This is a genomic window from Qipengyuania algicida (assembly GCF_009828025.1).
In the GTDB taxonomy this organism is placed as follows: Bacteria; Pseudomonadota; Alphaproteobacteria; order Sphingomonadales; family Sphingomonadaceae; genus Qipengyuania; species Qipengyuania algicida.
On the sequence record NZ_WTYA01000004.1, the window covers coordinates 57024 to 170099 of the forward strand.

Below are 113076 nucleotides of genomic sequence, written 5' to 3' on the forward strand. Positions count from 1 at the left end.
AGCCGGATCGAGCATGGTCTATTTCACTGGCGTCCAATGGTGGCGCAGCGAAAGACTGACCGGGGCGGTGATGACACGCGAAGGCGCGATCGCCATCGTGACCCCGTTCTTCGAGGAACCGTCGGTCCGCGAAACGCTCGGCGTTGAAGCCGAAGTCCTGACCTGGAACGAGGATGAGAACCCGCTCGCGATCCTTGGGGCATGGCTGACCCGGCAGGGGCTGGGCAAGGGGCGCATCGGGATCGAGGAGACGGTGCGCTATTTCGCGGTCGACCGCCTGCAGCACGCACTTCCGCAAGCCAGCATCGTCAATGCCGATGCGGTGGTGCGCGGGTGCCGGATGATCAAATCTCCAGCGGAATTGGCCCTGATGCAGACCGCGACCGACATCACCATGGCGGCCTATCGCTATGTCTATCCGCGCATCGAAGCGGGCATGAGCCCGCAAGACATCGGCGGGATGATCAACGACGCGACGACCAAGATGGGAGGCGTCCCGGAGTTCGCTCTCGTCCTGCTGGGTGAAGGCAGCGCCTATCCCCACGGATCGCACCAGAAGCAGGAAGTGCGCGAAGGTTCGGTGGTGCTGCTCGATTGCGGTTGCAACGTCCATGGCTACCAGTCCGACATCTCACGCAGCTTTGTGTTCGGTGACGCGACGCCAAAACAACGGCTCGTCTGGAACCAGATGCGCCGGGGGCAGCAGATCGCCTTCGAAACGGCACAGATCGGCACGCCAGCAGGCAAGGTGGACGATGCAGTGCGGGCCTATTATCGCGCGCTGGGATACGGGCCAGGCTACAAGCTGCCCGGCACCTCGCACCGCACCGGCCATGGGATCGGATTGGACGGGCACGAGCCGGTCAATCTGGTTCATGGTGAGACGACGAAGCTGGCGGCCGGCATGTGTTTTTCGGATGAGCCGGGAATTTATATCCCGGGCGAATTCGGCATCCGGATCGAGGATTGCTTCCACATGACCGAAAGCGGCCCGCGCTGGTTCAGCACGCCGCCGCGCTCGCTCGACGATCCGATTGGTTAGCTTCGGGAGCTTTGATCGGTGACACGAGGCTCACCAGCACGAAACTGACCATCATCAGCAGGAACCAGCTGCCCAGCTTGGCAACACCGACCATGTGCCATTGCTCCTCTTGCCCCGGATAGCTCCAGGCATGAGCAAAAGTGCCGATGTTTTCAGCACCCCAGATGAACACCGCTACGAGCAAGAAGCCGAGCAGCAGCGGCATCCAGCGATGGCTGCGCCAGTTCCTGAAATACACCCGCGTCCGCGCGAATATCAGCGCAGTGGCTGCGAACAGTGCCAGCCTGATGTCGGGAAGCCAGTGATGGGCGAAGAAATTGACATAGATCGCCGTTGCCAGCGCATACGTCATCCAGCGCGGCGGATAGGCAGTGTAGCGGAAATCAAAGATTCGCCAGACGCGGGCAATGTAGCTGCCGACGCTCGCATACATGAAGCCAGAAAACAGCGGCACCGCACCGATGTGGAGGACACTGGGTTCGGGGTAGACCCAGGAGCCGGTGCTCGTCTTGAACAGCTCCATCACCGTGCCGACGACATGGAAGATCAGGATGACCTTCGCCTCGGCCCAGGTCTCGAGCCGGAAAGCCAGCATCGCGATCTGGATCAGCAGCGCACAAATTGTCAGGAAATCGTAGCGATAGAGCGGCGCGTTTGGCGGATAGACGAAATGCGTCACCAGCAGAACGCCCAGCATCAATGCGCCGAACAGGCAGGCCCATCCCTGCTTGAACCCGAACAGCAGGAATTCGTACAGCCACAAGCGCCAGCCAGTGTCCGGATCGAAGTTCTCAAGCCGGAGCCGAACCGCTTGAAAGCGGGAATGCCTCAAACGCTCACCCCTGCTTGCGACTCAATTCCCGCATTGCATCGTCGAGCCCGTCCAGCGTCAGCGGGTACATCCGGTCCTTGACCAGATGCTTCATCACCTTGGTGCTCTGCGAATAGCTCCACTGCTTTTCGGGCACCGGGTTCAGCCAGACGGTGGCGGGATAGGTTTCCACCACACGTTGCATCCATGTGGCGCCCGCCTCTTCATTCATATGCTCGACGCTGCCGCCCGGATGGGTGATCTCGTAGGGGCTCATGGCGGCATCGCCGACGAATATCACCTTGTAGTCGTGCCCGAATTTGTGGAGCAGGTCCCAGGTCTTGGTGCGTTCCTGCCAGCGCCGACGGTTATCCTTCCAAACGCCTTCGTAAAGGCAATTGTGGAAATAGAAGAATTCCAGGTTCTTGAACTCGGTCGTCGCGGCGCTGAACAATTCCTCGCACAGCTTGATGAAGGGATCCATCGAACCGCCGACGTCGAGGAACAGCAGCAGCTTCACCGCATTGCGCCGTTCAGGCCGCATGCGGATATCGAGCCAGCCCTGCTTTGCCGTCCCCTCGATCGTCGCGTCGAGATCGAGCTGGTCCGCGGCACCCTCGCGCGCGAAGCGACGCAGGCGGCGCAGCGCCATCTTGATGTTGCGGGTGCCCAGTTCCTTGGTGTTGTCGAGGTTCTTGAACTCGCGCTTGTCCCAGACCTTCAACGCGCGCTTGTGCTTGCTCTCTCCGCCAATCCGCACGCCTTCGGGATTGTAGCCCGAATTGCCGAACGGGCTGGTGCCGCCGGTGCCGATCCACTTGCTGCCGCCCTGGTGGCGTTTTTCCTGCTCTTCGAGACGTTTCTTGAGCGTTTCCATGATCTCGTCCCAACTGCCGAGGGATTTGATCGCTTCCATCTCCTCAGGCGTAAGGAACTTCTCCGCCACCGCTTTCAGCCAGTCTTCCGGAATATCGACCGGGTTCTGACCGTAATCGCTGAAGATGCCCTTGAAAACGCGCTGGAACACCTGATCGAACCGGTCGAGCAGCCCTTCGTCCTTCACAAACGTCGCACGGGAAAGGTAATAGAACGCTTCGGGCGATTGCCCGATTACATCCCGATCGAGCGCCTCGATCAGAGTGAGGTGTTCCTTGAAGCTGGCGGGAATGCCCGCCGCGCGCAGCTCGTCGACGAAATTGAAGAACATGACGGCAAGCTTAGGCGAGCGCGCGGCGCGAAACCAGCCCCTGCATTTTCATTTGCTATACTTAACCACCCCCTAACTTCTGCGCGCTAAATCCGCTGCGAAATTAAAGACAAGGGGTTGCTGTCGCATGGAATTGAGCGCGCTGGATGCCAAGGGTGCATCCGCCATCGATCTTATCCCGGAGGCCTGCGGCAAGGTTACCGTGGGCTGTTCCGATGTCGCCGGCATCGTCCAGGCAGTTATTGACACTTCGAGTGTGTTGCGCGCCGAACATATCGAATTGCAGGGCACGGTTCACGAACTCGAACGCGACCAACGCAAGGTCGCCGAAGCGAGCGACGAAGCAAGACTGCTGTCAGCGCGGGCAATCGATCGCCTGTCGCAAGGCACGCATATGATCCAGTCCTCGCTGGGGCAGATTTCGGATCTCCTCGAACTGGTCGACGCCTTGGCATCGCATGTCACCGGCTTTGCAGCCGCAATGGATCAGGTGAAACGGTGTTCGAAGGATATCGAGCAGATTGCGGAAACCACGAACATCCTGGCACTCAACGCCACGATCGAAGCGATGCGTGCGGGCGATGCAGGGCGCACCTTCGCGGTCGTGGCCAATGAGGTGAAGAGCCTCGCTGGTGAAACGCGCAAGGCAACGGACGAGATTGCGGACGTTATCGACACCCTGGGCGGCGAAGCAGCCTCGGTGATCGAGCGGATCGAGGTCGGCGCGAAGGCCAGCACCGAGGCCAAGAGCTCCGTCGCCAGTATCGAACAAACCATCGAAGACGTTTCGCGTCTGGTGGGCGAGGTCGATTCGCAGAACGACCAGATCGCGCGCGCAACCGGCATGATGACCGATCACGTTACCCGCGTACAGCAGGTCATCGAGAGCTTCGACCAGGCAGCTTCCGATAATGAGAGCAAGCTCGAAACCGTCCATGCACGGGTGGAGGACCTGGAGATGGTCGCAAGCGATATGTTCGACAGCCTCGTCCACGCCGGGCTGTCACCGCAGGACAGCGCGATGGTCGAGATGGCGCAGCGCCACGCTCAGGAGATCGTCGCCATGGCGGAAGACGCGATTGCCTCAGGTAAACTCTCGATGGAGCAATTGTTCGACGACCAGTATGTCCTGATCGAAGGCTCCAACCCGCAGCGCTTCCGCAACAAATTAATGGATTGGGCTCACGCCAACTGGCGCCATAAGCTGGACGAAGTCGCCGGGTCGGACCCGCGGATCGTCGCCGCGGCCTGCACCGATATGCGCGGTCACCTGCCGACTCACCTTTCAAAGCATTCGCAGGCACCGACCGGCGACAAGACCCACGATACGCAATTCTGCCGCAACGGCCGGATGATCCTCGATCCGATCGACCAGCGCGCGAAGGTCAAGACCAAGCCATATATGATGGCGGTCTATCGTCAGGAAGGCGACGGCAAGACCTATCGCGTCGTTCGCAATGTCTACGTGACGGCAACGATTGGCGGTCGCCGCTGGGGTGATTTCGAACTGGCTTACGTCCTCGACTGAAAACTCAGCTCTGCCGCCGGGCCATGAACGCAAGGCGCTCGAACAGCATCACGTCCTGCTCGTTCTTCAGCAGCGCGCCATGCAGCGGCGGGATCGCGCTGTTCGGATTGGCGTCCTGCAACACTTCGAGCGGCATATCCTCGTTGAGTAGAAGCTTAAGCCAGTCGAGCAATTCGCTGGTCGATGGCTTTTTCTTGAGGCCGGGAACCTCGCGGATTTCGTAAAATACGTCCATCGCCTTCTTAACCAGCGTCTTCTGGATGCCAGGGAAGTGGACGTCGATGATTTCCTGCATCGTGTCGCGATCGGGAAACTTGATGTAGTGGAAGAAGCAGCGGCGCAGGAATGCGTCGGGCAATTCCTTCTCGTTGTTCGAGGTAATGACGACGATCGGGCGTTCCTTGGCTTCGATCCGCTCCTGCGTTTCGTAAACGTCGAAGCTCATCCGGTCGAGTTCCTGCAACAGATCGTTAGGAAACTCGATATCGGCCTTGTCGATCTCGTCGATCAGCAGCACCGGCAGCTCGGGCGAGGTGAACGCCTCCCACAGCTTGCCCCGCTTGATGTAATTGCTGATGTCGTGAACCCGCTCATCGCCCAGCTGTCCATCGCGGAGGCGCGCAACGGCGTCATACTCGTAGAGACCCTGATGCGCCTTGGTGGTCGATTTGACGTTCCATTCGATGAGCGGTGCCCCCATCGCCTTGGCAACTTCGGTGGCCAGCACGGTCTTGCCGGTTCCGGGCTCGCCCTTGACCAGCAAGGGACGGCGCAAGGTGACAGCGGCATTGACCGCGACCTTGAGATCCTCCGTGGCGATATAGGAGCTGGTGCCTTCGAAACGCTGCGTCATCTGGCTATGATCCTCAATTCCAATTGCGATTTGCAACTGTGCTAGGGACACGCAATGCCAAGGGCAAGCCATCAGTCATTCAACGAAAGAATCCGCTTGCCGAGCGCCAGCAGTGTGTCAGTGGCAACCGCGTTGTTCTGGTCATTCCAGGCGAGTGTCAGAATCCGCCAATCACCAGACTTGCTTTGCAGCAGCCACGTCATATCGAGCACGCCCGGTTCGGAACCACCTTTGTAACCAATATAGTTCCAGTGCTTGCGCATGTCGTCACCGACGCCGATGTTGATGGCCATGATCTCGCGTGCTTTGGCTGAATCAGGTCCGGTCAATCGTTGGAGAAGTTTTCGCATCTGATCTGCGCTGACAAACCATTCGATCCGATCGATTGCGACCGGCTTCCCACTGAAAGCCGAGATTACCTGCTCTTGTGGCATTCGCTCCTTCGGTAGCGACTGGAGCAGTTTACGCCTCGCAGCTTCACCTGCTTTGGCGTACGCTTCAAGTAATGTAGGATCAGACTTGATCGTGAACATTTCCCTTGTTGTAAGAAACGGAAGTGTCGGTTCGCTTGCCCCACCGCTGGCTGCATATTCCTGCTCAACAACATTGCGCCCCAATAGCGCAATCAACTGGTCAGCAGCTGTGTTATCGCTGATCTGAATCATCAAGCTGGCCAGCGACTGCACGGTTAGCGGCGAATCCTTGGGCCAGGCTTGGAGCAATCCGCTCGGATACGATTTCGCTGTTAAAGGCACGACGTCATTCCATCGATGTTGATCGGCCTTAATGGAATTCGACAGGGCAGACAGGACATATAGCTTGAATGCCGAGCCGACGGCCATCGGACGATCTACATTGATGCTGATTAAAGGCCTTTCGCCATCAAGCGGCCCGTAATAGGCGCTGACCGTACCCGGCAAGGCTTTGATGTCGGCGGAAATCTTGGCTGGCGTATCGTCTACTGCTTCGAAACTGGTCAAGCGAAGCCCTGTGACCAGATGGGACGCATCGGGCGCAATTGTCATGACTCCCGAACCAATGGCCTTTTCATAACGAAAAGCGATATTTGCTGAAAAATCGCCAGTCTTTGTGATGCTCTCGACGGCTTGGAGTGGACCGTATGCTGCAACCAATTGGGTTTGCAAGGCACTCAACTGCGACGGAGAAACCTGGGCGAGGAACTCTGGTGAGAAAACGTCTTTTGCGGGCAGTTTCCCGTTGAGAACCATGACGATCGCATCAGCTTTTACTCTGAGCGGATCTGCGGATGCGACCTGGCTTTGACTTGCGTCTTTCTGAATCGATTCAGCCAAAGCTCGTTCAGCTGTCGAACACAACAAGATGCTCGCGATTCCTAACAGGACGATTTTGCGCATAATACTATTCCCCCTACCCATTGCAGATACTAACGCTCTACCTCTACCGTTCAAGCACGACGTCCTGCCTTTCTAGGGGGCAGCCAGTCTCTAAACGAGGTCTCATGCCAACCGAAAATGTCTCTATCCCGACAAGTCGCGGGTACCAATTGGCCGGATCGCTTGAGCTTCCGGTCGGTGCGGTGCGCGGGGCGGCGGTTTATGCCCATTGCTTCACCTGCACCAAACAAAGCCGCGCGGCTGTCGAGATCGCTCGCGAGCTTGCTCGTGAGGGTATCGCGACCCTGCGCTTCGATTTTACGGGTCTTGGCGGCAGTGGGGGAGATTTCGGGCAAGCCGGCTTCGCCAGCGATATCGAAGATCTGGTCGAATCGGTTCGCTTCCTGTGCGGTCGCTACGGCAACGGCTTGCTGCTTGTTGGCCACAGCCTTGGCGGGGCGGCCGTTCTGGCGGCCGCTGGAATGATGAGTCCCGGCCGCATCGCGGCCATCGCCACCATCGGCGCACCTGCGGAGATCCCGCATGTTCTTGGCTCGATCAAGGGCGATCTTTCCGCAATCGAGCGTGACGGCGAGGGAGAGGTCGTGATTGGCGGCCAGCGCTATAATATTTCGCGCGAATTCCTCCAGAAGACCGCCGAGATCGACCTGTTGGGCGAAGTGGGCAAACTTCATGTCCCGCTGTTGATCTGCCATTCTCCGACCGATGAGACAGTCAGCGTCGAGAATGCGGCGAAACTGTTCGGCGCGGCCAAGCACCCCAAGAGCTTTCTCAGCCTGGCAGGGGCAGACCATTTGCTGCTCGATCCGCATGATGCCGATTTCGCTGCCGGGATGATTGCGCAATGGGCCGGGCGGTATCTGCCGATGTCGGGTACAGTGGCGGCACCGGCTGAAGGCGTTGTTGTTGCAAGCGGAGAAGGCCGGTTCGGCACCGAAGTGCGCACAACCAGTCACACATTCGTGGCGGACGAACCCACCAATGTCGGTGGCAATAACGCCGGGCCGACGCCCTATGATCTTTTGCTGTCGGCGCTCGGCACCTGTACCGCGATGACCATCAAAATGTACGCAGAGCGCAAGAACTGGCCTCTCGACCATGTTGGCGTCGCATTGCGTCATGAGCGTGATCATCGGAATCATCCAGTGGCAGGCGACCATTTTGAGGCGATGGATGCGGGAGCACGAATCGAGGCGCTTTATCGCAGAATCACTCTATCGGGTGACGGGCTGACCAGCGAACATCGCGAAGGCCTGCTGTCGGTGGCCGACAAATGCCCGGTGCATCGTACGCTGACCGGCGAATTGCATATCCACACAGAGCTAGCCTCCGGGATCGGCGATGAGACTGACCCGCAATGAGCGAGTGGGTTGGCTGGCTGAGGGAGGGACGCTGGCTCGATGACCGCCGATGTACGGCGGTATTGGTGATGCTGTCGATCGCCAACCTTGCGGTTCTGGCGGTGCTGATTGGCAGTTCTCACGACGGTGTCGATCGCAATGGCGAGCTGCTCGGCACAGACTTCCTGAGCTTCTGGACGACCGGGCGGATGTTGCACGCTGGTTCGGATCCCTATTCGCTTGCCGCCCACATTTCCGCGCAACGCGCATTCCATGCCGCCGCGGACGGATTTACCGGTTTCTTCTATCCGCCACTGTTCCTACCGGTATGCTGGCTTTTGGGACTGTTTGGCTATTTCGCTTCGTTGGCGATCTGGCTCGCAAGCACGGGCAGTGGTTTGTGGCTCGTAGCGCGCACATGGGGCAGGAAGCTGGCTGGCTACGGTCCATCGTGGCTCGCGGTTCTGGCTTTCCCGCCGGCGTTGATTTGCGTGACCCATGGACAAACCGCGTTTCTGGCATCGCTGCTTCTGGGGCTTGGCACGTTGCTGGTCGGAACCCAACCGTGGCTTGCCGGAATTCTTCTGGGACTGGCGGCATTCAAGCCGCAACTCGGCCTTCTGGTGCCCGTGGTCCTTCTGGCGTCGCGCCAGTATCGCGTTGTCGGCGGCGCTTGCCTGTCGGTATTCGTGGCAGCGCTGGTGGTCAGCGTATGGTGGGGGGCTGACGTTTGGCAACGCTGGCTGGCGATCGGACAGGAAGCGAGCGCGGCGTTGTTCGGTGGGCTGGTCGGTTTCGCCAAGTTCCAGAGTCTCTACGCCGGGCTGCGTCTGATCGGCGCGCCGCATGACCTGTCGATTGCAGCGCAATTGCTCTTGTCGCTCATTATCGCAGCTTGGCTGGCAAAGCTCGCCTGGCGGAAGGGCTGGTCGCTCGATTTGGGCGCCGCCATGCTCACAGGTGCTTTGCTGGCGACACCGTTTGTACTCGACTACGATCTCGTGCTGCTGGCTTTCCCGCTGATCCTGCTTGCATCCGTGCCCGCGCGCCCATGGGAGAAAACCGTCGCAGCGATGGCGTTCATCATGCCCCAGTTCGCAAGGCCGCTGGGAGAATTGATCGGCGTCCCCATCGCACCGCCAATCCTGCTCGCGCTGTTTATCGTGCTGTGCCGCCGGGTCGAGGCACAGCCAGCTGTTGCGCCAGCCTAGGCGTCGATCATCTCGCGATCGATTTCGCCCGCGCGGTTCTGGATGAAGTTGAACCGGTGTTCCGGGTTGCGGCCCATCAGCTGGTCGACCAGTTCCTTGACCGCCGCGCGCTGTTCGAATTCTGGGGGCAGGGTGATGCGGATCAGGCTGCGCGTTTCCGGGTTCATCGTGGTTTCGCGCAATTGCGCCGGGTTCATCTCGCCGAGCCCCTTGAACCGCGACACCTCGACCTTCTTCCCTTTGAGCACGGTCGCTTCCAGTTCCTGCCGGTGTTCCTCGTCGCGTGCGTAGAAGCTTTCCTTGCCAGCGGTCAGTCGGAACAGTGGAGGCTGTGCCAGGAACAAATGCCCGCCGCGCACCACATCGGGCATTTCCTGGAAGAAGAAAGTCATCAGCAGCGTCGCGATATGCGCGCCGTCAACGTCGGCGTCGGTCATGATGACGATTCGGTCGTAGCGCAGGCTTTCTGCATCGCAGTCCTTGCGCGTGCCGCATCCCATCGCGAGCGCGAGGTCGGCAATTTCCTGATTGGCGCGGATCTTGTCGGCGCTGGCTGAGGCGACATTGAGGATCTTGCCGCGGATCGGCAGGATGGCCTGCGTTTTGCGGTCGCGCGCCTGCTTGGCGCTGCCGCCTGCACTGTCACCCTCGACGATGAACAGCTCGGTCTCGCCATCGCCTTCGCCCGAACAATCGGTGAGCTTGCCGGGCAGGCGCAGCTTCTTGGCGTTGGTCGCGGTCTTGCGCTTGATCTCGCGTTCCTGCTTGCGCCGCAGCCGCTCATCCATACGCTCCATGACCTGGCCCAGCAGCGCCTTGCCCCGGTCCATGTTGTCGGAGAGGAAATGGTCGAAATGGTCGCGCACCGCGTTTTCGACGAGACGCGCCGCCTCGGGTGAGGTCAGGCGGTCCTTGGTCTGGCTCTGGAACTGCGGATCGCGGATGAACACGCTCAGCATCACCTCGGCGCCGGTCATCACATCATCGGCAGTGAGGTCCTTGACCTTTTTCTGGCCGATAAGGTCGCCGAAGGCGCGCAGCCCCTTCACCAGCGCGGCGCGCATACCCTGTTCGTGCGTTCCGCCGTCAGGGGTCGGGACTGTATTGCAGTACCAGCTGGTCGAACCTTCCGACCACAGCGGCCAGGCAACCGCCCACTCGACGCGACCCTGCACGATGCCATCGTCGCTGGCGGGAAATTCCTGCTGTCCGGCGAACGGCTGTGCCGTGACACATTCGCGACCGTTGATCTGCTCCGCCAGATGGTCCGCAAGGCCGCCGGGAAATTTGAACACCGCTTCCTCGGGCACATCCTCGCTGGCGAGCGAGGCGGCGCATTTCCAGCGGATTTCCACTCCGGCGAAAAGATAGGCTTTCGAACGGGCCAGCTTGAACAGCCGTTTGGGATTGAACTTGCGGTCCCCGAAAATCTCCGTGTCGGGCACGAAACTGACGGTCGTGCCGCGCCTGTTGGGCGTCGGGCCAAGTTCCTGGATCGGGCCTTGCGTGATGCCGCGCGCAAACTCCTGCGCATAAAGCTGGCGGTCGCGCGCCACTTCGACCCGCGTATCGGAGGATAGCGCGTTCACAACGCTGACCCCCACGCCATGCAGGCCGCCGCTGGTCGCATAGGCCTTGCCCGAGAACTTGCCACCCGAGTGAAGTGTCGAAAGGATCACCTCGAGCGTCGATTTGCCCGGAAACTTGGGGTGTTCGTCGACCGGCATTCCGCGACCGTTGTCCGTCACCGTAACGCGATTGCCTTCGTCGAGCCTGACCTCGATGCGCGTGGCATGGCCCGCAACCGCCTCGTCCATCGAATTGTCGAGCACTTCGGCAACCAGGTGGTGCAGCGCGCGCTCATCGGTGCCGCCGATATACATGCCGGGGCGGCGGCGCACGGGCTCCAACCCCTCGAGCACCTCGATCGAGGAGGAATCGTAGTCGCCACTTGAGGCTGGCGTGCCATCGAACAGATCGTCGGACATTGCGACTGCTATAGGTGGCGCACCGCTAATGCATCAAGCGGCGCGGTGCGCTTATCTTCAATCGAACTTCGTCGGCGCGGGATCAACCACCACTACAGATCCATTGCGGACCTGCCGCACTTCGAGCGCCCGCTGGACGAGGCCGCTGGGGCGGAACCGGAATGCTCCGTCCAGCCCGATGAAGCCACCCGGATCGACCAAACGCGTGGCAGGGAAGGGCCGCCCCGGCTTCCAGTTTCGCGCGATCCGCAAGGTCAGCAAGACGGCATCATAGCCCAGCGTGGCGATGCGATAGGGATTGCTTCCAAAACGCGCAGAATAGCTTTCGGTAAAACGCTTGTAGCGGCCATCCGAAACGGCAGAGAAAATCGCCCCATTGAGCGACGGCGCGCGCGTGACAGCAGCCTCTCCACTCCACAAATCGGTGCCGATCAACTGTATCGGCCCAGCGCCTTTGGGCTTCAATTCATTGGCCGCGAGAGTGGAAATGCGCGTGCCATCCGCCAGCAGCACGGCATCGAAGCCGCCCTTGGTCTTCATCCTCTGCGCTGCGCTGATAACCGAGGTATTGCTGCGGGTGTAGCGTTCCACATCGGTGACCACTCCACCATAGTTGCGAACCGCCGACATCAGGGCTGCTTCCGCACGCTCGCCATATTCGCCATCGGGCGCCAGCACTGCGAAATCGCGGCTGCCGTGTGCGCGCGCATATTGGACCGACCGGTCGATCGATTGTTCGGGTATGTGCCCCATCACGAACACGTCGTTCCCGGCCACCTTCGCATCGTTGGAGAACGAGATGATCGGTACATGGGCAGGGCGCGCAATCGCACGCACGGCCTGAACATTGTCACCCATGAGCGGGCCGAGAATCAGCCCGTTACCATCGGCAATCGCGCGGCGCGCGGCCTCGCTGGCCCCGTTGGCGGTGTTATAAGTTGTGATGCGCAGATTCGACGCATTGGTATCGAGCAAGGCCATGGTCGTAGCATTGGCGATCGACTGACCGACGGCGGCATTGCTACCAGTTATCGGCACAAGCAGCGCCACGCGTTGACGCGTCTGATCCGCCGGCAAAGGCGGGGACCCGGATGGACCCGCAGCCGGTCCGGGAGGCGGGGCGTTCGTCGTCGGTCCCTTGGGAATGATTGCGCAAGCGCCCAGCAGCGCAGATGCGCCCGCTACGAAAATGCCTCTACGGGTGATTGCCATGGCGTTCATGCTTGCCCTGTCCCTCATCGCTGTTCATGGTTTCGCGGTGAGCCGAAACACCCACTCCTCCGACCCTCTTAGCGCTGGCCTCTACATCGTGGCTACTCCGATTGGCAATCTCGGAGACATCACTCTGCGAGCAGTGGAGATATTGTCACGCTGTGACGCCGTCGCCTGCGAAGATACGCGGGTTACGGGCAAGCTGCTGAAGCATCTCGAAATCGCCAAACCGTTGTGGCGCTATGACGATCACAGCGATGAGAAAGCCCGCGAGAGGTTGATCGAATCGATGCGCTCCAAGGCTGTCGTTCTGGTGAGCGATGCGGGGACGCCGCTTGTGTCCGACCCCGGCTATCGCCTCGTCAACGATGCACGGCGAGAAGGCATTGCGGTTACTGTCCTGCCCGGAGCCTGCGCCGCGATTGCGGGGCTGACCTTGGCTGGCCTGCCCAATGACCGCTTCCTGTTCGCCGGTTTCCTGCCCAACAAGGCGAAGGCCCGGCGCGAAACGCTGGAAGGGCTGGCGGCAATCGATGCCACGCTGATCTTCTATGAAACCGCTCCGCGCCTGCTCGCCTCGCTCGAAGCAATCGGAACCTTGTGGCCCTATCGAGAAATCGCGGTGACGCGTGAGCTGACCAAGCTGCACGAAGAATGTCGTCGTGGCCTCTCGGCGGGTTTGATCGCATGGTACGAAACCCACCCTCCCAAGGGCGAGATCGTACTGCTCGTTTCACCGCCGGAGGAAGAACAGGCAAGCGCGGATGACATCGACCGGATGCTTGCCGAAGCGCTTGGCCGTACCAAACCGTCGCAGGCAGCGGCGGAGGTTGCGCGAAGCACCGGATATGAACGCAAGGCGCTTTACGCTCGTGCCTTGGAACTCCAGCGCCGATGAATCGGCAACTTGCCGAAAAACGCGGATGCGAGGGAGAAACACGCGCTGCCCTGTGGCTTACCGCGAAGGGGTGGCGCATCCTTGCCAAGCGGGTGAAAACGCCGCGCGGCGAGATCGACCTGATTGCCCGACGCGGCACGCTCGTGGCATTCATCGAAGTGAAGTGGCGGCGCAGCCGCGAACAACTCGATCAAGCAAACGACGAATATCGACTGTGCCGCGTCGCAGCGGCGGTCGAATGTGTTGCGCACGAATATGCCCAGAATGGCGGAGATATCCGGATCGACGTAATCCTGCTTGCACCCGGCACTCTGCCTCGCCACATCGCCAATGCCTGGCAGCCTTGAGGAATTTCGTATGAGCCTGCGCGTCGCGGTCCAGATGGACCCGCTCGAAAGTATTAATATCGCTGGCGACAGCTCATTTGCGCTGATGGAATCGGCGCAGGCGCGGGGCCATGAATTGTGGGAGTTCCACGTCGGCACGCTGGCGTGGGAAAACGACGGCAGCGCGCAGGGCAGACTGACCGCATTCGCCCGCAAGGTGACCGTGCAGCGCGTCGAGGGTAATCATTTCACCGCCGAGAAGCACACGCGGATTGACCTGGCGCAGGATATCGACGTGGTGCTGATGCGGCAGGATCCGCCGTTCGATCTCGGCTATATCAGCGCCGCCTTCCTCCTCGACCGGCTGCGCGGAAAGACATTGGTGGTCAATGACCCGCGCGAGGTGGTGAACGCGCCGGAAAAGATGTTCGTGCTGGACTATGCGCGGTTCATGCCACCGACGCTGGTGACGCGCGATCTGGCCGAAGTTCGCCGGTTCCAAGAACAGCACGGCGCAGTTGTGGTCAAGCCGCTGCACGGCAATGGCGGGAAGGCGATCTTCAAGATCGATGCCGACGGTGGCAATTTGTCCGCGCTGTTCGAGGTGTTCAACCAGACATGGCCCGAACCGCACATGATCCAGCCGTTCCTTCCCGAAGTGTCTCAGGGCGATAAACGCATCGTGCTGGTCGATGGGGAGTTTGCAGGCGCGATCAACCGCAAGCCGGGAGAGGGCGAGTTCCGTTCCAATCTCGCCGTTGGCGGATTTGCGGAGGCGACCGAGCTGACCGCGCGCGAGGAAGAAATCTGCGCAGCCATGGCACCCGAGCTTCGCCGACGTGGGCTGGTGTTCGTCGGGATCGACGTGATCGGCGGCAAGTGGCTGACCGAAATCAACGTCACCAGCCCGACCGGCATTGTCGCCATCGACCGTTTTAACGGCACCGACACAGCCGCACGGATCTGGGAAGCGATCGAGCGGCGGCACGCAGCACTCTGAAAATTTGTAACCATCTGACCGGTCGAGCGTTGGGGACGCAATGGACGCCGCAATTGCCTCACTCGTCGCCCAACTCGGCATGATCGGTATCTTCGTGCTGATGGCGGCCGAGAACATCTTCCCGCCGATGCCATCCGAAGCGATCATGGGCTCCGCCGCGCTGGCGATTCATCACGGGACCATGCAGTTCTGGCCCGTGTTGATCGTTGGGACGATCGGTACGGTGGCGGGTAATTACTTCTGGTTCAGGATCGGGCAGAAATGGGGTTACGAGCGGCTTGAACCTTTCGTTGCTCGCTGGGGACGCTGGCTGACGCTCGAATGGCAGGACATTGAGAAAGCTTCAAATTTCTTTCGCAAGCACGGACATTGGGTGGTGCTGGTGTCGCGGACAGCGCCGTTCATGCGCACCATGATCAGCCTCCCGGCAGGATTGGCATATATGAACACCTGGGTGTTCCTGCTGTTCACAGCCATCGGTGCGGCAATCTGGAACGCCATTCTGTTGCTCGGCACGCAGTGGCTGATCGGACGCTTCGGTAATTCGGGCAATATCATCAGCTATTTGCTGATCGCGGTCACGGTGCTGGCTGTAGCCGGCTATATCTGGCGGTTCTTCACTTGGAAGCCGCGCGCCGAACGCTGAACCTATTCGCCGCGTTCGCGCGGATGGGCATTGCGATAAGAATCGAGCAGGGTCGCAGCATCGACGCGCGTGTAGATCTGCGTCGAGCCGAGGCTGGCATGGCCGAGCAATTCCTGAAGGCTACGCAGGTCCGCGCCCGCACCGAGAAGATGGGTTGCGAAACTGTGTCGTAGCGCATGCGGTGTCGCAGTAGCGGGTAATCCCAGAGCCAATCTCGCGCGGGCGACCGCTTTCTGCACCATATTTTGCGACAAGGCTCCGCCTTTCGCTCCAAGAAACAGCGGTTCTTTCGGCAATAAGGGCCAAGGACATCGGGCCACATATTCGTCGACAGCGGCACCGACGATGGGGAGGATGGGCACCACACGCTGCTTGCCGCCCTTGCCGGTTACTGTGAGCCGCTCGCCCAGCGGCGCATCGCCCGCCGTAAGTGACAGTGCCTCCGCGATCCGCAATCCGGCTCCATACAGCAGCAGCAGAACGGCACGGTCCCTCGCGCCGATCCACGCATCCGAAGCCTGCGCATCGACTTCATCGGCGAGGTTGACCGCGTCATCCGGCGTTACGGGGCGGGGCAGGCCCTTCTTGATGCGCGGCCCCCTGAGATGCGGCGCCTTAGCGCCCGGATCGCCATCCTGCGTGCGGGCAAAGGCGATGAACCCCTTGAGCGCCGACAATTCACGCGCGGCGGAGGTGTTGGCCAGACCTTCTGCCCGACGAGCGGCCAGTTGCGCACGCAGATCCCCCGTGCCGAGCCGCGCAACATCGCTCCAGCTCGCAAAGTCTCCGCTCGCCAGCAATCTTTTCGCCGCAGCGGAATAGGCCCGCACCGTATGCGGGGATCGACGGCGACCTTGTGAAAGATGCGCGCACCAAGCTTCAAGCATATCGGCGTGGGTCATGCTGCCAACGCTGCATCGCTGACGAGATCGGCGATCAGCGCATCGAGCGTGCACATTCCGGCAGGCGTGATGCCGATCCGCGACCCGTCCTGCCACGCCAGCCCAAGTTCGCAATGAAGCGCCAGTTTGCCGCGGTCGATCAGCGAAGCTTTGGGCATCCCGAAACGCGCCTCGATCGCGCCCGGTTCGATCCCTTCGCCAAGGCGAAGTCCCATCAGCAGAGCCTCGCTCGTCTGTTCGGTTGCAGGCAAAACGCGCTCTTCGACCATGCCATGTCCGACGCGCTCGACTGCGGTGAGATAATTTTCAGGTTTGCGATGGCGCACCGTCGCCATACCGCCCACGCGCCCATGCGCGCCGGGACCGACACCGGCATAATCGCCATAACGCCAGTAGGTGAGGTTGTGACGGCTTTCTTCACCCGGGCGTGCATGATTGCTGACCTCATAGGCAGGCAGGCCTGCTGTTTCGGTCATCGATCGGGTGAGGGCGAACAGGTCAGCTGCAGCATCGTCGTCGAGCGGCGTCATCCTTCCCGTCCTTACCTCGGTCGCAAAGCGCGTGCCCGGCTCGATGGTGAGTTGGTAGAGCGAAAGGTGTCCGGTGTCGAACGATAAGGCACGCGCCAGTTCGTCTTGCCACGCCTGCGCGGTCTGATCAGGCCGGGCATAAATAAGGTCGAACGACACGCGTCCGAAATGCCGCTGGGCGGTGTCGAGAGCGGCCAGCGCCTCGTCGACATCGTGGAGGCGGCCCAGAAACTTCAACGTAACATCATCGAGTGACTGCACGCCGAGCGACACCCGGTTCACACCCGCGCGCGCCAGGTCCGCAAAATTCGCTGCCTCGACCGAGGATGGATTGGCCTCCAGCGTGATTTCGATCCCCGGCGCGAAGCCCCACAAGCGTTCGGCTTCCCCGAGTAATCCCTCAACCAATGAAGGCGGCATCAGGCTGGGAGTGCCTCCCCCGAAAAACACGCTGGTCAGAGGGACATCAACTCCCCTTGCAGCCTCATGACGCAAGTCGGCAAACAGCGCGGCCTGCCAGCGCTCGATATCCACTCCGTCGCGAACATGGCTGTTAAAATCGCAATAAGGGCATTTGGCCAGGCAAAATGGCCAATGGACATAGAGCGCGGTGGTTATGGGGTTGCTCATTTCCGTTCATTTGCCTTAGGCTGGCGCCAAGAACAATGAGGGCTGCAAAACAACTTTTCGTGGCGGGATGCGCCGTGGCCTTGTCTGCCATGCCCTTGGGGCGCGGTACGAGCGAGGCCGTTGCCAGTGCCGGAACCCGGTCTGGCCATATCGATCCGGTCAGCGCCAGCGAGCTGCTTGATATCCATAATCGCGAACGCGCACGGCTCGGCTTGGTGCCTTTACAATGGAGCCCCCAGCTTGCCCGTCAGGCTGGCGAATGGGCAATCAAGCTGGCCAGAACCAGCGGGCTCGCGCATTCGACCGGCGGCAGCGGCATGGGTGAGAACCTGTGGATCGGCACACGCGGAACATGGACGCCCGACCAGATGCTCGGCTTTTTCCTCGCCGAACGCAGCAAATTCCGCGATGCACGCTTTCCCCATGTCTCACGCACCGGGAACTGGGCCGATGTCGGCCATTACACGCAAATCGTGTGGCACGACACGCGCGAAGTCGGGTGTGCGATCGCTACCGCCAATCAGGTCGATGTGCTGGTGTGCCGCTATTACCCGGCGGGCAATGTCGTGGGCCAATCGCCCTATTAGGCGAATTGCTCCGCCACCAGCCTGGCAAAGGCGTCGGCGCGGTGGCTGATACGGTGTTTCTCTTCGGGATCGAGCTCGGCGAAGGTCTGCCCATAGCCTTCAGGCACGAACACCGGATCATAACCGAATCCCATGGTGCCGCGTGGCGGCCAGGTCAGCGTGCCCGGCGCGCGGCCTTCATACACCGCATACTCGCCATCGGGCCAGGCGATCGCCAGAACGCAATGAAACGCGCAGGCACGCGAGGCATCTGCCCCCTTGGCCTGCAACATCCCTTCGACCTTCCCCATCGCCATGAACCAGTCGCGCCCGGGATCGCCTTCGAACCATTGCCGCTCGGCCCAATCAGCGGTGTAGACGCCCGGCCTTCCGTCGAGCGCGTCTACCGACAGGCCGCTGTCGTCGGCGAGAGAGACGATACCCGCACCTTCGGCGGCAGCACGTGCCTTGATCAGGGCATTCTGGACGAAGGTCGTGCCCGTTTCCGCAGGTTCGGGCAGGCCAAGCGACCCCGCCGAAATGCACTCGACCCCATAGGGATCGAGCAGCAAGCCGATTTCCTTGAGTTTGCCGGCATTATGCGTCGCGATCACCAGCCTGCCGGAACCGAGCCTGCGGGTCATTTCGTGACCGCAGAAGCCTGTGCGGCGAAGATATTGTCGCAGCCGATTCGAGCGAGGCGTAGCAGTCTCAGAAGACCTTCCTCGTCATAGGGCGCGCCTTCCGCCGTGGCTTGCGCCTCGGCAATCTTGCCGCCTTCGATTAGCACGAAATTGGCATCCGCCTCGGCATTCGAATCCTCGGGATAGTCGAGGTCGAGCACTGGCGTGCCCTTATAGATACCGCAGGAAATTGCCGCGACCTTGGCAGTGATAGGGTCTTCGGCAATCGCACCCGACTTCATCAATCCGTCGATGGCCAGACGCAAAGCCACCCAGGCACCCGAAATCGAAGCCGTGCGGGTTCCGCCGTCGGCCTGGATCACGTCGCAATCGAGCGTGATCTGGCGTTCGCCGAGCTTTTTCATATCAACCACAGAGCGCAATGACCGGCCAATCAGACGCTGGATTTCCTGTGTCCGTCCGCTCTGCTTTCCTTTGGCAGCCTCACGCTGTCCGCGAGTATGCGTGGCGCGCGGGAGCATCGAGTATTCGCCCGTCACCCAGCCTTCGCCCTTGCCGCGCAGCCATGGTGGAATCCGTTCTTCGACGCTCGCGGTGCACAGCACGCGCGTGTCGCCGAAAGAAATCAGGCACGATCCTTCCGCATGGCGAGTAAAACCGGTTTCGATGGTAATGGCGCGCATTTCGTCGGGCGCACGGCCGGATGGTCGCATAGTGATGATTCCTGTTCGAAAACTGCCTTCCTAAACCACTGCGGGCTTGAGGGCGCAAGCGAAGCCTCTAGATTAACCCCATGAGTTCACCCTCTCTGCCCGAAATGACCAGTCGCGCACGCGATATCTTCCGTCTTGTGGTGGAGGGATATCTTGCAAGCGGGCAGCCGGTGGGGTCGAAAACGCTGGCCGGGGATACGCGGCTCAACCTTTCGCCCGCCTCGATCCGTTCCGTGCTGGCCGAGCTTGAGGGGCAGGGGCTGCTGAGCGCACCGCACACCAGCGCCGGTAGGATGCCGACCGACAGCGGGCTGAGGATGTTTGTCGATGCGATGATGCAGGTCGCCGAACCGACTCGCGAAGAACGTCATGCTATCGAGCAGCGTCTGGGCGAACCCGGTCCGATCGAACAGGCATTGGAAGAAACCAGCGCGTTGCTGTCCGATTTGTCGGGTGCGGCAGGCATCGTGATGGTCCCGCGCCGTGAACCACGCCTGGTGCAAGTGAGCCTCACGCGCCTTTCGTCCGATCGTGCATTGGCGGTGCTGATGGGCGAGGATGGCAGCATCGAAAACCGTATCGTCACAATCGACGGCGGCGAAACCGCGAGCCAGCTCGAACAGGCTGCCAACTTTCTCAGCGCGCGCGTTGCCGGGCGCACCCTCGGCGAGGCAGCGCGGGCGATCGAGGATGAAATTGCGGCGGAAAAATCGGCGCTCGATACGGCAGGCAAGGAACTGGTGCGGCGCGGGCTGGCCATCTGGAGCGAGGATTCGGCGCAGCGTCCGGTGCTGATCGTGCGCGGACAGGCCAACCTCCTCGATGATACGGCGCTGGGCGACATCGAACGTGTGCGCTTGCTTCTGGAGGAGCTGGAGAACAAGCAGGCGGTGGCGCATTTGCTCGACCTTGCGCGCGAAGCCGAAGCCATGCGTATCTTCATCGGCAGCGAGAACCGCCTGTTTTCGCTCTCGGGCTCATCCGTGATTGCCGCCCCGTACCGTGATCGGGAAGGAACTGTCGTTGGCGTGCTGGGCGTGATCGGCCCCACGCGGTTGAATTACGCGCGGGTTGTGCCCATGGTGGATTTCACAGCCCGTTCTTTGGGCAAACGATTACCATGAAGTGGGATACCCCGTGACCGACAATGACACAGACAAGCCGCGCGACGACGCGGTAGAGAAGGAACTTGACGGCGTTCCGGCCGATATGCTCGACGATGGTGAGGAAGGCGGAGAAGAGGATGCGCTCGGCGAAGCTCTGGAACGCCTGAAAAGCGATCTCGATGCGGCCAAACAGGACGTGCTCTATGCCCATGCCGACATGCAGAACCTGCGTCGCCGGATGGAGAAAGAGAAAGAGGACGCGCGCAACTATGCCGCAACCGGCTTCGCGCGCGACGTTCTGAGCGTCTCCGACAATCTGGCGCGCGCCATCGAATCGATGCCCGCCGACCTGCGCGAAGACGACAGGGTCCGTCGCTTCGTCGAAGGGATCGAGGCCACTCAGCGCGAGTTGGAAAAAGTGTTCGGTCAGAACGGCATTACGCGCATCGCCGCCAAGGGAATGCCGCTCGACCCGAACCAGCATCAGGCGATGATGGAAATTCCGACCGACGAGCATGAGCCCGGTACCATCGTGCAGGAAATGCAGGCCGGCTACATGATCAAGGATCGCCTGCTGCGTCCGGCCATGGTCGGCGTGGCGAAGAAGCCTGACTGAACAAACGCATAAACAGGGGAATACGCAATGAGGATCGCAACTTTCGGAGCGGCGATCCTCATCGCCGTTTCGCCCGTGGCGCTGGTACGCGCGCAGGACGCAGCGCAGACAAGTGAAAACGCGGCCAAGAACCTTGCCGACGCGCAGCTTTCCGCGCTGACGGATAGCTGGCTGCGCTATACCGAAACGCAGTTCGGGCAAGTCGAGGGGGCTGATGGCAGTAGCGAGCCGGGCGATCATCTGGCCTCGGTTACACCCCAGGCAGAGGAAGCGCGCGCGGCGAAGTACAAGCAGATGCTCGCCCAGCTCGATGCGATCGATACCGGGGCGCTGTCGCCATCGGCAAAGATCGATGCCGCGGTGTTCCGCACCATGCTGCAAAACGACATTGGCGATGCGAAATTCCACCAGTGGGAAATGCCGTTCAATTCGGACAGCAATTTCTGGAGCTATCTATCGGCGCGGCGTAATTTCACCACGGTGGCCGAATATGAACGCTATATCGGGCGGATGCGCGACATTCCGCGCTATTTTGGCGAGAACATCGCCAACGCCAGGACTGGCCTTGCGCGCGGGTTTTCCGTGCCGCGGGTGACGCTCAAGGGGCGCGACGCATCAATCGCGGCCTATGTCGTAAAAGATCCGACCAAGAGCCCGTTCTGGACCGCGTTCAAGGACATGCCCAAGCGCATACCAGCCGCCGATGCAGCGCGGTTGAAGGCCGAGGCCAAGCAGGTCATCGCCGAACAGGTCACACCGGCTTACGCGAATTTGCTGAGCTTCTTCCGTGACGACTACCTGCCGCACACGCGCACCACATTGGCGGCGGAGGATATGCCTGACGGCAAGGCGTATTATCTCCGGCAGATCCGCGAATACACCACGCTCGATTTAACCCCTGAGCAAATCCATCAGATCGGCCTGTCCGAAGTAGCGCGGATCAATGCCGAGATGGAGAAGATCAAGGATCAGACCGGGTTCAAGGGCACTCTGGCCCAGTTCAACCACTTCCTGCGGACCGATCCGCAGTTCGTCGCCAAGACACCCGATCAGCTGATGGGTGTGTCAGCCTATACCGCCAAGCGCGTCGACGGCGTGATCGCGGATTATTTCGGCTTCCTGCCGCGCCACCGTTTCACCATCCGCCCGGTGCCCGACAGTATCGCGCCGTTCTACACTGCAGGGCGGGGCGGACTCGATGCGTGCCTGATGAACACCTACGATCTGCCGTCCCGCCCGCTCTACAACATCCCGGTGCTGACGATGCATGAGTGCGAGCCGGGGCACAGTTTTCAGGCGGCCGTCGCGCTCGAACAGGACAGCGTGCCGCGCTTCCGGCGCGAGACCTATTTTTCCGGCTTTGGCGAGGGCTGGGGGCTGTACTGCGAATTCCTCGGCAATGAGATGGGCATCTACCGCACGCCCTACGAGCATTATGGCCAGCTCTCCTACGAGATGTGGCGCGCGGTTCGACTGGTGATCGACACCGGCATCCATCACTATGGCTGGAGCCGCGAAAAGGCGGTCGATTATCTCGCCAGCCATACCGCCCTGTCTCAGCGCGAGGTGGGGACCGAGGTCGATCGTTACATCAGCTGGCCGGGGCAGGCGCTGGCCTACAAGCTGGGTGAGATGACCATCCTCAAAGTACGCCACAAGGCCGAAAAGGCGCTGGGGCCGAAGTTCGACATTCGCAAGTTCCACGATGTCGTGCTGTCGCTGGGGTCTGTGCCGCTGCCTGTGCTCGAACAGCGGATAGATGCGTTCATTGCCGATGGCGGGCAAGGACTGCCCGGCGTCAAATACAACTAGCCCTGTATCGTCACCCCCGCGCAGGCGGGGATGACGAATCTCAGGGTGTTCGGGCTAGACGGTCTGCGCCACATTCTCGTCGCGGTGCTTCTTGAGGTATTTCATGAACGGCGTGCCGCCGGTGCCCACGTCGGGATCGTTGCCCGCGATCGATCCGGCCTGCTTGTTGATGTAGCTCGCCGCATATTCGAGATGCCGCGTGCGGAACCGGGCCGACTGCTCGAGGCAGGCGTTGAAAGCGGCCTTCAACTCGGCATCGTCGGCGCGCGAGACAAATTCGCGCAATGTCGATTGTGCCGCCAGATCCTCGATAAACCTGCGATGCTGGACCGGGCGATACTGGTGCAGCTCGTCGAGGAAGCTCTTGAGCGGATCGTCGCTGTGCCCGACTTGGAACAGCGCGTCCATCGCCGGAACGATGCTCGACTGCGATCCGGTCTGGCCGCGGAGGGCCTGTTTCTCGCCACCGAACTTGTCGACGCCTTCATAAACAAGCCCACCACCAAGCGCCGGGTTGTTGGCCCAGCCATGGATGTAGGGGCGGACGCGGTGGAAATAGATATAGGGGTCGCAGCGTTCGGGCATCCGGGCGAAGTGGCCGTAGATCCGCTCCCACGCATCGTCCATTTCCCTGAGCAGTCGGGTCGCTTCGGCGGCGCTGCCGTCTTTCGCAACGCCGACCAGCTTGGCCGCATTGTCGAGCAATACGCCCGCTTCGGCCTCGATCGCGACGTGGACGAGGACGAACCAGTTCTCGTCCGCGCCGCCCAGGAAGTTCTGGTGCATGCCGATATTGTCGAGCGTGACCGGCTTGGTCTTGTCGAGCCGATACCAATTGTCGAGCACGTAACCCGAATAGGGCAGCAACGGCGCCTGGCCGAGCCGGTCGGCCAGCGCGACCATCGGCCGTGCAAGATTGGCGGGTAGGGCGGCTGGCGGATCGTTCTCACCCCAGACATATGCCTGCACGAGGAAGGAATAGTGCACCATTGCGGTGCGGACCTGTTCGTCTTCGGCAGACTGAACCCATTCGGTGATCTCCGGGTCTGGCAACTGGTCGAGCCAGTGGCGCACCTGACCGCTGGTGAGCAGGTCGGAGAGCCGCCCTGCTGCATCGACGATAGGGTCGAACTGTGCGGGAAGGGTGATCGAATCGATTTCGTAATGCGAAAGGTAGCCGCGTTCACGCGACAGGCCATAATCGGATAGTTTCATGGGAATTGACCGTTGCGCCGGGCGCGGGTTGGGCCGCCCGGATCAATGACGCGACTGGTAACAAACGTAACCGGCTTGCTCAAGCCGTGCGATGTGCTGCACCTGCGAAGTTCACCAGCAAATCGTATGCTGCAGGACCGCCAACTCCTGCGATCCGCACCCCATTGCGTAGCCAGAAAGCGTGTTTGACGATCTCGGCCTGCTGTTCGATTCCATAGCGTGCAAGCGGCAAACCGGGTTTGAGCGAATAATCGTATCGGGCCCACGGCATCCGGTGCGTGACAAGATACCAGGAGCCACGCGTCTGCGTCTGCCAGACATGGGTCATTTCATGGATGAACAGCCCCTGCCGGATGAGATCGACGGTGGCAAAGTCGTCGCAATAGGCATCGCTCGCAGGATGGAAATGCAAGTGACCGCGCGGTGCCATTGTGACCGCCCGCGGCTGAAACGGAAACCACTTGCGCCGCCGGATAGTGACTTTCGCATAGTCGATCGCATCGCCGAAAACGCTGCGGGCAAGCGCAATCTCTCCATCGGTCAACGGTCGCTCGCCGCCGACGGGGCAGAGCGGGGCCGGAGCGCTCGTCATATCGCTCTGCACTCCGGCCATGCGACTTACCTGTCGGTGTCCGCTGCCATCACCGGCACCTTGGTCGTGATGCTGTCACCTCCCGCGATCGTCAGCGTCATTTCCGTGCTGTCGCCCACCTTGATGGTCGGCGAAAGGTCATAGACCATCACATGCTTGCCGCCCGGCTTGAAGTCTACGCTTGCGCCCGGTTGCAACATCAGCGGCGGCATCTCACCCATGGTCTGTTTGAAATCATATTCCATCATGTCGTGCAGTTGCGCCGACTTGGCATCCTTCACGCTTGCGCTGCGGATCGCGACGTTGCGCTTGCCGGTATTCTTGACGGTGAAATAGATGGCTGCCGGATTGCCCTTGACCGGCGGCAGCAAAAGCCGCGCATTGGTGATCTCCAATCCGGTCGGATTGGCATCCTCGGCGGTTTTCTGCGTGTCTGCGGTTCCCGAACAGGCGGCCAGCGTGATCCCGGCTGTGGCCAGGCAAATCGCGGCGAGATATTTTTTCATATGCTTTCCTCTTATGCTCCCTGCCGGAAAATCTAGCCGCCGGCGTCCCTTGTGCCAAGCGTAGCGGCACCTATATCCCCCTCATCAACCGAGCCGCCGAGCGGCCTTGCCCCACGGGGGAGGCCAAACGTGCGGTGTCCAACAACGATCTATCTATTGATGGGGTACAAATGGCCAAAGTAATCGGTATCGACCTCGGCACCACCAATTCCTGCGTTGCCGTAATGGATGGCGGCAAGCCCAAGGTTATCGAAAATTCCGAAGGTGCGCGCACGACGCCTTCGATCGTCGCTTTCACCAAGGATGGTGAGCGGCTCATCGGTCAGCCGGCCAAGCGCCAGGCAGTGACCAATCCAGACAACACCGTGTTCGCGGTCAAGCGCCTGATCGGGCGCCGCTTCGACGACCCCATGACCAAGAAGGACATGGAACTGGTCCCCTATGACATCGTCAAGGGCAAGAACGGCGACGCATGGGTCGAAGCCGGTGGTGAGGATTACTCCCCCAGCCAGATTTCCGCCTTCATCCTGCAAAAGATGAAAGAAACCGCCGAAAGCTTCCTCGGCGAAACCGTCAGCCAGGCGGTCATTACCGTCCCCGCATACTTCAACGACGCGCAGCGGCAGGCGACCAAGGACGCAGGGCAGATCGCGGGTCTCGAAGTCTTGCGCATCATCAACGAGCCGACTGCGGCTGCGCTGGCCTATGGGATGGACAAGAACGATGGCAAGACCATCGCTGTCTATGACCTTGGCGGCGGCACCTTCGACGTTTCGATCCTCGAGATCGGTGACGGCGTGTTCGAGGTGAAGTCCACCAATGGCGACACCTTCCTGGGCGGCGAAGATTTCGACAGCGCGATCGTCGAATATCTCGCGGACGAGTTCAAGAAGAAGGAGAACATGGATCTCCGGACCGACAAGCTCGCCTTGCAGCGCCTCAAGGAAGCAGCCGAAAAGGCCAAGATCGAGCTGTCCAGCTCGCAGACGACCGAAGTCAACCTGCCCTTCATCACCGCGCGCATGGAAGGTGGCAGCTCCACTCCGCTGCACCTGGTGGAAACGATTTCGCGCTCCAAGCTCGAACAGCTGGTCGGCAATCTGATCACCCGCACGCTTGAGCCCTGCAAGAAGGCATTGGCCGACGCCGGCGTGACCAAGGATCAGGTCGATGAGGTGATCCTCGTCGGCGGCATGACCCGTATGCCCCGGGTCCGCGAAGTGGTCGAAGAATTCTTCGGCGCCAAGCCTCACACCGGCGTCAACCCGGATGAAGTCGTTGCCATGGGTGCGGCGATTCAGGCGGGCGTGCTGCAAGGTGACGTCAAAGACGTGCTGCTGCTCGACGTGACCCCGCTGTCGCTGGGTATCGAGACGCTGGGCGGTGTGTTCACCCGCATGATCGACCGCAACACAACGATCCCGACCAAGAAGACGCAAACCTATTCGACCGCCGAAGACAACCAGAACGCGGTTACGATCCGGGTCTTCCAGGGCGAGCGTGAAATGGCCGCGGACAACAAGCTGCTCGGCCAGTTCGACCTCGTTGGCATCCCTGCCGCTCCGCGCGGCGTGCCGCAAATCGAAGTGACCTTCGACATCGACGCCAACGGCATCGTCAATGTCAGTGCCAAGGACAAGGGCACCGGCAAGGAACAGCAGATCCGCATTCAGGCGTCTGGTGGTCTCAACGATGCCGACATCGACCAGATGGTCAAGGATGCGGAAAAGTTCGCCGAAGAAGACAAGAAGCGTCGCGAAAGCGCAGAAGCGCGCAATCAGGCGGACAGCCTGGTCCATGCGACGCAGAAGCAGCTCGACGAGCACGGCGACAAGATCGACGCTGCGCTCAAGTCGGAAGTCGAGGCCAAGATGGCCGAGGTGAAGACCGCGCTCGAAGGCGACGATGCCGCAGCGATTTCCGCCAAGGCACAGGAGCTGACGCAGGTCGCGATGAAGATGGGCCAGTCGATCTACGAGCAGGAGCAGGCCAACGCCTCTTCCGCCGATGCAGGAGATGGCGCAGCTGCAGGAAGTGAAGGCGGCGCGGAGGAAGAGGTGGTCGATGCCGAATTCTCCGAAGTCGACGACGACGCGAAGAACTGAGCTCGACTGATGATAAGCCAAATGCCGCCGGTGCACATTAGCGCCGGCGGCGGCTAGGCCCTGCTATTATGTCCGCAACCGAAATAGATTTCTACGAGCTGCTCGGCTTGTCGCGCGATGCCGACGGGGCGACGATCAAGTCGGCCTATCGCAAGCTGGCGATGCAGTATCACCCCGACCGCAACCCCGGCTGCGAGGACAGCGAAGCGCGCTTCAAGGCGATCAGCGTCGCTTATGATTGCCTCAAGGATCCGCAGAAACGCGCCGCCTACGACCGCTTCGGCCATGCCGCCTTCCAGAACGGTGGCGGCGGTGGCGCCGGTCCGCAGGATTTCGGCGATATCGGCGATATCTTCGAGACCATCTTTGGTCAGGCGTTTGGCGGAGCCGGGCGCAGCCAGGCACGGCGCGGTGCCGACCTGCGCTACGACATGGAAATTGCGCTGGAAGATGCTTTCCACGGCAAGTCCACCGAGATCGAAATCGAAGTCAGCCAGACCTGCGAGACCTGCCACGGCAGCGGCGCGACACCGGGAACCGGTACGCGGCGCTGCAATCTGTGTTCGGGCTACGGAAAGGTCCGTGCAAAGCAAGGGTTCTTCGTGGTCGAACGGCCATGTCCCAACTGCCATGGGCGCGGAGAAGTGATCGAAAGTCCCTGTCGTGATTGCCGCGGCGAGGGTAGGGTCGACAGAGCGCAGAAGCTCGACGTCGAAATTCCCCCCGGCGTCGATACCGGCACACGTATCCGCCTTTCAGGCAAGGGCGAAGCCGGACCGCGTGGCGCACCGCCGGGCGACCTCTATATTTTCGTGCATATCAAGCCGCACGCGATCTTCCAGCGCGAAGGCACCACACTGGCCACGCGCGTTCCGATCAGTTTCACCAAGGCAGCACTCGGCGGTGAAATCGAATTGTCCGACCTCGGCGGCGAGCCGGTCATCCTCAAGGTTCGCCCCGGTCTCCAGTCCGGCGAGCAATTGCGCCAGCGCGGTGCCGGGATGCCGGTGTTGCAGGGGCGCGGACGCGGCGATCTGGTGATCGAAGTGCAGGTCGAAACACCCACCAAGCTCACCAAGGAACAACGGGCCTTGCTCGAACAGTTCCGCGAACTGGAAACCGGCGAGGAATGCCCGGAAAGCCTGAGCTTCCTCGATCGCATGAAGAATGCTTTCGGCGCGTGAGCGAAGCGACACCTGCCATTCTTTTCGTCTGTCTCGGTAACATCTGCCGCTCTCCGCTTGCTGAAGGCGCGTTCCGGCACGAGGCCCAACTTGCGGGCCTTGAGGTCGAAATCGATTCAGCTGGAACGGGTGGTTGGCATCAAGGTGAACCGCCCGATCAGCGAGCGCGAGCGGCTGCGAAGGCTGGCGGCGTGGATATTTCGAACTTGCGCGCAAGGCAGGTGAGATTGGATGACTTCGACCGCTTCACGCATATCTTCGCGATGGATGAGCAAAACCTCGCCGATCTGAAGGCCATGGCTCCGGCGGGATCGAAAGCCGAGATCACCCTGCTGCTCGACCTTGTGTCGGGTCGCGAAGGCGCGAGCGTCAGCGATCCTTATTACGGCGGCGAGGAGATGTTCGACTACACATGGGAAGATGTGTCGACGGCGTCGCGAGCTCTGGTCGAAAAGCTGACAGCCTAAGGCATCTTCATCGCCTGCACTTCGCTGCGAAGCTGCTCGATCAACCCGCTGGCGCATCGACCCGCGGCTTGTTCCTCATCAAGTATTGCCAGAAATGCCGCGCGTTTAAAGCCGGCGCAGGTCGATACCGCAAGCGACTGATCGAGCGTCGAGCAGACCAGATCAATCATCCGCTCGGCCCCGTGCAGACGCCCCCACAAATAATCGTTCTCGCGGTAGGCACGGCTGAAGAATGCCCCGAAATTGTAAAATTCCGTGCCCCGCAAAGTGGCGGCCGTCCCGCCCGCGCGAATGCTCGAAGCATCCTCGGGCGAAATGCGGTCGACCTTTACCGGGTCAAACTCGGTCAGGCCTTCATTGCGGAGCAGGGCGAATGTCGCCGTGTCGTAGAAGGGGAATCCGAGATAGGTGAGTAGCATCCGCCGCTTCAGATTCTTCGGCATCGGTTCGAGCGCTTCGGCCAGCATCTGCTCCGCACGGTCGTCGACTTCGGGCAATAGGCGGCGCTCTGCGAGGAGATCGAGCAGCGCACCCGGTTCGGCGAGCACATCTTCTGCTACTTCCCTGAAGTCTGAACCCAGATTGGATGCGCCCTCGCGCTCGAAATAAAGCGCGAGAATGTCGTACACGGCATCGCGCGCTCGCTCGAGCGCCTCTTCCGGAATCTCGGGGTCAGCCTCCCAGTCGCGCGCCAGCCTGCGCGCAAGCAGCCTTAAACGGCGAATGCGAAATGCAATGTCATGCGCGCGGAAGAAATGCACCGCATCGGCCGTCGCGTTCCCGCTTTTGGCAAGTCGGTCAAATCCGCGCCGCGCTAGCTCTCCTCGCAGTGCCGCTTCGATCGGCGCGCAATCGGGCAAGTGCAGCTTGGGCGCGGCATCATGCGCCAGCTTGGCAAGCCGCTGGATGATCGAGGCGAACTTCGCCTGCGCATAGGCTTCGAATGCATAGCCCGCCTGTTGCACCGCTGCCTCCTGCGCACGCTGGCGCCATGCCTGCAGGCGCTTGGGCGTCGGACGATCGAGAAACAGCGTGTAGCCGAACAGTTTCTCCACCGCTTCCTCGACCTCGGGCCGCAGGGCCGCGACGATCCGTTGGAGCCGCATGGCCTCCCGCGATTGCGCTTCGATGGTTTCGAGATTGTCGCGGATCGGCTGTTCGCGGGGTATCGCGGAAAGCGAACCGAAGATCGCGCCGAAAAATCCGACGGGGCGCCGATCTTCTGGGTTGTCCGGATCGAACCTGTGCGGTCGCGGATCGACGTAGACGAACCGGCGATCGACCTCGCGCTGGGCGGGGCGTCCCTGAAGCGCAGCGATCGCGCCCTCGAACGGCTTGTTCACCAGCACCGATCCGTCGATCAGCGCCATGCTTTCAAGCCGCCCTTGAGCCAGCTGCATCGGCAATACCCGCTCGATGAACGCATCGCGGCCCGACCACACTTTTCCGCTCTGCGCTGCCAGCTTGTCGATTTCAGCCAGTTCGAGCGGGGGAAAGGCTCCGGGAAAGCTTGCCGTCGCACGAGCCGCCAAGACCAGTTCGAGCGGATCGGCAAAATCGATCCCCGGCACCGCAGGCGTGCGCGAACGAAAACCGATTGGCAGGCGATGTTCACCTTCCTGCGCAACCGGCGGACTGTGCAGCCTGAGCAGCGACAGATAGCCGCGGAAATCGGTGGCTGTAACGTAGAGGTCCAGCGGGTGGCCCGGCGGAAGCAGCGGTTCGTCGGTTTCGCCCTGCGCCATGGCGTCGAAAGCGCGCTCAAGCAGCCGCGAGAACCCGATGCCCGAAAACGGCGGGGCGAACCAGCGCCCGCGCACGAGGCGCGACACCTTGCGGCGGACTTCCGCGCGCGTTTCCGGTGCGACGCTCTCGCTCACCGCATTGCCCGGTCGCCTGAGCAGCCAGCTTGCAATCGGCTGCGCCCAGAATTTGGCGAAACGCCATATGGGGCGCGCGTCGGGATCGGTCAGCCGGTCTACATCGGCCTCGGTCAGCCAGAGATCGGTCAGCGGGTCAAGCGACTGGCCCGAGTGGATCGCCTGCGCGAGCAGAACGGTATTGATCCCGCCAGCGCTCGCTCCGGTGAGGATGTCAGGCAAGACGCGAAGCGTAATTCCCGCTTCTGCCTCGATCGCCTCCAGCAACTGGCGATACACGCGCTCGACATCGCTACGCGCCGGTGATCGACTGTGAAAATCGCGACTCGCCCGTGAAAGGTGCCACAGCTCCTTGGTGACGCCGTGCATATAGACCGCCAGGCTGATCCCGCCGTAACAGACGAGGGCAATTCGCAATTCCTTCTGGTGCATCGCGGGGGACATTGGCGAAGCTGAACGGGAATGGCAATTGCGTTCCTGCAATGTTCCGTTTATCGCCACAGCCATGGCCAAACCCAAACGTCGATATGTCTGTCAGGAATGCGGGGGCGTATCGCATCGCTGGCAAGGACAATGCCCCGATTGCGCCGAGTGGAATACACTGGTCGAGGACGTGCCCGCTACGGTATTTTCGCAAAAGCACGATCTGTCGGGCGGAGGGCGTGCGGTGGAATTCGTCGCGCTCGACCAGCCCGGAGAAATGCCGGTGCGGCAATCCACCGGCCTTGCCGAGTTCGATCGTGCGTTGGGCGGGGGACTGGTTCCCGGTTCGGCCATCCTGATGGGCGGCGATCCGGGAATCGGGAAGTCGACCTTGCTGCTGCAGGCGGCGGCGGCGGTGGCTCGTGGCGGGCAAAGCGCGGTCTATATCAGCGGTGAAGAGGCATCGGGTCAGGTCCGTTTACGTGCAGCACGGCTCGGTCTGGCCGATGCACCTGTTCGACTCGCTGCGGCGACCAGCGTGCGCGACATCCTGACGACGCTCGGCGGGATCGAGCCGCCCGGCCTGCTGGTGATCGATTCGATCCAGACGATGTATTCCGACACCATTGAGGGCGCGCCCGGCACGGTCAGCCAGGTGCGCGGCTGCGCCTTCGAACTGATCCGCTATGCCAAGGAGAACGGTTCCGCACTGGTGCTGGTCGGCCATGTCACCAAGGATGGCACCATCGCCGGACCGCGCGTGCTGGAACACATGGTCGATGTGGTGATGAGCTTCGAAGGCGAGCGCAGCCACCAGTACCGCATTTTGCGCGCGCTCAAGAACCGCTTTGGCGCAGTGGACGAGATCGGCGTGTTCGCCATGGCCGGGGAAGGGCTGGAAGAAGTCGCCAATCCCTCGCTGCTGTTCCTTTCCGGGCGTGAGGAACCGCTGGCGGGCAGTGCGGTATTTCCGGCGATGGAAGGCACTCGTCCGGTACTGGTCGAAATTCAGGCGCTGATCGTGCGATTGCAATCGGGGGCCACCCCACGCCGCGCGGTGGTGGGCTGGGACAACGGACGGCTCGCGATGCTGCTGGCTGTGCTGGAGGCGCGCTGCGGGCTCAATTTCAGCGCTGCAGAGGTCTATCTCAACATCGCCGGCGGCTATCGCCTGACTGACCCGGCGGCCGATCTGGCCGTCGCCGCTGCGCTGGTCAGCGCGTTGGCCGACCGCCCATTGCCGGACCGCAGCATCTGGCTGGGCGAGGTTTCACTCGCCGGAGAGGTGCGCCCCGTCGCGCATGGCGGGCTGAGATTGCGCGAAGCGTCCAAACTCGGTTTCGGGATTGCTTTCGGGCCATCCGATATGGCGGGCGCTCCATCGGAGCTGGAATATCGCACGGTGGGACAACTCGCCAAGCTCGTTGACCGGGTGATGGGGACTCAATAATCTCCGTGGTCAGGTCATGACGGGATTTGATTTCATTGTATTGGGCGTCATCGCAGTGGCTGCGACTGGCGGATTCATGCGGGGGTTCCTGCAAGAAGTGTTGTCGCTGGCGGCGTGGATCCTGGTCGCTTTCGCGATTCGCTATCTCCACACGCCAATGACCGAATGGCTGGGGCAGTACCTCGGCTACACTATGTCGGTCAGCCTGCTCGCATTCGCGATGCTCTTGCTGATTCCCTATGCAGCCATGAAGGTCATCGCCAACAATGTCGGCCGCGCGAGCCGCGCTTCGATCCTTGGGCCGATCGATCGCGTGCTGGGGTTCGGTTTCGGTGCGCTGAAGGGTATGCTGATCGTCGTAATCGCCTTCTCCCTGATCGTGCTTGGCTATGACAACGTCTGGAGCTTCAGCGGGCGGCCAACGTGGATTACCAATGCCCGCAGCTATGAATTCGTGGACGCGAGCTCGCGCAGCCTCGTACAAATTCTGCAAGAACGGCGGGCCCGGTTGCAGGCTGCCGACGACAAAGCGTAAGGCACGCAGATCGCTCCGCACATCCGGCACCGCTACCCTCATGGTTCTTTACACACCTGCGATCCTGGCGCTTTCGGTCGAACTGGCCGGTTTCCCGCTTGATCGGACCTTCGAAAACACGGGATCGGCGCGATCGCGATTGTGTGGCAGCACGATCCAGTTAGGGTGCAATCTCGATTCCGGTGGACGCATCCAGGCGGTTGGCGCGAAAGTCAGCGCTTGCGCCATCGGACAGGCCTCCGCCGCGCTATTCTTACGCAGCGCTGTGGGTCGCGATCGGGCCACGGTCGAAACCACGTATAGCCAGCTCGCTGCCTGGCTGACCGACGAGGCGCCTTCACCCGATTGGCCCGATATTACCAAGCTCGATGCCGCTCGTGCTTTCCCTGCAAGGCATCCAGTGATCCTCTTGCCGTGGATGGCTGCGCTTGACGCGCTTTCCTTGGATGCTCACGCTGGCTAAATTGCGCGAGCAAAGGGGCAAGGGGAGAAACAATCAGTCATGTCGACAAGCGACGGTAGCGCCGCAATCGCCAGTCCGAGCGACAAGGAAATCAGACTCGTGATCGCCGCCAGTAGCGCGGGGACGATCTTCGAATGGTATGATTTCTTCATTTACGGCACGCTGGCCGCGCTGATCGGTGCCGCGTTCTTCCCGAGCGGTAATGAAACTCTGCAACTCCTGCTTGTCTGGGCGGGGTTTGCGGTCGGCTTTGGCTTCCGCCCCCTGGGCGCGATCCTGTTCGGCTTTCTTGGCGACCGACTTGGCCGCAAATACACCTTCCTCGTCACCGTGACGCTGATGGGCATCGCGACTGCAGGGGTCGGGTTGGTCCCGGGCGCTGCGAGTATCGGCATCGTCGCACCAATCATCGTGATCGGCCTGCGCATCCTCCAGGGTCTCGCGCTGGGTGGAGAATATGGAGGCGCGGCAATTTATGTCGCCGAACACGCTCCACCCGAAAAGCGCGGGTTCTACACCAGCTTCATACAGGCAAGCGTGGTCGGCGGCTTCGTGCTGTCGATCATCGTTGTGATCGCTTGTCGCACTCTGATCCCCGCAGATGACTTTGCCGCATGGGGTTGGCGCGTTCCCTTCCTGCTGTCGCTGGCATTGCTGGCGATTTCGCTGTGGATGCGGCTCAAGCTGTCTGAAAGCCCCGTATTTCAGGCGATGAAGTCTGCTGGTGAAACTTCGGCCAACCCCTTCGTCGAAAGCCTGACCTATCCGGGAAACAAACGCCGCATCTTCGTCGCCCTGTTCGGAGTGGCGGGTGTGCTGACGGTAATCTGGTACACAGCGTTCTTCTATGGCCTCTCGTTCCTGCGCGGTCCGATGCGCATGAACGAAGAGCTGACCGAAACGATCATGCTCATTGCGGGGCTGATCTCGATGAGCTTCTACATCCTCGTGGGCCGCTGGTCCGACCAGGTTGGTCGCAAGAAGCCGATCATCATCGGTGCGATAGCGACGCTGGTCCTGCTCTTTCCGATCTTTTGGGGAATGGGCGCGTTGAGCAATCCGGGCCTTGCGCAAAGCGCGCGGCAAGCCCCGGTTGTCGTGTCTGGAAGCGACTGCCACTACGATCCCTTCGCCAGCAAGCAGCAGACCCAGTGCGGGCGTTTGCTCGCCGATCTCACCTCGCTCGGCGTGAGCTATACTGTCGGCGATCCCTACGGCGATGCGCGGCTCATGATTGCCCGTGATCCCGTTGCCCTCGATTTGGCTGACGATGCGGGCCGCAAGGCGGCGCTCCAGAGCGCGCTTGAAGCGAAAGGATATGATTTCGCCAAGCAGACCCCGCCGCTCCTGAACCTGGTCGGCATTGTCGCGCTGCTGTGTGTACTCGGCATGTTGTCTGCACTGACATATGGTTCGGTCGCCGCATTGCTGACCGAGATGTTCCCTGCGCGCATTCGCTACAGCTCGATGTCGATCCCCTATCATATCGGGGCCGGTTACCTCGGCGGATTTCTCCCGCTTATATCCGGCTATATCGTCGCCAGCACTGGCAACGCCTATTCCGGCCTGTGGTATTGTTGGGTGGTGATGGCCTTCGGGCTGATCGTCGCGTGGTGGGGGATACCGGGCGGACCGCCGCGCGACTTCGACGAACGGGATGGGGACGCAACCCCTGTTTCGGCCACCTCTCCGTGAGCACTCGATGACCTCTCTGCCGCCGCCGTCCTTGCGGCTCGACCTCGATACCGGCGCGCTGGCCAGCAATTGGCGTGTGCTCGACCGGATGAGCGGCACGGCCAAGGCTGGCGCGGCGATCAAGGCCGATTGCTATGGACTTGGTGCCGCGCAATGCCTGCCGATCCTGCGCGAAGCGGGTGCGCGCGATTTCTTCGTTGCGCATTGGTCGGAAGTTCCCGGAGCGCTGGCGCATTGCCCGCCGGATGAGATCGCCGTGCTGCATGGTTTGATGGGCCGACAGGATGCAGATTTCGCCCGCCAGACCGGCGTCAGGCCGGTGCTCAATTCTCTGCAACAGGCGCGGTTGTGGCATGACGCCGGGGGCGGTGTGTGTCACGTGATGGTCGATACCGGGATCAACCGCCTCGGCCTCGCCATGGACGAGATCGGCGATCCGATTCTCGCAAAGCTGGGCATCGATGTCCTCCTTTCGCATCTGGCTTGCGCGGACGAGGACGAACCGATGAATGCTCGCCAGCTCGACGCCTTCCGGAAGGTGATCGCGAAAGTGCCGCATCGCCGGGCAAGCCTTGCCAACAGCGCGGGGATTGCGCTTGGCAGCGACTATGGCTTCGACCTTACCCGACCGGGGCTTGCGCTTTACGGCGGCGTCCCGCGCCCGGAGATGGCCGGGGAGTTGCGACAGGTTGCCTATCCGAAAGCTGCCCTGATCAATATCAGGCAGATCGAAGCTGGCGAAGGCGTGGGCTACAACGCTACTTTTACCGCACCGAAACCCATTTGCGTCGGCGTCGTGTCGCTGGGATATGCCGATGGCATATTGCGAAGCTGGGCCGGAGCGAACTTGCTTTCTGACGACCGGGCTCTCCCGATACTCGGCAAGGTCTCGATGGACATGATCGTCATCGATCTGTCCGCCGCGCCCGAACTGAAAGAAGGTGATTGGGTGGAGCTGCCCTATTACTTGCCCGATGCTGCGCAGCAAACCTCTCTGTCGCAATATGAATTGCTCACGCTGCTGGGGGACCGATTTCGCCGCGACGCCGTGTAAATGTTGCGCTGCACATTGTGCAGGTGCTAAAGGTAAATGACTAATCACCCCATAGGATCAAGAGCATGACCAGGCGCGCGAACGACGGAAGCCCGATCGTCATCAAGAAATACGCCAACCGGCGGCTCTACAACACCGGAACGTCTAGCTACATCACGCTGGAGGATATCGCCGATATGGTCCGCGAAGGGGTCGATTTCCAGGTGCTCGACGCCAAGAGTGGGGAAGACATCACCCATCAGATCCTGACCCAGATCATCATGGACCAGGAATCGCAAGGCGACCACATCCTGCCGGTCGGCTTCCTGCGCGATCTCATCTCGATGTACGGCAATTCGATGCAGACTTTGCTGCCGGGCTATCTCGAAGCGAGCATGGCCAGCTTCCACAAGAACCGCGACGAGCTGGCTGAAGCGTTCACCAAGGGGATGGCAGGCAATCCGCTGGCCAAGATCGCGGAAACCAACATGGCGATGATGCGCGCCGCCACAGAGGCCTTCATGCCCGGTGGCACCAAAGCCGCTTCCGCAGCGACCCCTTCGCCATCAAACAAGGCGGAGCAGAGTGAACTTTCTGCCCTGCGCGAACAGATGGCCGCGATGCAGAAGAAACTGGACGATCTCGCCAAATAATTGCATCGGCGCCAGCCCGCGCCCAGACACAACACCAACAGCAGGAATTCCCGTGGCCCAGATCCGCCATGCGCTCACCACCACACGCGACGACGATTTCGCGGCTTGGTATCAAGATGTCATTGCCTCCGCCGACATGGCCGAGGAATCGGGCGTTCGCGGGTGCATGGTCATCAAGCCATGGGGCTATGGCATCTGGGAAAGGATGCAGCGGCTGCTCGACGACCGGATCAAGGCGACCGGCCACGACAACGCCTATTTTCCGCTGTTCATCCCGCTGTCCAATTTCGAGCGGGAAGCTGCACACGTCGAAGGTTTTGCCAAGGAAATGGCGGTCGTCACCCACCATCGCCTGATCGCCGATGGCAAGGGCGGGCTGATCCCCGACCCCGAAGCGAAGCTGGAAGAACCGCTGGTCGTGCGTCCGACCAGCGAGACGATCATCGGCGACGCGATGGCGCGCTGGGTTCAGAGCTGGCGCGATCTGCCGCTCAAGCTCAACCAATGGGCCAATGTCGTGCGCTGGGAGATGCGCACCCGCATGTTCCTACGCACCAGCGAATTCCTGTGGCAGGAAGGCCATACCGCGCACGCCGACGAGGCCGAGGCGAAGGAACACACGCTGCGGATGCTCGAAGTCTATCGCGCCTTCGCGGAGGAAGATCTCGGACTTCCTGTGGTCGCCGGCGAGAAGCCGGAGAACGAGCGCTTCCCCGGTGCGGTCGAGACTTGGTCGATCGAGGCGATGATGCAGGACGGCAAGGCGTTGCAGGCAGGAACGAGCCATTATCTCGGCGAAAACTTCGCCCGCGCATCCGGCATCCAGTATCAGGACAAGGAAGGCACGCAGACCTATTGCCACACCACCAGCTGGGGCGTTTCGACCCGCATGGTGGGCGGGGTCATCATGACCCATGGCGATGATGACGGCCTGCGCGTGCCCCCGAAAATCGCGCCGTGGCAGGTCGTCATCCTGCCGATGCTGCGCGACAATGACAGCGATGCACCGCTGATCGAGTATTGCGAGCAATTGCGCGCCACGCTGGCCGGGCAGATGACGCTCGGAGAGCCGATCCGCGTGCTGCTCGACACGCGACCCGGCAAGGCGGCTCAGAAGCGCTGGGACTGGGTGCGCAAGGGTGCGCCGGTCATAGTCGAGGTCGGCGGTCGTGACATGGACAATGGGGTCGTAAGCCTGCTGCGGCGCGACGCGCTGTGGGATGCCAGCAGCGGCAAGCCCGCGTTCGAAACGCCGACACGCGAGGCGGCTGGAGAGACGATCCCGGCAACGCTCGCCAATATCCAGGCCGCTTTGTACACAGAGGCGCTCGAACGGCGGGAAAGCAACATCACCCGTGGCGTGACCGATTTCGCCGAGGTCGAAGCGTTTTTCGCGGACAGCAATCGTTATCCCGGATGGGTCGAGGTCCAATGGTCGAAGCCGACCGGCGATGCGCTCGACAAGGTCGTCGAACGGTTGAAAGCGCTCAAGCTGACGATCCGCAACGTGCCAATGGGCGGCGACCCGGCAGACGGCGCCTGCATCTTTACCGGCGAACCGGCGGTCGAGCGTATCCTGTTGGCAAAGGCCTACTGAGCCACAGGCCTCTGCCTGTCGGCGGTCTCAATTACTTGAATTGAGCAGCGTTACCGGCAACAAGGCGGCGCATGAAGAAACTCGCCGTCGCGCTCGCCTTCCTCGCCACACCGCTCGCCGCGCAGTCGACCGACCCTGCGTCGCAAGTTTCCGCCGACAGCCTGCACAATTACGTCGCCAAGCTGGTGAGCTTCGGGACGCGTAGCACTCTCTCGACGCAGACCGATCCCAAGCGCGGGATCGGTGCGGCGGTCGATTGGGGCGCGGATGAGTTTCGCGCCATGTCGAAGAAATGCGGCGGCTGCCTGACAGTCGTGCTGCCGGAGAAAATGGTCCAAGGGCCGCGCATTCCCAAGCCGGTGCGTCTGCGCGACGTGGTGGCGATCCAGAAGGGCACCGAAAGGCCCAACGATGTCGTTATCATTCAGGGCCATATCGACAGCCGCGTCAGTGATGTGATGAACGCCACGAGTGACGCGCCAGGGGCCAATGATGATGGCTCCGGCAGCGCGGTCGCGCTGGAGGCGGCGCGTGTCATGTCGCAGCACAAATATCCCGTAACGGTGGTCTATGCGCTGCTCTCGGGCGAGGAACAGGGGCTTTATGGCGGCAAGCTGCTGGCAGAGTATGCCAAACAGCAGGGCTGGAACGTCAAGGCAGTGCTCAACAACGATATCGTCGGCAACAGCTGCGGTTCGGACGGCGTGTGCGATGATGCCCATGTGCGGGTATTCTCCGAAGGGCCGAGAGACGATCTGACCGATAAGCTGCGCGCAGCCCAACGTCGCGACGGTGGCGAGAACGATTCGCCCAGTCGCAATCTGTCGCGCTACATCGCGCGCATCGCAGAGGCGCATCCCGACGGCCTGAAAGTCCGCCAGATCTGGCGCGCCGACCGGATGGGCCGGGGCGGGGACCAATTGCCGTTCGAGGCGCTGGGCTATCCCGCCGTGCGCTTCACCGTGGCGGTGGAAAATTACAACCATCAGCATCAGGATCTGCGCACCGAGAATGGCGTGGAATACGGCGACACCATCGACAAGATGGACTTTGCCTATCTCGCCAAGGTCGCAAAGCTCAATGTCGAGACAGCGGAGCGGCTCGCCAGCACACCGATGCCCCCTGCACCGGTGGTGGAGGCGGCGGTGAGCACCGACACGCTGATCACATGGAAAGCCGTGCCCGGCGCCACCGGCTATTCGATCTGGCAACGCCGCACCGATGCGCCGAACTGGCCCGACAAGCCGGTGATCGCCAATGTCGTCGCGACCAGCGCCAAGCTGGCCCATGTTCGCGGCGACGACTGGTTCTTCGGCGTCAGCAGCACCGGCCGCAACGGCGTGCACAGCCCGATTGCCAGCGCGGTTCCGGGTGGCGAGTTCGCGCCGCTCGCTTCCGAGGATGACAGCAAGTGACCTGACGCCCATATGGGGCGCATGACACAACAGAAAAATCCTCGCCGGACAGGCGGGCACAAGCCCGGACTGCCGACGAAAGAACAGATACTCGAATTTATCCAGACCGCCGAAGGCCCGGCGGGCAAGCGGGAAATCGCCAAGGCTTTCGGCCTCAAGGGGCAGGAAAAGATCGCGCTCAAGGCGCGGCTGAAAGACATGGCCGAAGAAGGCCTGATCGATGGCAAGAAGACCGCCTATCATCGCATGGGCGGCCTGCCCAAGGTCACCGTCCTGCGCGTGGTCGAGATCGAGGACGGCAGGCCCATCGCCGTGCCAGACAATTGGGACCCGGATGACAAGTCCCAGCCTCCGCGTCTGACCCTGATCGAAAGCCGCAAGCTCGCCGCCGTCAAGCGCGGCGACCGGGTGCTTGCCCGGACCGAGGAAACATCCAAGGGCTGGCGCGCCCATCCGATGAAGAAGCTGCCCGCCCGCACCGAAGGGATGATGGGCGTGGTCGAGCTGGACGGCGCGGACAAACCGTGGCTCGCCCCGGTCGATAAGCGCGTGCGCAATTCCTCGCCGATCTCTGATATCGGCGGTGCGGAGGAAGGCCAGCTGGTCCTCGCCGAGAGGGCAGGGCGCAGCGAGCGTGCGGGCGTGAAAGTGGTCGAAGTGATCGGCGATCCGCTCGCACCCAAGAGTTTCAGCCTGATCGCGATTGCCAAGCATGGCATTCCGCATATCTTTCCCGAAGAGGCGCTGGCCGAGGCGGAGCTTGCGACCAGGCTGCCGCTGTCACCCGACCATCGCGAAGACCTGCGCTCTGTCCCGATCGTCGCCATCGATCCCGCCGACGCGCGCGATCATGACGATGCGATCTGGGCCGAGCCGGATGGCGAGGGCGGCTACAACGCCATCGTCGCCATCGCCGATGTCAGCTTTTACGTCCGCCCCGGCGGCCAGCTCGACCGTGAGGCGAGGAAGCGCGGCAATTCGGTCTATTTCCCCGACCGCGTCGTGCCGATGCTGCCCGAAGTGCTATCGGCGGACGTCTGCTCGCTGAAAGAGGGGCAGGACCGCGCGGCGATGGCCTGCCATCTGCGCATCTCGCCCGAGGGCAAGATCACCAAATGGCGCTTCACCCGCGCGATCGTAAACTTGACCAACAACATCGCATACGAGGACGCGCAGGCGCAGATCGATGCGGGCGATGCCCCGGAATATCTTGCCCATCTGTGGGGCGCGTGGAAGCTGTTGAACGCGGCGCGCGACGCACGCGATCCGCTCGATCTCGACCTGCCCGAGCGGCAGGTGAAGCTCAACGAGCAAGGCCAGATCGAGGAAATAGCCGTGCGCGAACGGCTCGACGCGCATCGCGTGGTCGAGGATTTCATGATCGCCGCCAATGTCGCCGCCGCCAAGGCGCTGGAGGCCAAGGGCGCACCCGTGGTCTATCGCGTCCACGAGGCGCCAAGCCGCGAGAAGCTGATCGCACTGCGCGACTATCTCGACACGCAGGGGCGCAAACTGGCGTTGGGGCAGGTCATCACGCCGGGCTTGTTCAACCGGATGCTCAAGGACATCGGCGACGAGACTGAAAAGGCGCTGCTTATGGAAGCGGTGCTGCGCACGCAGATGCAGGCCTATTACGGCCCGAACAACGCCGGACACTTCGGTCTGGCGCTGGGCAGCTATGCGCATTTCACCTCGCCGATCCGCCGCTATGCCGATCTGCTGGTCCACCGCGCGCTGGTCGATGCCTACAAGCTCGAACAGCCCGCACCCAAGCTCGACCTGCCCGAGGGGACCGGCCTGTCCGACCGCGACAAGCAGGCGCTCGGCCAGATCACCGATGCCATCAGCCAGACCGAACGCCGCGCGATGGAGGCCGAACGCGACACCATCGACCGCTATGTCGCCGCGTGGCTGTCAGGTCGGGTGGGCGAGACGTTCGATACCCGGATCACCGGCGTTCAGGGCTTCGGTTTCTTCGCCACCATCGTGGGGCTGGGGGGCGATGGGCTGGTTCCGGTCTCGACGCTGGGCCGCGAATATTTCCGCTATGACGAGGCGGCGCAGGCGCTGGTCGGTGAAAGCAGTGGCACGCGCTATGCCGGCGGCGACCGGCTAAAGCTGAAGCTGGCAGAGGCCAATGCGCTGACCGGCGCGCTCAAGTTCGAAGTGCCCGACAGCGATGGATCGGGCGTCGAACAGCGCGGCACCCGTCCGCCGCCGCGCGCGAAGAAGCCGCCACGCAAAACAGGCAGGAAAGGCCCGGCAAAAAGCCCGGACAAAGGGAAGGGCGCACCGCGGCAGAGCCACGACAAGGGCAAGCGCGGACGCCCCGGCAATATCCGCCACCAGGGCAGGGGCAAGAAGCGCTAGGCTGAAACTGCCCCCTACTCGCCCTCTGTGGCGAGCAAGTCGAGCTGCGCCTGATCGAGCGAACCGGGAATAATGTAGAGCGGACAAGGCATCGCCCCTGATGCGCTGGCGAAGTGGGTGACCAGCGGCCCCGGTCCGCCTTCGCTCTTTGCGCCCAGTACCAATGCAGCGATGGCGCCGTGTTCCTCGAGGTATTTGCGGATCACCTCCTGTGGCTTGCCCGGCCGCACGGCGATGGTCGGCATCTTGCCGCTGTCGGTGAAGATATTGCCCGCCGCCGCATTGGCCATCACCTCGGCCCGCTCGCGCGCCTCGTTCTCGATCGTCGCCTGCACACCGCCAAAAGCGCTGAAGCTTTGCGGCTCGACCAGCGCAAGGATGTGCACGCTGCCACCGGTTTCCCTCGCCCGGACCGAAGCAAACCGAAGCGCGGCCTGCGCTTCCTTGCTTTCGTCCATCACCACCAGATAAATACGCATCGAAGCCCCCGGAATTTTGCTCGCAGCTTATCCGGGAAATGAATGAAGCGCGCAAGGAACTTGCTTGCGCCGGGGTTTTTGGTCATTCAGCGTCCAAATCCCTCCTCCCCAAGCCGAAGGACCCGAATCCTCCCCATGGCCACCGAAATCAAAATGCCCGCCCTGTCCCCCACGATGGAAGAAGGAACGCTTGCCAAATGGCTGGTTAAGGTCGGGGATCAGGTGCAATCGGGCGATATTCTTGCCGAAATCGAAACCGACAAGGCGACGATGGAATTCGAAGCGGTCGATGAAGGCACCATCGCCTCGATCGCGGTCGAGGAAGGCGCCGAGGGCGTGAAGGTCGGCACGGTGATCGCCATGCTCGCCGAAGAAGGCGAAGACGTCGAAGATGCGGCCAAGGCTGCGCGGAAGGCCGATGCGCCCAAGTCCGAAACCAAGCAAGAGACCGAGGATCGCAAGGAAGCGGTTGCCGAACAGAAATCGGCCCCGGCACCTGCGTCCACCTCTGCCCCCGCTCCCTCGGGTGAACGGATTATCGCGTCGCCACTGGCCAAGCGGATCGCGGCGGACAAAGGGCTCGACCTGTCGGCGATCAAGGGCAGCGGCCCGCATGGGCGAATCATCAAGGCCGATGTCGAGAGCGCGAAGCCCGGTGCGGCTGCACCGAAGGCGGCGGCATCCGAAGCGGCCCCTGCGGCATCGACCCCGGCGGCCAAGGTGCCGGACTTCGGCATCCCCTACGAAGCCGAAAAGCTCAACAATGTCCGCAAGACCATCGCGCGCCGCTTGACCGAGGCGAAGCAGACGATCCCGCACATCTACCTGACGGTGGACGTGCAGCTCGACAAGCTGCTCAAGCTGCGCGGCGAGCTCAATGCGGCGCTTGAACCGCAAGGCGTCAAGCTGTCGGTCAACGATTTGCTGATCAAGGCGCTGGCCAAGGCGCTGGTGGCGGTGCCCAAGTGCAACGTCAGCTTCGCGGGCGAGGAATTGCGCAAGTTCAGCCGTGCGGACATCTCCGTGGCGGTCGCCGCGCCGAGCGGGCTCATCACCCCGATCGTGGTCGATGCTGGCAACAAGTCGGTCAGCGCGATCAGCAAGGAGATGAAGGAGCTGGGCGGCAAGGCGCGCGAAGGAAAGCTGCAACCGCATGAATACCAGGGCGGCACCGCCAGCCTTTCGAACCTCGGCATGTTCGGGATCAAGCAGTTCGAAGCGGTGATCAACCCGCCGCAGGGAATGATCCTGGCGGTCGGCGCGGGCGAACAGCGGCCCCATGTAGTCGACGGCGCGCTCGCTATCGCCAGCGTAATGAGCGCCACGGGCAGCTTCGACCACCGCGCCATCGACGGCGCCGACGGGGCCGAGCTGATGAAGGTGTTCAAAGAACTGGTGGAGGCACCGCTAGGGCTGGTGGCTTGAAGATAAGCCCCTCATTTTTGACTGTTATTCTAGCACCTCTGGCGGGGGTGGTTGTGTATGTGAGTCCGATTCTGCTGGCTTATCCGTTCGACTTGGGACTCCTCGGAATCGTTCTGCTCATTTGGTTTTTAGCTTTGCTGATCGTGGCTATGATCGGCTTGCCAATTGGGTTTGGTGTGGCACGACTTCTCCAGCGATTATCAATGGAAAACCTATTATCATTCGTTGTTTGCGGAACCGTGATCGCAGCGGCGCTTCCACTTTCAGTTGGCTGGTTCGAGTTGGTTTTCGGGTGCGCAGTCACCGGGGCATTGCTGGGCGCAGGATACTGGCAATTTGAGGTCAGACCATATCGTGACAATGCCTGACCGCTCCCCCCTTATCCGCGTCACCGCCATGCCCGCAGACACCAACCCCTATGGCGGGGTGTTCGGCGGGTGGCTGATGAGCCAGATGGCACTCGGCGCGGGGTCGCTCGCGAGCCGTGTGGGCGAGGGCGTTGCCGTTGTCGTGTCGGCCACCGACTTTGCCTTTCCCGGCAAGATGGCGGTGGGCGATGAGTTGTCCGTCTATGGCGAGATCATCGCCACCGGCAACACCTCCATGACCGTCACGCTCGAGGCCATCGCGCGCGAACGTAACAGCGAGGTGACGGTCAAGGTCGCGCAGGGTACTTTCAAATTCGTGCTGCTGGACGATGAAGGCAGGCCGCGGCCCTTGCGCATCGCAGCCGAAGCCGCGCAGCCTGTGCCCGAGAACGATGGCTGAGCGCTCTCCTGCATCATGTGTGCCACGCTACGGCGATGAAGTGACCGACCACGCTCGCCCAGCCATGCCTCGCCTTAAGTCCACAAGGGCGTGTGGCCTTCGCCGGAACAAAGTCCACATGCGTTCCGCAGCACATAGCCGCTTCCCCTCGACGGACCGGCAAAAGCCACAGTTTTCAATTGGGCCGGGAGCGTTCCATCCAGACACGCTCTCGCTCGACCAAACTCACGGAAAGATACCCCATCATGGCTGAACAATACGACGTCATCGTTCTTGGCTCCGGCCCCGGCGGCTATGTCGCTGCGATCCGCGCAGCGCAGCTCGGGCTGAAAACCGCCATTGTCGAGCGTGAACTGCTTGGCGGCATCTGCCTCAACTGGGGCTGTATCCCGACCAAGGCGCTGCTGCGGTCGGCCGAGATCTTCCATTACATGCAGAACGCGGGCGATTACGGCCTCAAGGCCCAGAAGATTGAAGCTGATCTGGAAGCGGTGGTGAAGCGTTCGCGCGGTGTCGCCAAACAGCTCAATCAGGGCGTCACCCATCTGATGAAGAAGAACAAGATTACGGTGCACATGGGGGAGGGGACACTGACCGGCCCCACCAGCCTGACCGTGAAGGGCGACAAGGGTGAGGAGAAGCTCACCGCCAAACACATTATCGTTGCCACCGGCGCGCGGGCGCGCGACCTGCCTTTCGCCAAGGCGGACGGCAAGCGCATCTGGACCTATCGCCATGCGATGACGCCGCCCGAAATGCCCAAGAAGCTGCTGGTGATCGGATCGGGCGCGATCGGGATCGAATTTGCCAGCTTCTACAACGATATGGGCGCTGAGGTAACGGTGATCGAAATGCTCGACCGGATCGTTCCGGTGGAAGATGCCGAAGTGTCCGCTTTCCTTGAAAAATCGCTCAAGAAGCAGGGGATTACCATCCATACCGGAGCGGGTGTAGAGGATATCAAGACCTCAGCCAGCGGGGTGAAGGCCAAGATCAAGGGTAAGGACGGCAAGGTTTCCGAACAGGATTTCAGCCATGTCATCGTTGCCATCGGCATCGTTCCCAACACCGAGAATATCGGGGTCGACAAACATGCCGAACTCGACCGGGGCTTTATCCAGATCGATCCCTATGGCCGCACCAAGACCAAGGGGCTGTGGGCCATCGGCGATTGCACGCCGGGACCGTGGCTGGCGCACAAGGCGAGCCACGAGGGAGTTTCCGCCGCCGAGGCGATTGCACAGGAGCTGGGCAACAAGGACGTTCATCCGCACCCGCTTGACCGCAACAGCATTCCCGGCTGCACCTATTGCCACCCGCAAATCGCCAGCGTCGGCATGACCGAGGCCAAGGCCAAGGAAGCGGGCTACACGATCAAGGTCGGCAATTTCCCCTTTATCGGCAATGGCAAGGCGATCGCGCTGGGGGAGGCGAACGGCTTCATCAAGACCGTATTCGACGCTAAGACCGGCGAATTGCTCGGAGCGCATATGATCGGGGCGGAAGTCACCGAGCTGATCCAGGGCTATGTCGTGGGCAAGACGTTGGAGACGACCGAAGCGGAGCTGATGAATACGGTCTTCCCGCATCCCACGCTCTCTGAGATGATGCACGAAAGCGTGCTATCGGCTTACGGGCGCGCGCTGCACATCTGACGCCGTGCTCTAGGGGGAAGGCGATATGACCGGGTTCCTGATCCTCGCCTTCCTCATCCTATTGGCAGGCGTGGTTGCCGTGCCGCTTGCCACGCGGTTCGGGCTTGGCTCGGTGCTGGGCTATCTGCTGGCCGGGATGGCCATCAGCCCGCTCCTCAGTGCGTTGAGAGTCAACGTCGAAGCCTTGCAGAGTTTTGCCGAATTCGGCGTGGTGATGATGCTGTTCATAATCGGGCTGGAGCTTGAGCCCAAGAAGCTTTGGGCCATGCGGCGGCGGCTGATCGGGCTGGGCGGCGGGCAGGTCGTGCTGACGACGCTGGTGCTGGCAGGCATCGTGCTCGCCTATGGCGTCCGCTGGGAAACGGCGCTCGCGATCGGGATGATCCTCGCGGTGTCCTCGACCGCCATCGTGCTGCAATCGCTGGAAGAAAAGGGCATGCTCAAGAGCGACGGCGGCGAGGCTAGCTTCTCCGTGTTGCTAATGCAGGATGTCGCGGTCATCCCGATGCTGGCGATCCTGCCACTGCTGGCGGTCGGTGGAGTAGGCACTGGAGCGGCAAGCGCCGGGCATGGCGATGAACTCAATCTCGTCGCCAACCTGCCCACCTGGCTCTCCGGTGTGGTCACGTTGGCCGCAATCGGCCTGGTGGTTTTCGTCGGAGCCTATCTGGTGCGCCCGGTGTTCCGCTTCATCGCTATGGCACAGCTGCGCGAGCTGTTCACCGCAGTCGCCTTGGTGTTCGTAATCGGGATCGCCCTGCTTATGAGCTTCGTGGGCTTATCGCCCGCACTGGGCACCTTCCTTGCGGGAGTGGTGCTGGCCAACAGCGAATACCGCCACGAGCTAGAATCCGACATTGGCCCATTCAAGGGCCTGCTGCTCGGCGTGTTCTTCATCACGGTTGGCGCAGGGATCAACTTCCCGCTCGCCATGGAGCATTTCGGGGAAGTGCTGTTCTGGGCCGCATTGCTGATTACCGCCAAGATCGCGGTGCTGCTGGTCATCGCCCGTTTTGCCGGGATCAGGCGGCAGATGGCCTGGCTCTTTGCGCTCAGCCTCGCCCAGGCCGGTGAATTCGCGTTCGTCCTGATCAGTTTTGCCGTCGGCAACCGGGTGTTTGGACAGGACACAGCCGATATGCTGCTGCTGGTGGTGTCGCTGACCATGCTGACGACCCCACTGCTGTTCATCCTCTATGACAAGGTCATTGCCCGCGCCTATTGCGGCGGCAAGGAGCCTGTCGCCGACGCAATCGACGAGGAAAACCCGGTGATCGTCGCCGGGCGAGGGCGCGTCGGTGGCATTGTCGCGCGTATGCTCCAGGCTGCGGGTTTCGCCATCACCGTGATCGATTACGATTCGGAGCATCTCGAACTGGTCCGCAAGCTCGGTTACCGCACCTATTTCGGCGATGCGACCCGGCCGGACCTGCTCCATGCCGCAGGGATCAATCACGCGAGACTGCTGGTCGTCGCGCTGGATGAGCGTGAGCAAATCGACAAGCTGGTCAAATATGCAGTCGCCAATTGCCCCAATCTGCATGTGCTAGCGCGCGCCAAGGACCGCAATCATGTTTATGAACTGTGGAGCTATGGTTGCCGCGATATCGTGCGCGAAACCTATGACAGCTCGCTACGCATGGGCCGCTCGGCATTCGAGGCGCTTGGCATCGACCATCAGCAGGCAATGGCGATGAGCGATGCCTTCGAGGAAATGGATCGCACCTCGATGCGCGAGGTCGCGAACCTTTATGACGCCAACGTCCCGCCCTCTCGCAACGAACCGCTACTCGCCAAGGTGCGCGAGTTGCGACAGGAATGGGACCCCGTGCTGAGGGCGCAGATGGAGGATATCATCCACCGCACGCGGTGACCGCCCCGTCTCGTTACGTCTCGGCGGTCGATGAGGGGCAAGGAACCGCAATGACTTGTTTGGCTTATCCTTCTCAGGAGAGAGCCAATGGAATTTGAAATCAAGGACGATCCGCAAGGGGTGCCTGACCTTCCAGACGGCGACCGCGATGGCGGTCTGGAAGAAGACCTCGCCGTACTGCGCAAATCTGCAAGGCAAGAGGAGATGGATATGAAGGAAACCGCCCCATCTTGAAATTGGCGGACAGGGTGGACTTGATAAGTCACAACCTAATGAATTGAAATAATTTTATTATCAATCTGTCGCTAAACCAGTTCCCACACTAGGGACCACACACACGAGCCAGATACCAATTTTCCAGCATGTTTTGTCTGCCAGAATCGGCCTATCTTGTCCATGCTTATGCGTGCCCAATTGTTGATGGTTAGCTAGGTGCTCCTCTACCAAGCAGCTGTTCCGCAGTGGCAGCAAGTGGGCCGTCTTCTGACTGTCCGGTTCCGACCGGAAAAATTGAAAAAGCTGCCGCTCGATCGTGTCGATGACTCGGTCAACAGCCCCAACATAGCGGACGCAAGAGAGCCTGGAGGCCCCCTCCCAAAGCAGACCACACAGTGACCTGAGCCTAGGCCAAGCGCAGCCCCTCCCGCCGTTTGCGAGTAATCCAATCACGAGCTTGGTCGAGAAATGTGGAGATTGAGCCGTCGCTGTTGTGAGTGGTAAAACCTCCTGCCTCCCGCATCAAAGGGTGGGTATAAGGATCATCTATCCGGCAAAGACGAGCGGCTCCATCTAGATCATCCGTCATGATGCGAAGACAAATAGCCAAAGCTCGGTGCTGCCCGCGAAGATGCTCTTCGTCGGGCAGCATGGCGAGCATCGATGCTGTGGAGATGCTTTGAAGTACCTCGGCGGCTCGTTGACTGCACTAGCCAACAACCTCGGTCACAAGCGGCCGCACTTGCATTTTGTCCAGCCCAACGTGATCCTCCGTAAATGGCGAACGCAGCACCCATGCGCCGGTTGCGCGAAAAGATAATGGCAGCGCTTCATTCTCGATCAGGCCCACGATCTCCCAAAACAGTGGGTCCAATGCCATCGGCTTCACCGTCATGCGGACAAGTGCGCCGCGCTCCCAAAGCGGGGACGGCAGTATGCTAATGAACCAGTCCCTAGTCTGCTGGACAACCTCGCCGCGAGCGAAACGCCAACCAGCGGCCCGTGACATAACTTTCAGCGCGGCGTCAAAGTCTTTGCCACGCTGCTTCGCCGCTTTTTGCTGTTCCCGCGTCAGTTTGGCAGGCCACACTGGCAGATCGCTCATGTCGCCGATCTGCCATAGCGAACGTCTGTTATCTACAGCATTCGGCCGGAGCCGGCCTGTCCACTCCCCCCGACACGTCGGTCAATCAGCGCATTTGCGAGACAACCTGAAAGCGGTCGATCAGCACTGCCGAGCGACCGCTTCGTCGTCTAGATTTCAGTTCGCTCAGCTAAGAGCAAAGCGTCCTCGACATCGACCCCAAGGTACCGCACCGTGTTCTCGATCTTCGAATGACCAAGCAAGATCTGGATGGCGCGGATGTTGCCGGTAGCGCGATAGATCATGGCTGCCTTCGTTCGGCGAAGCGAGTGCGTACCGTATTCCGCCTTGCGCAGCCCGATCGCCGTGACCCACTCATCGACCAGCCGAGCATACTGTCGCGTGCTCATATGGCCCGCTGGGTCAACACGACTGGGGAACAGATAGTCGGTCGTAGAGCCGCCTCGGCGTTCGAGCCATGCTAGCAGTGTGGCTCGAACGTCGCAGGTGATTTCGAACTGCACCGGCCTGCTGGTCTTCTGCTGGATGACGGTTGCTCGATTGCGGATGTCGACACCCGCAAACACGTCGCCGATCTTGATTTTCACCAGATCGCAGCCCCGCAGCTTGCTGTCGATCGCAAGATCAAAAAGAGCCTTGTCCCTCAATCGGCCTTCGCGATCGAGATGAAAGCGGATCGCCCAGATCTGCTTCTGCGTCAGCGGACGCTTGGTGCCGACATTCTTACCAGCATTCCAAGCCGGACGACGCCGCGTGGCTGTATCAAAACGTGAGTATCCCATTGCATTTCTCCTCGGTCCCAATGACCGATGAGGTAACGCCCAGAATGTCGCTGCTTGGGCCGGTTGCTGACTGTCCGGTCTCAGGTGACCAACTGGGGAATGCCGACATTCCGATGAATCAATTGCTTTGGTGGGTCTTGCCGACATAGCGGTCTTCCAGTGTTTCGATCTGGATCGTCGTAAGCGGCCATTCGTTCAGCGAGATTATGCGACATCCCTCCCTCGGTTTCCAACGAAGACGACAAAACCCGCTTACCACAGGGCTTCACCACTCTACGCCCATATCTGCGAACGGTGAAAATGGATTGAGCGGAATACCTCATCGAATCTTTTGAAAGCGGGATCGGTTCGCGCCGGTCCTGCTTTTACTATCTGAAGGAGGCACCATGCTGCTCGAAAAAATCAAGACGCCGGGCCTGTCCCACCTGTCCTACATCATCGGCTCAGGGGGCAAGGCCGCTGTCATCGATCCACGCCGCGATTGTGAGTGCTATGTCGACATGGCGCGTGCTGAGGGGCTGGAGATCACGCACATCTTCGAAACCCATCGCAATGAGGATCTCGTGTCCGGTGCTCCAATCCTCAAGGAGTTGACCGGAGCGCGCGTTCTTCATGGTCCAAATGCTGCCGGAGCTGTCGAATACGCTGACACTGCCCGCGAAGGCGATGAGTTCGACATGGGCCAGCTGAAAATCAAGGTGCTGGAGACTCCGGGGCACACGGACGACCATCTTGCTTTCGTGCTTCACGACACGGCCTATCCCGATGGACCGGTCGGTGTGTTCACCGGAGACGCACTGTTTGTCGGCGATGTCGGTCGCACAGATTTTTACCCCGATCGCAAGCGCGAGGTCGCTGGTTTGCTCTACGATTCCCTGCAGAAGATCCTGGCTCTCGGGGATCACGTCATACTCTACCCTGCACACGGGGCAGGTTCGGTCTGTGGTTCGGGCATGGCCGAGCGCGAATTCTCAACGCTCGGACACGAGCGCGCAAACAATCCGCGCCTGCAGTTCGAGAGCCGGGACGCCTTCATCGATTTCAAGGTCGGGGAAAACCACTACCAGCCTCCCTATTTTCGGCTGATGGAGCGCCTCAATCTGGAGGGTGGCGATGCCGCACCTCGGACCTTACGGCCCAAGCGCCTGTCACTAACCGAATTGGGCGATATCGACGTCGATCATCTTGTTGACGTGCGCGAGCCGCTTGCCTTTGCTTCCGGCCATCTTCCCGGATCGATGAATCTGCCTGTCGGCATGATTTCCGCGTTTGCGGGATGGTTTATCCGCGAAGGCGAGAGCGTGGCGCTTGTCGCTTCGAACGAAGATCAGCTCAAAGCTGCCACGATGCATCTCGTGCGGATTGCGCTGGACAATATAGTGGGCGGATATGTCGGCGTCGTGCCCGCCGCTGCGCAGGGTAGGATGATGCTGACTATTCCGATGATAGGGAGCGATGAAGTCGAGCGTCGACTACGAGATGACGAAGATGGCTGGGCGCTACTCGACGTGAGGGATGCTGACGAACGCTCTCAGGGCGCTATTGAGGGTTCCCAACACATTTACGTTGGCGAACTTAACGACCGCTATCGCGAGCTCGATCCTGGTGGGCACTACACGCTCATGTGTGCCAGCGGAATGCGGGCGACCGTCGCCGCGGGATGGCTTGGCAGCAAGGGGTTCGAGAGACTGGATGTCTACCTTGGCTCGATGGGTGCCTGGAGGGCAACCCATAACTGAGTCTGTCGGTGCGACAGAATTTTGGAACGGTCGTTATGATACCAAAGACTCTGTCTTTGGTACCGAACCAAATGCCTTTTTGATAAACTATGTGTTGACCGTTCGTGAGTTTGGCATCCTTGCTACCCAATTCGCATTCAACATCGTCTCGTTGGCGGCGCATATGGGGAATAGGCAAGTAAACTAATCTTTCTCATGCTGGTCGGTATCCGTTAGAACTTAATGCAAGTGAGCGGGCTGACTTTGCAGTTCGCGGGTGATGCATCATTTCTGATGATGCCGCCGAGCATATTATCGATTTAAGCGCTCATTCTTGCCCCCGAAATCAGGTGACGCAAAATATGCATGCCAAGCAGATTCCCAATCTCAGTTGTTCGTTTCAAGCATTCATTCCGCTTCGTTAACGCATCGATTACGCGCAAAGTTTGACTTACTGTATTGCATCCATAATACGGCAAATCAACTGCCGGCTAACTGATAATCAGAAAGCGGCAATTGCCGAGAAGGACAGCTTACGATGCCACCGAAACTCAAGTTTTTTGTAATCGGGGCATTGGGGATATGTTCGGTTCTTTCAGCGCCGGCCTCGGCCATTGTCAGGCGGAACGACGTTAGCGACACACGCTATCGGGTCGATCCGCAGGCGATACCGGCTTTGGCAGACCTGCCTTATGAAGGGCATGGAACCTTGATCGCTCCGGCGTGGGTGGTCACTGCCGCCCATGCTGTGAGATATATGAAGGACCATCCGAAGGATTGGTTCGTCACGATTAACGGCAAACGTCGCGCGGTGGCTCGTATCATCCTTTACCCCGGCTATGAATAGTCCGCTTCAGCCTGGAAAGCGATGTTCAAACCCTTGTTCGACAAAAACAATGTGTTCGACGAAGCCGCCTGGATGAAGAAGTATAGTGTAGCAATGAGCGATTTGCGGGATATTGCACTTCTGGAGTTGAAGGCGCCGGTCTCAGATGTGAAACCGTTACCGTATTACACCGGCTCAGCCGAGATAGGTGCGGTCGCGGAAATCATCGGCAAGGGGGCCACCGGGACCGATTTGACCGGCGCGCCGGACAATGCCCCGCATCGCGGCGAACTTCGCGAGGCTGAGAACCGAATTACCGATGCCAATGGTCCATGGCTTCGGTATGTGTTCGATTGCGGTACGAACGCATTGCCGCTGGAAGGAGTTATCGCTGGTGGCGATAGCGGCGGGCCGGTTCTCATCAAGTTCGAAGGTAAATGGACACTGGTAGGCGTGACCCATGGTCTCGACGGATCGCTGGCAGATGTCAGGGCTGTTCGCGCGGGGACCTTTAAACAGGGTGTCTGCGGACAGACCTTTGCAAGTACGCGGATATCGTTCTTTGCGGAGTGGATCGCTCATTATCTCGATATGCCGGCAATTTCGAAGACCCCAATTCGATAGCTTCAGTGCCATTTGTGGTTGGCTCGCGATCCCCATGGATTGAGCCGAAGCCAGAGGCTTGCCAGCGCTCCCAACAGATCTCGATTGGGCTGGTTCGACCGTTGTCAAAAGCGCCGCGGCAGTCGTCGCCGACAAGAGCATATTTCGCGACTACGGATTAGCTTTCTAAGAGCTGCCATTCGCCCTGGCGCTCGCTTGCAACTACGGTTGGGCTGAACTCTAGAACGTGAATCTTCGCAATCGGTGCGCTTCTGCAATGTCTCTACGCCTGGTTGACAGGGCCATTGGTTAGTGTGTTATCTTTATAATACACATTGACCGGAGAGCCTAGGTGAATTTCGCAATCATGCTCGCAAGCGTTGCCGCCATATCATCCCTCACAGGCAATGCTGCCGGAGCGACATCAATGGTACCCTCTGGTGGTGTCGAGAAGTCAGCATGCACATTGGTCAATTCGGCCAAGGCGGGGGCTCTTGTAGACATCCCAATCCGCGTCATTGATGGCAGAGTATATGTGCAAGCCAGCGTGAACGGACAAGGTCCGTTCACATTTGCTGTCGATACGGGCGCAAGCGGGTTTGGTCGTGCCGACATGAAACTGGTCAGCAAGCTGCACCTGAAATTTTCCGGAGAAAGAAATTCATCCGACGGAGCGTCCATGTCGTGGGCCTAGGTCGTCCGAATAGAAACGCTGCGTCTATGCGGAGCGTACATGTCGGACGGTCGGGCAATCAGCCTTTGTGATGGCGAGACAAGTTCTACAATCTTCCGCTGATAAATGATTGTGGGCCGTTTCCAGACAGACGAGTTTTGGCACGATATAAGGGTGAGCGGACCATCAGCCAGAATCAGTGGTGATCGGATAGCGCCTTCATCATCTCGTCATGATCTTCGGGAGCTTTGGCAATAGCCTGCTGATATTGCTGCGTGGTCATTTTGGGGAGTTTCTGAAGAAACGCTACCATGTCCCAGATCAGCGGATCGGGATGGGTCTTGCCCCATGCCGGCATGGCGGTGAGCTTTACTCCGTGTTTGATGGTCCAGAACTGCTGCGCTGGCGTTAGATCGATGCCTTTTGCCAGTTCCGGAGCCCTGGGGTAAAGACCTTGAGCAATCTCGGTCTTCTCGACACCGGGGCCAAGATGGCAGGACTGGCACATTTCGCCATAGAGACCTGCGCCGGCGGCGATTCGTCCTGGGCTGGAAAGGTTGTCAGGAACTTTCACGGATCGTGCATGAACCGCGATCGAGCGGTCACGCAGGCTCTCGAGTAGCGCGTAAACAGGCCTGCTATGCGGCGCATCAGCCCCGATATTGTAGAACCCAAACCAAATGAAAGCGGCCACAAGCAACACCGCAAGCAGGACTGAAATCCCGACGAACCGAAGGCTTGGGAAATGATACCGAAATCGCGATTGTGGCATGCCTTATGTTCTCCGGTTCGAGTTGATAGTGTTGTTTCAGCTGCACTCAGTCAGAGCGTCAGTGATCGCAAGCGGAGGGAGTTCAAAATGACCGAGATCGATGATGCGCTCATGGCGAAGGCTGCGAACATTGGACTGATTAGAAGGCCAATTACCGGATATAGTACTCCAGCTGCGATCGGCACGCCGGCACCGTTGTAGATTAGCGCAAAGAACAGATTCTGACGGATGTTGCCCATCGTTGCCTGCGCTAGGCGGCGTGCACGCACGATACCGTCAAGATTACCACTTACGAGCGTTATTGCAGCACTTTCGATGGCAACATCGGCACCTGTTCCCATTGCTATACCGACATCAGCTTGCGCCAAAGCGGGAGCGTCGTTCACGCCATCACCCGCCATAGCAACTTTGGCTCCCTTGTTTTGGAGATCGCGAATGATCCGAGCCTTGTCTTCGGGAAGAACGTCGGCGCGGATCTCGTCAATCCCGAGTCGCGCGGCGATCGCTTTGGCTGTTCGCGCATTGTCACCTGTTGCCATAATAATGCGCAGCCCCAGCGAGTGAAGCGTTTTGAGGGCATCCGGCGTGGCTTCCTTTACCGGATCTGCCACGCTTAAAAGTCCCGCGATTCGGCCATCGATGGTCACGAACATCACAGTCTCGCCGGCATCGCGCCGGACATTAGCCTGTTCGACCAGGTCATTGTCGTGCAAGCCCATTTCTTCAAGCATGGCACTGTTACCTAGCGCGACAGTCCGTCCATTGACGGTTCCCTTGACACCCTTGCCGGTCAGAGCATCGAAGTCGCTGGCGTCCTCAAGAATGAGGCCTTGTTCGTTGGCTCCATCTACGATTGCCTCGGCAAGCGGGTGTTCCGAACCTCGCTCGAGCGAAGCTGCAAATCGCAGTATGTTATCATCGCTTTCATTGCCGTAGGCCACAACCGCCGTAAGACGTGGTCTGCCTTCGGTGAGTGTGCCAGTCTTGTCGACGATCAGCGTGTCGACTGTCTCGAAACGTTCGAGAGCCTCGGCATTCTTGATCAATACGCCCGCCTGCGCTCCGCGTCCGGTGGCCGTCATAATCGACATCGGCGTCGCGAGGCCCAATGCGCAAGGACAGGCAATGATAAGGACGGACACGGCCGCGATGAGCGCATAGGCGAGCGCAGGCGAAGGGCCAAAGATCGCCCAGTTAACAAACGCAAAAATGGCAACGCCGATGACGACCGGCACAAACCAACCCGCAATCTTGTCGGCATATTTCTGGATCGGGGCTCGCGATCTTTGCGCCGCAGCGACCATCTCCACGATCTGCGCAAGCATTGTGTCGGCGCCGACCCTCCGGGTTTCCATGATTAAACTCCCGGTTCCGTTGATCGTTGCTCCAGTAAGCGGATCACCCACAATCTTTTCTACCGGAAGAGGCTCGCCTGTAATCATGCTTTCGTCGACTGAGGAATGCCCGTCGACGACCACGCCATCGACCGGAACTTTCTCGCCGGGTCGGACACGCAAACGGTCTCCGACTGCGATCGTCTCCAGCGGCACCTGCTCTTCCTGTCCATCTTCGCCGATCCGGGTTGCTGTTTTGGCGGCGAGATCAAGCAGCGCACGAATAGCTTTTCCAGTGCCTTCGCGAGCGCGCAATTCCATCATTTGACCCAGGAGTACCAGAACGATGATAACCGCCGCCGCTTCGAAATAAACTCCCACATGGCCCTCAGCGTTACGGAAGCCGGATGGGAAAATGTTTGGCGCGAGTAATGCGACAATGCTGAAGACGAAGGCCGCGCTGACGCCCATCGCGATTAGCGAGAACATATTGAGGTTTCGAGTCCGGAATGATTTCCAACCCCGCACCATGAACGGCCATCCGCACCACAAGACCACCGGTGTGCCAAGCGCGAATTCGACCCATAACGCAGTGCGCTCGCCGAGGGCTTCGCGCGCCGCACCAAGTCCAATAAGCGGCCCCATCGAGAGGATCAGAAGCGGAACAGTTAAAACCGCACCGACCCAGAACCGCCTCGTGAAATCGACAAGTTCAGGATTGGGGCCATCGTCGATCATCGAGCCCGATTCCAGTTCCAGTACCATCCCGCAAATAGGACACGAACCGGCATAGGCCTGACGAACTTCCGGATGCATCGGACAGGTATAAATCGGCCCTGAATAACCTGCTGGCACTTGATCGTAACGACCATTGACTGACGCCAATCCCGAAGAGGTGGAGCGGCGGTACGGGGGGCTATGTCGCTCTTCCGACTTCTCTTCGCTATCGGCCACGAGGTGCATACCGCATTTCGGACAATCACCTGGCTCAGACTGTTCCACTTCAGGATGCATCGGACAGACATAGCTGGTCATGTGTTGCGCTCTCCCGGCATGCTGCCGAATACTGACGTCAATGAAGAAAGCAGGCCCGCTAGCCGACGCGGGTCTATCGATTGCAGGGGCCAGTTCGAAATTTTCAATCCACGAACGGGATTTGAACAATGGAACAGAGGCCCGCCGCGTCTAGCATCGGTGCCGTCCTACTGCGGCTGAGGGCTGGATTGCTCGGCACTCGGGTTTTCGGACGGCATTTTCATATGATCCATCTTCGATTGGGCCATCGTCGAGTGATCCATCATCATCTGGCAGGACATCTTTCCATCCTTGCCCTTCATCATCATGCCACGCATTTTCATTCCATGGTGCATCATTGTGCACGCTTGCGGCGTTTCAGATGGTCCAACGGACGGTTTAGAGGCCGGCACGGAATGCTCATTTTGAGCGATGGCTGGCACTGCAAACAGTGCAGCAGCTACAATTGAAGCAACGGTTTTCATTATGACTCTCCTTTTTTGCTGGATGTGCAAGGAATGCTTACGATGGCACTTGCTTCGACCGATGGCATAGTCGCGAGCTTAACTTCGATCCTCGCGAGCCCAAACTCTGAAAACTGATTTGCCCGCACTGCAAACCAACGTTCGGAGCACAGGGCACAACGGTTAGTAGTGCTCATGCACTCCATTACGCAGACCAGTTGGCTATCCCTCGGAAAATTTGAGGGGTATGCGAAAGACAGACGTACCTACGTCAAAAGGAGTAAGAGATATCGTAATGCTCGAAGAGGATGACCTCAATGACGCATTGACCGTTCTCGGGTCGGAACGAAACGCCGTGCTTCCGGACGGGTTCATGGATGGCGTGTGGCTTCTTGCCGGCCGCCTCGAAGAAGCTAAGCAGCGACGCAATCGGTCGGTTTTCTTCCTGGCAATGGCGATGATTGGACTAGGAGCAGGATTCGGCGTGACACAGGCACCTGCCAAAGCGCAAACGGCAGGCTACCAACTCGTTGAGGGCACCGATCTCTCGCCGGCGGCATTGTTGCACGTTCAACCATGAAGTTCGGCGGCCTCCATGTAATCCTGGCAGTACTTCTTGCAGCAGTGGCGGGTTGCGTTGGTGCGGTTATTGCCGGACACTGGCGCGATAGCGAAAAACCTCGCAGCTTGCATGCCTTCGTGCATCATGAACTCCACCTCGACACCCAACAAAATGCAAAGCTTGAACAGCTCGAAGCGAAGTTTGCCGTGCAAAAACGCCAACTCGATCTCTCCCTGCGTGCCGCCAACGCCAATTTGGGAGCAGCCATGAGCGAAGAGCATCAATACGGGCCCAAAGTCGCGGTCGCGATTGACCAGGTGCATGCGCGAATGGGTGACGTTCAGAAGGCAACGGTGAGACATGTGTTCGCCATGCGCGCTCTGCTCACTCCTGCTCAGCAGGAGCGCTTCGACCGCGAGGTAGCTGCCTCACTTACGGCCAAGCCTGGCGACTGATAGAAGGTGCGGGGGCAGCGCAGCCAATCCGGCACCAATGTCGAGAAGGTTAAAGAAGGGAATCGTCGGGCGTTTAGCGATCTAGTTGCACCGCATTTGCCACGTCTGCTGCTGCTCGCAAGACGCATGACGGGTTCGCAAACAGATGCTGAAGATGCTGTTCAAAGCGCGCTTGCTTCGATTTGGGTATCGCGCGCTAAGCTCGATCCAACCAGAGCTATTACACCCTATCTCACGACAGCTGTTCTCAACCAATGCCGCGATCGATTGAGAAGGCGTGGCCTACGTCGTTTCCTGAATATCGGATCATCAGGCGAGATCCAGGTTGGCCAAAGCATTGAGTTAATCAGCGATGAGCCCAACGCCGAACAAACTGTCAGCGCTCGGGAAAGGCTTGTTACAGTTCGAGCAGAGATCGACAAATTGCCAATCAGACTGCGCGAAGCGTTGCTTCTTGTGACGGTCGATGATCGCAGTCATTCCGAGGCTGCTGAGTTGCTTGGTGTGACCGAGAAAACGATCGAGATGCGAATCTATCGAGCGCGTAAGCGACTGCGCAAAATGTTGAAAAAATTTGAGGGATAGTCGGGTCTCGTTCGTAGGGATCGGCATGAGCACATTTTCGCACTCGAGCACTATCTCTATCAATCGGCGCCGCTTTCTTATACGAGGCGCTACCGCTGCTAGTCTTGCCGGGATGGTCAGTGCAATGCCTGCCTGGGCGCGCGGCGCGAATGTGACTGACGGATTGGTGCGTGAAGGCTTCGACGAGGTAAGCGGCTCATCTATCAATCTCACCGTCGGTCAAGGACCGCGATCGGTGCAAGGGCGTTCCGGCCATGCCATCGCGGTGAATGGCAGCGTGCCCGGACCGCTGGTGAGGCTAAAGGAAGGCACGACAGCCCGCCTTACGGTCCATAACACGCTCGACACCGACACTTCTATCCATTGGCATGGACTACTAGTCCCATTTCAAATGGACGGTGTTCCTGGCGTAAGCTTTCCCGGCATCCCTGCAGGCGGTAAATTCACGGCGGAATTCCCGGTCCGTCAGGCCGGCACGTATTGGTGGCACAGCCATGCCGGCCTACAGGAACAAGCTGGGCATTACGGTCCGATCGTCATCGATCCGGCCGGGAGCGATCCGGTGCAGGCGGACCGCGAATATGTGTTGCTGCTAAGTGAGTTTTCTCCGCTCAGTCCGCACACGATTTTCGAAAAGCTGAAGAAGGGCGAAGGCTACTTCAACTACCAGCAAACGAGCTGGACCGACAATTATCCGCTGACCGCAAAGCAGCGCCGCGAATGGGCTAAGATGCGGATGATGCCGACCGACATTCTCGACGTGACCGGATCGACCTATACCTATCTCGCCAATGGTCACGGACCGGAGGAGGGCCTCGAATTCGCATTCCGGCCGAAAGAACGGATCCGCCTGCGGATTATCAACGGCTCGGCCATGACCTTCTTCAATGTACGCATACCCGGCCTGCCGATGACCGTGGTCGCGGCAGACGGTCAGAATGTCCGCCCAGTGGAAACAGACGAGTTCCAGATCGGCGTCGCCGAAACTTACGATGTTTTGATCGAGCCAGGCCCCGCGCAGGCCTATACAATCGTCGCCGAAGCGATGGATCGATCCGGCATGGCACTCGCGACGCTCGCTGCGCAGCCGGGCGCGCGTGCCGCGGTCCCGGCGCTTCGCGATCCACCGCTGCTTACGATGGCCGACATGGGTATGGGCACCATGGGCATGAGCGACGGCAAAAGCCAAGACAAGTCGATGAATGATGGCATGGCGATGGGCGGGATGGAGCATGGCTCCATGGCACATAGCAGCGGTGAAGCCGCAAAGCCGACGGCAAGGATGGACATGGGGCACATGTCCATGCGCGACACGTCCAAATTGCCAGCGACGGTTAAAGTAAGCCCCGGCCTTGGGATGGTCGCGATGCATCCGGTCGATCGCATGGGTGATCCTGGGATAGGTCTCGCTGATTTAGCGCATCGCGTGCTTGACTATAAGCAACTTGCCGCATTCGAGCCGAATAAGGATCTACGGGTTCCCTCGCGCTTGTTGGAAATCCATCTTACTGGCAGCATGGACCGCTACATGTGGTCATTCGACGGTCGGAAATTTTCAGCTGTCAGCGACGACCCGATCCGCTTTGCCAACAACGAGCGTGTCCGGGTAAAGCTCGTGAACGACACCATGATGGCGCATCCGATCCACCTGCACGGGCATTTCTTCGAGCTCGTCAACGGTGAACAAGCTGCACGTCAGCCGCGCAAGCACACGGTCGTGGTGCAGCCGGGCGGGATCGCCGAGTTCGATCTCACCGCCAACGAGCCGGGCGACTGGGCGTTTCATTGCCATCTACTCTACCACATGCACGCGGGCATGTTTCAGATTGTCTCGGTTGCGGCGCCGAGGGAGGATGCCGCATGAGGCGCCTCCTGTCGTTCTCCACTGCTGCCGTTGCGATTGCCTTTGCCAGCCCAGCACTGGCTCAGGATCAGCATATGCACGGCATGACGATGCCGATGCCCGCACCATCGCCCAGCGCCACGTCGAAGCCAAAGGCAAAGTCCCGCCCCAAGCCAAAAGCGCTGGCTCCGGCTACAGCACGGCGGGTCGCTACGCCCAGCCATCACACCGCCCGGCCCAAGTCATCGCCTTCTGCAGCAGCCCGCCAGAACCCTTCTGCCGACCAGCAGACGATCCCGAAGATGACCGGCATGGAACACTCTCAGATGAAACACCACGGCGCGGCTGATGAAGCTGCAGCAAAAATGCCGGATATGGATCACTCGGCAATGGGTCACATGCAGCGCATGGGCAACCATGCAGAGGCGCCGACCGAACCAACCCCGCCGCCGCCAGAGGCTGGGACCGGTCCCGCTCGCGCCGCCGATAGCATTTGGGGTGCCGAAGCGATGCGCGCGTCGCGCGAGCAATTGCGCAGCGAAAACGGCGGCCAGACCTTCGCCAAGGTTCTAATCGATCGCCTGGAATACAAGGCACACGAAGGTAAGGACGGCTACGCCTGGGAAGGACAAGCCTGGTATGGTGGCGATATCGATAAATTGGTCGTACGCAGCGAGGGCGAGGGAACATTTGGTGGGAAAGCGGAACGAGCCGAAGTGCAGGCTCTCTGGGGTCACGCCATCGGCCCGTGGTTCGATTTGCAGGCAGGTGCAAGACACGACTTCGTCGGCCCGACGCGCACTTACGCGGTTGTAGGAGTTCAGGGTCTTGCGCCCTACCAATTCGAAACCAGCGCACAGGCGTTCCTTTCGACCAAGGGCGAGCTGACCGCCCGTATCGAAGGTGAGCTCGATCAACGCATAACCCAACGGCTGATCCTGCAGCCGCGCGCCGAGCTCAATCTCGCGGCGCAGGATATCCCTGAACTTGGAATAGGTGCTGGACTCGACCGGGCCGAAGTCGGTCTGCGTTTGCGCTACGAATTCGCACGGGAGTTCGCTCCCTATGTCGGCATTGCGCAGGAATGGAAAGTGGGGGGCAGCGCCGACTATGCCCACGCCAGAGGCGACAGCGCCAGTACCACTAGCTTAGTAATCGGTTTGCGCGCCTGGTTTTAGGAACATCTGAAAAGTGAGCGGGTTGAGTAAAAAGACCGCCAGTATGGAATTCCGAGACACCCTTTTTAACTGAGTGCCACTTCACCCTAAACATGAATCATTTCCCCGCATCGCTTCACACTGTGGCTATCGCTAGCCTGTTTTTAGGTGGCGTCTGTGCCGCGATTATAGCCGTAGACGAGATTCGACGACCGCAGAAAATGTGGATCATGAATATCGTTTGGCCCGTTACCGCTCTTTTCGGTAGCTTGCTGTGGCTCGGCGCTTATTATCGGTGGGGACGAGCACCCGCCAACGACAAGTCCGACCAACAGAAACCGCCTTTTCCCGTGATGGTCGGGAAAGGTTCCAGTCATTGCGGCGCTGGATGCGCCTTAGGCGACATTGTGGCCGAGTGGGCCGCATTCGGCTTTCCGGCCATCGCAGTGTGGCTCGGTTGGCATAGCTGGACGGATGAAAAGATCTTTGCGGTCTGGATTCTCGATTTCATACTCGCTTATCTTCTGGGCGTCGTTTTCCAGTATTACACGATTAAACCCATGCGCGACTTGTCAGTGGGAGAAGGGATCTGGGCTGCCGTTAAGGCCGACACGGCTTCGATAACGTCTTGGCAAGTCGGGATGTATGGCGGGATGGCCTTTATCCAGTTCCTCTGGTTTAAGAGGAGCTTTGGGAACACCGCGGAAGTTAATTCTCCTGAGTTCTGGTTCGCCATGCAATTGGCCATGCTGGCCGGCTTTGTAACCTCCTATCCCGTAAACTGGCTATTGATACGCGTCGGTTGGAAGGAAGAGATGTAGACGATTATGGCAGTCAAATAATCATGAGGTGACCCAGCTTCGCGCCAGCTGGGATTAGAGTTAGGCCAATGCGTATCCTTTTCGACGGGGAAAGCCGTCGATGTTTAATAGCTGAGGTATGAGTGGGACTCTTCCGCTTCAAGTTTTTCGCCTGGACGGCGATCTCGACCTGACCATTAGCCAAGCTCGTTACACTCGGTCGTCGAAGCTCGGCGTAGCGATTAATTGACACTTAAATACGCTGCCCGAGATGTCCGCTATCGGGAAATTTACAGTGAAGCACCAATGACCGAGATGGGGCGCTTTGCTGACGCGTGACCGAAGCTGAACAAACGGCAGCTTTCGGGCCAACGCGTCAGCGTCTTGGACGACTGCCTATGGGGCGCATAGCTGCCATCGGACATGGCCCGTTCAAGTCCGCTCACTATCGAACGTCCATCATTGCGGTGGCCCGATAATCAACATAACGACAACCGCTATCGCAGAGCATTCCGGATACGGTGCAATGTCTGAAACGAGTGCAAAGCTTGCGCTTCGGACAAGTAAGCTTTGAGCCTCACCTGCGTTGCGACAGCGTCAGAACAATGCTGGCGCTGAGCACCTCTTCGGCCCGATCGCGGCGCTGTTGAACTTTCGAGGTTAGCTGCCGCTTGGTGTTCTCTGGGAGCTTCGAAATGGCTGCCAGTACGATCGCCTGGGTGAGGGCAGGGTGCATACTCAGCGTCCGTCGTCTTCGAGCGGCTGGTTGGCTCTGGCACGCCTGCTCTCGACCAGCTTCCTGAGGCTGGCTGTGAGCACGAGTGTGGCGCTTCCCAGCTTGATGATCTCGACCTCACCCTTGGCGATCAGAACATAGAGCGTGCTGCGCCCGATACCCAGGTAATGACAAGCCTCCGGTACCCGCATGGCAATCGGTTCGATGGCGGTGCGTTCACGCTGCTCACGAAGATGTTCTGTCGTGCTGGCTGATGGCATGCCTCTCGATCCTTTCGTCTATTGAGTGATGACGGACCGACCTGGGGGGACATTGCGCGATGAGCAGACCGGCCCGCCATCACGACCCTTATCGTTCGCGATGGGTAACTGATGCCACATGACGTTTCTGCGCCAACACCGCCGATTGTACGATGCGCTCCAGCGGGACAGTTCAAACATGTAAATAAGGACGGGTCAGCGTCTCGGTGAATGCGGGTGAACGACCATTGCAGAACGCTATTTGGATAAGACGATCTCTTGAAATGGGAAAGCCGTCGCATGATCGACTGAAGTTCCACGACAATCCGAATCGAGCGCCAGCTGGTCCGTTCGTAAGCCGTCGCAAATTCCGCAACTAAACCAACCACCTGCACCCCGAGCGACGGCGGTGCTTTTATCTCGCTATCCCAATCAACATCATTATCAGACACTTACGGACAATTATTTAAACTGGGTGAGAGCATCAAATTGGCTAGTTTATTCCAGAAAATCGATCACTCGAAATGCGATTTTCCCATGGCAGCATATAGTCAGAATCCTTGCGGCGATGCAGTTCTGATGTCACTATTGAATTGATGAACGATGATCCCAAAGAGCAAGTGCTTACTGTCGTCGAACGCCTTCCCGATTGGCTTCGACGCGATCTGGCAGCGCGTGATGACGCAACCCGCAGGCGCGCGGAGGAAACACTCGCTGGCATGATAACCGGGGCGCTTCTGGAAAACGTCGAAGGCTGATTACAGTTTTTTGCGCTCCGAAGTTCGCTCCTGAGGGCTCGCTGACCTTCATTCGCCATACCTACGCCATCCCCCCAACAAACCCGCTGGTCTGGCTCTTGTGCATCATCGCCAGCCTCATGCGGCCCTTGCAGCCCAACACCCGGCACCGTGACCGGCGTTCGATCTGATCGATATAGAGATGCCCGGCATGACGCTCGTCCACCAGATAAGAGCGGGTGAGATAGCGAACATGCCCACAGGATCGGCACACCGCTTCCAGCTTGCTGTCAGAGGGCAGATCGGCAGCGCGAAGCTTGGTCTTCCAGCTGCCCATCACCAGAAGTCCTCGGCGCTGGGAATGCGCGTGTAGCTGATCTTGCCGCCGATGTTTTCGAGGTTCTCGCGCGGCCAGAACCCGACACTGGCAACCGTCTTGCCCCATTTGTAGTTGAGCAGGTCGATGGCGGTGTTGATCGCCTCCCATCGCTGACGCTCGCTGTCATCGGCCAGCAGGAAATCGAGTTGCCGGCTGTTGGCAGGGGACAGATCGAACAGCGTGACGCCGATCCTGTAGATCGTGGGTCGGCGCGGAAGCTGGGAGGAGGCTTGCTCCCACAGCACCTGGAACTCGCTCAGCAACGCCTGATCGTCATGCACGGTCGGCAGGATGCGCTTACCGCCCCAATTGCCTGCGCCATGGTCGAGCCAGAGCCACAAGCCTGAGCAATAAAAGCCTTCCCGCCGCAGCCGGCGTGCCGCCTTGGTCAGCAGGACGCGGCAGATACCGCGCGCACCGTCGAGCGAGCGGCATTCAGGGGGGAGCACGCGCCCATGACCGAACATGCCCCGTTTACTCTCCGGTGCCTGTATGTCGTAACCGTGCAGGGCATACCAAAGCCGCTCGCCGGTGACATTGCGCCATATCTTGCGCATCTGCTTGGGCTCGGTCTCGTAGAGATCTTGTGTCGAGTGGATACGGCTTCGCACCAGCCGCTTGGCCATATTGGCGCCGACGCCAGGGATGTCGCTAAGCGGCACCGTCAACAACGGTCCCGGCATGTCGTCCGGGTACCAAATCGTCACCCCATCGGGCTTGTCCTGCTTGCAGGCGATCTTGGCTAACTGGCGATTGGCAGCAAAGCCTATCGAGCAGGTGATATGCTGCCCGATGTTCTCGGCAATGGTGCGCTTGATCGCTTGCCCGAGATCTTCAGGGTAATGCCGTTGGTCTGGGTCGACCTTGCAGGTCAGCTCGTCGATGCTCTTGATCGCATCAATGGGAACGACGCTTTCGATCTCTGCCAGCAGGGCATTGTGCGCGCGGCGGTAGAGGTGCGGCTCCTGCGGCACGAGCACGAGTTCAGGACACGCTGCCATTGCTTCGCCTACCGGCATGACATTGGACAGGCCGAGCGCCTTGGCTTCCTTCGAACAAGCAATGACACAAGATGCCTTGCCGCCGGAGAAGGGCACGATCCCGACCGGACGCCCGCGCAGCTCAGGACGCACCTGCTGCGCGACCGAGGCGAAGAAGCCGTCGAAGTCGAGGTAGAGGCGTTCGATCTGAGTGGGTTTGCGCATGTCCGGTTCCGAATCGAGAGGTGGAACATATAGCGAACATGGGGCAGCACTTCACTTGACATTTGCATGGCGAGCGCCGGAAACATGCTGCCCATGTGCAACCACTACCGAAATCTTGAAACGCAGATGCGCGAATGGGCCGCGATCGAGAAGGCCAGCTTTGCCGATCTGGACGAGGTGCCCGACACGGATGTGTGGCCAAGGCGCAAAGCCTATGCCGTGCGGCAGGAAGGCGGGCAGCGCATTGTCGATACGATGACCTGGGGCGTACCGCTAATGATGAAGGGCAAGCGCCCCGGTTCGACGGTGACCAAGCACATCACCAATGTTCGTAACCTCTCCAGTTCCTTCTGGCGCTCGATGCTAACCGCGCAGGAGCAAAGATGTCTGGTTCCGTTCACCGAGTTTGCCGAACCCAAGAAGGGACGCGAGGAATACTGGTTCTCGGTTCCCTCACGACCTGTCTCGGCGTTTGCAGGCATCTGGCGTGAGACCGACGTGGGCAAGGTCTTCGCGTTTCTGACCTGCGAGCCCAATGCGCTGGTTGCACCGCTGCACCCGAAGGCGATGCCGGTGATACTGGAGGAAGACAGTTACGAAGCCTGGCTGGTTGGTGCTGAAGCCGAGAATCTGGCGACTGCATTCCCTTCGCAGCTTATGGCTGTGAAGTGAGGTTTATGTCTGAAATTGGGCAGCTTAACTGTCAGTGCTAATGGCCGATTTGTTGGGGTTAGCTGCCTATCCCTCATGAACGCGCAAGAACTCAGCCAAACGGCATTAGACAGTGCAATTTGTGATCTGTTTTGTCTCGTCGGGGGTCAGTCTTTCAAACATGTGAATGGAGAGCATATTCTTCCCATCATGCTGTTTAATGACGAGACGCGGACTGTTGCGCTGGTTGACGTAGGTCTTAAGGTGATAGCCATTGCCCCCACGCGTAGTTATCTGGACCAGACCATATTTTTTAAAGAATGCGGTCACAGCTGGGCAGTTCAAAATATCTGCCTGGCTTCTTTGAGTTTGCCTCTCTAGGCGCACTGGAGGGTCGATGTCATTTGGGTGAACAGTTTCAACCCAGATCGCTGTAAGAACCGTCAGCCCAAGAACTATCGAAAGTGGAGCAGCGCGGAGCATTTACCTATGCTGACCCATTTCAATAGCTTCCACAAGTAGGTCGTGCCCGGTAAGACCGCTTTCGGGTAAAAATGCAATAGGCTGCCGTGTCAGCAATCGGGAGGCGTCCAGACTTGGCGCTATGACAGTTTTGGTGTCGTATCCGGAATGTCGGCTTTTGAATCTGGGATCGGGGTTAGCTGCCGTCCAATTCTTAACTGTAACCTCTAGCCCGGTCCGGCTTTAATCGCGCCTCAGCATTCAACTTCTCAAGCCGCTCAGAACAGACCTCATGCACAACGCGGCCCAGCTCCTCGACCTGCTCACCAAGCCATTCAAGCTCGTCCCTGGTGATGCGGTAATGCTTGGAATAGCGCGCCTTGACGTAAGCTTCCTTGAGCTTCTCGAAGCGCGTGCGGTCGCGCTTGGTTTCGCGCGGCCAGACATAGGTGAGACGTGGGTCGATCCGCTCGGCCTGCGTGCGCAGAAAGCCGAGATTGTGGACGTGCGGAGTATAGAAGGTGCAGACCAGCAGGACCGTGTGATACATACGCTCCGCAGACTGGTGAAGATCGAAGACAGCTTTTTTGAATTTCCCTCGCGCCTTGGCGTCAACATAACCGTCAAAGAAGTCTGACGCGCTTGGCAGCCAATCCTCAAAATACTCCTGCGCCATCGCCAGCGCCTGTGTCGGTGTCTTCGGCTTGGGCGTGTGCAGCTCGGTATCATCGGACTGGTAAAGCGCGATCCCGTCCTGCTTCACATCCATGAAGAAGTAGCGTCCGTGCGCCAGACCATCGTTCACTTCCTGGAGCGTGTGAACGATGAAGTTGACCGGGGTCTTGAGCGTACCGGTAACACCATACTCGCGCATCAGCCGGTCATCGAGTTTCGACCAGTACTTGACCCGGTCGGTAAGCCGCTTGTCGTTGACGATGAGCAGCAGGTCATAGTCCGACTGATAGCCCTTGGCGGTATGCGGCTCATCGACCCAGGTGCCTCTGGCATAGCTGCCATAGAGGATGACCTTGAGGATTCGTCCGGCCTTCTTCCACTCGTGCTTCGCCAGCGCGAAGGCGTCGTCGAACTCCTCGAAGATCAGCTGCACCACGCGCTCGATCTCGCGCTGCTTTTGCGGGGGAAGATGATCGAGCTCGGTCTTCATCGCTCATGTCCTAGCAAGCCCTTGGGATACTTGCACCTGTCGAGTGGCCAGACGCGCGGAGAGGGCGCCACCCATAGCGCTGCCGAACCGCGCGGCGGTGTGTCCACGTTAGCATCAATCCGACTCAGGATTGATGTTAGGTATGTTAAGGGGCCAAATTTCTGTTCATTCCCATAGGCTTGGATAGCATTTCGGTTCCTGATAGACCGTGCTTTGGGTTCCTGATCGCCCGAGTTTTGGGGTTCCCGATCGCCCGAACCGGTCACTGGCTTATCCACAGGGTTGGCCATCCCCATTTCTGGGGAGGGGGCTTGATCTTGCGCGCTGGCAGGGGCCGACTGGTCGGCTTTGCACGCACTGTTCGATCGGCTGTTGTGGCCCATGGCTCACCCACCCCTGCAGCAATAGCTGGCCCAGTCGTCCATCAGCACGCGCCGCTTCTCCAGCAGATTGCCGCGACGGTAGGCCGCCTCGGTCTTGTCCTTGACCACATGGGCCAGCGCCGCCTCGGCCACATCGCTCGGGTGCTGGGTCTCCTCGCTCACCCAGTCGCGGAAGGCGGAACGGAACCCATGCGCGGTATAGGGCTCCTTCATCTCCTTGATCAGCTTGGTCAGCGTCATGTCCGACATCGGCTTACGTAGACGCTGCCCCGGGAACACCAATGCGCAGTCGCGGATGCGCAGTTCGCAGCAGCGCTCGATGATCCGTACCGCCCGATCGCACAGCGGTACCACGTGCTCGCGGTTTGCCTTCATCCGCGTTCTGGGGATCGTCCATAGCCTTGCCTCAAGATCGAACTCCTCGAACACCGCGTGGCGGACCTCACCCGATCTTGCAGCCGTCAGGATCGCAAACTCCAGCGCTAGCCGGCTGTAGCTCTCGCGTTCTCGCAACCGTGGAATGAAGCATGGGACCTTGGCATAGGGCATGGCAGCATAGTGGCCATCCTTCTTGGGCTGTCTGGGAAGCCCCTTGCTGATCGCCCGCATCGGTGCCTCGCTCTCGCGATATCCCGAGGCATAGGCCCAATCGAGCACTGTCCCGATCCGCTGGCGCACCCGGCGCGCGGTCTCGGGCTTCGCCAGCCAGATCTCGGCCAGCACATTGCGGATCATCGGCCCGGTGATCTCGCTCACCTGGACATTGCCGAGATGTGGAAAGGCATAGGCCTCCAGCGTCCGGAGCCACTGCTGTTCGTGTTTCTCATTGCGCCAGGTCTTCCTATGCTGCGCAAGCACCCTGGCGGTCGCCTCGCGAAACGTGGGAATACCCTGCGCTTTCCGTCGCTCGAACAGAGGATCGAGACCCAGCTCGACCCATGTGCGCACCTCTCGCGCGCGTTCGCGCGCAATCTTCAGCGATACTTTCGACGCGCTGCCCAGACCGAAATCACGCCGCGTGCCGTGTTTCTGGACCCGGACCATCCAGCTTTTCGAGCCCGATGGCTTCACCACCAGGAACAATCCGTCGCCATCGCCGATTCTGCCGGGCCGCGTCGCGGCCTTGACTGCTGTTGCTGAAAGCTTGCCCATAACAGACCAAATCTCCCACATTTATTCCCACAAATCCAATCGGACACCGGCAGATTGGCAGGGACAGTGTGGGACCCGAATCACCCGATAAGCTGCAGAAATCCTTGGCTTATTCTGGTTACAGGCGAACAATGGGGAACGGGCTAGTGGCGGACAGGGTGGGATTCGAACCCACGGTGAGCGTGAACCCACGGCGGTTTTCAAGACCGCTGCCTTAAACCACTCGGCCACCTGTCCGCGACTGATCGTTGCCGCTAGCGCCGGTTGGAACGTTTGTCACGCCTGCCAGTCGCCATTGCCGAAATGTGCACCGAAACTATCCGCTAAAACGTTGCGTTTGCCAGATGAATTCGCTTGTCGTTCAGGCTCACTCTGCAACAATAAGCTGATGGATTTGCGTCGTTGCCTCGCCACCCTTGTCGCCACCGCTGTCGCACTGTCTCCGGCAGCAGCCGCCGCACAGGATTCGTCCTTCGACGCCTATCTCCAGACGCTTAAAGCGCAGGCGAGGGCCGCGGGCGTCAGCGAGGCAACGATTTCACGGATGACCGACGATCTGACGCCGAACCAAAGGGTCATCGATCTCGACAATTCACAGCCCGGAAGCTCATCCGGTAACGGCTTTCCGGCACTCGCCCCATATCTCGCGAGGCATGTCGATGCGCAGCGTATCGCAGGTGGTCGCACCGCCCTGCAGAATTCGGCAGGCCTGCTGCGCGGTATCGAGCGTAAATACGGCGTGCCGGGACCGATCATCGTCGCGATATGGGGTCACGAAACTGCCTATGGATCGGTAAAGGGCGGGTTTGACCTTGCACGGGCGCTTGCCACCCTTGCCTGGGAGGGCCGCCGACGCAAGCTGTTCGCGACCGAGTTCGTCGACCTGCTCAAGATCGCCGACCGCGGTTTTCCGCGCTCGGAGCTGAAGGGTAGCTGGGCAGGTGCTTTCGGTAATCCACAATTCCTGCCCAGCGTCTATTTGCGTCTGGCGGTCGATGGCGACGGCGATGGCCGCGCGGATATCATGACCGATACGGCAGATACGCTGGCGTCGATTGCCAATTATTTTCGCGATGCCGGCTGGCGTCCCGGTCAACCGTGGGGTGTGCCCGCGTCCGTTCCGTCCGGGTTCGACACCAATGCCTACAGGACCAAGCTCGTCTCGCCCGTATGCGAACGCGTGCACATGAGGCATAGCGAATTCAAGACAGTGCGCGAATGGCGTGCATTGGGTGTTACCGCGTTGACGCCTTTGCCCGATGATACGCTCGTTTCGTTGTTCCAGCCTGACGGGCCGGGCACGCGGGCATGGCTGCTGACGGGCAATTATCGCGTGATCCTCGAATACAATTGCTCCAATTACTACGCGATGAGCGTTGGCGAATTGGCCGACGATATCGCACTATAATATCACCTTCAGAAGCGTGGACAGCGCGGGAGAGTGCTCGCAAACTGTCGGTGCGGCGGATATAGCCACGCGACCTATGACCGATCGTCCACGTCCTGACACCGGCCGCAACAGCGGGATTCATCGCCTGAAAGCGGCGAAAGCCACGATTTGTGCTGTCGTGTTGACGATGTGCTCCCCTGCGGCAAATGCCGCGCGGACAACCATCACTCCCGCCATTCCCAGCGCGCAGGATGCGCCGATCGCGCTGCTGATCGACCTTTCCAGCGGCCAAACCCTATTCGCGCGCGATATCGACCGGCGCTTCATGCCCGCCTCCATGACCAAGGTGATGACCGTATTCACCGCTTTCGAGTGGATGCATCGGGGCAAGCTGTTTCCCCAACAGGTTATTACCGTCGCGCCCGACGTATTCGACAAATGGCACGGGGTCGGCTCCACCATGTTCCTGCCTAAGGACGCGCGTGTCACCGTCGATCAGCTGTTGCACGGAATCACGACCGTTTCGGCTAACGATGGTGCGGCGGCGCTGGCGCACGGGGCGGCGGGTTCCATCGCAAAGTGGGTCGCAGCGATGAATCGCGAAGCGCGTTCCATCGGGATGACGAACAGCCATTATGGCACGCCGAACGGATGGATGGATCAGGGCGGTACTTTCGTAACTGCGCGCGATCTGGCGACGCTGGCGACGGCGATGATCGAGCGCTACCCCGACCTATACCGGCGCTATTTCGGTGCTCGCACGTTGACGTATAATGGTATTACGCAGCGCAACCATGATCCAATAACAGGGGTCGTGCCGGGTGCTGACGGCATCAAGACAGGCTTCACCAATCAGGCCGGTTATGGATTTTTGGGGAGCGCCCAACGCAATGGCCGGCGGTTGGTGATGGTCGTGGCGACCAGCCCGACGGGACGCCAGCGCAATAAGGCCGCGCAAGAGTTCATGGAATGGGGTTTCGATGCGTTCGATAGCCGGCTGCTGTTCGGTGCCAATACCCAGATCGCCAAGGCCAAAGTCCAGAATGGCGGGCTCAGTCGCGTCAAACTCGTGTCTCCGCGCCCGATCCGGGTCGACGTGCCCAAGGGTACTCACCCTGAAGTGGGACTCAAGGTCCGCTATTTCGGTCCTTTGCGCGCACCGATTGCACGAGGGGAGCATGTTGCCGACTTGATCGTGAGCGTTGACGGGAAAGAAGTGGGCACGCGCCCGCTCGTGTCCGATCGTGCGATAGGTACTGCGACCATCGTGCAGCGCATATTTAACGGCTTTGCGCGGTGGCTGCCATGACTCGCGGTCGCTTCATTGCCTTCGAAGGAGGCGAGGGTGTCGGCAAGTCGACCCAGGCACGCTTGCTGGCCGACGCATTGCGGGAAAGAGGGTTACGCGTTGCGGTCACGCGAGAGCCGGGCGGAACATCCGGCGCAGAAGCAATCCGTAAGCTTCTTCTCGCACCGCCGGGGGAGGGTTGGGGTCCGCGTGCGGAAGCCCTGCTGTTCGCCGCCGCGCGATCCGATCATGTATCTCGCTTGATCCGTCCTGCGCTCGATGGCGGCGAGTGGGTTGTCTGTGATCGCTTTCTCGATTCCAGTCGCGCCTATCAGGGGGTGGCGCTCGACTTGGGGGACGAGGCGATCATGGACCTGCACAGGATCGGCAGCGAAGAGTTGCTGCCCGATCTCGTGCTGGTGTTGCAGGCTTCACCGGAACAGGTTGCCCGACGCCTCAATGCGCGGGATGGAAACGCGTCGGATGCCATCGGTGGGCGCGACGCCACCTATCATGCGAAAGTGGACGCGGCCTTCGCTGGCTTCGCGCAGTCCGATCCAGGCCGCTATGCGTTGATCGATGGCACCGGAACAATTGAGCAGGTTCATGCCAGAGTGATGCACGCTGTAACCCCGTTGCTCCAAAGATCAGAGCGATGCTAATCGGCCATGAAGGACCATGGCGCGAATGGCGCAGCGCACTGGCGGGAGAACGCATTCATCACGCATGGCTGCTGACGGGCAAGGCGGGGCTGGGGAAATACAGCTTTGCCGAGCAAGCGGCGCGCGAATTGGTGGGATCGCCCCCGGATCAGGCACAGCACCCCGACATCCTGCTGGTGTCGCATCCACCCAAGGACGACAGTGAGGATCGTAAGCGTGCCGAGGGCAAGCCCTTCGAAAAGGCGCGCAGTATCCGCATAGCGCAGATCAGGGCGATGCAACAGCGCCTGAACACAAGGCCGACACTCGGCGAGCGGCGCGTGATTATTATCGATCCTGCCGACGACCTCGAGCGCAATGCTGCCAACGCCTTGCTGAAGAGTCTGGAAGAGCCGCCGAACGGGACGTTTTTCATCCTCATCAGCCATAGTCCGGCCAGATTGCTGCCGACGATCCGCTCGCGCTGCCGGACGCTGAGGTTTCCAACCCTGCCGGACGAGAAAATTGCCAACCTGCTTGCCGAACACATGCCCGACGCCGATGCGGCGACCCGCGCAGCAGCCGCCACTGCGGCGGCCGGCTCTCCCGGAGCGGCCCTCAAATTCGTCGAACTGGGGCTCGGCGCACCAGCCTCTGTCATGCGCGCCATCATGGGCGATGGTGATCCGGCTTTTCTGCAACGTGGCAAGCTCGCCGAACTGATCGGAGCAAGGCCCGATCGCGAACGTCTGCGCGCGGTGCTCGATCTTGCAAGGGCCGAACTGGTATCGGGCATCGAAGCACTTGACCGGGGGCACGCTGTCGAACGCATCGCCATCCATCAGGAACTGGTTCGCCTGACGGGTGAGTTCACCACCTACAATTATGACCCCGGATTGCTTGCGATGGAGATCGGTACCTTGCTCGCACGTGCGGGGCAAGCTAGCGACCGTGCTTATGGCTGACACCTATTACATAACCACTGCTATCAACTATCCCAACGGTCGCCCGCATATCGGGCATGCCTATGAGGCGATCGCCGCCGATGTGATCGCGCGTTTCCAGCGGATGCAGGGCCGCGAGGTGCGCTTTCAGACCGGGACCGACGAGCATGGCCTCAAGATGGCTCGCAAGGCGGAGGAGCAAGGGCGGTCACCGCGTGATCTTTCTGACGAAATGTCAGGCTATTTCGGTCAGATGGATGAGGTTCTTGATATCAGCTTCGACCGCTTTATCCGGACGGTGGAACCCGAGCATCATCAAGCGAGCCAAGCGATCTGGCGCGCGATGGAGGTCGCGGGCGATCTCTATCTGGATCGCTACGAGGGTTGGTACTCCGTCCGTGACGAAGCCTACTACGACGAAAGCGAACTCGTCGACAGCGAGGGCGGGGCGCGCCTGTCGCCGCAAGGCACACCGGTCGAATGGACGGTAGAAGAAAGCTGGTTCTTCCGCCTATCCAAATATCAGGACCGACTACTCGAATTGCTGAACACACCCGGTTTTTTGGAACCGGAAAGCCGCCGCAACGAGATGATCGCATTCGTGTCGGGTGGCCTCAGGGATTTGTCGGTCAGCCGGACAAGCTTCGACTGGGGCGTTCCCGTGCCCGGAAGCGACGGGCACGTGATGTATGTGTGGGTCGATGCGCTGACCAATTATCTCACAGGGCTCGGCTATCCCGAAAACACTCCCGAATTCAGTAAATTCTGGCCCGCAAACCTGCATCTGGTCGGGAAGGATATCGTCCGCTTCCATACCGTTTACTGGCCCGCATTCCTGATGAGCGCGAACCTGCCGCTGCCGCAGAAGGTCTTCGGTCACGGCTTCATCCTCAATCGAGGGCAGAAGGAATCGAAGTCGCTTGGCAACGTCACCGATCCTATGGAACTGGCCGAAAGGTTCGGGGTCGACAATCTGCGCTACTTCCTTATGCGTGAAGTCGCCTTCGGGCAGGACGGGAGCTATTCGCCCGAAGCCATCGTCAACCGATGTAACGCGGAACTCGCCAACAGCTTTGGGAATCTCGTGCAGCGCAGCCTGTCGATGATCGCCAAGAACATGGATGGTGCGATCGAACGGTACACCCCGAACGGTGAAGATAAGGCGCTGCTTTCCAAGGTCCAGGATGCGTGCAGAACGGCTCTGCCGCGCGAGTTCGAGGGACTGGCATTCAGTCAGGGGATAGAGGTGTGGATGCAGGCAGTCTGGGCTTGCAACCAGTATGTCGACGAGCAGGCGCCATGGGCTCTGCGCAAAACCGACCCGGAGCGGATGAAGGCGGTCTTGCTGACACTCTATATCGCCATTCGGGATCTGGCGTTGGCGATCAGGCCGGTGGTCCCGGTCAAGGCCGATGCGGTGCTCGATATGCTCGGCGTAGCGACCGACAAGCGAAGCTATCGCGATTTGGCGGATGAGAGCTGGTTCGACCAGCTCGCCGACGCTGGTCATCGTATATCGCCGCCGACGCCTGTGTTTCCGCGCCTCGAGCTTCCGGAAGCGGAGGCCGCGTAATGCTGGTCGATAGCCACTGCCACTTGGAATATGAGGGGTTGGTCGAAGATCAGGTGGCTGTGCTCGACCGTGCGAGAAAAGCCGGTGTTGGCGCTTTCCTCAATATCTCGACAAAGCGTAGCGAATGGCAAAACGTGGTCGCCACCGCTGAGCGTGAGGACGATGTGTTCGCCAGCGTCGGCATTCATCCGCATTGCGCAGACGATCACCAGGACATGACCTGCGACGAATTGATCGCTGCTGCCGACCATCCAAAAGTTGTTGGATTGGGCGAGACCGGTCTCGATTATTATTACGAAAAGTCCGACAGGGAGGCCCAGAAATCCCTGTTCCGCAAGCATATTGAAGTGTCGCGCCAGACCCGCCTGCCAGTCATCATCCATACGCGTGATGCAGAGCACGATACGGCGGCAATCCTTGCTGAGGAAATGGGGAAGGGGGCGTTTCCTGCCCTGATCCACTGCTTCACCGCTTCGGCGGATTTCGGCTTGAAGATGCTCTCGCTGGGTCTGACAATCTCGATTTCAGGTATCGTAACCTTCAAGAATGCGAAGGAATTGCAGACCTTTGCGGCAACCATCCCGGAAGATCGCTTGCTTGTCGAGACCGACAGCCCGTTTTTGGCACCCGTTCCCCACCGCGGCCGCACATGCGAACCCGGATTTGTCAGGGATACAGCTTCGTTTCTCTCCGATTTGCGCGGGGAAAGCGTGGAGCAGCTGGCAGAAGGGACAACGCGCAATTTCTATCGGCTGTTCAACAAGGCCATGCCAAAGGCGGGATTGGCGACCCGCTCATGAAAATGCTGATGTTGGGTTCCGGAACCTCCACCGGCGTCCCGCGGGTGGGGAATGATTGGGGTGCCTGCGATCCCGAAGAACCACGCAATCGCCGGACGCGGGTATCTGTGCTGATTTCCAACGACGCAGGCCAGAGGATCCTCATCGACACGTCGACCGACTTGCGCCAGCAATTGCTCGCGCATCGCGTCGACCATCTCGACGCAGTGTTATGGACCCACGATCACGCCGACCACTGTCATGGGATCGATGATCTCCGGGTGCTGCGCTACGGACGCAGCAATCCATTACCCGGATTTGCCAACACATATACGGTGTCGCAGCTAAAACGCCGATTCGATTATATTTTCGATGGTCAGCATGGCTATCCGTCGATCGTCGATATCAAACCATTAGGCCAAACGCCGCTGATTGCCGGTTTTGCGGTCGAAGCAGTCGATATGCCACATGGCCCGGCAAGGAGCACGGGATACCGACTGGAGGCAGACGGTGCGACAATTGTCTATGCCACCGATTTCAGCGAAATCACTAGCGAGATGATTGCCTGCTTCGACGGCGCCGATATCCTCATATGTGACTGCCTCCGGCGAAAACCGCACCCGACGCATGCACATCTCGACATGGCGCTCGAATTGGCGGAACGAACGCAAGCTGCTCGTCTGGTCCTGACACATCTCGACAAGAGCATGGATTATCGTAGCCTGTGCCAGGAAGTGCCGGAACACGTCACGGTCGGGTTCGACGGGTTGGAGATCACCGCATGAATGAATTTGCGATCGTCAGAATTATCTCGCTCGTCGGGTTCCTCGTATTGGCGATGAGCGCTTTGAACGCACGCCGGATTGGACTGCGTAAAGGTGCCACGATGGCGCTGGCTTGGGCGGCCATTTTCGTCCTCGTGGCGCTTGTGATAACTGCGATCGACCACTGACGCTCATCTCCGACATTTAACATAATATATATTATCATTCCAGTATTGCGCTAACACATGTCCGAAGCTGCAGACAAAATCCTTCGCCTCCTCTCGATAATGGCGCGACTGCGGGCCCCCGATCGGGGTTGCGAATGGGATCTCGCGCAGGATTTTGAGACGATTGCGCCATATACGATAGAAGAAGCGTATGAGGTCGCCGACGCTATTGAGCGCGGTGACATGGATGATTTACGCGAGGAACTTGGCGATTTGCTGTTTCAGGTCGTGTTCCATTCCCGCATGGCTCAGGAAGCCGGACATTTCGATTTTGCCGATGTTGCACAGTCAATTTCCGCCAAGATGGAGGATCGCCACCCTCATATCTTCGGCGATCAAGATGGCGTTATGAGTGACCATCGGTGGGAAAATATCAAGCAAACCGAGCGTTTAGCCAAGGGCGCTTCAAGTTCGATGGACGGCGTCGCACGCGCCTTGCCGGCATTGCTCCGGGCTCAAAAACTCCAGAAGCGTGCAGCGAGAGATGGGTTTGACTGGCCCGATAAAGCCGGACCTGAAGCAAAAATCCTCGAGGAGATGGAGGAGCTTGCCGAGGCGTCTGACGAGACAGTCGAGGAAGAGGCTGGTGATCTGCTGTTCGCGGCGGTCAATCTCGTCCGAGCATACGGACTCGATGCCGAGCAAGCCTTGCGCAAGGCAAACGACAAGTTTGAACGCCGATATCGTGCGATGGAGGATCTTGCACAAGGCAGCTTCGCCAAGCTTGAATTGGATGACCAGGGCGCGCTGTGGGAAGCGGTCAAGGCAAAAGGTCACTTCGATGCTTCGTAGAGTTTGCGCCAAACGAGCGCATCTTCCTGCGATTGACGCCTGATTGTTGGCACGACGATCTTCGCTGCAGGATCGAGGTCAACTCCAATGTAGCCAGCGACCGCGAGGATTGCCTTTTCGGGATCAGCAATCAGATCTTCATACCACAATACCAACGGCTCGATATGCAGATCCTGCGACATCCGGTCCCAGGCAGCCTCCTGGCTCTTCAAGATTGCTCCAGCTCGCTCGATCGCCTGGAAGGAATACTCGGCATTCACCCCCTGCCCTAGCTCCTCCTGTTCCCGCCTCCAGCGGCCACTCATCATCGCGCGCGCATAGGAGATTGCATGGGCGGCTGTGTCACGTCGTTTCAGCTGGACAACTCGCGCCTTTCCACCGCCGGGAAGCAAGAATCGCATTACTTTGTTCAGAAGTGTGGGGTTGGATTTTCCCAGTTCCTCGAACTGCGCTGGAAACCCCTTCACGCCGAACACACCATTGGGTGACGTGCGATAGCGCAGCAGATGCGTCCAGAGTTCGTCCTGAAGAGCGGGCGTTGAAATCTTCCCCTGCGGACCTTGCTGCTCGTAATTGAAATATTCAAGCGGAGAGCCCAGCACACCGGTTTCCCAAAGCAGGTGCGCCAACAGCGAACTGCCGGTTCGTGGAACACTCGCCAACAAATAAGGACGCCAAAAATTTCCAGTAAAAACCGGAAAGTCGAAGCGCCTTTCGTGACCGGTGGTTAAACTTTCGGACATCAACCTATCGCGCAGCGGGCTGCAGTCAGGTTAAGCATCTGCATTCGAGGTCAGAGCATTGAAGCGGTTGTAATCCTTGGGTGTCATCCGCACGGTAAGGGAGTTTTGCATTTCCCCGGCACCCGAAAGCTCTTCCGACAGCACCTGACCGTGCTGGTGCAGCCATGCCAGCCGCCTGCCGTCGTCTATCGGAATCTGAATGCGATATTCCCTGGCATCCTGCGTCAGCAGGACGTCCATACGCTCGATAAGATCGTCGAGCCCAAAACTGGTACGCGCTGAGATCGGCACAATGGCTGAGGTGTCTGATTGGAGATCAAGCAAGTCCATCCGCTGATCAGGCTCGATCAAATCCCACTTGTTCCATGCTTCCAGGATCGGGATGGTAGTGCCGTCCCCTTCTCCACCCACAATCCCCATATCGGCAAGGACATTGAGCACTTGCTGCTTCTGCGCAGCTGCGTCGGGGTTCGCCATATCACGAACGTGGACGATGAGATTGGCGGCCGTCACCTCTTCGAGTGTAGCCCTGAAGGCGGCGACGAGCTGGGTCGGCAGGTCTGAAATGAAACCAACCGTATCGGACAGGATCGCCTTTTCCACGCCGGGCAGTGCAATTGCACGCATTGTCGGATCGAGCGTGGCGAATAGCAAATCCTGCGCCACGACATCGGACCCGGTCAAGGCATTGAACAGCGTTGATTTTCCCGCATTGGTGTACCCCACCAATGCTATAACTGGCCATGGCGCACGTTCGCGCCGCTCGCGATGCAGACCGCGTGTCTTGCGAACCTGTTCGAGCTCCCTGCGCAGACGCCCCATCCGCTGGCGGATCATGCGCCGATCGGCTTCGATCTGCGTTTCCCCCGGCCCTCCGAGGAAACCGAAACCACCACGCTGGCGCTCAAGGTGGGTCCATGACCGCACAAGTCGACTTTGCTGGTAGTCGAGGTGGGCCAACTCGACTTGGAGGCGCCCCTCGGCCGTCACCGCTCGTTCTCCGAAGATCTCGAGGATCAGGCCAGTCCGGTCGATGACCTTGCGTTTGACGCGGTCTTCGAGATTGCGTTGCTGAATCGCGCTCAGCGCACCGTCCACGACGACAAGATCGATCGCATCCTGCTCACATGCCACACCGATGTTCTCAACCTGTCCGGATCCGAACAAGGTGTTGGGACGCACATCGCGTACCGGCACGATAGACGATGCGGCGATCTCCAGACCAATCGCCAGCGCGAGACCTTGCGCTTCTGCAAGCCTAGCTTCGGCATCAAGATCGTAAGCCTGACCGCGAATATCCGGGCAAACTACGAGCGCGCGCGCACCGCGCGTTACCTCGCCAATATCGTCATCACCGAAATTCAGTTGTCGTCGCCTTCCCAATCATCACTCAAATCCACTGCAGTGGCTGGCTGAATGGTCGAGACAGCATGCTTGTAGGCGAGTTGTACATAACCGTCGCGCTCGAGCAGCATGCAGAACAGGTCATAAGCTGCGATCTTGCCCTGCAGCATCACGCCATTAACCAGGAACATCGTAACCTGCGCCTCAGCCTCGCTCACCCGGCTCAGGAACACGTCCTGCAACAAGCGCTGCTTGTTCGTCTGCGCTTGGCTCGAAAACTGGGCGGCATCGATAGGAATGCCGGGCATGATCGTTGAAATGGCGTGTTTGTAGACGAGCTGCGATTGGCCGTCCCGCCGTAGCAGGATCGAGAAATTGTCAAACCAGGTGACAATACCCTGAAGCTTGACCCCCTTGACAAGGAACATCGTCACAGGAGCCTTGTTCTTGCGCAGCAGGTTGAGAAACGCGTCCTGCAAGCTCGCCTGCTTGGACGACACAGCAACCTTGCTCTGCTTGGGAGATTTGGATTCTTCCTTGGGAGCCTCCTCGCTCGACGCGGGTTTCACTCTGACGGATAGTGTTTTTCCACCGGACATTTGTGCACTGCCTTCCCGTTGTTGGTGCCCTATCCCGCAGGAAGGGGCACGATCTGGAGAACCAATGGCACGCAGGCCAGCGAATCTCCGCATTCTCACCAATTATGGCGATCTCTGCTTCGTTCGCCAACGGTCTTTACCCTATCACGTTCCACAGCTGCAGTTTCAGCTTCAGAGAGATCAGGAGCTTTTGTCGGTTTCCTTACGATCCACCATGCCGAGCAGTTTCAGTTTGCGGTGCAGTGCAGAGCGTTCCATCCCGATAAACGTCGCGGTTTTCGAGATATTGCCGGAAAATCGACGGATCTGAACGGTGAGATACTCTCGTTCGAAATTCTCGCGCGCTTCACGCAAGGGCGCCCCCATCAAGGAAGTCAGAGCACCGCCGTTTCCGCCCTTCCCTTCCACTATCTCACCTCCGAGCATGTCAGGCTCAATCACGTCTAGCTTGTCGCGCGGCGTCAGGATGACTGCCCGCTCAACCACATTGCGCAACTGGCGGACGTTTCCGGGCCAGTCATAAGCCTGCAGCGCGGCAATCGCCTCGTCGCTCACCTGAGGCGGTTTCAACCCCTGTTCGGCTGCGTGTCGCGCGAAGAAGTGTTCGGTCAGCGGTGGGATATCTTCTCGCCGCTCAGCCAAAGACGGGATCGAAACCGGGACGACATTGAGACGGTAGAACAGATCCTCACGGAAGTTCTTCTCCTCCATTTCCTTGTTGAGATCGCGCGCGCTCGATGAAACCACACGAACGTCAACGGCAATCTGGCGGGTTCCACCCATCCGCACGAAGCTCTGTTCAGTCAGTACCCGCAGGATTCGCGCTTGCGTGGAAAGAGGCATATCCGCCACTTCATCGAGATAGAGCGTTCCGCCGTCGGCAAGTTCGAGCAGGCCTGCACGTACCAGCTTGCCGTCCTGCTCCTCGCCAAACAGTTCCTGTTCGAAGCGTTCGGGCGTGATCCGGGCAGAATTGACGATAACAAAGGGCTTGTCAGCTCTTGGACTCCACGCGTGAAGAAGCCGCGCAGCCACTTCCTTTCCAGCCCCCGCAGGCCCGGAAATGAGCACTCTACTGCCTGTGCCTGCCACGCGCTTCAGGGTCGCACGCACCGCATTGATCGCTGCACTGTTGCCGGTAAACTCGTCCCCGATCGGGGTTTCGGTCCTAAGCTGAGTGTTCTCCCGGCGCAAACGCTCGGTTTCAGTAGCCCGCGCGACGAGATGAAGTAGCTTTTCCGCTTCGAACGGCTTTTCGATAAAGTCGACGGCCCCGCGGCTTACCGCAGAAACGGCAGTGTCGATATTTCCATGTCCGGAAAAGATGATGACCGGCAGATCTGGTTCACGCGACTTGATTTCGTCTAGCACTTCTAGCCCGTCCATTGGACTTCCGTGCAGCCATACGTCGAGCAGCACCAGGCTCGGGCGTTTACGGTCGATTTCATCTAGCGCCGAAGAACTGTCGCCGGCGGTCCGGCATTCATAACCGTCGTCGCTCAATACCCCGGCAACGAGCTCGCGAATGTCTCGCTCGTCGTCGACGACCAGGATTTCCAATGCCATAACTACTTATTCCTCATCCGGTCTGCCTGACTGTCCCCTCTTTCCCCCTGCGATTGCGGCAAGCGGGAGAAACGCAACACGACCCGCGTGCCACCTTCCTCGCGCGCCATGAAGATCATGTCCCCACCATGCTCTTCGACGATTTTGTTGACGATCGCGAGGCCCAGCCCGGTGCCCTTTTCCCGCGTCGTCATATAGGGTTCGACAATCCGCTCGCGATCCTGCGGCAGGCCGATCCCATTGTCTTCCACCGTAACGACCACATTGCTCTCATCGGACGCCAGTGAGACACTGATCCGCCCTCGATAGTCGGCAGGCGCGTCGCGTGATTGCGCATCGATCGCTTCGGCGGCGTTCTTGAGAACATTGGTCATGGCCTGACCGAACTGGTGGCGATCACACTCCACCGCCACCGGTCCTGCCGGTGCGTCGGTCAGACGATAATCGATCTCTGGATGGGCAACTTCCTGCAGGAACAGCGACTGGCGCAACAGGTCGAGAGCGTCCTCTGGCCGGAAAACAGGTTTCGGCAGCCGGGCAAAAGATGAAAATTCATCGACCATCTTGCGCAGATCACCAACCTGCCGCACGATCGTGTTGGTGAGTTCGTCGAACAGTTCGCCATCCTGTTCAATCTGTTTGCGATAGCGCCGCTTGAGCCGCTCGGTCGCAAGCTGAATGGGCGTCAGTGGATTCTTTATCTCATGGGCGATGCGTCGAGCAACATCGGACCAGGCAGCCTGTCGCTGATCGAGCAACTGGCGGGTAATATCCTCGAACGTTATGACATGGCCTTCACGCTCGCGAGCGATCTTGACCGCAAGCGTCAGCAGTTCACCACCCTTGGCATAGCTGACCACCCCTTGCGGTAGATCGGCTGCAGCCATGGCCGCGATCTGGGGAGCCAGATCGTCGATATGAAGGGCCTTCACATCGTCGCGGGGGCCGGTAAGCAACAAAGCTTGCGCCGGTGCATTCATAAGTTGAATGCGCCCATCTCTGTCTATCGACAACACACCCGCACTCACCGACTCAAGGACTGCCTCGATGAAGCTGCGGCGTTCCTCGATCTGTCGGTTGGCCGTCATCAAGGCATCGGTTTGCTTCTCGAGCTGCGCGGTCATGCGATTGAATGCCCGGTTGAGCAGGCCGATCTCGTCACCGCCGGTGCGACCCTCGATCCGCAATGAGAAATTGCCAGCCCCGACCTTGCGCGCCGCGAGGACAAGATCGGTCAGCGGCTCAACCTGACGATCGGCAAGTCGCAAGGCGAACCACACCGCCAGGCCGACCAGTGCCAGGCTTACGAAGTAAAGCGCCAGATTGAAGCGCAATTGCTGCGCCCTCGCCTTGCTGGTGAGCAAGGCATAACCAGATGTGATCGACTTGGCCGCTTGCCAGCTCTTGAAAGACGGCGCGGTCGAGCCGCGGGCGTTGTAAAGATAGATACCGCTGTCCGCATCGATCGGCGCGACTGCCTCGATCCGTTCAGGTGTCGCGCGCTCCACCACCAATTGCCCGTTTTGCAAGGCCGGCAATGCCTGCTGGACGAATTTCGCCGGATCATTGTCCGCGCTCAGACCATAGGTGAAGGCGGTGCGGAACGAACCGTCGGGCTGCTCCTGCAGAATGGCGCTTTCGGTAATATCGCGCGGCTCGGCCTGATAGCGATAGAGTGACGGCCAGTTCGGACTCATCAGGGTAAAGCGTGCCAGGTAATATCGTAAGTCGCTGGCCATCGAAGTCGTCTGGCTGCCGACATCGACCTGATTTTGTTCGTAATAACTTTCCGCCAGCTTGTTGGCATTCGCCATCAGCCCGCGCGAGTTGTCGGAAAACCAGAAATCGACGCCCGATTGGAACAGAAATGCTGCAAATCCCGCGACCAGCAATGTTGGTACCGCTGCGATGAGCGAGAACAGGAAAACCAGCCGGACATGCAGGCGTGCCGTGCTCCCCGCTGCGCGGCGCAGGGCAATTCTGCGACCCCACAGCACCAGCAAGGTGATGGAGGGAATCAGCGAGCCGATCAGCAAGCTGGCTACCTGCCTTGACGGAAGAGGTTGTGTGCCTTTCGGCGCACTCGCGAAAACCGCATAAACGCTAACCACCATCACCGCGAGCATCGCCACGCAGGCAATCGCAATCCACCGTGCAAGATTGGACCTCCTGGCAATGGCCGAAAGTCTGCGAATCCAGCGCGGTGAGGGCTTGGTAGCGGGACGGGGGGAGGAATTCATCGTTGCCTGATTACAACGCCGCTGTTGCCGAGATGCAAGGGCAAATGCGACGAAATGCATTTAAGTTCGTTTGGAGAAGCTGCTTGCATCAATATCCAGGTCCAAAATGCGCTTGCGAAGTGTGTTCCGATTGATTCCGAGCAACCGCGCGGCGGCCAATTGGTTGCCGCCGGATTGCGCCAGCGCATATTCGAACAAAGGCAGTTCGAACGCCGCCACGGCGCTATGATAGACCGTTCCCGCAGTTGGCCGATTCTCCTCGAGCCATTGCATCAGCGATCGTCCAAAACCTGAGCCAGAATCATCTGTGACATCCGCTGCAGGTTGGGATGTATCGACTTCTCTTACCGCCGTCACATCGATCGTATCGTCGCGCGCCATGAGCGCCAGACGAAACACGACATTGCGCAATTCGCGCACATTCCCGCGCCACGGCCGCTTTGCCAGTTCTTCGACCGCACCCTCGTCGATCGACCGACGCGGCAGCCCCTCCGCCTCGGCCTGTGCCAGAAAATGGCGAGCCAGCGGACCGATATCCTCAAGCCGCTCGCTCAAAGGTGGCAATCGGATCGGCACGACATTGAGGCGATAGAACAGATCTTCGCGAAACGTCCCTGCGGCGATCATCGGCTCGAGCGCGCGATTGGTCGCCGCAATGATCCGGACATCGACTGCGATCTCCTGCCGGCCACCTACGCGTCGAATGCGGCTTGATTGAAGGGCACGTAGCAACCGGGTCTGCGCCTCAGGCGGCATGTCGCCAATTTCATCGAGAAACAATGTCCCACCATGGGCCTGTTCGAACTTGCCGATAACCTGCCCGACCGCACCGGTGAACGCGCCCTTCTCATGCCCGAACAGCTCGCTTTCGAGCAGATCGCGAGGAATAGCAGCCGCATTGACCGCAACTAACGGTCCTTTGCTGCGCTTTCCGAGATGATGAATGGCCTCGGCGACGAGTTCCTTACCAGTCCCGGATTCGCCCGTCACCAGCACACTCAGATCGTTGCGCAACATGCGGGTGATCATGCGGTAAACCCCCTGCATGGCAGGGCTGCGCCCAATGAATGGGAGGCTTTGTGAAGCCGGTTCCGGCTCCTGCGCGTCAGTTCTTCGACGCGATACGGCTTGTCCGACGGCGCGGACAAGTTCGTCAAGATCGAAGGGCTTGGGAAAATATTCGAAAGCGTCGCTGTCGCTCGCGCGAATCGCGGTATCGAGGGTGTTCTGCGCTGAAAGGACGATGATCGGCATATCGGGAGCACGCTCGCGTACGCTCGCGATGTCCGATAAACCGTCGCCATCGGCTAAAACAACGTCGGTCAGCAAGACGTCAAAGGACTGCTCGGCCAGCAAGACGTTCCGCTGCGCCAATTCGCCGCAAGCGGTGACCTCGTAGCCTTCCTCCCGCAAAGCTTCGCCAATTACAGTGGCGATTGCCGGATCATCCTCCACCAGCAATACTGCAGCTGCCATCGCGTTACTCCCCTCCACCGGCTACCGCCAGATTGATGCGGAATGTTGTCAACCCGGCGCGTTCGTCCCGTTCATGAATGATTCTTCCGCCCATATCGCGCACGAGTTTGCGCACAAGCGCGAGCCCCAGACCTTGCCCCTGCCGTTTGGTGGTTACGAATGGTTCGAACACGTGGTCACGCAAATCCGCGTCGATTCCCGGACCAGAATCGATCACACATATCTCAATCGGCAATCGAACCGCCTTGCCGAAACGGATCGCGTTGAAAATCAGCCCACTTGCAAATCGTGTCCGCACGACGATCGCCGAATTGTCCTGCCCCGCAGTGGCATCCCACGCGTTTGCGAGAAGGTTGATAAGCACCTGTTCGAGCGCATCTGGATCGGCAAGAACATTTGGTAAGGACGGATCGAATTCCTCCAGCATTTCGACTTCGCCGCCCCGCCCTGCCCTTACGCTAGTCATGGCGTTGCGGATGGATTCGTGCAGGTTGCAGGGTACGACGAAAACGTCAGAACTACTTCCCAGCCGCTGCATCCGGTCGATCAGGCCGGCGATGCGATCCACTTCGGTAGCGATAAGCTTTGCCAAGGGGCGATGCTTCATTTCGATCCGCCGGGAAAGCAGCTGGCTGGCTCCACGGATCGCAGAGAGTGGATTCTTGATTTCATGCGCCAGCACGCTCGGCGCGCGCAATTCGATCCGCTCATCCTCCTCACCCGTTTCACTGGGTGCTTCGGACAAAGTGACGACCCGCCATCCGGAGTGATTTGGCAAAGGGGAGCTGGTGAGATTGACGCGCCTTTCGATACCGCCGGCGCGAACGCCGATCCCGCGCGCGATCAGCCGCGCCTCACCGCGAAAAACACTATCGACAACGCGCTTTTCCTGAATAATCATAAAATCTTGCAAAGGCTTACCCGCGAGGCGTCGCGCGCTTCGTCCAAGCATGATTTCGGCCGCGGGATTAGCGGTGCGGACACAATCGCTTTCATCTATCACGATTACAGCAAAGATCAGCGCGGCGATCAGGCTATCGGCGGATGGCGATCCGCCATGTTCGGTCATGCCGCGTGCCGCAACAGAAATGGTTCATAGAACCGATCAATTTCTCCAAGGACAGCAATCGGATCATCTATAAAGTTCACATAATTTCTGAACTCTGCCGATCCCGCCAGACCTTTTGTGTACCAGCCAAGATGCTTGCGAGCGATCTTCACTGCGACTTGCGTGCCGTAATGGTCCAGCATCATGCGATAATGCTCCACGAGCACGGCGTATTTCTCGTTGATCGCCGGATCGAGACGAAACTCGCCGGTCCGCCACCAGTGCATTACCTGGCCGAGCAGCCACGGTTTGCCATAGGCGCCGCGTCCGATCATGATCCCATCGGCACCGGAGTGTTCGAGCGCGGTGGCGGCGTCCTCGATCGAGCAGATGTCGCCATTGGCAATCACTGGAATGCCCACCGCGTCCTTTACCTTGCGGATGAAGCGCCAGTCGGCCTCGCCCTTGTACATCTGGTTGCGCGTGCGACCGTGGACTGTGATCATCTGGACGCCCAGATCTTCGGCAATATGGGATAGCTCGGGCGCGTTCAGGCTTGCGTGGTCCCAACCCATGCGCATCTTGACGGTCACCGGCACCTTCACCGCTTTTACGGTCGCTTCCATCAGTCGAGTGGCCAGCGGCACTTCGCGCATCAGGGCGGATCCGGCCAGTTGGCCGACGACCTTGCGCACCGGGCAGCCGAAATTGATGTCGATGATCTCCGCGCCATTGCCCTCCGCCAGCTTTGCAGCTTCGGCCATGGAGGCCGGATCGCAGCCGACGAGCTGCATCGACACCGGCTCTTCGATCGGGTCCCAAGCGGCTTTCTGGACGCTCTGACGGGTTTCGCGAATGGCCGCTTCGCTGGCGATCATCTCCGTGACGTTGAGACCCGAGCCATAACGCCGCACCAGCTTGCGAAAAGGCAGGTCGGTCACACCGGTCATCGGCGCAAGGATGACCGGCGTATCGATCGAAAGCGGACCAACGCGTAGCGGCTTGACCGCGGGAGGCGTGGGGATTGGGTTCATAACACAGATGCTGCCTAAAATTTGGGCAGCCTTTAGTGCATTGCAGCAGGATCGGCAAGCCGCTAGCCCCCTGCGCAATGGCGATGACCCACGATCAGACACGGCCCGGTTTTGCCGCTGTAGTCGTTGCAGCCGGTACAGGCGAACGCGCGGCGCAGGGACTACCGAAACAATTCGCCCAGCACCGCGGAAAACCCGTGGTGCGCCATTCCGTCGAACGAATGCTTCGCTTCGGAGCAGATCCCGTCGTGGTGGCCATCCCAAAGGACGAGCAGGAACGGGCTGAGCAGGCTCTCGCCGGGCTGCCGGTGCAATACGTGTTCGGAGGCGCCACAAGACAGCTATCTGTACGCGCTGCGCTCGAGGCGCTGGTATCTTCGAACCCCCAAATGGTCCTGATCCATGACGCAGCCCGCCCAGATCTGCAGGGAGAGGTCGTTTCCCGGCTCCTCGCAGCGCTCGAAAGGACCCGCGGCGCGATCCCGGTGCTGCCCGTGGTCGATAGCATTGTGCGGGCATTGGGCCAGACGATGGAAAGCACGGCCAGGCGTGAAGAACTGCACCGCGTGCAGACGCCTCAGGCGTTCCGGTTCGCGGATATATTGTCGGCACATTGCGACTGGTCAGGCGAGCCAGACGCTGGCGACGATGCGCAAGTCCTCCATGCTGCAGGCGGGACCGTCGCGCTCGTGGCTGGCGACCCACGCCTCGCCAAACTGACTTTTGCGGAGGATTTCGTGACCGATCAACCCGCCATACGTGTTGGACAGGGTTTCGACGTGCACCGGCTCGTCCGGGGCGAGGAATTGTGGCTGGGGGGAATTCAGCTCGACAGCGAGATGGGCCTTGCCGGACACAGCGATGCCGATGTGGCGCTCCACGCGCTGGTCGATGCGATGCTCGGGGCCTTGGGCGCAGGTGATATCGGTAGCCATTTCCCGCCCAGCGACCCGCAATGGAAGGGCGCGGCCTCGTCGAAGTTCGTGCAATATGCCGCTGAACTTGTGCAGCAATCCGGCTATACCCTCGCCCATGCCGACCTCACGATCATATGTGAGGCGCCAAAAATCGGCCCGCATCGAGAATCCATGCGCGCGAGAATCGCGGAACTGCTTGGCATCGAAATCGCTAGGATCAGTGTGAAGGCAACGACAACCGAAAAGCTTGGCTTCACGGGTCGCGGAGAGGGTATTGCTGCGCAAGCCGTTGCAACCCTCCAGCTATGCCGGAAGGAACAGCAATGACCCAATCATCACTACTGCCTACGGAGCTGACCGAGCTTGCGCAAAAGGTGATCGACGCCAATCGCGAGGCCGGTCGAACCATCGCGCTGGCAGAGAGTTGCACCGGCGGACTCGTGGCTGCCGCTTTGACCGAGATCGCCGGTTCGTCCAGCGTACTGGATCGATCCTACGTCACGTACTCGAACGAGGCCAAGATCGAAGCATTGGATGTTGCGAGCGATCTTATCGAGACTTTCGGCGCCGTTTCGGTCGCTTGCGCATGGGCGATGGCACAAGGGGCGCTGACGCATAGTAACGCCGATGTCTCAGTCGCCGTCAGCGGTATTGCCGGTCCCGGCGGCGGCAGCGAACTCAAGCCGGTGGGAACAGTGGTTTTTGCTCGCGCCATCCGTGACTCCGATGCGGAGCCGGACGGCGAAATGCGACATTTCGATGGGCCTGGCCGTTCGGAAATCCGTCTGCAGGCTGCGATGTGGGCGCTCGAATTGCTGCTACCCGATCACCCCGGCCCCACCTCTGCGGAACCGTAAAGTTCTTTGGCGCGATTTTCGAACGCTTCCACCATCTTGCGGAAGGCTCGATCGAAATACCGACCGGCCAGTGCTTCGAATACCGGATTGCGGAAGGTGAAATCGACGCAGAAATCGATCTCGCACCCTCCCTCCTGTACGGGCGTGAACGTCCAGCTGTTGTCGAGGTCCTTGAGTGGGCCATCGAGATAGTGGACGTGAATGCTCGAAGGCCGGTTCTTCACCACTTTAGAGGTGAACTTTTCGCGGATCGCCTTGAAGCCGACCAGCATGTCGGCAACCATTTCAGTTTCGCTGTTCGAACGTACGCGCGTTGCTACGACCCATGGGAGAAATTCTCCATAGCGACCGACATCGGCGACAAGATCGTACATTTGCTCGCAGCTGAACGGCAGCCTGCGAGTTTCCCGTATGCCGGGCATCAGCGCGCCGCCTCCACACTCCCCTTCGCAGCCTTGGATGCAAGCTTGGCTTCGCGTGCGGCGCGCATCTGGGCGAAATCGTCGCCCGCGTGATAGCTCGAACGCGTCAGGGGGCTCGATGCGACCTGCAAGAAGCCCTTTGCGCGCGCAATCGAACCATAGGCAGCAAAGGTCTTGGGGGTAACGAATTCCTCGACCGCAGTGTGCTTCGGCGTCGGCTGGAGATACTGACCCATCGTGATGAAATCGACGTCGGCACTGCGCATATCGTCCATCACCTGATGCACTTCCAGCCGTTGCTCGCCCAGCCCAAGCATGATGCCCGATTTGGTGAAGATCATCGGATCGTGGATCTTGACCTCTTCGAGCAAGCGCAGCGAAGCGTAATAGCGCGCGCCCGGACGGATCGTGGGATAGAGGCGCGGAACGGTTTCGAGGTTGTGATTGTAAACGTCCGGCCCGGCCTCACAGATCGCTTCGACGGCAGCGCGCATCTTGCCGCGGAAATCCGGAGTAAGGATCTCGATGGTCGTATCGGGTGTTTCGCGGCGAAGCGCCTGGATCACCTTTACGAACTGGCTCGCACCGCCATCGGGTAAATCGTCACGATCCACGCTGGTAATGACGATGTGTTCCAGCCCCATCTTGCCCGCAGCCACGGCGACGTTCTCCGGTTCCATCGGATCGACGATCCGCGGCATCCCCGTCTTGACGTTGCAGAAGGCACAGGCGCGGGTGCAAACATCGCCAAGGATCATCACCGTGGCGTGTTTCTTGGTCCAGCATTCGCCGATGTTCGGGCAGGCGGCTTCCTCGCACACGGTATTGAGATTGAGGTCGCGCATCAGCCGCCGAGTTTCGTGATACCCCTCGCTGACGGGCGCCTTTACCCGAATCCAGTCGGGCTTGCGCTGGCGTGCGGGGCGTTCCTCGGGGGGCTGCGGAGCGGACGAAAGATCATTCATGCGCGCCCATCTAGTCTTGGGGCTTGCAAGGCGCAATGGCGCGGTCCATTTGGCGCGCCATGAAAACCTATCAAGAGCTATTGGCTGGCTACGACCGCTTTCGTTCGGGCGACTGGAAAAAGCAGCATGATCGCTGGGAAGAACTGAAGGTTGGCCAATCGCCGCAGGTGATGATCATCGCCTGTTCCGACAGCCGCGTGGACCCGGCGCAGATTTTCGATGTCGATCCGGGCGAGATTTTCGTGGTGCGCAATGTGGCCGCCATGGTCCCGCCTTACGAGACCACACCCGGTCAGCACGGTGTTTCCGCCGCGCTCGAATTCGCGGTCGAGTTCCTGAAGGTTCGCCACGTCATGGTCATGGGCCATGGCATGTGCGGTGGCTGCAAGGCGGCACTCAGCAAATCGATGCACGGGGCTGCCCTCGGCGAAGGCGGTTTCATCGACAAATGGGTGAGCCTGCTCGATTCAGCACGGGATCCGATCGCTGCCGAATTCGGCACCGAAGGACGCGTCGCTGAACGTGCCATGGAACAGGCGGCCGTGAAGCTGAGCCTTTCCAACCTGCGTAGCTTTCCCAATGTCGCGGACAAGGAAGCCAAGGGTGAGCTGTTCCTGCACGGCTCGTTTTTCGCCATTTCCGACGGTGTCCTGCATTTGCTCGATCAGGATAGCGGAGAGTTTTCGCCCGCAAGCTAATCGTTGCAAGCTGGGCCGCCCTGCCCCATCTCATGGCGCATGAGTGATATAGAACAAAAGAACATCGCCCTGCTGATCGACGCCGACAATGCCAGCCATGCCGGGATCGACCCGGTGCTGACCGTTCTCGCCGAGCTTGGGCAAGTGAACATCCGACGCGCTTACGGCAACTGGCGCAAGACCAGCCTCAAGGGCTGGGCCGACAAGATCCACCGCTATGGTATCGAACCGCAGCAACAATTCGACCTGACGCGCGGCAAGAACGCCACCGATATGAAGATGACGATCGACGCGATGGACCTGCTCTATCGCGGACGCGTCCACGGGTTCGGCATTATGAGTTCGGACAGCGATTTCATGCCGCTCGCCATGCGCATCAGGCAGGATGGCGTGCCGGTTTATGGCTTCGGCAGCGCTAAGACTCCTGAAGCGTTCCGCGAAGCCTGCACGCGATTCATCGATGTCAGGGCTCTGATCGAGGGTGAACAGGAGGAAGCGCCGTCGAAGGAGGCACCTCGCGAGATCAGCGACGAATTGCTGCGGTTGCTCGTCGATGCCTACAACGCCAGCAAGCGCGACGAGAAAGGCTTTGCGATGCTTTCGGAAGTCGGCCAGCGCGCGGGCAACCGTTCGAGCTTCGATGCGCGCAATTATGGCTTCTCTCGCCTGATCGATCTGGTGGAGGCAATTCCGAATTTCGCGACCGAGCGCCGCGAAAACGGCCAGATCTACATCCGGCGATTGCGCTAGGGCACAAAAAAGGGCGCTGGCCTTGTCGGCCAGCGCCCTGCTCTACTCGATTTTCAATATCAGGAACTCGTTGCCGGAGCCGTAGCGGCGCTTCCTGGCGCAGCGCCCTTCTGAGCCGCATAGAGCGACCAGAGTTTGGCGATATTGGCCCACTTTCCGGTCGTCTTGGCAAAGGTCGCTTCAGCTTCGGCTGTTTTACCCTGCTCGGTCTGCGCGATACCAAGGCGCGTCGTTGCAAGTCCGGTATCGACGCCCGGCATGCCCAATGCTTTCTTGTAGAGAGCTTCGGCTTCGCCAAAGCGCTTGTAGTCGAGATAGGCGTCAGCCACCGTCATTACAGTCGTCAGCTTAGCATTGGGCGCCTCGGCGTCCTTGGCGATGGCCGCAAGATCCTTCTTGTCCGCCTGAATCCGCTGTTGAGCGGTCGTGCGCGACGTAGCCACAAAACTATCGGTGTTGCTTAGCTTGCCGGAGGCAACGCCTGCATCAATGGCTGCCAGAACATTGTTGGGCTGCTTGCGCGGATCACCGTCCTGGATGAACTCCTTGTACATATTGGCAGTGCGCATCCCATCGACCTTCAGCGCGAGGCGCAGCAGGTCATAAACCTGACTTTCACTGTAGTCCGCGCCGTTGAGGTTGATTGCAATCGCATCACCCCAACTGTCGGCGGTCGGATTGGTCTCGGCATAGAGATATGCCATCTGCGATGCCTGATCGTACAGCTTGTTGTTGTAAGCCATGGCCAGACCGCGCTTAAGCATGTCGGCAGGCACCGGCTGATTGGAAGCTTTAAGCTTGGCAGCCGCATCCTCGATGTATTTGACACCGCCCTGGATGTCTTTCTGCTGGAAGTATGTCTCGGCGATCAATCCCTGCGGATCGTCCTTGTTATATCCCAGATCGACGGCCTTTTGCAGGTAATCGCGCGCTTTGGCGTAATCCTTTGCCTGGAACGCCAACTGACCCGCTGCAGCATTGAGTGCGGGAACCTTATCAGCCGGAAGCTTGCCACTCTGCAGCATCATTTCGACGCCTTGAAGGGTGAGGGCCTGATCTTTGGTCTTCTGTCCGATCTGGACCAGCGTATTGCCCGCCGCCATGCGATCGTCATCGGTCTTGACTGCTGCGGTCAAAGTAGGCACCGCCGCCTTCAGGGCAGCCTCGTCAGGAGTTTCTGCCTTCAACAGCGGCTCGATCGGCTTGTAAGCTGCTACGAATTCTTTCGAATAATTGGCCTTCGCGGCCTGCTTTTCTTCCTTAGCAGCCGCCGGGGTCGCTATTGCAGTGGCCGCTACAGCGCCGCCGGCAATCAATGCGAAAGCCGATGCCACCTTGGTGAAAGAGCGGTTGCTGCGTTGTTGGCGAAAAATCGTCATCGTCATCTTCTCCCTTTGTGTGGGGGTGAAATTGCAGGTGCATTGTTCAAAATGGGGTTTGAAACTCGCGGTTGCGGCAGATGCCCCTAATTCGTCCGCATTGCAAATCATGGTGACAGTTCGGCCGTTAACCGCTTTTGAATGGGCAACGGTCCGACCGTTAAGCTGAATGTTAAGGCGACAAGGCGCGCCCGGCAAATGTGGAAAAAGCAGCCCGGAAGGGCTTTCTCGTCCCTCTTCAGGTGGCAATCCCCCTCCCGATAGCCTAGGCTCAGACGGTTTCCCGAGGGCCGAGGCCCGCCAACGATAAAAGCCTAGAAAATTGAACGACGAAACCGAACTGATGGACCCGCCGGCACCCGGCGGTAGCGAATATACCCGCATCGACATCGTCGATGAGATGAAGACCAGCTATCTCGATTACGCGATGAGCGTGATCGTCAGCCGCGCGCTTCCCGATGTGCGTGACGGATTGAAGCCGGTTCATCGCCGCATTCTCTTCGCCAGCCAGGAAGGCGGCTTTGTCGCCGGGCGCCCCTATCGCAAGAGTGCCAAGATCGTCGGCGACGTGATGGGCAACTACCATCCGCACGGTGACTCTGCGATTTACGATGCACTCGCCCGTATGACGCAGGACTGGTCGATGCGCGTGCCGCTGGTCGATGGCCAGGGGAACTTCGGCTCGATGGACCCCGATCCGCCGGCATCGATGCGCTATACCGAGGCGCGGCTGGCGCGGGTTGCCAATTCGCTGCTGGACGATCTTGACAAGGACACCGTCGATTTTGCCGATAACTATGACGGATCGCGCCGCGAACCGACGGTGCTTCCGGCACGCTTTCCCAATCTGCTCGTCAACGGCGCAGGCGGCATCGCAGTCGGCATGGCGACCAATATCCCGCCGCACAACCTTGGTGAAGTGATCGACGGCTGCCTCGCCTTTATCGAGAACCCGGCTATTACGTCGGAAGAACTGTTCGCAATTATCCCCGGTCCGGACTTTCCGACCGCGCCACTGATCCTTGGCCAATCCGGCGCGCGCAACGCTTATACCACCGGGCGCGGGTCGATCCTCCAGCGGGCGCGTCACACTATCGAGGAAACCCGCGGTGACCGGCGCTCGATCGTGCTCACCAGCATCCCCTATCAAGTCGGCAAGTCGGGTCTGGTGGAGAAGATCGCCGAGGCCGCCAAGGACAAGCGGATCGAGGGGGTCTCCGACATCCGCGACGAAAGCTCGCGCGAAGGAATGCGCGTGGTCGTCGACCTGAAGCGCGATGCCACGCCGGAAGTGGTGCTGAACCAGATCTGGCGGCACACCCCGGCGCAAGCGAGCTTCCCGGCGAACATGCTGGCCATTCGCGGCGGAAGGCCCGAAACGCTGGCTCTGCGCGACATCATTCAGGCGTTCATCCAGTTCCGCGAAGAAGTCATCACGCGGCGCACGAAGTACGAGCTGAACAAGGCGCGCGAGCGGGCGCATATCTTGCTCGGCCTTGTGGTGGCCGTTTCCAATCTCGACGAAGTCGTGGCGATGATCCGCAGCGCCCCCAACCCGGCTGAGGCGCGGTCCCGACTGCTCTCCAAGGAATGGCCGATTGGCGATATCGGGCAGTATATCGCACTGGTCGAAGCAATCGAGCCCAACGCCGACGAACATGGTGGGACGTATCGCCTCTCCGAGCGGCAGGTGAAGGCGATCCTGGACCTGCGCCTCCACCGCCTCACTGCATTGGGACGCGATGAGATTGGCGACGAGCTGAAAGAACTCGCCACCGCGATCGAGGAATATCTTTCGATCCTCGCTGACCGCGTGAAGCTGTACGGCGTCATGCGCGGGGAGCTGGAAGAGATCAAAGCGACCTACGCCACGCCGCGCGTATCTGAGATCGCACCCGCCTGGGACGGGCTCGACGACGAGGATTTGATCGAGCGTGACGAGATGGTCGTGACCGTCACCATGGACGGCTATATCAAGCGCACCCCCCTCTCCACCTTCCGCGCGCAGAACCGCGGCGGGAAGGGCCGCAGCGGCATGGCGACGAAGGACGAGGATGCGGTCAGCGAATTGTTCGTCACCAGTACGCACAATCCGGTGCTGTTCTTTTCGACACACGGCAAGGTCTATCGCCTCAAGGTGTGGAAGCTGCCCGAGGGTGGTCCGGCGACGCGCGGACGCCCAATCGTCAATCTGCTGCCCGCATTGGACGAAGGCGAAACGATCCGTACCGTGCTGCCTCTGCCCGAGGACGAAGATAGCTGGGGCGCGCTCTCGGTCGTGTTCGCCACCGCCAAGGGGTCGGTCCGCCGCAACAGCATGGATGCGTTTGCGAACATTCCGTCGAACGGCAAGTTCGCCATGAAGTTTGACGAGGATTCGGAGGACCGCCTGATCGGCGTCGCCTTGCTCGACGAAAGCGACGATGTTCTGCTGGCATCCCGGGCCGGCAAAGCCATCCGTTTCGCCGCCGACGATGTGCGCGAATTCACCAGCCGCACATCCACTGGTGTACGCGGTATGAACCTCAAGGGTGATGATGAGGTCGTCTCGCTCTCGATCCTCCACAAGGTCGGCACCACCAGCGAGGAACGCGAACAATATCTGCGTTTCGCCCCGTGGAAGGCGGACAAGGAGGGCGAACCCGAACTTACCGCCGAACGCTTCGAGGAAATGTCGTCCAGGGAACAGTTCATCCTGACGATCTGCGCCAACGGCTATGGCAAGCTGTCCTCGGCCTACGAATATCGCAGGATCGGGCGCGGTGGACAGGGCATTACCAATATTGATAACATCAAACGCAACGGGCCTGTCGTCGCCAGCTTCACAGCCACTCAGAGCGATCAGCTGATGCTGGTGACCGATCAGGCCAAGCTGATCCGCATCGGCCTCGACACCTTGCGCGTGATCGGTCGCAATTCGGCCGGTGTACGGCTGTTCAACGTCGCTGGCGGCGAGAAGATCGTCGGCGCGGTCAGGCTCGACGAAGAAGAAGCGCCGGAAAACGAGGCCGAAGAAGCAATCGTCGAGGAAATCGTCGGGCGATCCAGCGAGCCGACCGAGCAACAAACCACGATGGACCGCGACGATCCTCCGCCCGAGGAAGTCTAAGCAGTGATAGGGCGAGGACAGATAGCCCTCGCCCGCAAGCTCTGCACGACACCCGTAGTGATCAGGAACTGGCCCACATAGTACAGCGGCCAGATCAGCCACATGGCAAGTGCGGGCGTAATGTGCCCGCTTTCCCTCGCGAAGATAGCGAGGTCAGAGATCACGAACAGTACCGCGCCCAGGCCAACGCGATAGCGCGGAAAGCTGCTCGACCAGGCACACGCCGCCATCACACCGACAATCAACGCATAAGCCGTGGCGAGCACCCAACCGCTGTTACCGAAAGTGAGAAGCGCGGCGATCACTGGTGTTCCGATCAGCAGCGCAACCGCCGCCGCCTTCTGGCTGGATGCCAGAGTGTCCCTGCGGCTACGCAGGAAGAGCCGGATCGCAACCACATGGCCGATGGCGAACAGCGCCCCACCGACCAGGAAACTGACTTCCAGAGCCATGTCGGCACAGGCCTCTGTCGCCATGACCGCGACTAGCAACCAGCCATCGACATTGCGCGCCCTGCGCGCCGCGTAAACGGCCAGCAGCCCCACCCCTGCCCCCTTCCAGACAGTCAGGAACAGGCCCGGAACCGATTCGTCGGCGTAAATGAAATAGCTGATCGCAGCGACGAGGCTGGCAAATAGCCATGGGCGATGTTCGATTAGTGCGCGATGTGGCATCGGATCGAGAGCTAGGGCTTGATGTGGGTATCGCGCAAGCACTAGGTGCAGCCCAACCATGACACACGATATCCATATCATCGGCGGCGGCCTCGCCGGAAGCGAAGCAACGTGGCAATTGGCAAGGCGCGGCTACAAGGTGCGCCTGTCGGAAATGCGCGGCGGCAGTGACACCACTCCGGCGCATCAAGGAGATGGACTTGCCGAGCTGGTGTGCTCGAACAGCTTTCGATCGGACGACGATGCACGCAATGCGGTGGGCCTGCTGCATCATGAAATGCGGCGGCTCGACAGCATCGTAATGCGCGCGGGCGAAATTGCCCGGGTGCCGGCGGGCTCTGCGATGGCGGTCGATCGCGACGTGTTTTCCGCCGCAGTCGAGCGCGAATTGCTCGATCACCCCAATGTCACGGTGGTGCGCGAGCGGGTTGATACTCTCCCCGCCGACGGGCCGACGATTGTCGCCACCGGCCCTTTGACTGCGCAGTCGCTGGCGGAAAATATCGTTGCGGCGACCGGTGAAGACCGTCTGGCGTTCTTCGATGCCATCGCCCCGATCGTCCATCGCGACAGCATCGACATGGATATCTGCTGGTTCCAGTCGCGCTGGAACAAGGGGGATGGCAAGGATTACATCAACTGCCCGATGACGAAGGACCAGTACCTCGCCTTTCATCAAGGGCTGATGGATGGCGAAAAGATTGCCTTTCGCGAGTGGGAACAGGACACCCCCTATTTCGAAGGTTGTATGCCGATCGAGGTTATGGCCGCTCGCGGCGTAGACACGCTGCGCTTCGGGCCGATGAAGCCGGTGGGGCTGGACAATCCGCGCGATGCGACACCCGAATTCCCGCAAGGGCGCTGGCCCTATGCGGTGGTGCAGCTACGGCAGGACAACAAGCTCGGCACCCTGTGGAACATGGTCGGTTTCCAGACCAAGCTGAAACATGCCGCGCAGGTCGAGCTTCTTCGCACTATTCCCGGGCTCGAGAATGCCGAGTTTGCGCGCCTTGGCGGGTTACATCGCAACACCTTCCTCAATTCGCCGCTGGTGCTCGATCGCCAGCTACGGCTCAAGAGCGCATCGCATATCCGCTTTGCGGGACAGGTCACCGGCTGCGAAGGCTATGTCGAAAGTTCGGCCATCGGCCTGCTCACCGGGCTGATGGCGGCGGCTGAACTTGGCGGTCGTGACTGGACACCCCCGCCCCGCACCAGCGCCATGGGCGCGCTGCTGTCGCATGTCACCGGCGATGCGGAAGCAGAAACCTTCCAGCCCATGAACGTCAATTTCGGGCTTTTCCCACCGCTCCATGACGTCAAGAAGAAGGCGCGCAAGGAAGCCTATACCGACCGCGCGAAGGCCGATTTCGGATCATGGCTGCAAGCCGAGCAACTCGAACCTGCCTAGCAGCGGCATTTCGTCTTCTTTGCTGGCTTCGTTCGGGTCGAAAGCATCTCATTGCGCGTGATGATCCCGTCGCTGTTGTGATCGTAACGGGCAAAACGCTTTTGCTCGCGGGTGAGCTCGGTCGCCCCCGGCGGCGCGACGCCTTTCGCATCGGCGAGGTCGGCAGCAGGTAAAGCAGTGCTAGTGGCCAGCGGCTGGACGAAGGGAGGCGGCGCGCCCCGATCGACTGAAGCCCTGCCCTGCAACCAGAACAGACCGATCCCCAACATGACGAGCGTAGCGACCGCGCCCAGAACAGCTTTCCCCATGCCCCCCACTTCCCCTTGCCTTACCGCATCTTAACGCCCGAAAAGGCTCAAACGCAAAGCCACCAGCGGACTGAGACGATCCCCGAGCAACGATGAAGCTTCCCGCCGCAGCGCTCTTGCCGATAAGCCACCAAGCACCGCGAGCGGCCGCATTCTCCGGGGGAGTGGACCCGGCACGTGATCGAATCGCTTCATCGCAGTTGCGACACTGTCTCTTGAGAAGTCTGTATGCACTGCTCTGAACATCGCCCAGAGTGCGCCATGAATGCGTGCTTCAGGCAAGTGATCTTCGCAATCCAGCCTGCGAGCAAGCAAAGCGAAAACGCCGGCTCTACCGGCGATGAACTGATCGATCCGCCGATCTTCCGCTCCCTCTCCCAGCAGCAATGCCTCCCATCCGTCGACCAGAGCGGTCAGCTCAGCCGAGCCTTGCGGGAAACTGTCGCGCAATGCAGCAAGCAGCGGCTCTCTTGCCAGAGCAACCGGTTCCTTTGCGAACTCGTCGCGCCACCACGCCATTCGCATCTGCGCAAATATCGGTTCGCGGGTTTTCTGTCCTATCGCCGAGAGACGCTGGTCCAAAGTCACGATGGCGGCAAATATGCCTCGATCCTGTGCTCTAGCGCAGCTTAGTGCCACGCGCATTTCCGGCGCAAGATGCTCGCCGAATTCAGTTTTCTCCGGCTCGAAGCCATCCGCACCGTCCATGACTAGGCGATATCAGGGGGACCTTGGACAACGCAATTATTGTTCGTGCAAAATCTGTGTTGTTTTGACGCATTTTCTTTGTCGCAACCGCAAGGGGGCAAAAGGTCTTGCCATATGTTCAGGACAATCATCTGAATTATTGTGATAATGCTGGATATCTAGAACCAGCCCCTTCCCTCTAGCAAAAATTAACCACGCCATTTTCGGGTTCTTTAATTGTAACGGCTCCATACGCCTCGAGTTTCGCATGTCGATTATAGCAACAAGCGATTGGGGCAAATGCTGGATATGTTCTCAAACGGAATGCACGGACGCGGCATTCTCTGTCGGCTCGGCAAGAGCGCGGCAGGCAGCACTATTGCGATGATGGCCGCCGCCCTTATCCCGATGACGATCCTCACTGGATCGGCAATCGATACCGCACGCGTTTATGTTGTGAAGACACGGCTGCAACAGGCATGTGACGCCGGCGCGCTTGCCGGGCGCAAGTTCATGACCGACCTGACCAGCACCGCGCTGGACGCAACGGCCACGGCCCAAGCGAAGAACTTCTTCAACAATAACTTCAATCCTGGCTGGATGAGCGCAACAGAGGTTAACTTCACTCCGACAAAGACCGCGAACAACCAGGTCAACGGCGTCGCTACGGCAAAGGTCCCGATGACCATCATGTCGATGTTCGGGTTTGGAGCCAGCAAAGTCACGGCAACCTGCACCGCACGTTATGACGTTGCGGATACCGATATCATTTTCGTCCTCGATACCACCGGATCGATGGCCTGTGCGCCAAATGACAGCGACAGCACCTGCAGCAGCTACGTAAGTTATGCGGGAACCAACTCATACACCCGACCGAGCGGCGGCGGTGGCGTTCCCGGGTATGCCGGAACGACCGGATATTCGGTCCCGGAAAAGTCCAATTCGCGAATCTCCGCGCTGCGTGCGGCAGTGCTCAATTTCTATGACACTTTCGCAGCCAATGCCGATCCATCGACGCATGTGCGCTATGGCTTCGTGACCTATACTTCGACGGTCAATGCCGGACAGGCGATCATGGATATGTCGCCGACTTACATGATTGGCGGCGCAGGCAATTCCACGTCTAGCTGGAATTACCAGTCACGCTATGTCAGCGGTGATTACACAATCTCGAGCAACTCGGTTTACCGATCTGGATACAACAGTTCGAGTTGTGCAGATGCCGGAAGTCCGCGCAATCCAGCGCCGACACAAAATAATCCTTATCCGTATTTCTCCAACGGGACGGCCAGCATTGTGACCACTTCGTGGAGCAACTGGTACGGATGCAGGTTCACGACCAGCACTCTGGGCCCGCGGTGGACCTACAAGCAAATCCCGCTCGATGTTAGGCAGCTTGTGGCCGGCAACACCATCACGGATCCATCAAAGGTCGACAGTTCTACGACTAGCTGGCTCGGCTGCGTGGAGGAGCGCGACACGACCGCTTCGAGCAGCTTTTCGCAATCGAGCCTGCCACCCGATCTCGACCCGGATTTGACCCCGAACTCGGATGCCACGCGCTGGCGCCCGCTTTGGCCCGACGTAACTTACATGCGCAACAACTATGGCTCGACCGGAACCGCCTATTCGAATGGTGATAGCAACAGCCATCCCAACATGGGAACTTCGACCTACCAGAGGTATGGTTACACCTCCTGCGGCAAGCCGGTTGCACGCCTTCAGGTGATGACCCGGACGGCTGTTTCCAATTACGTCAACGCCCGCGACTTCACGCCAATTGGCGGCACGTATCACGACACCGGGATGATCTGGGGCACACGTCTGCTTTCGCCCGACGGCATTTTCAAAAATGACACCTCAACCTGGCTTGGCAGTTCAAGTGCGCCCAACCGGGTGATCATCTTCCTGACTGACGGCGACATGGCGCCTTCACCTTATATCTATGGGCAGTATGGCATTGAATATTACGATCAGCGGGTAACTGGCGGCAACTTGTCGCAACAGACCAACTACCACAACGCCCGCTTCCTCGCCGAATGCACCGCCGCCAAGGCGAAGAATATCGACGTCTGGACCGTGACAATCGGCTCAAGCATCACGAGCGAGATGAGTTCATGTGCGACCATGCCCAGCCAGGCGCTGAACACGACCGACGGCACCGACCTGTCGAACAAGTTTGCCGCCATCGCCAAGCAACTCGCAATGCTGAGGTTGACCAAATGAGGCAGCGTTTCATCAAGTCCATTGCGCGCGATCGAAGTGCGATCGCGGCGGTCGAATTCGCTTTCGTCGCCCCGGTGATGATCGTTTTGATCATGGGATTTCTGGATCTTACATACCAGATCTATGCGCAATCTATCCTCACCGGCGCGGTGCAGCAGGCGGGGCGGAATTCCGGCATCGAAGGCGGGGCAACTACGTCGTCGGCAATCGATACTCGGGTCGTCGATCTGGTTTCTCCGGTGATTCCGCATCTCCAGCAGTCTTGCGGTACCAATCATGGTGGCGACACGACCTGGTGTTCGACACGCAAGAATTACGACAGCTTCTCGGCGATCGCGCCCGAACCGTTCACGGATTCCAACCATAACGGGATGCGCGATCCGGGGGAATGTTTTACGGATATCAACAACAACGGATCGTGGGATTCCGACCCCTCCCTGTCGGGACAGGGCGGAGCGAGCGATGTCGCCGTCTACACGATGGTGATCAACTATCCGCGGCTGTTCCCATTGTACGGGCTGATCGGATTGCCGCAGGAAGTCACCCTCAGCGCGACCACTCTGCTCAAGAACCAACCTTACGCAACGCAGCAAACAACTCCGGCGCCGACTGTCTGCACATGAAGAAGGCCACCGCACAATCTTCGCGACGCCTGCGTGGCAGTCTGCTGCGTCGTCTGTGGCGCGAGAAGAGCGGAGTTGCGCTGCTCGAATTCGCTTACACGCTGCCCATCATCGTCGGGATTGGCGCCTACGGTATCGAGCTGTCCAACTACGCGATCATCAACCTGCGAATCAGTCAGGTTGCCCTCAGTCTGGCAGACAACGCCTCACGCGTGGGCACGACGAGCAATCTCACCTCGCAACAATTGCGCGAAGTTGACATCAATGACATTTTCAAGGGTGTTCAGCTTCAGGGTAACAGCATCAACCTGACTAAGTTCGGACGCGTTACGCTTTCGAGCCTTGAGAATGTCAGCCAGACTTACGATAGTTCACCCGTACAGCGCATTCATTGGCAGCGCTGCATTGGGTTGGTTAGCGATAGCACCTACGGGTCGAGCTACGGCACGACCTTACCGACTGACGGAATCACTTCAACGGCAACCAACAAGGGAACTGCGGTGCCAGCCGGAATGGGCGAAGCGGGGTCCAAGGTGAACGCTCCTCAGGATTCGGGCGTCATGTTTGTCGAGATCAACTATCAGTACCAGCCGCTATTCGGCGGAATGCTGATTTCCGCGCGCAAGATCCACTACACGGCATCGTTCATTGTTCGCGACAAACGCGATTTCAGCCAGATCTACAACCCTTCGCCGACTGCGAATAGAGCGACCTGCGACAAGTATAACGCCTGATCGCAGGTCTCTCTCGCAGCGCTTTCGCATCAATCGCGATAGCAGACTTTCTTGACCGCTTTCACAATACGGTCGGCATCGATCAGCGCGATCTTTTCCAGATTGGCCGCGTAGGGTAGCGGTACATCCTCGTCGTTGACGCGAAGGACAGGGGCGTCGAGATGGTCGAAACCCTCCTCCATGCAGATCGCGATGATCTCCGATGAAATAGAGCAGGTCGGCCAGCCCTCTTCCGCGACCACCAAACGGTTGGTCTTGGCCAGGCTGTCGAGCACGGTCTGCTTGTCGAGCGGGCGCAACGTCCTGAGATCGATCACTTCCGCATCGATCCCCTCTTCCGCCAGCTTTTCTGCCGCTTCGAGCGAAAAGCCAACGCCGATCGAATAGCTGACGATGGTCACGTCACTGCCTTCGCGCACGATCCGCGCCTTGCCGATCGGTAGCACGTAGTCATCGAGATCGGGAACCTCGAAGCTGCGACCATAAACCAGCTCGTTTTCAAGGAATACCACCGGGTCTTCGGAGCGGATCGCCGCCTTGAGCAGTCCCTTGGCATCGGCTGCGTCATAGGGCGCGATAACCACCAGCCCCGGCACGCTCGCGTACCACGGGCCGTAGTTTTGGCTGTGCTGCGCCGCCACGCGGCTGGCCGCCGCGTTCGGGCCACGGAACACCACCGGACAGCGCATCTGGCCGCCGGACATGTAGTTCGTCTTGGCCGCCGAGTTCACGATGTGGTCGATCGCCTGCATGGCGAAATTGAAGGTCATGAATTCGACAATCGGCTTCAATCCGCCCATCGCAGCGCCGGTACCGATACCGGCAAAGCCATATTCGGTGATCGGTGTATCGATGACTCGCTTGGGACCGAATTCCTCGAGCAGGCCCTGCGTAACCTTGTAGGCACCCTGGTATTCGGCGACTTCCTCACCCATCACGAACACGCGCTCGTCAGACCGCATTTCCTCGGCCATCGCATCGCGCAGAGCTTCGCGTACCGACAGGCTAACCATGCTGGTGCCCTCGGGAATCGCGGGATCGGCCTTGGCCTCCTTGCTGGGCGCTGGCTTGATCGGCTTGTCGTCGTCCTGCTTCGGTTCGGGCGCGGCTTCTGCCTCGGGAGCAGCTTTAGCAGCAGGTGCCTCGACCTGGGAAGCGTCCTCGTCCTCGCCAGCGATCATCGCGATGGCAGTGCCAACGGCGACGTTCTCGCGGCCTTCGGGGATCAGGATCTTGGCGAGCGTACCTTCGTCCACCGCTTCGAATTCCATCGTCGCCTTGTCGGTCTCGATCTCCGCGATGATATCACCGGCGGAAATCGTGTCGCCTTCCTGCTTGAGCCATTTGGCGAGCGTGCCTTCTTCCATCGTGGGCGAAAGCGCGGGCATCTTGAGTTCGATCGCCATCAGTAGTTCTCCACCAGCACGTCGGTGTAGAGTTCGCTGGCCTCGGGTTCGGGCGAATTCTCTGCAAAGTCAGCCGCTTCCGAAACCTGCTGCCGGATAGCCTTGTCGATCGCCTTCAAATCGTCCTCGCTCTTGCCTTGTTCGATAAGGGTTTTCTTAAGCCTCTCGATCGGATCCTTGTGCTCGCGCACGTCCTGCACCTCTTCGCGGGTTCGGTATTTTGCCGGGTCCGACATCGAGTGCCCGCGATAGCGATAGGTGTTGCATTCGAGCAGGACCGGGCCGCCCTGCTCGCGCACATGCTTGAACGCCACTTCGGCGGCCTGACGCACTTCGAGCACATCCATGCCGTTCACATCCATGCCGGGAATCCGGAACGCCGTGCCGCGGCGATAGAATTTGGTCTCGGCCGAGCTGCGCTTGACCGCGGTGCCCATCGCGTACTGGTTGTTTTCGACCACGAACACGATTGGCAGCTGCCACAGGCTCGCCATGTTGAACGTCTCGTAGACCTGGCCTTGATTGGCGGCGCCGTCGCCGAAATAGGCTAGGGTCAGCCCGCCGTCTTCGTTGTATTTATGCGCAAAGGCGAGGCCCGCACCTAGCGGCACCTGCGCGCCGACGATGCCGTGGCCGCCGTAGAACTTATGCTCGGTCGAGAACATGTGCATCGACCCGCCCTTGCCCTTCGAAATACCGGCCTGACGTCCGGTCAACTCGGCCATGATGAGTTTGGGATCGATACCATAGGCCAGCATGTGCCCATGGTCGCGATAGCCGGTGATCACGCTATCCTTGTCTTGATCCAGCGCAGATTGCAGGCCGATCGCAACGGCTTCCTGACCGATATAAAGGTGGCAGAAACCGCCGATCAGGCCGAGGCCGTAAAGCTGGCCGGCGCGCTCTTCGAACCGCCGGATGAGCAGCATCTGCTCATAGAAATGGAGCATTTCATCCATGCTCGCATCGTAACGCGGTTGCTTGCGGTGTTCTTCCTGCAGCGAATGCAGCGCGAATTCGAGATCGCGCTCGGCCTGCTCTTCCGTGGAAGCGGCAGCTTTGGTGGGAGGTGACGATTTTTTGCGAGGTGCTCTGGCCAAGGGGAATTTGTCCTTTGTCCGGGGGAGGAATCTCTGCGGCCTATAGGCGTAAGGCAAAGCAGTACGCAACGGGCCACACAGACAAAAGAATTTGCCAGACGTCGATGCCCCCCCCTAAGGTCGTGACCTAATCGTCAACCTTCATGATGACCTCGTCCGGGTGGACCACGTTGAGCTGGCTGCGTACGAGTTGCCCCACCATATCCGGGTCAGCGTGCTTGGGATCGAGCAGGTCGACGCGATTGCGCAAGGCATCGCGTTGTTTGGTCAACTCCGATAGCTGCTTCTGGCGCTGGTCGTGCAGGCGGAGATTGTCACCCCAGGCGAGAAGCCCCGAAGGCCCGGCGATCGCGAGCCCGGCGAGCACGAGCAAAATCGCCAACGCAACGAACTCCGTTCGTCCGCCCTTGGGCCACAATCTTCCAATGCTCGTCTGGCGTTTCCCCATGATTCACCATGAATCACACCTTGCCCGACCATGCAAGGAACATTGTTGTACTTCAGTAAGATTTGCGCCGGAACGGTGCTGCTTCACCACGCGTTGATTTGACATCAACCGCGACAAGCGATATAGTTGCCAATGTAACTAATTTGAGATTTCAGGAGAGAAATTCATGGCCGATTTGTTCGAGAATCCCGTCGGGCTCGATGGGTTCGAATTCGTTGAATTCTGCGCGCCGGAAAAGGGCGTGATCGAACCTGTTTTCAAAGCCATGGGCTTCACCCACGTCGCGACCCACCGCAGCAAGGACGTCGCACTTTGGCGTCAAGGCGGCATCAATTTGATCCTCAACTACGAACCGAAAAGCGCCGCATGGTTCTTTGCCCGCGAGCACGGTCCATCCGCTTGCGGAATGGGCTTTCGTGTCCGCAATGCGGCTGCGGCCTATCAGTATCTGCTCGAAAAAGGCGCTGAGCCGGTACAAATCGAAACCGGGCCGATGGAACTGCGCCTTCCTGCCATCCGTGGCATCGGCGGCGCCATTATTTATCTGCTCGATCGTTATGAGAACGAAGCTGGCGAAGGCCTTTCGATCTACGACATCGACTTTGAGTATCTTCCCGGCATCGAACGTCACCCCGAAGGCGCAGGCTTCGACCGCATCGATCACTTGACCCACAACGTCTACACCGGCCGGATGAAATATTGGGCCGATTATTACGAGACCCTGTTCAACTTCCGCGAGATTCGCTTCTTCGATATCAAGGGTGAATACACCGGCCTCACTTCCAAGGCGCTGACTGCCCCGGACGGCAAGATCCGCATCCCCCTCAACGAGGAAGGAGAAGGCGGCAAGGGCCAGATCGAAGAGTTCCTGCGCGAATTCAACGGAGAAGGTATCCAGCACATCGCCCTGATCTGCGATGATCTGGTCAAGGCATGGGATAGGCTCAAGGAGTTTGGCGTGCCCTTCATGACCGCTCCACCCGAAACCTATTACGAGATGCTCGACGAACGCCTGCCCAACCACGGCGAGAATGCCGATCAGCTTCAGATGCGCGGCATCCTGCTCGACGGCACCACGGAGGGCGGACAGCCTCGCCTGCTGCTGCAAATCTTCGCCGAAGCACAGGTGGGACCGGTGTTCTTCGAATTCATTCAGCGTAAGGGTGACGAAGGCTTCGGCGAAGGCAATTTCAAGGCGCTGTTCGAGAGCATGGAGCGCGACCAGATCAAGCGCGGTACTCTGAGCGTGGACGATGCAAAAACGGTCGAAGCGGAGCCAGCGGAATGAGCGACGCCAGCACTAGCCCGCACCCGGTTAAGCTGGGCGGCGTCCACCATGCCGCCTATCGCTGCAAGGACGCCAAGGAAACGGTCGAATGGTATGGCCGTGTGCTCGGTATGGACTACACCACCGCTTTCGCCGAAGACCACGTCCCCTCGACCGGCGAATACGATCCCTACATGCACGTGTTCCTCGACGCGGGGAATAACAACATCCTCGCCTTCTTCGAGCTTCCCAACCAGAAAGACATGGGGCGCGATGAGAACACCCCCGCGTGGGTGCAGCATCTGGCCTTCCGGGTTGGCTCCGAAGAAGAACTGCTCGCGGCGAAAAAGCATATCGAGAGCGAAGGGATCGACGTCCTCGGCCCGACGCATCATGGCATTTTCAAGTCGATCTATTTCTTCGATCCCAATGGCCACCGCGTCGAGTTGGCGACGGATATCGGGACAGAGGATCAATATGCCGAGTTGAAGCGCGTCGCTGCGCCTATGCTAGACGAGTGGAGTCAGACCAAGAAGGCACCTCAGCACGCCGCCTGGCTCCACGAGATCGCGCGCAAGGAGAACGCGGCAAAAGCGTCCGATTGATCCATCGCAACTGTCGCAGTCTCGCACCCGTTCAAAAAGGTTTACCCGCGCCACGACGCGGGCTCGGAACTGCTGCACATGCGAAGAGTAGAATAGTAGTGACTTCGTCGGAAGGAGGTATGCTTTGCTGCCTCCGGTTGAATGTGTGATTCAGCACGATTTGCCGTGATATCCATTGACGGGAAACTTGAATTCCCGGTTGGCGCGATGACCTTCTGACCGACAAAAAATACAGGTGAGGTGTTTTAGTTTCGTGAATTATATCAAAATACTAGAGCAGCAACTTCAGCATATGGCTGCAGGGGCAGTACAGCTTTTGCCGAATATCGTGATCGGCGTTGTCCTGCTGGTGGCCACTGCAATAATGGTCCGCGTATTCGTCAACGTCGTCGAAAAAGTCACAGGCCGTTCGCGCATGCGCGCCGATCTACGCCAGCTTGCGCAGACGCTCACGCGGGTGTTCGTCTGGATCCTCGGCTTGCTGCTAGTCACGACGATCATCATACCCGGATTTACCTTCGGCAGCGCCATGGCCGGGCTCGGCGTGGGCGCGGTGGCAATCGGCTTCGCGTTTCAGGACATTCTCGAAAACTTCCTTGCCGGCGTGCTGATCATGCTGCGCGACAAGATGCATCTGGGAGATTATATCGAGGCCAACAATATCGACGGCACGGTCGAGAAAATCACGCTGCGTGAAACGCATATCCGCCAATTCAGCGGTGAACTGACCATCCTGCCGAACTCGACGATCTTCAAGAATCCGGTCAAGATCTACAGTGATCGACCATTCCGCCGCTTCCAGCTCACCGTAGGCGTATCCTACGATACCGACCTGACGCGGGCGCGCAAGGTCATCGCGAACGCAGTCAAAACCGTCGAAGGCGTCGATGGGGATCACGCATCTGAAGTGTATTTGCGCGAATTCGGCGGCAGCTCGATCGATCTGCTGGTTCGCTGGTGGGTCGACACGAAACAGAACAGCCTGATGGAAGTCCAGTCCAACGTCGTCAACGCGATAAAGGAAGCGCTCGACCAGGCGGAAATCGAGATCCCCTTCCCCTATATCACGCACACGTTCAAGGAGCGGGTGCCGCTGGGCAAGGAGCCGGGTGAAACGGTCGAAAGCGCCGAGTCGGCATAAATACGCAAAGCCCCCGGGGCACGTTCAGGATGATAGGCAACACCGATTGTCAGCGCCAGCGCAGTTCTCTAAGGCGTTCTCCGTCGCGCCCGTAGCTCAGCAGGATAGAGCACCAGATTCCTAATCTGGGGGCCACAGGTTCGAATCCTGTCGGGCGCACGATTTCCCTTCCAGAGTCAGAAATTCGGCCTAAGGTCTTGAAAGAAAAGACCATTTCTGGGCTTTGAAAACCGTAAAGACGGTCAAACACGATCTTCCCACCAAACACTAGCTTGAGCATTGCGCGGCGGTCTTCCAAACACCAACTTTTTCAAATATTCCAAGAATTTGCTGGACAATTTGAGAGCGGTTGAAAAGTTGATTGATAGTCGCGAGCTGGCGTGCCGCATTTTGCAATCTTTTCGGCCAGAATCAGCTTTTGGCGTTCGGGTTCATCGACCTTTTTCTCCTATCCGCTTGTCAGCCAACCCCGGCAATCGAACCAAGGGCGAAGATGTACTGCGAGCAGGGCCCAGAACTTGTGGAACGAAGGCCGTATTTGAGGATAAAGAACGATCATGGATTATACAAAGCTCGGTCGGACCGGACTCGACATCTCGCGACTTTGCCTAGGCTGCATGACGTTTGGCGTTCCGAACCGAGGAACCCACGAATGGTCGCTCGACGAGGAAGCCAGCCGTCCTATCCTGCGCAAGGCAATTGAAGCCGGAATCAATTTCTTCGATACAGCCAACGTCTATTCAGATGGGACGTCAGAGGAAATCGTCGGCCGTGCCTTGAAGGACCTCGCGCCGCGTGAGGAACTGGTCATTGCCACCAAGGTCCACGGACGAATGCATGCGGGCCCTAATGGAGCCGGGCTCAGCCGCAAGGCGATCATGCAGGAAATCGACGCCAGCCTGAAGCGGCTCGGTACCGATTATGTCGATCTCTATCAGATCCACAGATTCGACGATCACACGCCGATCGAGGAAACGCTTGAGGCTCTGCACGACGTCGTGAAGGCCGGAAAGGCGCGCTACATCGGTGCATCTTCGATGTACGCTTGGCAATTTGCCACGATGCTCCATGTTGCCCAAGCGAATGGATGGACGCAGTTCGTCTCAATGCAAAATTTCGTCAACCTTATGTACCGCGAGGAAGAGCGCGAAATGCTGCCTCTGTGCGCGGAGAAAGGTATCGGCGTTATTCCGTGGAGCCCGCTGGCGCGCGGCCGCCTCACCCGAGACTGGCAGGATGAGACGAAACGCTCGCAGACCGATCATTTCGGTAAGTACCTGTTCGGCGGCACCGAAGAAGCCGATCGCAGGGTGGTGGAAGCGGTCGCGAATGTTGCCAATGAGCGCGGAGTGTCGCGCGCGCAAATCGCTCTAGCTTGGGTACTCGCCAAACCCGAAGTCTCCGCACCGATTATCGGCGCTTCTAAAGAAGCCCATCTCGATGATGCCATCGCGGCGCTGGACATCGAACTTAGCCAAGATGAGATCAGCATGCTTGAGGAGCCGTATATTCCCCATGCGGTCGTTGGCTTCAGCTAATTTCTATTTTTTAAAATCACCGCTTTGACGACGACGTGAGGCCCCACAGGTTGGGCGCACCCTCAAGCTGATCATTTTCGGTCGATCGCATTTGAGCGACTCAGTTTAACTCGTCCGGCGGCGCATAAGGCACCAGCAAAGGCGCAACCGCAATTCCCTCGTTGAGCATCGCCCGCGCATCTTCGGCCGTTGCTCGGCCATGGATCGGCTTTTCGTCTGCTTCCCCGTAGTGCATCGCGCGTGCATCTTCAGCAAAGCGATCGCCCACCCACTCGCTCTTAGAGAGAGCCTTCTGCTGTGCTGCAGCGAGCGCACGGAAGGCGTTGGCAACCTCCTCTGGCATCTGCCCATTCGCGAATTGGCTATCTTCCGATCCGATCGACGAGGACGGAGCTGAACTCGATCGATTGCTTCTGACCGGTACGGCTGGGGCCATTGGAGCCTTCGAAATATTGGTGCTACCGCAGATCGGGCAGCTCAGCAGACCGGAAACCCTTTGCTGCGCGTAATCGTCGCTCGAACGGAACCATCCTTCGAAGCTGTGCGAATGATCGCAGCTCAAATCGAAAACAATCATAACGAACGCTAATTGGCGATTAGGCGGC

Annotated in this window: 109 protein-coding genes and 2 tRNA genes (2 of these 111 running past the window's edge); 66 read left to right on the plus strand and 45 right to left on the minus strand. The window is 59.7% G+C overall.

Features of this window, described 5'->3' with window-relative positions; translation table 11 throughout:
* Positions 1–1042: the 3' portion of a M24 family metallopeptidase gene (locus tag GRI58_RS06240; RefSeq protein WP_337190900.1), read on the plus strand. It extends 203 nt beyond the left edge of the window; 1042 of the gene's 1245 nt are visible here — the last part of the coding sequence; its start codon lies off the left edge, out of view; the stop codon is at positions 1040–1042.
* On the opposite strand, the gene GRI58_RS06245 is transcribed toward GRI58_RS06240, so the two are convergent.
* Complete coding sequence (locus GRI58_RS06245; protein ID WP_160752731.1) at positions 1002–1874, minus strand: DUF817 domain-containing protein; 873 nt, start codon at positions 1872–1874, stop codon at positions 1002–1004. The two genes, GRI58_RS06240 and GRI58_RS06245, sit on opposite strands and share 41 nt — an antisense overlap.
* Before the next feature lie 4 nt (positions 1875–1878).
* Positions 1879–3060 (minus strand): vWA domain-containing protein, encoded by a 1182-nt coding sequence (locus GRI58_RS06250; protein WP_160752732.1) that lies wholly within the window; start codon positions 3058–3060, stop codon positions 1879–1881.
* A gap of 127 nt (positions 3061–3187) precedes the next feature.
* On the opposite strand from GRI58_RS06250, the gene GRI58_RS06255 reads away from it, so the two are divergent.
* Positions 3188–4588: a methyl-accepting chemotaxis protein gene (locus GRI58_RS06255; RefSeq protein WP_160752733.1), complete on the plus strand. Its 1401-nt coding sequence runs from the start codon at positions 3188–3190 to the stop codon at positions 4586–4588.
* Between the two features lie 4 nt (positions 4589–4592).
* Here the strand turns inward: GRI58_RS06255 and GRI58_RS06260 are convergent, their stop codons facing one another.
* A complete protein-coding gene (locus GRI58_RS06260; RefSeq protein ID WP_160752734.1) occupies positions 4593–5441 on the minus strand; it encodes an AAA family ATPase in 849 nt (282 codons plus the stop codon).
* A 71-nt stretch (positions 5442–5512) separates the two neighbouring features.
* A complete protein-coding gene (locus GRI58_RS06265; RefSeq protein ID WP_160752735.1) occupies positions 5513–6817 on the minus strand; it encodes a serine hydrolase in 1305 nt (434 codons plus the stop codon).
* Positions 6818–6921: 104 nt separating this feature from the next.
* Between GRI58_RS06265 and GRI58_RS06270 the strand changes: the two genes are divergently transcribed.
* Together GRI58_RS06270 and GRI58_RS06275 are read left to right on the plus strand one after the other, a co-directional pair.
* Positions 6922–8178 (plus strand): bifunctional alpha/beta hydrolase/OsmC family protein, encoded by a 1257-nt coding sequence (locus tag GRI58_RS06270; RefSeq protein ID WP_160752736.1) that lies wholly within the window; start codon positions 6922–6924, stop codon positions 8176–8178.
* A complete protein-coding gene (locus GRI58_RS06275) occupies positions 8175–9368 on the plus strand; it encodes a glycosyltransferase family 87 protein (protein ID WP_160752737.1) in 1194 nt (397 codons plus the stop codon). Before GRI58_RS06270 ends, GRI58_RS06275 begins: the two co-directional genes overlap by 4 nt.
* On the opposite strand, the gene parE is transcribed toward GRI58_RS06275, so the two are convergent.
* Positions 9365–11356, minus strand: a complete 1992-nt coding sequence (gene parE / locus GRI58_RS06280) for a DNA topoisomerase IV subunit B (protein ID WP_160752738.1) — start codon at positions 11354–11356, stop codon at positions 9365–9367. The two genes, GRI58_RS06275 and parE, sit on opposite strands and share 4 nt — an antisense overlap.
* 57 nt (positions 11357–11413) lie before the next feature.
* Positions 11414–12577, minus strand: a complete 1164-nt coding sequence (locus GRI58_RS06285) for a penicillin-binding protein activator (RefSeq protein ID WP_202386847.1) — start codon at positions 12575–12577, stop codon at positions 11414–11416.
* 37 nt (positions 12578–12614) lie between these two features.
* On the opposite strand from GRI58_RS06285, the gene rsmI reads away from it, so the two are divergent.
* Genes rsmI through GRI58_RS06305 form a run of 4 tightly spaced genes read left to right on the plus strand, consistent with a single transcriptional unit; the run spans position 12615 to position 15438 of the window.
* The gene (gene rsmI / locus GRI58_RS06290) at positions 12615–13466 is read left to right on the plus strand and encodes a 16S rRNA (cytidine(1402)-2'-O)-methyltransferase (protein ID WP_337190901.1); all 852 of its coding nucleotides are present in this window, start codon (positions 12615–12617) and stop codon (positions 13464–13466) included.
* Positions 13463–13813 (plus strand): YraN family protein, encoded by a 351-nt coding sequence (locus tag GRI58_RS06295; RefSeq protein WP_160752740.1) that lies wholly within the window; start codon positions 13463–13465, stop codon positions 13811–13813. The genes rsmI and GRI58_RS06295 overlap by 4 nt, the downstream gene beginning before the upstream one ends.
* A 10-nt stretch (positions 13814–13823) precedes the next feature.
* Positions 13824–14792 carry a glutathione synthase gene (gene gshB / locus GRI58_RS06300; RefSeq protein WP_160752741.1) on the plus strand — a complete coding sequence of 323 codons (969 nt, stop codon included), beginning with the start codon at positions 13824–13826 and terminating at the stop codon, positions 14790–14792.
* Between the two features lie 40 nt (positions 14793–14832).
* Positions 14833–15438 carry a DedA family protein gene (locus GRI58_RS06305; RefSeq protein WP_160752742.1) on the plus strand — a complete coding sequence of 202 codons (606 nt, stop codon included), beginning with the start codon at positions 14833–14835 and terminating at the stop codon, positions 15436–15438.
* Between the two features lie 2 nt (positions 15439–15440).
* Here the strand turns inward: GRI58_RS06305 and GRI58_RS06310 are convergent, their stop codons facing one another.
* Together GRI58_RS06310 and hemW are read right to left on the minus strand one after the other, a co-directional pair.
* The gene (locus GRI58_RS06310) at positions 15441–16340 is read right to left on the minus strand and encodes a tyrosine recombinase XerC (RefSeq protein WP_160752743.1); all 900 of its coding nucleotides are present in this window, start codon (positions 16338–16340) and stop codon (positions 15441–15443) included.
* Complete coding sequence (hemW, locus tag GRI58_RS06315; RefSeq protein ID WP_160752744.1) at positions 16337–17500, minus strand: radical SAM family heme chaperone HemW; 1164 nt, start codon at positions 17498–17500, stop codon at positions 16337–16339. Before hemW ends, GRI58_RS06310 begins: the two co-directional genes overlap by 4 nt.
* 35 nt (positions 17501–17535) lie before the next feature.
* Between hemW and GRI58_RS06320 the strand changes: the two genes are divergently transcribed.
* Complete coding sequence (locus GRI58_RS06320; RefSeq protein ID WP_237452144.1) at positions 17536–18087, plus strand: CAP domain-containing protein; 552 nt, start codon at positions 17536–17538, stop codon at positions 18085–18087.
* On the opposite strand, the gene rdgB is transcribed toward GRI58_RS06320, so the two are convergent.
* A complete protein-coding gene (gene rdgB / locus GRI58_RS06325) occupies positions 18084–18710 on the minus strand; it encodes an RdgB/HAM1 family non-canonical purine NTP pyrophosphatase (protein ID WP_160752745.1) in 627 nt (208 codons plus the stop codon). The two genes, GRI58_RS06320 and rdgB, sit on opposite strands and share 4 nt — an antisense overlap.
* On the minus strand, positions 18707–19423 hold the full coding sequence (rph, locus tag GRI58_RS06330; RefSeq protein ID WP_160752746.1) for a ribonuclease PH: 717 nt from the start codon (positions 19421–19423) through the stop codon (positions 18707–18709). The genes rdgB and rph overlap by 4 nt, the downstream gene beginning before the upstream one ends.
* Before the next feature lie 80 nt (positions 19424–19503).
* Here rph and hrcA point away from each other — a divergent pair, with 80 nt between their 5' ends.
* Genes hrcA through GRI58_RS06345 form a run of 3 tightly spaced genes read left to right on the plus strand, consistent with a single transcriptional unit; the run spans position 19504 to position 22957 of the window.
* Positions 19504–20547, plus strand: a complete 1044-nt coding sequence (hrcA, locus tag GRI58_RS06335; RefSeq protein WP_160752747.1) for a heat-inducible transcriptional repressor HrcA — start codon at positions 19504–19506, stop codon at positions 20545–20547.
* Positions 20548–20560: 13 nt separating this feature from the next.
* Positions 20561–21145, plus strand: a complete 585-nt coding sequence (locus tag GRI58_RS06340) for a nucleotide exchange factor GrpE (protein ID WP_160752748.1) — start codon at positions 20561–20563, stop codon at positions 21143–21145.
* A 27-nt stretch (positions 21146–21172) separates the two neighbouring features.
* Positions 21173–22957: a DUF885 domain-containing protein gene (locus GRI58_RS06345; RefSeq protein ID WP_160752749.1), complete on the plus strand. Its 1785-nt coding sequence runs from the start codon at positions 21173–21175 to the stop codon at positions 22955–22957.
* Positions 22958–23011: 54 nt separating this feature from the next.
* On the opposite strand, the gene GRI58_RS06350 is transcribed toward GRI58_RS06345, so the two are convergent.
* The 3 genes from GRI58_RS06350 to GRI58_RS06360 all read right to left on the minus strand — a co-directional run bounded on the left by GRI58_RS06350 (position 23012) and on the right by GRI58_RS06360 (position 25270).
* Complete coding sequence (locus tag GRI58_RS06350) at positions 23012–24172, minus strand: PrnB family protein (protein WP_160752750.1); 1161 nt, start codon at positions 24170–24172, stop codon at positions 23012–23014.
* Positions 24173–24251: 79 nt separating this feature from the next.
* Positions 24252–24785, minus strand: a complete 534-nt coding sequence (locus tag GRI58_RS06355) for a vgr related protein (protein ID WP_237452145.1) — start codon at positions 24783–24785, stop codon at positions 24252–24254.
* A gap of 5 nt (positions 24786–24790) precedes the next feature.
* Positions 24791–25270, minus strand: a complete 480-nt coding sequence (locus GRI58_RS06360) for a copper chaperone PCu(A)C (RefSeq protein WP_160752751.1) — start codon at positions 25268–25270, stop codon at positions 24791–24793.
* A gap of 155 nt (positions 25271–25425) precedes the next feature.
* Between GRI58_RS06360 and dnaK the strand changes: the two genes are divergently transcribed.
* From dnaK to GRI58_RS06375, 3 genes are all read left to right on the plus strand, one after another.
* A complete protein-coding gene (gene dnaK / locus GRI58_RS06365) occupies positions 25426–27375 on the plus strand; it encodes a molecular chaperone DnaK (RefSeq protein WP_337190911.1) in 1950 nt (649 codons plus the stop codon).
* A gap of 68 nt (positions 27376–27443) precedes the next feature.
* The gene (dnaJ, locus tag GRI58_RS06370) at positions 27444–28559 is read left to right on the plus strand and encodes a molecular chaperone DnaJ (protein ID WP_160752753.1); all 1116 of its coding nucleotides are present in this window, start codon (positions 27444–27446) and stop codon (positions 28557–28559) included.
* Entirely contained in the window at positions 28556–29026 is a 471-nt protein-coding gene (locus GRI58_RS06375; RefSeq protein WP_337190902.1) for a low molecular weight protein-tyrosine-phosphatase, read from the plus strand. The genes dnaJ and GRI58_RS06375 overlap by 4 nt, the downstream gene beginning before the upstream one ends.
* Here the strand turns inward: GRI58_RS06375 and GRI58_RS06380 are convergent.
* On the minus strand, positions 29023–31338 hold the full coding sequence (locus GRI58_RS06380; protein WP_160752755.1) for a patatin-like protein: 2316 nt from the start codon (positions 31336–31338) through the stop codon (positions 29023–29025). The two genes, GRI58_RS06375 and GRI58_RS06380, sit on opposite strands and share 4 nt — an antisense overlap.
* Before the next feature lie 73 nt (positions 31339–31411).
* Between GRI58_RS06380 and radA the strand changes: the two genes are divergently transcribed.
* The 9 genes from radA (at position 31412) to rnr (ending at position 42540) form a co-directional block, all read left to right on the plus strand.
* Positions 31412–32779 (plus strand): DNA repair protein RadA, encoded by a 1368-nt coding sequence (gene radA, locus GRI58_RS06385; protein ID WP_160752756.1) that lies wholly within the window; start codon positions 31412–31414, stop codon positions 32777–32779.
* A 16-nt stretch (positions 32780–32795) separates the two neighbouring features.
* Complete coding sequence (locus tag GRI58_RS06390) at positions 32796–33314, plus strand: CvpA family protein (protein ID WP_160752757.1); 519 nt, start codon at positions 32796–32798, stop codon at positions 33312–33314.
* 40 nt (positions 33315–33354) lie between these two features.
* Positions 33355–33777, plus strand: coding sequence for an iron-sulfur cluster assembly scaffold protein (locus GRI58_RS06395; RefSeq protein WP_160752758.1), 423 nt, complete (start codon positions 33355–33357; stop codon positions 33775–33777).
* Between the two features lie 39 nt (positions 33778–33816).
* Positions 33817–35472 carry an MFS transporter gene (locus GRI58_RS06400; protein WP_160752759.1) on the plus strand — a complete coding sequence of 552 codons (1656 nt, stop codon included), beginning with the start codon at positions 33817–33819 and terminating at the stop codon, positions 35470–35472.
* Between the two features lie 7 nt (positions 35473–35479).
* Complete coding sequence (gene alr, locus GRI58_RS06405; protein ID WP_160752760.1) at positions 35480–36526, plus strand: alanine racemase; 1047 nt, start codon at positions 35480–35482, stop codon at positions 36524–36526.
* 65 nt (positions 36527–36591) lie between these two features.
* A complete protein-coding gene (gene phaR / locus GRI58_RS06410) occupies positions 36592–37158 on the plus strand; it encodes a polyhydroxyalkanoate synthesis repressor PhaR (protein ID WP_160752761.1) in 567 nt (188 codons plus the stop codon).
* Positions 37159–37210: 52 nt separating this feature from the next.
* The gene (gene proS / locus GRI58_RS06415; RefSeq protein ID WP_160752762.1) at positions 37211–38755 is read left to right on the plus strand and encodes a proline--tRNA ligase; all 1545 of its coding nucleotides are present in this window, start codon (positions 37211–37213) and stop codon (positions 38753–38755) included.
* A gap of 71 nt (positions 38756–38826) precedes the next feature.
* Positions 38827–40170 carry a M20/M25/M40 family metallo-hydrolase gene (locus GRI58_RS06420; RefSeq protein ID WP_160752763.1) on the plus strand — a complete coding sequence of 448 codons (1344 nt, stop codon included), beginning with the start codon at positions 38827–38829 and terminating at the stop codon, positions 40168–40170.
* 21 nt (positions 40171–40191) lie between these two features.
* Positions 40192–42540 carry a ribonuclease R gene (rnr, locus tag GRI58_RS06425; RefSeq protein WP_202386848.1) on the plus strand — a complete coding sequence of 783 codons (2349 nt, stop codon included), beginning with the start codon at positions 40192–40194 and terminating at the stop codon, positions 42538–42540.
* Between the two features lie 14 nt (positions 42541–42554).
* On the opposite strand, the gene GRI58_RS06430 is transcribed toward rnr, so the two are convergent.
* Entirely contained in the window at positions 42555–43019 is a 465-nt protein-coding gene (locus tag GRI58_RS06430; protein WP_160752765.1) for a universal stress protein, read from the minus strand.
* A gap of 135 nt (positions 43020–43154) precedes the next feature.
* Between GRI58_RS06430 and GRI58_RS06435 the strand changes: the two genes are divergently transcribed.
* The 6 genes from GRI58_RS06435 to GRI58_RS06460 all read left to right on the plus strand — a co-directional run bounded on the left by GRI58_RS06435 (position 43155) and on the right by GRI58_RS06460 (position 48974).
* On the plus strand, positions 43155–44444 hold the full coding sequence (locus GRI58_RS06435) for a pyruvate dehydrogenase complex dihydrolipoamide acetyltransferase (protein WP_160752766.1): 1290 nt from the start codon (positions 43155–43157) through the stop codon (positions 44442–44444).
* A complete protein-coding gene (locus GRI58_RS06440; RefSeq protein WP_160752767.1) occupies positions 44441–44812 on the plus strand; it encodes a hypothetical protein in 372 nt (123 codons plus the stop codon). Before GRI58_RS06435 ends, GRI58_RS06440 begins: the two co-directional genes overlap by 4 nt.
* The gene (locus GRI58_RS06445) at positions 44805–45212 is read left to right on the plus strand and encodes an acyl-CoA thioesterase (protein ID WP_160752768.1); all 408 of its coding nucleotides are present in this window, start codon (positions 44805–44807) and stop codon (positions 45210–45212) included. Before GRI58_RS06440 ends, GRI58_RS06445 begins: the two co-directional genes overlap by 8 nt.
* Before the next feature lie 245 nt (positions 45213–45457).
* Positions 45458–46867, plus strand: coding sequence for a dihydrolipoyl dehydrogenase (gene lpdA / locus GRI58_RS06450; protein ID WP_160752769.1), 1410 nt, complete (start codon positions 45458–45460; stop codon positions 46865–46867).
* Between the two features lie 25 nt (positions 46868–46892).
* The gene (locus GRI58_RS06455) at positions 46893–48740 is read left to right on the plus strand and encodes a monovalent cation:proton antiporter-2 (CPA2) family protein (protein WP_160752770.1); all 1848 of its coding nucleotides are present in this window, start codon (positions 46893–46895) and stop codon (positions 48738–48740) included.
* Positions 48741–48827: 87 nt separating this feature from the next.
* Positions 48828–48974: a hypothetical protein gene (locus GRI58_RS06460; RefSeq protein WP_160752771.1), complete on the plus strand. Its 147-nt coding sequence runs from the start codon at positions 48828–48830 to the stop codon at positions 48972–48974.
* 691 nt (positions 48975–49665) lie between these two features.
* On the opposite strand, the gene GRI58_RS06465 is transcribed toward GRI58_RS06460, so the two are convergent.
* Entirely contained in the window at positions 49666–50061 is a 396-nt protein-coding gene (locus tag GRI58_RS06465) for a hypothetical protein (protein ID WP_160752772.1), read from the minus strand.
* Positions 50062–50210: 149 nt separating this feature from the next.
* Positions 50211–50843: a tyrosine-type recombinase/integrase gene (locus GRI58_RS06470; protein WP_160752773.1), complete on the minus strand. Its 633-nt coding sequence runs from the start codon at positions 50841–50843 to the stop codon at positions 50211–50213.
* 386 nt (positions 50844–51229) lie between these two features.
* Between GRI58_RS06470 and GRI58_RS06480 the strand changes: the two genes are divergently transcribed.
* From GRI58_RS06480 to GRI58_RS06495, 4 genes are all read left to right on the plus strand, one after another.
* On the plus strand, positions 51230–52582 hold the full coding sequence (locus tag GRI58_RS06480) for an MBL fold metallo-hydrolase (protein ID WP_160752774.1): 1353 nt from the start codon (positions 51230–51232) through the stop codon (positions 52580–52582).
* 517 nt (positions 52583–53099) lie between these two features.
* On the plus strand, positions 53100–53408 hold the full coding sequence (locus GRI58_RS06485) for a serine protease family protein (protein ID WP_160752775.1): 309 nt from the start codon (positions 53100–53102) through the stop codon (positions 53406–53408).
* Positions 53409–53459: 51 nt separating this feature from the next.
* On the plus strand, positions 53460–54011 hold the full coding sequence (locus GRI58_RS06490; RefSeq protein WP_160752776.1) for a trypsin-like serine protease: 552 nt from the start codon (positions 53460–53462) through the stop codon (positions 54009–54011).
* Between the two features lie 331 nt (positions 54012–54342).
* Positions 54343–54684, plus strand: coding sequence for a hypothetical protein (locus GRI58_RS06495; protein ID WP_160752777.1), 342 nt, complete (start codon positions 54343–54345; stop codon positions 54682–54684).
* Positions 54685–54859: 175 nt separating this feature from the next.
* On the opposite strand, the gene GRI58_RS06500 is transcribed toward GRI58_RS06495, so the two are convergent.
* The 3 genes from GRI58_RS06500 to GRI58_RS06510 all read right to left on the minus strand — a co-directional run bounded on the left by GRI58_RS06500 (position 54860) and on the right by GRI58_RS06510 (position 58268).
* Positions 54860–55366: a c-type cytochrome gene (locus GRI58_RS06500; RefSeq protein WP_337190905.1), complete on the minus strand. Its 507-nt coding sequence runs from the start codon at positions 55364–55366 to the stop codon at positions 54860–54862.
* Between the two features lie 119 nt (positions 55367–55485).
* On the minus strand, positions 55486–57804 hold the full coding sequence (locus GRI58_RS06505; RefSeq protein WP_202386849.1) for a copper-transporting P-type ATPase: 2319 nt from the start codon (positions 57802–57804) through the stop codon (positions 55486–55488).
* Between the two features lie 167 nt (positions 57805–57971).
* On the minus strand, positions 57972–58268 hold the full coding sequence (locus tag GRI58_RS06510) for a hypothetical protein (protein ID WP_160752779.1): 297 nt from the start codon (positions 58266–58268) through the stop codon (positions 57972–57974).
* 274 nt (positions 58269–58542) lie between these two features.
* Between GRI58_RS06510 and GRI58_RS06515 the strand changes: the two genes are divergently transcribed.
* The 6 genes from GRI58_RS06515 (at position 58543) to GRI58_RS06540 (ending at position 63670) form a co-directional block, all read left to right on the plus strand.
* The gene (locus GRI58_RS06515) at positions 58543–58827 is read left to right on the plus strand and encodes a hypothetical protein (protein ID WP_160752780.1); all 285 of its coding nucleotides are present in this window, start codon (positions 58543–58545) and stop codon (positions 58825–58827) included.
* Positions 58824–59264 carry a periplasmic heavy metal sensor gene (locus GRI58_RS06520; RefSeq protein WP_160752781.1) on the plus strand — a complete coding sequence of 147 codons (441 nt, stop codon included), beginning with the start codon at positions 58824–58826 and terminating at the stop codon, positions 59262–59264. Before GRI58_RS06515 ends, GRI58_RS06520 begins: the two co-directional genes overlap by 4 nt.
* A gap of 6 nt (positions 59265–59270) precedes the next feature.
* Positions 59271–59849: a sigma-70 family RNA polymerase sigma factor gene (locus tag GRI58_RS06525; RefSeq protein WP_160752782.1), complete on the plus strand. Its 579-nt coding sequence runs from the start codon at positions 59271–59273 to the stop codon at positions 59847–59849.
* A gap of 25 nt (positions 59850–59874) precedes the next feature.
* Complete coding sequence (locus tag GRI58_RS06530) at positions 59875–61713, plus strand: copper resistance system multicopper oxidase (RefSeq protein ID WP_160752783.1); 1839 nt, start codon at positions 59875–59877, stop codon at positions 61711–61713.
* Positions 61710–62870 (plus strand): copper resistance protein B, encoded by a 1161-nt coding sequence (locus tag GRI58_RS06535; protein ID WP_237452146.1) that lies wholly within the window; start codon positions 61710–61712, stop codon positions 62868–62870. Before GRI58_RS06530 ends, GRI58_RS06535 begins: the two co-directional genes overlap by 4 nt.
* Before the next feature lie 200 nt (positions 62871–63070).
* Complete coding sequence (locus tag GRI58_RS06540; RefSeq protein ID WP_237452147.1) at positions 63071–63670, plus strand: DUF4396 domain-containing protein; 600 nt, start codon at positions 63071–63073, stop codon at positions 63668–63670.
* Positions 63671–64387: 717 nt separating this feature from the next.
* Here GRI58_RS06540 and GRI58_RS06545 read toward each other — a convergent pair.
* Positions 64388–64645 (minus strand): helix-turn-helix domain-containing protein, encoded by a 258-nt coding sequence (locus GRI58_RS06545; RefSeq protein ID WP_160752785.1) that lies wholly within the window; start codon positions 64643–64645, stop codon positions 64388–64390.
* Between the two features lie 575 nt (positions 64646–65220).
* Here GRI58_RS06545 and GRI58_RS15410 point away from each other — a divergent pair.
* The gene (locus GRI58_RS15410; protein WP_202386850.1) at positions 65221–65382 is read left to right on the plus strand and encodes a hypothetical protein; all 162 of its coding nucleotides are present in this window, start codon (positions 65221–65223) and stop codon (positions 65380–65382) included.
* A gap of 61 nt (positions 65383–65443) precedes the next feature.
* On the opposite strand, the gene GRI58_RS15415 is transcribed toward GRI58_RS15410, so the two are convergent.
* Positions 65444–65698 carry a hypothetical protein gene (locus tag GRI58_RS15415; protein WP_202386851.1) on the minus strand — a complete coding sequence of 85 codons (255 nt, stop codon included), beginning with the start codon at positions 65696–65698 and terminating at the stop codon, positions 65444–65446.
* Positions 65698–66945: a Y-family DNA polymerase gene (locus GRI58_RS06550; RefSeq protein WP_160752786.1), complete on the minus strand. Its 1248-nt coding sequence runs from the start codon at positions 66943–66945 to the stop codon at positions 65698–65700. The genes GRI58_RS15415 and GRI58_RS06550 overlap by 1 nt, the downstream gene beginning before the upstream one ends.
* A gap of 66 nt (positions 66946–67011) precedes the next feature.
* Here GRI58_RS06550 and GRI58_RS06555 point away from each other — a divergent pair, with 66 nt between their 5' ends.
* Together GRI58_RS06555 and GRI58_RS06560 are read left to right on the plus strand one after the other, a co-directional pair.
* Positions 67012–67617 carry an SOS response-associated peptidase family protein gene (locus tag GRI58_RS06555; RefSeq protein ID WP_237452148.1) on the plus strand — a complete coding sequence of 202 codons (606 nt, stop codon included), beginning with the start codon at positions 67012–67014 and terminating at the stop codon, positions 67615–67617.
* A 75-nt stretch (positions 67618–67692) separates the two neighbouring features.
* Positions 67693–67977: a hypothetical protein gene (locus GRI58_RS06560; RefSeq protein WP_160752787.1), complete on the plus strand. Its 285-nt coding sequence runs from the start codon at positions 67693–67695 to the stop codon at positions 67975–67977.
* Between the two features lie 295 nt (positions 67978–68272).
* Here GRI58_RS06560 and GRI58_RS06565 read toward each other — a convergent pair whose 3' ends face one another.
* The 3 genes from GRI58_RS06565 to GRI58_RS06575 all read right to left on the minus strand — a co-directional run bounded on the left by GRI58_RS06565 (position 68273) and on the right by GRI58_RS06575 (position 70995).
* Positions 68273–69223: a HEPN domain-containing protein gene (locus tag GRI58_RS06565; protein ID WP_160752788.1), complete on the minus strand. Its 951-nt coding sequence runs from the start codon at positions 69221–69223 to the stop codon at positions 68273–68275.
* Between the two features lie 386 nt (positions 69224–69609).
* Entirely contained in the window at positions 69610–70758 is a 1149-nt protein-coding gene (locus tag GRI58_RS06570; protein ID WP_202386852.1) for a tyrosine-type recombinase/integrase, read from the minus strand.
* A 147-nt stretch (positions 70759–70905) separates the two neighbouring features.
* A tRNA-Ser gene (locus GRI58_RS06575) sits at positions 70906–70995 on the minus strand.
* Between the two features lie 151 nt (positions 70996–71146).
* On the opposite strand from GRI58_RS06575, the gene GRI58_RS06580 reads away from it, so the two are divergent.
* From GRI58_RS06580 to mazG, 9 genes are all read left to right on the plus strand, one after another.
* Positions 71147–72166 carry a lytic murein transglycosylase gene (locus GRI58_RS06580; protein WP_160752789.1) on the plus strand — a complete coding sequence of 340 codons (1020 nt, stop codon included), beginning with the start codon at positions 71147–71149 and terminating at the stop codon, positions 72164–72166.
* 76 nt (positions 72167–72242) lie between these two features.
* Positions 72243–73457 carry a D-alanyl-D-alanine carboxypeptidase family protein gene (locus GRI58_RS06585; protein WP_237452149.1) on the plus strand — a complete coding sequence of 405 codons (1215 nt, stop codon included), beginning with the start codon at positions 72243–72245 and terminating at the stop codon, positions 73455–73457.
* Positions 73454–74098: a dTMP kinase gene (gene tmk, locus GRI58_RS06590; protein ID WP_160752790.1), complete on the plus strand. Its 645-nt coding sequence runs from the start codon at positions 73454–73456 to the stop codon at positions 74096–74098. Before GRI58_RS06585 ends, tmk begins: the two co-directional genes overlap by 4 nt.
* Positions 74092–75042 (plus strand): AAA family ATPase, encoded by a 951-nt coding sequence (locus GRI58_RS06595; RefSeq protein ID WP_160752791.1) that lies wholly within the window; start codon positions 74092–74094, stop codon positions 75040–75042. The genes tmk and GRI58_RS06595 overlap by 7 nt, the downstream gene beginning before the upstream one ends.
* Positions 75035–76594 carry a methionine--tRNA ligase gene (gene metG, locus GRI58_RS06600; protein ID WP_160752792.1) on the plus strand — a complete coding sequence of 520 codons (1560 nt, stop codon included), beginning with the start codon at positions 75035–75037 and terminating at the stop codon, positions 76592–76594. Before GRI58_RS06595 ends, metG begins: the two co-directional genes overlap by 8 nt.
* Entirely contained in the window at positions 76594–77394 is an 801-nt protein-coding gene (locus GRI58_RS06605) for a TatD family hydrolase (RefSeq protein ID WP_160752793.1), read from the plus strand. The genes metG and GRI58_RS06605 overlap by 1 nt, the downstream gene beginning before the upstream one ends.
* Entirely contained in the window at positions 77391–78158 is a 768-nt protein-coding gene (locus GRI58_RS06610; RefSeq protein WP_160752794.1) for an MBL fold metallo-hydrolase, read from the plus strand. Before GRI58_RS06605 ends, GRI58_RS06610 begins: the two co-directional genes overlap by 4 nt.
* The gene (locus GRI58_RS06615; protein WP_160752795.1) at positions 78155–78325 is read left to right on the plus strand and encodes a hypothetical protein; all 171 of its coding nucleotides are present in this window, start codon (positions 78155–78157) and stop codon (positions 78323–78325) included. The genes GRI58_RS06610 and GRI58_RS06615 overlap by 4 nt, the downstream gene beginning before the upstream one ends.
* A gap of 57 nt (positions 78326–78382) precedes the next feature.
* Entirely contained in the window at positions 78383–79156 is a 774-nt protein-coding gene (mazG, locus tag GRI58_RS06620; RefSeq protein WP_160752796.1) for a nucleoside triphosphate pyrophosphohydrolase, read from the plus strand.
* Here mazG and GRI58_RS06625 read toward each other — a convergent pair.
* The 8 genes from GRI58_RS06625 to dusB all read right to left on the minus strand — a co-directional run bounded on the left by GRI58_RS06625 (position 79138) and on the right by dusB (position 89206).
* The gene (locus GRI58_RS06625; RefSeq protein WP_160752797.1) at positions 79138–79899 is read right to left on the minus strand and encodes a Stf0 family sulfotransferase; all 762 of its coding nucleotides are present in this window, start codon (positions 79897–79899) and stop codon (positions 79138–79140) included. The two genes, mazG and GRI58_RS06625, sit on opposite strands and share 19 nt — an antisense overlap.
* A gap of 30 nt (positions 79900–79929) precedes the next feature.
* Positions 79930–81282 carry a GTPase HflX gene (hflX, locus tag GRI58_RS06630; RefSeq protein WP_237452150.1) on the minus strand — a complete coding sequence of 451 codons (1353 nt, stop codon included), beginning with the start codon at positions 81280–81282 and terminating at the stop codon, positions 79930–79932.
* Positions 81261–81842: an RNA chaperone Hfq gene (gene hfq, locus GRI58_RS06635; RefSeq protein WP_160752928.1), complete on the minus strand. Its 582-nt coding sequence runs from the start codon at positions 81840–81842 to the stop codon at positions 81261–81263. Before hfq ends, hflX begins: the two co-directional genes overlap by 22 nt.
* A 180-nt stretch (positions 81843–82022) precedes the next feature.
* Entirely contained in the window at positions 82023–83408 is a 1386-nt protein-coding gene (ntrX, locus tag GRI58_RS06640) for a nitrogen assimilation response regulator NtrX (protein WP_160752798.1), read from the minus strand.
* Between the two features lie 2 nt (positions 83409–83410).
* A complete protein-coding gene (locus GRI58_RS06645) occupies positions 83411–85648 on the minus strand; it encodes a sensor histidine kinase (RefSeq protein WP_160752799.1) in 2238 nt (745 codons plus the stop codon).
* Positions 85649–85708: 60 nt separating this feature from the next.
* Positions 85709–87124 carry a sigma-54-dependent transcriptional regulator gene (locus tag GRI58_RS06650; protein ID WP_160752800.1) on the minus strand — a complete coding sequence of 472 codons (1416 nt, stop codon included), beginning with the start codon at positions 87122–87124 and terminating at the stop codon, positions 85709–85711.
* A 4-nt stretch (positions 87125–87128) separates the two neighbouring features.
* Positions 87129–88193, minus strand: coding sequence for a two-component system sensor histidine kinase NtrB (locus tag GRI58_RS06655; protein ID WP_160752801.1), 1065 nt, complete (start codon positions 88191–88193; stop codon positions 87129–87131).
* Entirely contained in the window at positions 88190–89206 is a 1017-nt protein-coding gene (gene dusB / locus GRI58_RS06660; RefSeq protein WP_160752802.1) for a tRNA dihydrouridine synthase DusB, read from the minus strand. The genes GRI58_RS06655 and dusB overlap by 4 nt, the downstream gene beginning before the upstream one ends.
* A gap of 77 nt (positions 89207–89283) precedes the next feature.
* Between dusB and GRI58_RS06665 the strand changes: the two genes are divergently transcribed.
* Together GRI58_RS06665 and GRI58_RS06670 are read left to right on the plus strand one after the other, a co-directional pair.
* A complete protein-coding gene (locus GRI58_RS06665; RefSeq protein ID WP_237452151.1) occupies positions 89284–90450 on the plus strand; it encodes a bifunctional 2-C-methyl-D-erythritol 4-phosphate cytidylyltransferase/2-C-methyl-D-erythritol 2,4-cyclodiphosphate synthase in 1167 nt (388 codons plus the stop codon).
* Complete coding sequence (locus GRI58_RS06670) at positions 90447–90980, plus strand: CinA family protein (protein ID WP_160752803.1); 534 nt, start codon at positions 90447–90449, stop codon at positions 90978–90980. Before GRI58_RS06665 ends, GRI58_RS06670 begins: the two co-directional genes overlap by 4 nt.
* Here GRI58_RS06670 and GRI58_RS06675 read toward each other — a convergent pair.
* Together GRI58_RS06675 and lipA are read right to left on the minus strand one after the other, a co-directional pair.
* On the minus strand, positions 90950–91402 hold the full coding sequence (locus GRI58_RS06675) for a type II toxin-antitoxin system RatA family toxin (protein WP_160752804.1): 453 nt from the start codon (positions 91400–91402) through the stop codon (positions 90950–90952). The genes GRI58_RS06670 and GRI58_RS06675 overlap by 31 nt on opposite strands.
* Entirely contained in the window at positions 91402–92367 is a 966-nt protein-coding gene (gene lipA / locus GRI58_RS06680) for a lipoyl synthase (RefSeq protein ID WP_160752805.1), read from the minus strand. The genes GRI58_RS06675 and lipA overlap by 1 nt, the downstream gene beginning before the upstream one ends.
* Positions 92368–92426: 59 nt before the next feature.
* Here lipA and GRI58_RS06685 point away from each other — a divergent pair, with 59 nt between their 5' ends.
* A complete protein-coding gene (locus GRI58_RS06685; protein WP_160752806.1) occupies positions 92427–93065 on the plus strand; it encodes a carbonic anhydrase in 639 nt (212 codons plus the stop codon).
* A 39-nt stretch (positions 93066–93104) separates the two neighbouring features.
* Positions 93105–93815, plus strand: coding sequence for an NYN domain-containing protein (locus tag GRI58_RS06690; protein ID WP_160752807.1), 711 nt, complete (start codon positions 93105–93107; stop codon positions 93813–93815).
* Between the two features lie 59 nt (positions 93816–93874).
* Here GRI58_RS06690 and GRI58_RS06695 read toward each other — a convergent pair whose 3' ends face one another.
* On the minus strand, positions 93875–95194 hold the full coding sequence (locus tag GRI58_RS06695; protein ID WP_160752808.1) for a tetratricopeptide repeat protein: 1320 nt from the start codon (positions 95192–95194) through the stop codon (positions 93875–93877).
* Between the two features lie 343 nt (positions 95195–95537).
* Here GRI58_RS06695 and gyrA point away from each other — a divergent pair, with 343 nt between their 5' ends.
* Positions 95538–98303, plus strand: coding sequence for a DNA gyrase subunit A (gyrA, locus tag GRI58_RS06700; protein WP_419957032.1), 2766 nt, complete (start codon positions 95538–95540; stop codon positions 98301–98303).
* Here gyrA and GRI58_RS06705 read toward each other — a convergent pair.
* Complete coding sequence (locus GRI58_RS06705) at positions 98300–98977, minus strand: lysoplasmalogenase family protein (protein WP_160752810.1); 678 nt, start codon at positions 98975–98977, stop codon at positions 98300–98302. The genes gyrA and GRI58_RS06705 overlap by 4 nt on opposite strands.
* Before the next feature lie 58 nt (positions 98978–99035).
* On the opposite strand from GRI58_RS06705, the gene trmFO reads away from it, so the two are divergent.
* Positions 99036–100388, plus strand: coding sequence for a methylenetetrahydrofolate--tRNA-(uracil(54)-C(5))-methyltransferase (FADH(2)-oxidizing) TrmFO (trmFO, locus tag GRI58_RS06710; RefSeq protein WP_160752811.1), 1353 nt, complete (start codon positions 99036–99038; stop codon positions 100386–100388).
* Here the strand turns inward: trmFO and GRI58_RS06715 are convergent.
* Positions 100385–100696 carry a hypothetical protein gene (locus tag GRI58_RS06715; RefSeq protein ID WP_160752812.1) on the minus strand — a complete coding sequence of 104 codons (312 nt, stop codon included), beginning with the start codon at positions 100694–100696 and terminating at the stop codon, positions 100385–100387. The genes trmFO and GRI58_RS06715 overlap by 4 nt on opposite strands.
* Positions 100697–100726: 30 nt before the next feature.
* On the minus strand, positions 100727–101404 hold the full coding sequence (locus GRI58_RS06720) for a hypothetical protein (RefSeq protein ID WP_160752813.1): 678 nt from the start codon (positions 101402–101404) through the stop codon (positions 100727–100729).
* Between the two features lie 279 nt (positions 101405–101683).
* On the opposite strand from GRI58_RS06720, the gene GRI58_RS06725 reads away from it, so the two are divergent.
* Genes GRI58_RS06725 through GRI58_RS06735 form a run of 3 tightly spaced genes read left to right on the plus strand, consistent with a single transcriptional unit; the run spans position 101684 to position 104966 of the window.
* Positions 101684–103609: a TadE/TadG family type IV pilus assembly protein gene (locus GRI58_RS06725; protein ID WP_237452152.1), complete on the plus strand. Its 1926-nt coding sequence runs from the start codon at positions 101684–101686 to the stop codon at positions 103607–103609.
* The gene (locus GRI58_RS06730) at positions 103606–104232 is read left to right on the plus strand and encodes a TadE/TadG family type IV pilus assembly protein (RefSeq protein WP_160752814.1); all 627 of its coding nucleotides are present in this window, start codon (positions 103606–103608) and stop codon (positions 104230–104232) included. Before GRI58_RS06725 ends, GRI58_RS06730 begins: the two co-directional genes overlap by 4 nt.
* Positions 104229–104966: a TadE/TadG family type IV pilus assembly protein gene (locus GRI58_RS06735; RefSeq protein WP_237452153.1), complete on the plus strand. Its 738-nt coding sequence runs from the start codon at positions 104229–104231 to the stop codon at positions 104964–104966. Before GRI58_RS06730 ends, GRI58_RS06735 begins: the two co-directional genes overlap by 4 nt.
* A gap of 29 nt (positions 104967–104995) precedes the next feature.
* On the opposite strand, the gene GRI58_RS06740 is transcribed toward GRI58_RS06735, so the two are convergent.
* The 3 genes from GRI58_RS06740 to GRI58_RS06750 form a co-directional block, all read right to left on the minus strand.
* Positions 104996–106372 (minus strand): pyruvate dehydrogenase complex E1 component subunit beta, encoded by a 1377-nt coding sequence (locus tag GRI58_RS06740; RefSeq protein WP_160752815.1) that lies wholly within the window; start codon positions 106370–106372, stop codon positions 104996–104998.
* Positions 106372–107472: a pyruvate dehydrogenase (acetyl-transferring) E1 component subunit alpha gene (gene pdhA, locus GRI58_RS06745; protein WP_160752816.1), complete on the minus strand. Its 1101-nt coding sequence runs from the start codon at positions 107470–107472 to the stop codon at positions 106372–106374. The genes GRI58_RS06740 and pdhA overlap by 1 nt, the downstream gene beginning before the upstream one ends.
* Positions 107473–107599: 127 nt before the next feature.
* Complete coding sequence (locus GRI58_RS06750) at positions 107600–107920, minus strand: FtsB family cell division protein (protein WP_160752817.1); 321 nt, start codon at positions 107918–107920, stop codon at positions 107600–107602.
* A gap of 166 nt (positions 107921–108086) precedes the next feature.
* Between GRI58_RS06750 and hppD the strand changes: the two genes are divergently transcribed.
* The 5 genes from hppD (at position 108087) to GRI58_RS06775 (ending at position 112471) form a co-directional block, all read left to right on the plus strand.
* Positions 108087–109208: a 4-hydroxyphenylpyruvate dioxygenase gene (gene hppD, locus GRI58_RS06755; RefSeq protein ID WP_160752818.1), complete on the plus strand. Its 1122-nt coding sequence runs from the start codon at positions 108087–108089 to the stop codon at positions 109206–109208.
* Positions 109205–109792, plus strand: a complete 588-nt coding sequence (locus GRI58_RS06760) for a VOC family protein (protein WP_160752819.1) — start codon at positions 109205–109207, stop codon at positions 109790–109792. Before hppD ends, GRI58_RS06760 begins: the two co-directional genes overlap by 4 nt.
* A gap of 253 nt (positions 109793–110045) precedes the next feature.
* The gene (locus tag GRI58_RS06765) at positions 110046–110933 is read left to right on the plus strand and encodes a mechanosensitive ion channel domain-containing protein (RefSeq protein WP_160752820.1); all 888 of its coding nucleotides are present in this window, start codon (positions 110046–110048) and stop codon (positions 110931–110933) included.
* 85 nt (positions 110934–111018) lie between these two features.
* Positions 111019–111092, plus strand: a tRNA-Arg gene (locus GRI58_RS06770).
* Positions 111093–111490: 398 nt separating this feature from the next.
* Complete coding sequence (locus GRI58_RS06775; RefSeq protein WP_160752821.1) at positions 111491–112471, plus strand: aldo/keto reductase; 981 nt, start codon at positions 111491–111493, stop codon at positions 112469–112471.
* A gap of 100 nt (positions 112472–112571) precedes the next feature.
* Here GRI58_RS06775 and GRI58_RS06780 read toward each other — a convergent pair whose 3' ends face one another.
* Together GRI58_RS06780 and GRI58_RS06785 are read right to left on the minus strand one after the other, a co-directional pair.
* Positions 112572–113048, minus strand: coding sequence for a DUF1178 family protein (locus GRI58_RS06780; RefSeq protein ID WP_160752822.1), 477 nt, complete (start codon positions 113046–113048; stop codon positions 112572–112574).
* Positions 113049–113056: 8 nt separating this feature from the next.
* A protein-coding gene (locus GRI58_RS06785) for a carbon-nitrogen hydrolase family protein (protein WP_160752823.1) crosses the window boundary here: on the minus strand, positions 113057–113076 show its 3' portion. It continues 772 nt past the right edge of the window; the window shows 20 of its 792 coding nt (coding positions 773–792); its start codon lies off the right edge, out of view; the stop codon is at positions 113057–113059.

Excerpts from the sequence above, each read along its gene's own strand:
- hrcA (WP_160752747.1), top strand. The coding sequence starts at position 19,504 with ATGAGTTCACCCTCTCTGCCCGAAATGACCAGTCGCGCACGCGATATC.
- GRI58_RS06515 (WP_160752780.1), top strand. The coding sequence starts at position 58,543 with ATGCTCGAAGAGGATGACCTCAATGACGCATTGACCGTTCTCGGGTCG.
- GRI58_RS06470 (WP_160752773.1), bottom strand. The coding sequence starts at position 50,843 with ATGGGATACTCACGTTTTGATACAGCCACGCGGCGTCGTCCGGCTTGG.
- parE (WP_160752738.1), bottom strand. The coding sequence starts at position 11,356 with ATGTCCGACGATCTGTTCGATGGCACGCCAGCCTCAAGTGGCGACTAC.
- GRI58_RS06390 (WP_160752757.1), top strand. The coding sequence starts at position 32,796 with ATGACGGGATTTGATTTCATTGTATTGGGCGTCATCGCAGTGGCTGCG.
- GRI58_RS06465 (WP_160752772.1), bottom strand. The coding sequence starts at position 50,061 with ATGAGCGATCTGCCAGTGTGGCCTGCCAAACTGACGCGGGAACAGCAA.
- GRI58_RS06275 (WP_160752737.1), top strand. The coding sequence starts at position 8,175 with ATGAGCGAGTGGGTTGGCTGGCTGAGGGAGGGACGCTGGCTCGATGAC.
- GRI58_RS06730 (WP_160752814.1), top strand. The coding sequence starts at position 103,606 with ATGAGGCAGCGTTTCATCAAGTCCATTGCGCGCGATCGAAGTGCGATC.
- GRI58_RS06580 (WP_160752789.1), top strand. The coding sequence starts at position 71,147 with ATGGATTTGCGTCGTTGCCTCGCCACCCTTGTCGCCACCGCTGTCGCA.
- GRI58_RS06750 (WP_160752817.1), bottom strand. The coding sequence starts at position 107,920 with ATGGGGAAACGCCAGACGAGCATTGGAAGATTGTGGCCCAAGGGCGGA.
- GRI58_RS06510 (WP_160752779.1), bottom strand. The coding sequence starts at position 58,268 with ATGAAAACCGTTGCTTCAATTGTAGCTGCTGCACTGTTTGCAGTGCCA.
- GRI58_RS06645 (WP_160752799.1), bottom strand. The coding sequence starts at position 85,648 with ATGAATTCCTCCCCCCGTCCCGCTACCAAGCCCTCACCGCGCTGGATT.
- GRI58_RS06250 (WP_160752732.1), bottom strand. The coding sequence starts at position 3,060 with ATGTTCTTCAATTTCGTCGACGAGCTGCGCGCGGCGGGCATTCCCGCC.
- GRI58_RS06520 (WP_160752781.1), top strand. The coding sequence starts at position 58,824 with ATGAAGTTCGGCGGCCTCCATGTAATCCTGGCAGTACTTCTTGCAGCA.
- alr (WP_160752760.1), top strand. The coding sequence starts at position 35,480 with ATGACCTCTCTGCCGCCGCCGTCCTTGCGGCTCGACCTCGATACCGGC.
- GRI58_RS06265 (WP_160752735.1), bottom strand. The coding sequence starts at position 6,817 with ATGCGCAAAATCGTCCTGTTAGGAATCGCGAGCATCTTGTTGTGTTCG.
- GRI58_RS06545 (WP_160752785.1), bottom strand. The coding sequence starts at position 64,645 with ATGCCATCAGCCAGCACGACAGAACATCTTCGTGAGCAGCGTGAACGC.
- GRI58_RS06485 (WP_160752775.1), top strand. The coding sequence starts at position 53,100 with ATGCCACCGAAACTCAAGTTTTTTGTAATCGGGGCATTGGGGATATGT.
- GRI58_RS06550 (WP_160752786.1), bottom strand. The coding sequence starts at position 66,945 with ATGCGCAAACCCACTCAGATCGAACGCCTCTACCTCGACTTCGACGGC.
- GRI58_RS06670 (WP_160752803.1), top strand. The coding sequence starts at position 90,447 with ATGACCCAATCATCACTACTGCCTACGGAGCTGACCGAGCTTGCGCAA.
- GRI58_RS06780 (WP_160752822.1), bottom strand. The coding sequence starts at position 113,048 with ATGATTGTTTTCGATTTGAGCTGCGATCATTCGCACAGCTTCGAAGGA.
- GRI58_RS06760 (WP_160752819.1), top strand. The coding sequence starts at position 109,205 with ATGAGCGACGCCAGCACTAGCCCGCACCCGGTTAAGCTGGGCGGCGTC.
- GRI58_RS06355 (WP_237452145.1), bottom strand. The coding sequence starts at position 24,785 with ATGGCCGGAGTGCAGAGCGATATGACGAGCGCTCCGGCCCCGCTCTGC.
- GRI58_RS06565 (WP_160752788.1), bottom strand. The coding sequence starts at position 69,223 with ATGAAGACCGAGCTCGATCATCTTCCCCCGCAAAAGCAGCGCGAGATC.
- rnr (WP_202386848.1), top strand. The coding sequence starts at position 40,192 with ATGACACAACAGAAAAATCCTCGCCGGACAGGCGGGCACAAGCCCGGA.
- gshB (WP_160752741.1), top strand. The coding sequence starts at position 13,824 with ATGAGCCTGCGCGTCGCGGTCCAGATGGACCCGCTCGAAAGTATTAAT.
- GRI58_RS06445 (WP_160752768.1), top strand. The coding sequence starts at position 44,805 with ATGCCTGACCGCTCCCCCCTTATCCGCGTCACCGCCATGCCCGCAGAC.
- GRI58_RS06705 (WP_160752810.1), bottom strand. The coding sequence starts at position 98,977 with ATGCCACATCGCGCACTAATCGAACATCGCCCATGGCTATTTGCCAGC.
- mazG (WP_160752796.1), top strand. The coding sequence starts at position 78,383 with ATGTCCGAAGCTGCAGACAAAATCCTTCGCCTCCTCTCGATAATGGCG.
- GRI58_RS06270 (WP_160752736.1), top strand. The coding sequence starts at position 6,922 with ATGCCAACCGAAAATGTCTCTATCCCGACAAGTCGCGGGTACCAATTG.
- GRI58_RS06690 (WP_160752807.1), top strand. The coding sequence starts at position 93,105 with ATGAGTGATATAGAACAAAAGAACATCGCCCTGCTGATCGACGCCGAC.
- GRI58_RS06345 (WP_160752749.1), top strand. The coding sequence starts at position 21,173 with ATGAGGATCGCAACTTTCGGAGCGGCGATCCTCATCGCCGTTTCGCCC.
- GRI58_RS06715 (WP_160752812.1), bottom strand. The coding sequence starts at position 100,696 with ATGGGGAAAGCTGTTCTGGGCGCGGTCGCTACGCTCGTCATGTTGGGG.
- hfq (WP_160752928.1), bottom strand. The coding sequence starts at position 81,842 with ATGTCCGGTGGAAAAACACTATCCGTCAGAGTGAAACCCGCGTCGAGC.
- metG (WP_160752792.1), top strand. The coding sequence starts at position 75,035 with ATGGCTGACACCTATTACATAACCACTGCTATCAACTATCCCAACGGT.
- dusB (WP_160752802.1), bottom strand. The coding sequence starts at position 89,206 with ATGAACCCAATCCCCACGCCTCCCGCGGTCAAGCCGCTACGCGTTGGT.
- GRI58_RS06455 (WP_160752770.1), top strand. The coding sequence starts at position 46,893 with ATGACCGGGTTCCTGATCCTCGCCTTCCTCATCCTATTGGCAGGCGTG.
- GRI58_RS06420 (WP_160752763.1), top strand. The coding sequence starts at position 38,827 with ATGAAGAAACTCGCCGTCGCGCTCGCCTTCCTCGCCACACCGCTCGCC.
- GRI58_RS06530 (WP_160752783.1), top strand. The coding sequence starts at position 59,875 with ATGAGCACATTTTCGCACTCGAGCACTATCTCTATCAATCGGCGCCGC.
- hemW (WP_160752744.1), bottom strand. The coding sequence starts at position 17,500 with ATGAGCAACCCCATAACCACCGCGCTCTATGTCCATTGGCCATTTTGC.
- GRI58_RS06360 (WP_160752751.1), bottom strand. The coding sequence starts at position 25,270 with ATGAAAAAATATCTCGCCGCGATTTGCCTGGCCACAGCCGGGATCACG.
- GRI58_RS06725 (WP_237452152.1), top strand. The coding sequence starts at position 101,684 with ATGCTGGATATGTTCTCAAACGGAATGCACGGACGCGGCATTCTCTGT.
- GRI58_RS06625 (WP_160752797.1), bottom strand. The coding sequence starts at position 79,899 with ATGTCCGAAAGTTTAACCACCGGTCACGAAAGGCGCTTCGACTTTCCG.
- GRI58_RS06615 (WP_160752795.1), top strand. The coding sequence starts at position 78,155 with ATGAATGAATTTGCGATCGTCAGAATTATCTCGCTCGTCGGGTTCCTC.
- GRI58_RS06400 (WP_160752759.1), top strand. The coding sequence starts at position 33,817 with ATGTCGACAAGCGACGGTAGCGCCGCAATCGCCAGTCCGAGCGACAAG.
- dnaJ (WP_160752753.1), top strand. The coding sequence starts at position 27,444 with ATGTCCGCAACCGAAATAGATTTCTACGAGCTGCTCGGCTTGTCGCGC.
- GRI58_RS06395 (WP_160752758.1), top strand. The coding sequence starts at position 33,355 with ATGGTTCTTTACACACCTGCGATCCTGGCGCTTTCGGTCGAACTGGCC.
- GRI58_RS06460 (WP_160752771.1), top strand. The coding sequence starts at position 48,828 with ATGGAATTTGAAATCAAGGACGATCCGCAAGGGGTGCCTGACCTTCCA.
- GRI58_RS06435 (WP_160752766.1), top strand. The coding sequence starts at position 43,155 with ATGGCCACCGAAATCAAAATGCCCGCCCTGTCCCCCACGATGGAAGAA.
- GRI58_RS06720 (WP_160752813.1), bottom strand. The coding sequence starts at position 101,404 with ATGGACGGTGCGGATGGCTTCGAGCCGGAGAAAACTGAATTCGGCGAG.
- GRI58_RS06260 (WP_160752734.1), bottom strand. The coding sequence starts at position 5,441 with ATGACGCAGCGTTTCGAAGGCACCAGCTCCTATATCGCCACGGAGGAT.
- GRI58_RS06560 (WP_160752787.1), top strand. The coding sequence starts at position 67,693 with ATGAACGCGCAAGAACTCAGCCAAACGGCATTAGACAGTGCAATTTGT.
- GRI58_RS06610 (WP_160752794.1), top strand. The coding sequence starts at position 77,391 with ATGAAAATGCTGATGTTGGGTTCCGGAACCTCCACCGGCGTCCCGCGG.
- trmFO (WP_160752811.1), top strand. The coding sequence starts at position 99,036 with ATGACACACGATATCCATATCATCGGCGGCGGCCTCGCCGGAAGCGAA.
- GRI58_RS06585 (WP_237452149.1), top strand. The coding sequence starts at position 72,243 with ATGACCGATCGTCCACGTCCTGACACCGGCCGCAACAGCGGGATTCAT.
- GRI58_RS06650 (WP_160752800.1), bottom strand. The coding sequence starts at position 87,124 with ATGGCAGCTGCAGTATTGCTGGTGGAGGATGATCCGGCAATCGCCACT.
- rph (WP_160752746.1), bottom strand. The coding sequence starts at position 19,423 with ATGCGACCATCCGGCCGTGCGCCCGACGAAATGCGCGCCATTACCATC.
- GRI58_RS06685 (WP_160752806.1), top strand. The coding sequence starts at position 92,427 with ATGAAAACCTATCAAGAGCTATTGGCTGGCTACGACCGCTTTCGTTCG.
- GRI58_RS06505 (WP_202386849.1), bottom strand. The coding sequence starts at position 57,804 with ATGACCAGCTATGTCTGTCCGATGCATCCTGAAGTGGAACAGTCTGAG.
- gyrA (WP_419957032.1), top strand. The coding sequence starts at position 95,538 with ATGGACCCGCCGGCACCCGGCGGTAGCGAATATACCCGCATCGACATC.
- hppD (WP_160752818.1), top strand. The coding sequence starts at position 108,087 with ATGGCCGATTTGTTCGAGAATCCCGTCGGGCTCGATGGGTTCGAATTC.
- GRI58_RS06695 (WP_160752808.1), bottom strand. The coding sequence starts at position 95,194 with ATGACGATTTTTCGCCAACAACGCAGCAACCGCTCTTTCACCAAGGTG.
- GRI58_RS06430 (WP_160752765.1), bottom strand. The coding sequence starts at position 43,019 with ATGCGTATTTATCTGGTGGTGATGGACGAAAGCAAGGAAGCGCAGGCC.
- GRI58_RS06285 (WP_202386847.1), bottom strand. The coding sequence starts at position 12,577 with ATGAACGCCATGGCAATCACCCGTAGAGGCATTTTCGTAGCGGGCGCA.
- radA (WP_160752756.1), top strand. The coding sequence starts at position 31,412 with ATGGCCAAACCCAAACGTCGATATGTCTGTCAGGAATGCGGGGGCGTA.
- GRI58_RS06555 (WP_237452148.1), top strand. The coding sequence starts at position 67,012 with ATGGCGAGCGCCGGAAACATGCTGCCCATGTGCAACCACTACCGAAAT.
- GRI58_RS15410 (WP_202386850.1), top strand. The coding sequence starts at position 65,221 with ATGAACGATGATCCCAAAGAGCAAGTGCTTACTGTCGTCGAACGCCTT.
- GRI58_RS06595 (WP_160752791.1), top strand. The coding sequence starts at position 74,092 with ATGCTAATCGGCCATGAAGGACCATGGCGCGAATGGCGCAGCGCACTG.
- GRI58_RS06540 (WP_237452147.1), top strand. The coding sequence starts at position 63,071 with ATGTGGATCATGAATATCGTTTGGCCCGTTACCGCTCTTTTCGGTAGC.
- GRI58_RS06535 (WP_237452146.1), top strand. The coding sequence starts at position 61,710 with ATGAGGCGCCTCCTGTCGTTCTCCACTGCTGCCGTTGCGATTGCCTTT.
- rdgB (WP_160752745.1), bottom strand. The coding sequence starts at position 18,710 with ATGACCCGCAGGCTCGGTTCCGGCAGGCTGGTGATCGCGACGCATAAT.
- GRI58_RS06295 (WP_160752740.1), top strand. The coding sequence starts at position 13,463 with ATGAATCGGCAACTTGCCGAAAAACGCGGATGCGAGGGAGAAACACGC.
- lpdA (WP_160752769.1), top strand. The coding sequence starts at position 45,458 with ATGGCTGAACAATACGACGTCATCGTTCTTGGCTCCGGCCCCGGCGGC.
- GRI58_RS06380 (WP_160752755.1), bottom strand. The coding sequence starts at position 31,338 with ATGCACCAGAAGGAATTGCGAATTGCCCTCGTCTGTTACGGCGGGATC.
- GRI58_RS15415 (WP_202386851.1), bottom strand. The coding sequence starts at position 65,698 with ATGGGCAGCTGGAAGACCAAGCTTCGCGCTGCCGATCTGCCCTCTGAC.
- phaR (WP_160752761.1), top strand. The coding sequence starts at position 36,592 with ATGACCAGGCGCGCGAACGACGGAAGCCCGATCGTCATCAAGAAATAC.
- ntrX (WP_160752798.1), bottom strand. The coding sequence starts at position 83,408 with ATGGCATTGGAAATCCTGGTCGTCGACGACGAGCGAGACATTCGCGAG.
- GRI58_RS06740 (WP_160752815.1), bottom strand. The coding sequence starts at position 106,372 with ATGGCGATCGAACTCAAGATGCCCGCGCTTTCGCCCACGATGGAAGAA.
- tmk (WP_160752790.1), top strand. The coding sequence starts at position 73,454 with ATGACTCGCGGTCGCTTCATTGCCTTCGAAGGAGGCGAGGGTGTCGGC.
- GRI58_RS06570 (WP_202386852.1), bottom strand. The coding sequence starts at position 70,758 with ATGGGCAAGCTTTCAGCAACAGCAGTCAAGGCCGCGACGCGGCCCGGC.
- GRI58_RS06655 (WP_160752801.1), bottom strand. The coding sequence starts at position 88,193 with ATGACCGAACATGGCGGATCGCCATCCGCCGATAGCCTGATCGCCGCG.
- GRI58_RS06350 (WP_160752750.1), bottom strand. The coding sequence starts at position 24,172 with ATGAAACTATCCGATTATGGCCTGTCGCGTGAACGCGGCTACCTTTCG.
- GRI58_RS06310 (WP_160752743.1), bottom strand. The coding sequence starts at position 16,340 with ATGACCCACGCCGATATGCTTGAAGCTTGGTGCGCGCATCTTTCACAA.
- lipA (WP_160752805.1), bottom strand. The coding sequence starts at position 92,367 with ATGAATGATCTTTCGTCCGCTCCGCAGCCCCCCGAGGAACGCCCCGCA.
- GRI58_RS06775 (WP_160752821.1), top strand. The coding sequence starts at position 111,491 with ATGGATTATACAAAGCTCGGTCGGACCGGACTCGACATCTCGCGACTT.
- GRI58_RS06675 (WP_160752804.1), bottom strand. The coding sequence starts at position 91,402 with ATGCCCGGCATACGGGAAACTCGCAGGCTGCCGTTCAGCTGCGAGCAA.
- GRI58_RS06480 (WP_160752774.1), top strand. The coding sequence starts at position 51,230 with ATGCTGCTCGAAAAAATCAAGACGCCGGGCCTGTCCCACCTGTCCTAC.
- GRI58_RS06320 (WP_237452144.1), top strand. The coding sequence starts at position 17,536 with ATGAGGGCTGCAAAACAACTTTTCGTGGCGGGATGCGCCGTGGCCTTG.
- GRI58_RS06255 (WP_160752733.1), top strand. The coding sequence starts at position 3,188 with ATGGAATTGAGCGCGCTGGATGCCAAGGGTGCATCCGCCATCGATCTT.
- GRI58_RS06605 (WP_160752793.1), top strand. The coding sequence starts at position 76,594 with ATGCTGGTCGATAGCCACTGCCACTTGGAATATGAGGGGTTGGTCGAA.
- GRI58_RS06305 (WP_160752742.1), top strand. The coding sequence starts at position 14,833 with ATGGACGCCGCAATTGCCTCACTCGTCGCCCAACTCGGCATGATCGGT.
- GRI58_RS06665 (WP_237452151.1), top strand. The coding sequence starts at position 89,284 with ATGGCGATGACCCACGATCAGACACGGCCCGGTTTTGCCGCTGTAGTC.
- GRI58_RS06735 (WP_237452153.1), top strand. The coding sequence starts at position 104,229 with ATGAAGAAGGCCACCGCACAATCTTCGCGACGCCTGCGTGGCAGTCTG.